Annotated in this window: 106 protein-coding genes (2 of these 106 cut by a window edge); 50 read left to right on the top strand and 56 right to left on the bottom strand. The window is 56.9% G+C overall.

The genetic code is table 11. From position 1 onward, the window contains the following. Positions 1-809, bottom strand: partial view of a sensor histidine kinase gene (locus AC2FGC_RS03340; RefSeq protein ID WP_496722235.1) — the 5' portion only. 625 nt of this gene lie to the left of the window's left edge; the window shows 809 of its 1434 coding nt (coding positions 1-809); its start codon is at positions 807-809; the stop codon falls past the left edge of the window. Positions 810-1077: 268 nt separating this feature from the next. Between AC2FGC_RS03340 and AC2FGC_RS03335 the strand changes: the two genes are divergently transcribed. Continuing rightward, the gene (locus AC2FGC_RS03335) at positions 1078-2442 is read left to right on the top strand and encodes a cytochrome P450 (RefSeq protein ID WP_496781414.1); all 1365 of its coding nucleotides are present in this window, start codon (positions 1078-1080) and stop codon (positions 2440-2442) included. A gap of 66 nt (positions 2443-2508) precedes the next feature. Here AC2FGC_RS03335 and AC2FGC_RS03330 read toward each other — a convergent pair whose 3' ends face one another. Both AC2FGC_RS03330 and AC2FGC_RS03325 read right to left on the bottom strand, forming a co-directional pair. Continuing rightward, positions 2509-3642 carry a response regulator gene (locus AC2FGC_RS03330; protein WP_496722239.1) on the bottom strand — a complete coding sequence of 378 codons (1134 nt, stop codon included), beginning with the start codon at positions 3640-3642 and terminating at the stop codon, positions 2509-2511. A gap of 401 nt (positions 3643-4043) precedes the next feature. After that, the gene (locus AC2FGC_RS03325) at positions 4044-4784 is read right to left on the bottom strand and encodes an acyl-homoserine-lactone synthase (protein ID WP_496722241.1); all 741 of its coding nucleotides are present in this window, start codon (positions 4782-4784) and stop codon (positions 4044-4046) included. Positions 4785-5342: 558 nt separating this feature from the next. Here AC2FGC_RS03325 and AC2FGC_RS03320 point away from each other — a divergent pair. The 7 genes from AC2FGC_RS03320 to AC2FGC_RS03290 all read left to right on the top strand — a co-directional run bounded on the left by AC2FGC_RS03320 (position 5343) and on the right by AC2FGC_RS03290 (position 13672). Further along, the gene (locus tag AC2FGC_RS03320; protein WP_496722243.1) at positions 5343-6284 is read left to right on the top strand and encodes a response regulator; all 942 of its coding nucleotides are present in this window, start codon (positions 5343-5345) and stop codon (positions 6282-6284) included. A gap of 504 nt (positions 6285-6788) precedes the next feature. Continuing rightward, on the top strand, positions 6789-7211 hold the full coding sequence (locus tag AC2FGC_RS03315) for a hypothetical protein (protein WP_496781413.1): 423 nt from the start codon (positions 6789-6791) through the stop codon (positions 7209-7211). A 392-nt stretch (positions 7212-7603) separates the two neighbouring features. Next, positions 7604-8587, top strand: a complete 984-nt coding sequence (locus AC2FGC_RS03310) for a glycosyltransferase family 2 protein (RefSeq protein WP_496781412.1) — start codon at positions 7604-7606, stop codon at positions 8585-8587. A 5-nt stretch (positions 8588-8592) separates the two neighbouring features. Beyond that, entirely contained in the window at positions 8593-9537 is a 945-nt protein-coding gene (locus tag AC2FGC_RS03305) for a hypothetical protein (RefSeq protein ID WP_496722249.1), read from the top strand. After that, entirely contained in the window at positions 9534-11549 is a 2016-nt protein-coding gene (locus AC2FGC_RS03300) for a hypothetical protein (RefSeq protein ID WP_496722251.1), read from the top strand. The genes AC2FGC_RS03305 and AC2FGC_RS03300 overlap by 4 nt, the downstream gene beginning before the upstream one ends. A gap of 109 nt (positions 11550-11658) precedes the next feature. Next, positions 11659-12657: a glycosyltransferase family 2 protein gene (locus AC2FGC_RS03295; protein ID WP_496722253.1), complete on the top strand. Its 999-nt coding sequence runs from the start codon at positions 11659-11661 to the stop codon at positions 12655-12657. A gap of 31 nt (positions 12658-12688) precedes the next feature. After that, entirely contained in the window at positions 12689-13672 is a 984-nt protein-coding gene (locus tag AC2FGC_RS03290) for a hypothetical protein (protein ID WP_496781411.1), read from the top strand. A 3-nt stretch (positions 13673-13675) separates the two neighbouring features. On the opposite strand, the gene AC2FGC_RS03285 is transcribed toward AC2FGC_RS03290, so the two are convergent. Further along, positions 13676-13981: a DUF6476 family protein gene (locus AC2FGC_RS03285; RefSeq protein WP_496722258.1), complete on the bottom strand. Its 306-nt coding sequence runs from the start codon at positions 13979-13981 to the stop codon at positions 13676-13678. Between AC2FGC_RS03285 and AC2FGC_RS03280 the strand changes: the two genes are divergently transcribed. Next, positions 13980-15014 carry an RluA family pseudouridine synthase gene (locus AC2FGC_RS03280; protein ID WP_496722260.1) on the top strand — a complete coding sequence of 345 codons (1035 nt, stop codon included), beginning with the start codon at positions 13980-13982 and terminating at the stop codon, positions 15012-15014. The two genes, AC2FGC_RS03285 and AC2FGC_RS03280, sit on opposite strands and share 2 nt — an antisense overlap. Positions 15015-15160: 146 nt before the next feature. Next, positions 15161-16057 (top strand): RNA polymerase sigma factor RpoH, encoded by an 897-nt coding sequence (gene rpoH, locus AC2FGC_RS03275; protein WP_496722263.1) that lies wholly within the window; start codon positions 15161-15163, stop codon positions 16055-16057. 41 nt (positions 16058-16098) lie between these two features. Here the strand turns inward: rpoH and AC2FGC_RS03270 are convergent, their stop codons facing one another. Continuing rightward, the gene (locus tag AC2FGC_RS03270) at positions 16099-17169 is read right to left on the bottom strand and encodes a fasciclin domain-containing protein (RefSeq protein ID WP_496781410.1); all 1071 of its coding nucleotides are present in this window, start codon (positions 17167-17169) and stop codon (positions 16099-16101) included. A 224-nt stretch (positions 17170-17393) separates the two neighbouring features. Between AC2FGC_RS03270 and AC2FGC_RS03265 the strand changes: the two genes are divergently transcribed. Genes AC2FGC_RS03265 through AC2FGC_RS03255 form a run of 3 tightly spaced genes read left to right on the top strand, consistent with a single transcriptional unit; the run spans position 17394 to position 19597 of the window. Then, entirely contained in the window at positions 17394-18368 is a 975-nt protein-coding gene (locus tag AC2FGC_RS03265; protein ID WP_496781409.1) for a Gfo/Idh/MocA family protein, read from the top strand. A gap of 58 nt (positions 18369-18426) precedes the next feature. Continuing rightward, positions 18427-18696: a DksA/TraR family C4-type zinc finger protein gene (locus tag AC2FGC_RS03260; RefSeq protein ID WP_496781408.1), complete on the top strand. Its 270-nt coding sequence runs from the start codon at positions 18427-18429 to the stop codon at positions 18694-18696. Between the two features lie 13 nt (positions 18697-18709). Next, positions 18710-19597, top strand: a complete 888-nt coding sequence (locus tag AC2FGC_RS03255; protein ID WP_496776429.1) for a DMT family transporter — start codon at positions 18710-18712, stop codon at positions 19595-19597. Here AC2FGC_RS03255 and AC2FGC_RS03250 read toward each other — a convergent pair whose 3' ends face one another. The 3 genes from AC2FGC_RS03250 to AC2FGC_RS03240 form a co-directional block, all read right to left on the bottom strand. Continuing rightward, positions 19598-21418 carry a M3 family oligoendopeptidase gene (locus tag AC2FGC_RS03250; protein ID WP_496776431.1) on the bottom strand — a complete coding sequence of 607 codons (1821 nt, stop codon included), beginning with the start codon at positions 21416-21418 and terminating at the stop codon, positions 19598-19600. Positions 21419-21486: 68 nt separating this feature from the next. Beyond that, the gene (locus tag AC2FGC_RS03245) at positions 21487-22470 is read right to left on the bottom strand and encodes an alpha/beta fold hydrolase (RefSeq protein ID WP_496781407.1); all 984 of its coding nucleotides are present in this window, start codon (positions 22468-22470) and stop codon (positions 21487-21489) included. Further along, complete coding sequence (locus AC2FGC_RS03240) at positions 22470-22760, bottom strand: SCP2 sterol-binding domain-containing protein (RefSeq protein ID WP_058273875.1); 291 nt, start codon at positions 22758-22760, stop codon at positions 22470-22472. Before AC2FGC_RS03240 ends, AC2FGC_RS03245 begins: the two co-directional genes overlap by 1 nt. 69 nt (positions 22761-22829) lie before the next feature. On the opposite strand from AC2FGC_RS03240, the gene AC2FGC_RS03235 reads away from it, so the two are divergent. From AC2FGC_RS03235 to AC2FGC_RS03210, 6 genes are all read left to right on the top strand, one after another. Next, on the top strand, positions 22830-23399 hold the full coding sequence (locus AC2FGC_RS03235; RefSeq protein WP_233494683.1) for a tetratricopeptide repeat protein: 570 nt from the start codon (positions 22830-22832) through the stop codon (positions 23397-23399). A 22-nt stretch (positions 23400-23421) separates the two neighbouring features. Further along, positions 23422-26253, top strand: a complete 2832-nt coding sequence (locus AC2FGC_RS03230; protein ID WP_496722275.1) for a helicase-related protein — start codon at positions 23422-23424, stop codon at positions 26251-26253. 6 nt (positions 26254-26259) lie between these two features. Further along, positions 26260-26625, top strand: a complete 366-nt coding sequence (locus tag AC2FGC_RS03225; RefSeq protein WP_496722277.1) for an RNA-binding S4 domain-containing protein — start codon at positions 26260-26262, stop codon at positions 26623-26625. A 66-nt stretch (positions 26626-26691) separates the two neighbouring features. After that, positions 26692-27030, top strand: a complete 339-nt coding sequence (gene fdxA / locus AC2FGC_RS03220; RefSeq protein ID WP_058273871.1) for a ferredoxin FdxA — start codon at positions 26692-26694, stop codon at positions 27028-27030. Between the two features lie 285 nt (positions 27031-27315). Continuing rightward, the gene (locus AC2FGC_RS03215) at positions 27316-27834 is read left to right on the top strand and encodes a CarD family transcriptional regulator (RefSeq protein WP_496722279.1); all 519 of its coding nucleotides are present in this window, start codon (positions 27316-27318) and stop codon (positions 27832-27834) included. A gap of 116 nt (positions 27835-27950) precedes the next feature. Next, entirely contained in the window at positions 27951-28718 is a 768-nt protein-coding gene (locus tag AC2FGC_RS03210) for a potassium channel family protein (protein ID WP_496722282.1), read from the top strand. On the opposite strand, the gene cobS is transcribed toward AC2FGC_RS03210, so the two are convergent. Then, the gene (gene cobS / locus AC2FGC_RS03205) at positions 28715-29479 is read right to left on the bottom strand and encodes an adenosylcobinamide-GDP ribazoletransferase (RefSeq protein WP_496781406.1); all 765 of its coding nucleotides are present in this window, start codon (positions 29477-29479) and stop codon (positions 28715-28717) included. The genes AC2FGC_RS03210 and cobS overlap by 4 nt on opposite strands. A 79-nt stretch (positions 29480-29558) precedes the next feature. Between cobS and cobT the strand changes: the two genes are divergently transcribed. Then, a complete protein-coding gene (gene cobT / locus AC2FGC_RS03200) occupies positions 29559-30572 on the top strand; it encodes a nicotinate-nucleotide--dimethylbenzimidazole phosphoribosyltransferase (protein WP_496722286.1) in 1014 nt (337 codons plus the stop codon). Positions 30573-30600: 28 nt separating this feature from the next. On the opposite strand, the gene AC2FGC_RS03195 is transcribed toward cobT, so the two are convergent. Together AC2FGC_RS03195 and AC2FGC_RS03190 are read right to left on the bottom strand one after the other, a co-directional pair. Beyond that, a complete protein-coding gene (locus AC2FGC_RS03195; protein ID WP_496722288.1) occupies positions 30601-32481 on the bottom strand; it encodes a monovalent cation:proton antiporter-2 (CPA2) family protein in 1881 nt (626 codons plus the stop codon). Between the two features lie 19 nt (positions 32482-32500). Next, a complete protein-coding gene (locus AC2FGC_RS03190) occupies positions 32501-32956 on the bottom strand; it encodes an Lrp/AsnC family transcriptional regulator (protein ID WP_496722290.1) in 456 nt (151 codons plus the stop codon). A 146-nt stretch (positions 32957-33102) separates the two neighbouring features. Here AC2FGC_RS03190 and hppD point away from each other — a divergent pair, with 146 nt between their 5' ends. Next, positions 33103-34200: a 4-hydroxyphenylpyruvate dioxygenase gene (gene hppD, locus AC2FGC_RS03185; protein ID WP_496722292.1), complete on the top strand. Its 1098-nt coding sequence runs from the start codon at positions 33103-33105 to the stop codon at positions 34198-34200. 59 nt (positions 34201-34259) lie between these two features. On the opposite strand, the gene AC2FGC_RS03180 is transcribed toward hppD, so the two are convergent. Further along, a complete protein-coding gene (locus AC2FGC_RS03180) occupies positions 34260-36416 on the bottom strand; it encodes a hypothetical protein (RefSeq protein ID WP_496781405.1) in 2157 nt (718 codons plus the stop codon). A 164-nt stretch (positions 36417-36580) separates the two neighbouring features. Here AC2FGC_RS03180 and AC2FGC_RS03175 point away from each other — a divergent pair, with 164 nt between their 5' ends. Then, positions 36581-37276 (top strand): SIMPL domain-containing protein, encoded by a 696-nt coding sequence (locus tag AC2FGC_RS03175; protein WP_496719988.1) that lies wholly within the window; start codon positions 36581-36583, stop codon positions 37274-37276. A gap of 2 nt (positions 37277-37278) precedes the next feature. On the opposite strand, the gene AC2FGC_RS03170 is transcribed toward AC2FGC_RS03175, so the two are convergent. The 3 genes from AC2FGC_RS03170 to AC2FGC_RS03160 form a co-directional block, all read right to left on the bottom strand. Continuing rightward, positions 37279-37989 (bottom strand): GNAT family N-acetyltransferase, encoded by a 711-nt coding sequence (locus AC2FGC_RS03170; protein ID WP_496781404.1) that lies wholly within the window; start codon positions 37987-37989, stop codon positions 37279-37281. Between the two features lie 3 nt (positions 37990-37992). Continuing rightward, positions 37993-39285, bottom strand: coding sequence for an O-acetylhomoserine aminocarboxypropyltransferase/cysteine synthase family protein (locus AC2FGC_RS03165; RefSeq protein ID WP_282150981.1), 1293 nt, complete (start codon positions 39283-39285; stop codon positions 37993-37995). A gap of 72 nt (positions 39286-39357) precedes the next feature. Continuing rightward, on the bottom strand, positions 39358-40353 hold the full coding sequence (locus tag AC2FGC_RS03160) for a GT-B fold glycosyltransferase domain-containing protein (protein WP_496722297.1): 996 nt from the start codon (positions 40351-40353) through the stop codon (positions 39358-39360). A gap of 167 nt (positions 40354-40520) precedes the next feature. Here AC2FGC_RS03160 and AC2FGC_RS03155 point away from each other — a divergent pair, with 167 nt between their 5' ends. The 4 genes from AC2FGC_RS03155 to preA all read left to right on the top strand — a co-directional run bounded on the left by AC2FGC_RS03155 (position 40521) and on the right by preA (position 44853). Then, a complete protein-coding gene (locus AC2FGC_RS03155) occupies positions 40521-41153 on the top strand; it encodes a cupin domain-containing protein (RefSeq protein WP_496781403.1) in 633 nt (210 codons plus the stop codon). Positions 41154-41312: 159 nt separating this feature from the next. After that, complete coding sequence (locus AC2FGC_RS03150; protein WP_496722301.1) at positions 41313-42647, top strand: NAD(P)-dependent oxidoreductase; 1335 nt, start codon at positions 41313-41315, stop codon at positions 42645-42647. A 46-nt stretch (positions 42648-42693) separates the two neighbouring features. After that, positions 42694-43530, top strand: a complete 837-nt coding sequence (locus AC2FGC_RS03145; RefSeq protein ID WP_496781402.1) for a methyltransferase domain-containing protein — start codon at positions 42694-42696, stop codon at positions 43528-43530. Positions 43531-43548: 18 nt separating this feature from the next. Beyond that, entirely contained in the window at positions 43549-44853 is a 1305-nt protein-coding gene (preA, locus tag AC2FGC_RS03140; protein WP_496722305.1) for an NAD-dependent dihydropyrimidine dehydrogenase subunit PreA, read from the top strand. 131 nt (positions 44854-44984) lie between these two features. On the opposite strand, the gene AC2FGC_RS03135 is transcribed toward preA, so the two are convergent. The 5 genes from AC2FGC_RS03135 to AC2FGC_RS03115 form a co-directional block, all read right to left on the bottom strand. Continuing rightward, positions 44985-46244 (bottom strand): TRAP transporter large permease, encoded by a 1260-nt coding sequence (locus AC2FGC_RS03135; RefSeq protein WP_170557840.1) that lies wholly within the window; start codon positions 46242-46244, stop codon positions 44985-44987. Beyond that, entirely contained in the window at positions 46241-46774 is a 534-nt protein-coding gene (locus AC2FGC_RS03130) for a TRAP transporter small permease (protein WP_496722307.1), read from the bottom strand. The genes AC2FGC_RS03135 and AC2FGC_RS03130 overlap by 4 nt, the downstream gene beginning before the upstream one ends. Positions 46775-46837: 63 nt before the next feature. Continuing rightward, positions 46838-47812: a TRAP transporter substrate-binding protein gene (locus AC2FGC_RS03125; RefSeq protein ID WP_496722309.1), complete on the bottom strand. Its 975-nt coding sequence runs from the start codon at positions 47810-47812 to the stop codon at positions 46838-46840. 24 nt (positions 47813-47836) lie between these two features. After that, complete coding sequence (locus tag AC2FGC_RS03120) at positions 47837-48379, bottom strand: 3-hydroxyanthranilate 3,4-dioxygenase (protein WP_496722311.1); 543 nt, start codon at positions 48377-48379, stop codon at positions 47837-47839. Positions 48380-48474: 95 nt separating this feature from the next. Continuing rightward, the gene (locus AC2FGC_RS03115) at positions 48475-49428 is read right to left on the bottom strand and encodes a dihydrodipicolinate synthase family protein (RefSeq protein ID WP_496722313.1); all 954 of its coding nucleotides are present in this window, start codon (positions 49426-49428) and stop codon (positions 48475-48477) included. 145 nt (positions 49429-49573) lie between these two features. On the opposite strand from AC2FGC_RS03115, the gene AC2FGC_RS03110 reads away from it, so the two are divergent. The 3 genes from AC2FGC_RS03110 (at position 49574) to AC2FGC_RS03100 (ending at position 52828) form a co-directional block, all read left to right on the top strand. Then, on the top strand, positions 49574-50347 hold the full coding sequence (locus tag AC2FGC_RS03110; protein WP_496722315.1) for an aspartate dehydrogenase: 774 nt from the start codon (positions 49574-49576) through the stop codon (positions 50345-50347). 2 nt (positions 50348-50349) lie between these two features. Further along, positions 50350-51294, top strand: a complete 945-nt coding sequence (locus tag AC2FGC_RS03105; RefSeq protein ID WP_496722317.1) for a LysR substrate-binding domain-containing protein — start codon at positions 50350-50352, stop codon at positions 51292-51294. A 103-nt stretch (positions 51295-51397) separates the two neighbouring features. Further along, positions 51398-52828 (top strand): NAD-dependent succinate-semialdehyde dehydrogenase, encoded by a 1431-nt coding sequence (locus AC2FGC_RS03100; RefSeq protein ID WP_496781401.1) that lies wholly within the window; start codon positions 51398-51400, stop codon positions 52826-52828. 30 nt (positions 52829-52858) lie between these two features. Here the strand turns inward: AC2FGC_RS03100 and AC2FGC_RS03095 are convergent, their stop codons facing one another. Continuing rightward, complete coding sequence (locus AC2FGC_RS03095; RefSeq protein WP_496722321.1) at positions 52859-53467, bottom strand: TetR family transcriptional regulator C-terminal domain-containing protein; 609 nt, start codon at positions 53465-53467, stop codon at positions 52859-52861. Positions 53468-53638: 171 nt separating this feature from the next. On the opposite strand from AC2FGC_RS03095, the gene AC2FGC_RS03090 reads away from it, so the two are divergent. The 9 genes from AC2FGC_RS03090 to AC2FGC_RS03050 all read left to right on the top strand — a co-directional run bounded on the left by AC2FGC_RS03090 (position 53639) and on the right by AC2FGC_RS03050 (position 62510). Beyond that, complete coding sequence (locus AC2FGC_RS03090) at positions 53639-54889, top strand: Zn-dependent hydrolase (protein WP_496722323.1); 1251 nt, start codon at positions 53639-53641, stop codon at positions 54887-54889. Between the two features lie 73 nt (positions 54890-54962). After that, a complete protein-coding gene (hydA, locus tag AC2FGC_RS03085; RefSeq protein ID WP_496722325.1) occupies positions 54963-56417 on the top strand; it encodes a dihydropyrimidinase in 1455 nt (484 codons plus the stop codon). 55 nt (positions 56418-56472) lie between these two features. Then, a complete protein-coding gene (locus AC2FGC_RS03080) occupies positions 56473-57270 on the top strand; it encodes an ABC transporter ATP-binding protein (protein WP_496722327.1) in 798 nt (265 codons plus the stop codon). Next, entirely contained in the window at positions 57263-58192 is a 930-nt protein-coding gene (locus AC2FGC_RS03075) for an ABC transporter permease (protein WP_058277687.1), read from the top strand. Before AC2FGC_RS03080 ends, AC2FGC_RS03075 begins: the two co-directional genes overlap by 8 nt. After that, the gene (locus AC2FGC_RS03070; protein ID WP_496781400.1) at positions 58189-59079 is read left to right on the top strand and encodes an ABC transporter permease; all 891 of its coding nucleotides are present in this window, start codon (positions 58189-58191) and stop codon (positions 59077-59079) included. The genes AC2FGC_RS03075 and AC2FGC_RS03070 overlap by 4 nt, the downstream gene beginning before the upstream one ends. Before the next feature lie 11 nt (positions 59080-59090). Beyond that, a complete protein-coding gene (locus tag AC2FGC_RS03065) occupies positions 59091-60080 on the top strand; it encodes an ABC transporter substrate-binding protein (RefSeq protein WP_496722330.1) in 990 nt (329 codons plus the stop codon). A 153-nt stretch (positions 60081-60233) separates the two neighbouring features. Beyond that, positions 60234-60947, top strand: a complete 714-nt coding sequence (locus AC2FGC_RS03060) for an ABC transporter permease (protein ID WP_496722332.1) — start codon at positions 60234-60236, stop codon at positions 60945-60947. Then, a complete protein-coding gene (locus tag AC2FGC_RS03055; RefSeq protein WP_496722334.1) occupies positions 60940-61674 on the top strand; it encodes an ATP-binding cassette domain-containing protein in 735 nt (244 codons plus the stop codon). The genes AC2FGC_RS03060 and AC2FGC_RS03055 overlap by 8 nt, the downstream gene beginning before the upstream one ends. 20 nt (positions 61675-61694) lie before the next feature. After that, a complete protein-coding gene (locus AC2FGC_RS03050; protein ID WP_496781399.1) occupies positions 61695-62510 on the top strand; it encodes an ABC transporter substrate-binding protein in 816 nt (271 codons plus the stop codon). A gap of 4 nt (positions 62511-62514) precedes the next feature. Here the strand turns inward: AC2FGC_RS03050 and AC2FGC_RS03045 are convergent, their stop codons facing one another. The 11 genes from AC2FGC_RS03045 to AC2FGC_RS02995 all read right to left on the bottom strand — a co-directional run bounded on the left by AC2FGC_RS03045 (position 62515) and on the right by AC2FGC_RS02995 (position 72109). After that, positions 62515-63387 (bottom strand): substrate-binding domain-containing protein, encoded by an 873-nt coding sequence (locus AC2FGC_RS03045; RefSeq protein WP_496722338.1) that lies wholly within the window; start codon positions 63385-63387, stop codon positions 62515-62517. Continuing rightward, positions 63388-63513: a hypothetical protein gene (locus tag AC2FGC_RS03040; protein WP_496722340.1), complete on the bottom strand. Its 126-nt coding sequence runs from the start codon at positions 63511-63513 to the stop codon at positions 63388-63390. A gap of 14 nt (positions 63514-63527) precedes the next feature. Continuing rightward, positions 63528-64790: a c-type cytochrome gene (locus AC2FGC_RS03035; RefSeq protein ID WP_496722342.1), complete on the bottom strand. Its 1263-nt coding sequence runs from the start codon at positions 64788-64790 to the stop codon at positions 63528-63530. Beyond that, positions 64791-65990: a formate dehydrogenase subunit gamma gene (locus AC2FGC_RS03030; protein WP_496781398.1), complete on the bottom strand. Its 1200-nt coding sequence runs from the start codon at positions 65988-65990 to the stop codon at positions 64791-64793. Between the two features lie 27 nt (positions 65991-66017). Continuing rightward, positions 66018-66368: a putative quinol monooxygenase gene (locus AC2FGC_RS03025; protein WP_496738704.1), complete on the bottom strand. Its 351-nt coding sequence runs from the start codon at positions 66366-66368 to the stop codon at positions 66018-66020. Positions 66369-66479: 111 nt separating this feature from the next. Further along, complete coding sequence (gene fdh3B / locus AC2FGC_RS03020) at positions 66480-67073, bottom strand: formate dehydrogenase FDH3 subunit beta (protein WP_058273836.1); 594 nt, start codon at positions 67071-67073, stop codon at positions 66480-66482. Positions 67074-67084: 11 nt separating this feature from the next. After that, positions 67085-69979 carry a formate dehydrogenase subunit alpha gene (locus tag AC2FGC_RS03015; protein WP_496781397.1) on the bottom strand — a complete coding sequence of 965 codons (2895 nt, stop codon included), beginning with the start codon at positions 69977-69979 and terminating at the stop codon, positions 67085-67087. Positions 69980-70107: 128 nt separating this feature from the next. Further along, positions 70108-70296 carry a ubiquinol-cytochrome c reductase iron-sulfur subunit N-terminal domain-containing protein gene (locus AC2FGC_RS03010; RefSeq protein WP_058273834.1) on the bottom strand — a complete coding sequence of 63 codons (189 nt, stop codon included), beginning with the start codon at positions 70294-70296 and terminating at the stop codon, positions 70108-70110. A gap of 61 nt (positions 70297-70357) precedes the next feature. Continuing rightward, positions 70358-70969, bottom strand: a complete 612-nt coding sequence (locus tag AC2FGC_RS03005; RefSeq protein WP_496722350.1) for a TorD/DmsD family molecular chaperone — start codon at positions 70967-70969, stop codon at positions 70358-70360. Between the two features lie 4 nt (positions 70970-70973). Beyond that, positions 70974-71558, bottom strand: a complete 585-nt coding sequence (locus tag AC2FGC_RS03000) for a DUF3306 domain-containing protein (RefSeq protein ID WP_496722352.1) — start codon at positions 71556-71558, stop codon at positions 70974-70976. Further along, positions 71555-72109 carry a DUF3305 domain-containing protein gene (locus AC2FGC_RS02995; RefSeq protein ID WP_496722354.1) on the bottom strand — a complete coding sequence of 185 codons (555 nt, stop codon included), beginning with the start codon at positions 72107-72109 and terminating at the stop codon, positions 71555-71557. Before AC2FGC_RS02995 ends, AC2FGC_RS03000 begins: the two co-directional genes overlap by 4 nt. A gap of 263 nt (positions 72110-72372) precedes the next feature. On the opposite strand from AC2FGC_RS02995, the gene AC2FGC_RS02990 reads away from it, so the two are divergent. Continuing rightward, positions 72373-74325: a 4Fe-4S binding protein gene (locus AC2FGC_RS02990; protein WP_496722356.1), complete on the top strand. Its 1953-nt coding sequence runs from the start codon at positions 72373-72375 to the stop codon at positions 74323-74325. Here the strand turns inward: AC2FGC_RS02990 and AC2FGC_RS02985 are convergent. Continuing rightward, positions 74319-75047 (bottom strand): c-type cytochrome, encoded by a 729-nt coding sequence (locus AC2FGC_RS02985; RefSeq protein ID WP_496738698.1) that lies wholly within the window; start codon positions 75045-75047, stop codon positions 74319-74321. The two genes, AC2FGC_RS02990 and AC2FGC_RS02985, sit on opposite strands and share 7 nt — an antisense overlap. A gap of 132 nt (positions 75048-75179) precedes the next feature. On the opposite strand from AC2FGC_RS02985, the gene AC2FGC_RS02980 reads away from it, so the two are divergent. Genes AC2FGC_RS02980 through AC2FGC_RS02970 form a run of 3 tightly spaced genes read left to right on the top strand, consistent with a single transcriptional unit; the run spans position 75180 to position 77412 of the window. Continuing rightward, entirely contained in the window at positions 75180-76241 is a 1062-nt protein-coding gene (locus tag AC2FGC_RS02980) for an Mrp/NBP35 family ATP-binding protein (RefSeq protein WP_496722359.1), read from the top strand. Further along, the gene (locus AC2FGC_RS02975; protein WP_496722361.1) at positions 76238-76933 is read left to right on the top strand and encodes a biotin/lipoate--protein ligase family protein; all 696 of its coding nucleotides are present in this window, start codon (positions 76238-76240) and stop codon (positions 76931-76933) included. Before AC2FGC_RS02980 ends, AC2FGC_RS02975 begins: the two co-directional genes overlap by 4 nt. Continuing rightward, positions 76933-77412 (top strand): DUF6505 family protein, encoded by a 480-nt coding sequence (locus tag AC2FGC_RS02970; protein ID WP_496722363.1) that lies wholly within the window; start codon positions 76933-76935, stop codon positions 77410-77412. Before AC2FGC_RS02975 ends, AC2FGC_RS02970 begins: the two co-directional genes overlap by 1 nt. A gap of 3 nt (positions 77413-77415) precedes the next feature. Here AC2FGC_RS02970 and AC2FGC_RS02965 read toward each other — a convergent pair whose 3' ends face one another. The 8 genes from AC2FGC_RS02965 to acs form a co-directional block, all read right to left on the bottom strand. Further along, positions 77416-77916 carry a flavin reductase family protein gene (locus tag AC2FGC_RS02965; RefSeq protein WP_496781396.1) on the bottom strand — a complete coding sequence of 167 codons (501 nt, stop codon included), beginning with the start codon at positions 77914-77916 and terminating at the stop codon, positions 77416-77418. 89 nt (positions 77917-78005) lie between these two features. Then, positions 78006-79418 (bottom strand): 3'-5' exonuclease, encoded by a 1413-nt coding sequence (locus AC2FGC_RS02960; protein ID WP_496781395.1) that lies wholly within the window; start codon positions 79416-79418, stop codon positions 78006-78008. 1 nt (position 79419) lies between these two features. Continuing rightward, complete coding sequence (locus AC2FGC_RS02955) at positions 79420-79938, bottom strand: hypothetical protein (protein WP_496766664.1); 519 nt, start codon at positions 79936-79938, stop codon at positions 79420-79422. Positions 79939-79962: 24 nt separating this feature from the next. Then, on the bottom strand, positions 79963-81786 hold the full coding sequence (locus tag AC2FGC_RS02950) for a DUF294 nucleotidyltransferase-like domain-containing protein (RefSeq protein ID WP_496766662.1): 1824 nt from the start codon (positions 81784-81786) through the stop codon (positions 79963-79965). A 109-nt stretch (positions 81787-81895) separates the two neighbouring features. Then, positions 81896-83680 (bottom strand): sodium:solute symporter family protein, encoded by a 1785-nt coding sequence (locus AC2FGC_RS02945; RefSeq protein WP_058273825.1) that lies wholly within the window; start codon positions 83678-83680, stop codon positions 81896-81898. Positions 83681-83685: 5 nt separating this feature from the next. After that, positions 83686-83970, bottom strand: coding sequence for a DUF4212 domain-containing protein (locus AC2FGC_RS02940; protein ID WP_496722375.1), 285 nt, complete (start codon positions 83968-83970; stop codon positions 83686-83688). 185 nt (positions 83971-84155) lie between these two features. Continuing rightward, positions 84156-84839, bottom strand: a complete 684-nt coding sequence (locus tag AC2FGC_RS02935; RefSeq protein ID WP_496781394.1) for an adenylate kinase — start codon at positions 84837-84839, stop codon at positions 84156-84158. A 7-nt stretch (positions 84840-84846) separates the two neighbouring features. Further along, positions 84847-86811 carry an acetate--CoA ligase gene (gene acs / locus AC2FGC_RS02930; protein WP_496781393.1) on the bottom strand — a complete coding sequence of 655 codons (1965 nt, stop codon included), beginning with the start codon at positions 86809-86811 and terminating at the stop codon, positions 84847-84849. 427 nt (positions 86812-87238) lie between these two features. Here acs and dctP point away from each other — a divergent pair, with 427 nt between their 5' ends. The 3 genes from dctP to AC2FGC_RS02915 all read left to right on the top strand — a co-directional run bounded on the left by dctP (position 87239) and on the right by AC2FGC_RS02915 (position 90355). After that, positions 87239-88255 carry a TRAP transporter substrate-binding protein DctP gene (gene dctP / locus AC2FGC_RS02925; RefSeq protein ID WP_058273822.1) on the top strand — a complete coding sequence of 339 codons (1017 nt, stop codon included), beginning with the start codon at positions 87239-87241 and terminating at the stop codon, positions 88253-88255. Positions 88256-88318: 63 nt separating this feature from the next. After that, positions 88319-88948 (top strand): TRAP transporter small permease, encoded by a 630-nt coding sequence (locus tag AC2FGC_RS02920; protein ID WP_058273821.1) that lies wholly within the window; start codon positions 88319-88321, stop codon positions 88946-88948. Positions 88949-88951: 3 nt separating this feature from the next. After that, positions 88952-90355, top strand: coding sequence for a TRAP transporter large permease (locus tag AC2FGC_RS02915; RefSeq protein WP_058273820.1), 1404 nt, complete (start codon positions 88952-88954; stop codon positions 90353-90355). A gap of 52 nt (positions 90356-90407) precedes the next feature. Here the strand turns inward: AC2FGC_RS02915 and ocd are convergent, their stop codons facing one another. Genes ocd through rocF form a run of 3 tightly spaced genes read right to left on the bottom strand, consistent with a single transcriptional unit; the run spans position 90408 to position 93298 of the window. Continuing rightward, the gene (gene ocd / locus AC2FGC_RS02910; RefSeq protein WP_496722381.1) at positions 90408-91451 is read right to left on the bottom strand and encodes an ornithine cyclodeaminase; all 1044 of its coding nucleotides are present in this window, start codon (positions 91449-91451) and stop codon (positions 90408-90410) included. Between the two features lie 6 nt (positions 91452-91457). Then, entirely contained in the window at positions 91458-92378 is a 921-nt protein-coding gene (gene ctlX / locus AC2FGC_RS02905) for a citrulline utilization hydrolase CtlX (protein ID WP_496722384.1), read from the bottom strand. Then, positions 92378-93298, bottom strand: coding sequence for an arginase (gene rocF, locus AC2FGC_RS02900; RefSeq protein WP_496781392.1), 921 nt, complete (start codon positions 93296-93298; stop codon positions 92378-92380). Before rocF ends, ctlX begins: the two co-directional genes overlap by 1 nt. Before the next feature lie 86 nt (positions 93299-93384). On the opposite strand from rocF, the gene AC2FGC_RS02895 reads away from it, so the two are divergent. Together AC2FGC_RS02895 and mprF are read left to right on the top strand one after the other, a co-directional pair. Then, positions 93385-93813, top strand: a complete 429-nt coding sequence (locus AC2FGC_RS02895; protein WP_496722388.1) for an Lrp/AsnC family transcriptional regulator — start codon at positions 93385-93387, stop codon at positions 93811-93813. Between the two features lie 98 nt (positions 93814-93911). Then, complete coding sequence (mprF, locus tag AC2FGC_RS02890) at positions 93912-96521, top strand: bifunctional lysylphosphatidylglycerol flippase/synthetase MprF (RefSeq protein WP_496722390.1); 2610 nt, start codon at positions 93912-93914, stop codon at positions 96519-96521. 3 nt (positions 96522-96524) lie between these two features. On the opposite strand, the gene AC2FGC_RS02885 is transcribed toward mprF, so the two are convergent. The 6 genes from AC2FGC_RS02885 to AC2FGC_RS02860 form a co-directional block, all read right to left on the bottom strand. Then, positions 96525-98087 carry an efflux transporter outer membrane subunit gene (locus AC2FGC_RS02885; RefSeq protein ID WP_496722392.1) on the bottom strand — a complete coding sequence of 521 codons (1563 nt, stop codon included), beginning with the start codon at positions 98085-98087 and terminating at the stop codon, positions 96525-96527. A gap of 11 nt (positions 98088-98098) precedes the next feature. Next, entirely contained in the window at positions 98099-99244 is a 1146-nt protein-coding gene (locus tag AC2FGC_RS02880; RefSeq protein WP_058273814.1) for an HlyD family secretion protein, read from the bottom strand. Positions 99245-99265: 21 nt separating this feature from the next. After that, complete coding sequence (locus AC2FGC_RS02875; RefSeq protein WP_113788976.1) at positions 99266-99628, bottom strand: DUF3302 domain-containing protein; 363 nt, start codon at positions 99626-99628, stop codon at positions 99266-99268. A gap of 34 nt (positions 99629-99662) precedes the next feature. Beyond that, complete coding sequence (locus AC2FGC_RS02870) at positions 99663-100232, bottom strand: disulfide bond formation protein B (RefSeq protein ID WP_496722395.1); 570 nt, start codon at positions 100230-100232, stop codon at positions 99663-99665. Between the two features lie 9 nt (positions 100233-100241). Continuing rightward, a complete protein-coding gene (locus AC2FGC_RS02865) occupies positions 100242-100397 on the bottom strand; it encodes a DUF5993 family protein (RefSeq protein ID WP_199528470.1) in 156 nt (51 codons plus the stop codon). Between the two features lie 115 nt (positions 100398-100512). Continuing rightward, positions 100513-101274 (bottom strand): DeoR/GlpR family DNA-binding transcription regulator, encoded by a 762-nt coding sequence (locus AC2FGC_RS02860; protein WP_496722397.1) that lies wholly within the window; start codon positions 101272-101274, stop codon positions 100513-100515. 193 nt (positions 101275-101467) lie between these two features. Here AC2FGC_RS02860 and glpD point away from each other — a divergent pair, with 193 nt between their 5' ends. Further along, positions 101468-103060 (top strand): glycerol-3-phosphate dehydrogenase, encoded by a 1593-nt coding sequence (glpD, locus tag AC2FGC_RS02855; RefSeq protein ID WP_496722398.1) that lies wholly within the window; start codon positions 101468-101470, stop codon positions 103058-103060. A 47-nt stretch (positions 103061-103107) separates the two neighbouring features. Here the strand turns inward: glpD and AC2FGC_RS02850 are convergent, their stop codons facing one another. The 3 genes from AC2FGC_RS02850 to metG all read right to left on the bottom strand — a co-directional run bounded on the left by AC2FGC_RS02850 (position 103108) and on the right by metG (position 109437). Beyond that, positions 103108-106245 carry an efflux RND transporter permease subunit gene (locus AC2FGC_RS02850; RefSeq protein WP_496722400.1) on the bottom strand — a complete coding sequence of 1046 codons (3138 nt, stop codon included), beginning with the start codon at positions 106243-106245 and terminating at the stop codon, positions 103108-103110. Between the two features lie 3 nt (positions 106246-106248). Next, positions 106249-107415 carry an efflux RND transporter periplasmic adaptor subunit gene (locus AC2FGC_RS02845; RefSeq protein ID WP_496722403.1) on the bottom strand — a complete coding sequence of 389 codons (1167 nt, stop codon included), beginning with the start codon at positions 107413-107415 and terminating at the stop codon, positions 106249-106251. Positions 107416-107691: 276 nt separating this feature from the next. After that, positions 107692-109437, bottom strand: coding sequence for a methionine--tRNA ligase (metG, locus tag AC2FGC_RS02840; RefSeq protein WP_496776532.1), 1746 nt, complete (start codon positions 109435-109437; stop codon positions 107692-107694). Positions 109438-109653: 216 nt separating this feature from the next. Here metG and AC2FGC_RS02835 point away from each other — a divergent pair, with 216 nt between their 5' ends. Next, the gene (locus AC2FGC_RS02835) at positions 109654-110409 is read left to right on the top strand and encodes an OB-fold-containig protein (protein WP_496766629.1); all 756 of its coding nucleotides are present in this window, start codon (positions 109654-109656) and stop codon (positions 110407-110409) included. Positions 110410-110443: 34 nt separating this feature from the next. After that, positions 110444-112114: a flotillin family protein gene (locus AC2FGC_RS02830; RefSeq protein WP_496781391.1), complete on the top strand. Its 1671-nt coding sequence runs from the start codon at positions 110444-110446 to the stop codon at positions 112112-112114. A 32-nt stretch (positions 112115-112146) separates the two neighbouring features. Here AC2FGC_RS02830 and AC2FGC_RS02825 read toward each other — a convergent pair whose 3' ends face one another. The 3 genes from AC2FGC_RS02825 to AC2FGC_RS02815 form a co-directional block, all read right to left on the bottom strand. Next, positions 112147-113370, bottom strand: a complete 1224-nt coding sequence (locus AC2FGC_RS02825; protein ID WP_496722411.1) for an MFS transporter — start codon at positions 113368-113370, stop codon at positions 112147-112149. 80 nt (positions 113371-113450) lie between these two features. After that, positions 113451-114047 (bottom strand): YceI family protein, encoded by a 597-nt coding sequence (locus tag AC2FGC_RS02820; protein ID WP_496781390.1) that lies wholly within the window; start codon positions 114045-114047, stop codon positions 113451-113453. Continuing rightward, a protein-coding gene (locus tag AC2FGC_RS02815; RefSeq protein WP_496781389.1) for an MFS transporter crosses the window boundary here: on the bottom strand, positions 114044-115086 show its 3' portion. 172 nt of this gene lie beyond the right edge of the window; 1043 of the gene's 1215 nt are visible here — the last part of the coding sequence; its start codon lies beyond the right edge, outside the window — the gene reads right to left on this strand; the stop codon is at positions 114044-114046. The genes AC2FGC_RS02820 and AC2FGC_RS02815 overlap by 4 nt, the downstream gene beginning before the upstream one ends.

Here is a 115086-nt window from a genome sequence, read left to right as displayed (position 1 = left end):
TGTATGAGGCTTTGCATTGAATCTGGAACTTCACCCAATGCGCCTGTGTTGATTAGGTCAAGTGACCCCTTGATCGATGTAAGAGGCGTACGCAGCTCATGGCTGACTGTCGATATGAACTGAGTCTTTGCAATGTAGGCCGCTTTTGTTCTTTCGTGCTCTGCTTTGAGCTTTTCGAGTTGCTCCAAATTCCTGCGGTAGAGCTTCAGAAACACCATCGAACAGTCGATCAGAAAATACATTACAAAGATAACGGTGAAGAAGTGCAGCCAGAGTTCAGATGAAAGCTCGGGGCGTTCGATCCAGATATCCTTGACGACAATCAACATGAACGAAACGCCGTACATGGCCAAACGGACAATCATCGCCCACAGAAACTGATGGTTGTTCATTGCTGCAAACAACGCCGCAGCAAACAAGAAGAACATTGGCGTAAAGTGACCACCGGCGGGCTGTGCGAAAGCAACTGAAACTGCGTACAGGCAGATTGCGGCTGAGCTCAGGACCGTGTTCAACAGAATCCAAACAACCATCATACCTATTGCTTTGTGCTGGTCTGGCTTTAAGCGCGGTACGCGTTTGGCCAGCAATAAATCTTGCACTTCACAAATGAGGATCGTCCCATAGAACAACATGGCGTTAAAGGGATCGAAGAAGAACGCAGTCAAAATGGTCGTGGCCAGATAAATAGCCTGCCGCTGCCACAGAAGCGCAAAGCTCATGGCAGTATAATCTATGATGTTTTGCAGAAGCCGGTTTTCCGTTTCACCGGAATCCCGGTCCGGCAGATTGGCGTCGATGGCTGTCATCCAAATGTCTTCGTTTTTCGCGCTTGGAAAGTACCAATACCGGCATAATGAGGACTTAGTTGGTCCAAATTGGGTTCACAGTTTGGCACCAATCCTTTGACGCCTATCGCGATTGTTGGGCGATTCACGCAAGTTTTTGGTATAGGAGACCGCAAATTTTTGCACAATTGCAGAGCAGGGTACCCAAAATCGAGGATCTCGTTGCTAAGTGGGAATTTTTTCACCTTAATGTGTCCGAAAGAAGGAATAATTCTAAAAGGGTTGGGGTTTGACTGCAGTTGAAATTGCGAAGTTGAGGCAGGGTACTGTCGCTCCTGTTACCGCTAGGCTTGCGACCAAGCCGGTGACACTGCTTCAGTTTGCAAGGTCAGCTGGCCGCAACATGTTTGAAGTCATCCCGGCAGAAACTCTGCGTGAAACTTATGTTCGTGGACCTTTGAACATACACTATATCTGCGATCCTGAAATGGTAACCGAATTACTCGTCGGACAGGGCCGTTCGTTTCCCAAAGCCAAGTTCACCAAAGACATTATTGGATCGGCTGTAGGCAACGGTTTAATACTCTCAGAAGGGGAAAAATGGCGTCAGCAGAGGCGAAGGTATTCTCCATTGTTCGCCGCCAGAAACCTCCCGGTTCTGGCTCGGCATTTTGCAGAGACTGGTGTCGAGATTGCAGACTCATTGGCGGAACACGAAGGCCCTGTAGATATTGCACAAATTGCGCCTGCATCAACATTGACGAATATTTCTAGAGTGATTTTTTCAGGTAATAAGGAAGTCAGTTCAGAGCAGGTACGAGTGGGGCTGATCAAGTATTTCGAGTACATTTCTGATCTGTCCCTTTTCGATTTAATGGGTTTGCCAAAGTGGTTGCCGCGGAAAAATTGGCTACGCAGCTTGGCCCCGGTTACTAATATGCGAGACCTCGCCAGACGGGTCATAGATCAGCGTCGGGCCGAAGGCCGTAGCGAGCCATTGGACTTCCTCGATTTCATGATTGAGGCCTTGAAAACCGATTTCGAAGATGAAGCGACAACTGTTGACAACCTTTTGACCTTTGTCGTCGCTGGTCATGAAACTTCCGCTAACGCATTGGCCTGGGGATACTATCTGCTGGCCTTGCACCAAGATATGCAAGCAAGGGTTAGACAAGAAATTCGATCTGTTCGCCCAGAAGGCCTATTGGAATTCTCGGACCTGGAGGCAATGCCACTCTTGCGCGCGCATGTTAAAGAGACGCTGCGGCTTTATCCCTCCGCCGCGTTTTTTGCCAGAGACGCAGCTGCGGATCTTGAAATTAAAGGGGTAAAGATTGAAAATGGCGATGCGTTGTTTTTCCCAGTTTACTCTTTGCACAGAAATGAAAAATTATGGGATGCTCCCAACGACTATCGGCCGGAACGGTTCCTGGGATCTACACTGCCTCGAGGTCAGTACATTCCGTTCGGAGATGGTCCCAGAATCTGCATTGGCGCTCAGTACGCTGAAACTGAGATCATGGTGCTTATGGCTTCGGTGCTCCGTAGAATAAATTTTTCGACTACTGAGTCAGAAATACCGGAACCAGTTTTGACGTTCACCATGCGTACCAGTGGCCCACTCATCCTCAATGCCGAACGGGTTCGCGACTAAAGTTAATATCTAAACCCTAGTGCTCGACTTCTGTTCGAGGTCGGCCTTTGCCAAAGACAAAGCTTGCTACCGGCGAGTGAGGTAAGTGTCATCGCCGTACATTTCACGCAGGACGGTATCAAACAATCTATTGTTGGCCATTTCTTTGCGATGCGGCGTGTGCTTTGAAATCGAGGGGCAGGTCGCAACAAGGCCCTTTCTGAGATTGGTCTCACGAAGATTCACCATTTTAACAGCGGTGTCCAAAGATGCGAATGCTCCAACCTTTGTAATTGAACGAAGCGACACCGGTGTACTCTTCACCACCTTAAGATGGACAGAGGCGCATCGGTTACTGAGAACGGTCCTTAGTTCCTGGTTTAGAAAAGCTTCGGTTGGAATATTCAGGGTGCGTTCCCGTCCATGTGTAATAACGAGAAAAACGCCACTCCCTCGATAGGAATAGATTCCTCCGGCGGCCTGTGTTGTCTTTTGAATGCAAAATCCAATGTCGGAAACAGCGCGCCGAAAATCTCCAAATTCCCTCAGATCAAAGTGGTACCCCGCATCGCGAAATTTGATTGCTGTAACCCAGGAGTCAAATCGGCGCCCCCGTGAAAGCTGCTCCACATAGTTGTCGAACTCGACATACCCCAAGCATTGTTCCTGCTCGTCGATAGACAGGGGGTCTTCAAAACTGAATTTCTGATTAAAATCCAGTTCACTACGAAGACTTTCTATCGACGCTGAAGAGGATTGTGTTTTCTTTCTCTCCATCATTAGAAGATGGGCGGCGTTCATACGGCTGCGCAATTCGAAGAAGTCGAAGGGCTTAGTTATGTAATCAAATGCGCCTTCTAAAAATGCCCTCTCGATGCTCTGCCTGTCATCTAGAGCAGTTAACATTATAACAGGTGTTTCCAGATTGTCCGGCAAGTTTCGGATTTGCGAAAGCAACTCTATCCCAGAGGTTCCGGGCATCTGAATGTCAACAAGCAGACAGTCGAATGGGGATTCCGCTGCTTCTATCTGCCGAAGCGCTTCATCAGCTGAACTGGCGGCAACCACTTTGCAGTTTTCGAGTTCAGGAAGTGCTGATTGGAGCAATTTCAGAATGTCAGGATCATCATCAACCGCCAGAACAGCAAGCGCGGTCTTTCTTTGTGCTCGAAGCTCCAACTTTTTTTGGAACCGATCACTTACGAATGTGGAATGTCTCATAACTGGTGAACCACCGATATCCTCATAACGGGTTAAACTTATGAGGCGAGTGGGTCGAAACAGCGGCAAAAATGGAGAAAATCGTCGTAGAAAGGGGTTTTTTCTTGACCTTTATTTGGCGCCAGCGGCTTCAACGACGAGTTGCCAGTTATTGTTGTGAACTACCGTCGCATTCTCTTAACATTTTTTTTGGCAATGTGTTCGTGCCTAAGAGCAGTCTAAGACCGCAAAACGACGGAATTGAACAACGGTTGGAAGTCCAAACATCAATTCTGGAAACCCCACTAACATGCAAAACAGCCGCGGTTTCCCAATAGTCTGAAAATCAATCATAGTTGCTAAGAAATCTGCGCCGAGCGTCCAAGAGTACAAAAGACGCTCTAGTGGCTGAGTGGTTCCATTTACTTATGGATGTTGAACAAAACTGACTGACTGACGGTGCCATCGATGGAAAACTTTGCGCCGACAGGCGAGGCATTGATGCCCAGTCGCCGTGACCACCGTGCCCAGACTGAGGGGACGATGCCCAGTATGCTGGTCGCACCACCTTCCATCGCGACAGTAGTCATCTGGTGAAACAACTCCTGTTGAACCAGCAGCCTGCGTGACGATGCAACATCCTTTGCCACGAAGAAACGGGATGCTTCCCAAACAGAGTGCTTTACCGGGGCGTCCATAAATAAAACGTCAGATGGTATTCCTTTAAGGATACCTCTTTGCGCGTCGCGCAGCATATAACTATATACGCCGCATTCTGCGGTCGTGGGTAGAAGTCGCACACCGCCTAAAACTTCACCGAATTCATGCAACACAATCCATCGACAGGCTGGCGTGTCGTATTGGTCGAATTCCATCCCGTCAGCTTCACCAACTTGCCACTTTAACTGGTCAATGAAAATTGACTTTCTGGTTTCAAGGTATTTTGCCAGCAGGGTGCCATACTCGTAAATATTGCGAAAACTAAGTGTAGTCGCGCGAATATTTCCAATGTCACCACGTGACGTTGGCGGACTGCTTTTGACAGCAAAAATTTCTAGTCGCGCCAAAGCACTTGGTGCGCCTGAAGTCCCGTTAGCAGGTGTTAGTTTCGGAAACCCCTCCGAGAGCGGGTATGTCTGCTTATACCTGAGTGGTCTGTCCATATTTTACTCATATTTTTGACACACTTATGGCAAGATTCAGTTCAGCAAGTCCACAACCCTATGCGGTAGTTGTCCGAATAGATGGATAGGTGTGTCTAAATCTCCTCCCTCCCTTTGGTTGAGTTTACTGACTGACCAAAAACTTTAGATAGTTCTTGGCTGTTATTTTCTCCCGCAGGCTTCATTTATTTCCTCGCGCCTGGCAACATTTTGAAAAAAGACAGCTTCTTTTGCGTATTCCTTTCGAATCCACGATGGATCAGGCGCCGTCTCGCTCTCCGATAATGTTTCGAGGCAGCCGTGACGGCTGATAGGAGTAAAATCAAAATGGCATCAAGAATTTGAGGGATTTACTTTTTCAATATGCGCACTTGCGCGGAAAATATTGTGCAAATTAAAAAAAATGCACAGACATAAGGAAGCCCGCCTTATGTCACCGTTTTGCCGCCTTCGTAAGAGAGGATGAAGAAACCCTGAGTGTTTTATGCGCCGGCCAAACGTTGCCTTAAGTCTGCAATGCCTAACGTTTGGTGAGGTGCAAAAGGTTGGTGAAAAGTTATGCGTATACTTGCTGTAGATGACGATCCGAGTATCCTGGAGTTGCTAGATAGAGTTCTGGACGCGTTCGGTTATAAAGATGTCGTCACCGCCAGAAGTGGGCGGGAGGCCATTGAAATACTGTCGAGACCTAACGAAGCGTTTGACTGCTTGCTACTGGATGTGCAGATGCCGCAAATGAACGGCATTACTCTTTGCGAAGAAGTGCGAAAACTACCAGAACACACGTACACGCCCATTATCATGGTGACCGCCATGGTACAAAAAGAGTACATCGACGAGGCATTCGGAGTTGGGGCCACAGACTACGTTACAAAGCCTTTTGAGTTCTCTGATCTGAAGCAGAGGTTGTCCGACGCGTATAGGATGGCAGCGGAACGCAGAGCCGCAATCGAGGTGCTCGAAGCTGAAGCGGATTTTGAGTTGTGTTTTGACAATAGTCCGGACGTTCGCTTAAGTGATCCGCAATGTTTCGGAGAATTGCCCGGATTCATTGGGTTAGCTGAATTTGAGAACTACGTAATTCAGCTTTCAACGATGCACTCCATGGCTGCAAAACTTGTGGCGGTTAAATGCACAGGCGCTGAACAAATCTATAAGACGAGCACGGTCAGTGAATTCCGTAGTGCCATGACTTTAGCTGGCACAGCAGTTCTGTCAGCTAATCAGGAAGGGCGTAAAGTGGCGACCTATTGGGGGAATGGCGTGTTCTTGGTGATCTACGACAATCAAATTGACTTGAGAGTGGACCAGTTGGGTGCTCCGCTTCCGGAAGCATTGAAAGATATTTCCGGTGATGCCACTTCAGGCCGGCCAATTGGCTTCCAGGTGAGCGAAGAAGTTATGCTAAAAGCCAAAACCAAGATGGAGGCGTTGTTCTTGATAGACAAGGCCGTCGAAATGGCTGAAATGTCGGAAGGTCGAGCGGCGAATATCGGTTGAAAAACTGCACACATGGATGGTGATTATGACCAGATACTGGTGGAAAGAGCACGTTAAAACGCCCTAAGTTTTTTGGGGGGGGGAAGTAAAGCTACGCGCTCATTCATAGGGCGGTCAAACTGTGTGCATTTGCCCTACTTTGTTCGATCCTAGCGCCCATCCGGCGGCAACAATTCGGAGAAAGAACCCGTCAGCCTTTTCTCGGGGTCCGACTTGATGCGAGATCTGGTATCCCCGCCTTTCTTTCATTCCCTGAATAGTAAACTCTTATCTTTCTATGGCTTCACACCCAAGATGCGCTCATTTGTTTCTGCGCCTTGCTCTGTAAACCCAAGCGAAGTGGGTTAGGCCGCTGACGGCAATTCCTCCAATTTGGTCCTTCGGTTTGCCGCGTGACCATTACCAATATTTGGGGCCCCCTCAGGTTCTCAAATAATCCCAAGAGTTCTGCGGAATTTTCGAACTCTCCAACTTCTTGGCACAGTTTTGTATGAGGGTTCAGTTTTGAGTGCAGCAGTTAAGGTATTGAAAAATATGGAATTAGTAAGCGGCATTGGTATAGTAATTGCCCTGTTAATCGGGTCAGTATTTTTGGCTGTCGTATCGCCTGAGTTAGGTTTCGTCACGGGCTTATTGCTGTTGCTTGTGCCGGGGTTTGCGCTGATCAAGCCGCTGCCTAAGCTCAAGCTGGGCCATAGAGGTTTTAGCTTCGCTGTATTGTCCTTCGAGGGGATGCCAGCCACGTTCAGGTCACTTAGCATGGTAAACAAACAAGAGGAAGTTGAACCAGCGTTACTTAAACAAGACAACCCAGAGGCATACCTTCCCTCGCTAAAAGACAAGGACCAAGAACTCTGGATTTCCGAAATGGCGGATATCGGCCCGGAACGGTATACTGCCGAATTAGTTCGAATTGATAAAGAGTAGGAACTTCGCCATGCGGAGGCAGCGGCACGGTGTGAAGCAGAAAACCCTCTGCATGCGCAAAGCGTGTGCCATAACTATCTGGACGAAAAAACCGGAGCCGATTGACAGCCTCCACAACACACAATACCTCCTTACACAGCACACATTTGGGGAAACCTGATGGCTAAAGAAGGGCGTTTTGCTCATAAAAATATTGGGTCTGAGAAGCTAGTTCGAAATCGCCAGATGCTTCTCGACCGCACCATTATCCAGCTGAAATTAGCGATTTATCAGTGCATCTGCCGTTTAGAGATGCACCAGTTCGCGTCGGAATGCCCGCACCGCAATTTCCTATCTCGCCCACGTGGATCGGGATGTGTATGAGTGGGGCAAGACTATTTGGGAAGGGTAATATGTCTCAGTCCATCACCGTGTTCACAACGATGAAGAACGAAGGCCCGTATATGCTGGAATGGGTCGCGTTCCACAAAACACTCGGCATTGATCATTTTGTGATTTTCACCAACGACTGTGATGACGGAACGGACAAGATTGCTGCAAGATTGCAAGAGCTTGGCTTGGCCACTCATGTCAGCAATGAAGTGAAAGAAGGGGGCAATCCCCAGCACCAGATGCTGCGCCGCGCGCGCCGTCAGCCCAAGATCAAGGAGGCCGATTGGCTGTTATGTCTGGATGTAGATGAATTCTGGAATATCCGCTGCGGCGACAACGGATTTCATGACCTGATTTCCGAGGTCGAACAAAAGGCAGGTCAACCGGTCGATGCGATATCTCTTGCGTGGAAGTTGTTCGGAAGTTCTGGAAACATCAGCTTCGAAGACAGACCGGTGACAGAGGTATTCTCGATGGGGGATCAAGAGTTCCCCTATCATTCAAGCCGCGCTTTTGGGCTGAAGACGCTGTTCCGAAATAATGGCAAGTTCACCCGATTTGGTCCGCATCGCCCAAAGGGCTTTGACGAGGAGGTAGCGCCCGACATCGCATGGTCAGATGCTGGCGGAAAGCTGTTTCCAGCCGATAAGGTCGGTTGGCGGGCCTGGCGTGGGTTCGACCATTCCCTGGGACGTATCCACCACTATTCAGTGCGGTCCATGGATGGGTTTCTTGTCAAGCGCGACCGGGGTCGAACAAACCACATCAAAGTAGATCAGGGGCAAGCTTATTGGCAGGACATGAATGCCAACAAAGAGTCCGACCAATCCATCTTGCCCGCCGCACGCCGCGCCGCACCTCTGCTGGCCGAACTGAAGGCGGATGAAGAGTTGAATGAATTGCACGCGCAGGCTTGCGACTGGCACCGCGCTAAAGTGTCCGAAATCAAGATGCGCCCGGAATGGGTTGAGTTTCGCGTCTGGCTCGCCGATAACCTGATCTGATCATTATGGCCGAAGACCTATCGAAAGAGCAGCTGAAACCGGAACACCCTGATCGCAAGACAGGGTATGAGCGTATCCTGACAGATCCCGCTCCGCCTTGGTTTGTCGAGCTGTACCCCGGCGGCGACGGCACTGGCTTCTTTCAAAAGCTGGAACGCCACTCGATCCTGTTCCATCAGCGCTACCCAAAGCGTCTGGTAGTCAGCTTCGACAATATCGCCAACGCCAATGACCTGTCCTTCGCGCGCGAGCCGTGGGGCTGGAAATTCTTTCGGGACGAAGGGTGGTCCCACATGGGCGTCTTCGCGCGCACCAAGGCATGGTATCGCGACCCCGAGATCATTTCCTATTTTGAAAACAAGGTCGCCGAGGGGTTCTTTGACCGGTTCGATCAGGTGGTTTTCGCAGGCGCGTCTATGGGCGGCTTTGGGGCTTTGACCTTTTCAGCGCATGTGCCCGGTGCGCATGTGATCGCGTTCAACCCTCAGACAACGCTGGATGAACGGCTGGTGCCTTGGGAAACCCGCTATCGGTTCGGCCGCGTGCAGGACTGGGACCTGCCGATGAGCGATGCGGCCCAAACTGTTCAGTCGGCTGGTAAGGCTTACGTCTTTTACGACCCTTTCTTTGATCTGGACCGGCAGCAAGTTCAGCGTCTGCGGGGCGACAACGTGATGTTGCTCAAGACCTGGTTTTCAAACCATTTTGCGGCGCCCATGTTGCGCAAGCTTGATATCCTCAAGCCCGTGATGCTGGGGGCGATGGACGGCTCACTGGACACGGTCGGGTATTACAAGATGATGCGCGCCCGACGTCGCCTGCCTATGTATATTCGGGGGATTGAGGCCATCGGCGCCGAGCGGCACCCTGACTTGGCGGCAAAAGCCCGGCAGCGGTTCCGCCGACTGCGCCGGCAGGCCATGGCCGAGAAGGAAAGGGACGCCTCGTGAGCGCCGCCAAAGGTGTGTTTGTCGGTCAGCGCAAGGACCGCATGGGCGCGCGGTTGCTGATGATGCTGACTTGCATCCGGCTGGCCGAAGATTTCGGCACGACCTACCGGGTGAATTGGTTCCCGCAGGGCGCGGACGCGCCCGAGCTTGACCACCCACAAGAGTTGTTCGCGCAGGACTGGATGGATGAACATTTCCTTACTCCTAAGGAGTTCGGAGCTCTTTCGCAGAATGCCTTGCCGATCTGGTCCTTCCAAAGCGACACCTCGCCCGACCGCCTGATTGCGCATCTCAACGCCGGACGGTCGGTGCTGGTAGAGGAAGGTTTCGAGGTGCTGGCCTTTCCTTGGGAAGACGTCGAGGCCATCCGCCCGCGATATCGTGACTTCATTCACCGGGTCGGGTTCACCGAAGAAATACGCGAAGTCATGGATTGTGCGGATGCCAAGCTGTCAGGTCAGGGTGTATCGGCCTATCACATCCGCCGCGGCGATATCCTGAACGGGTTGCCGTGGAAGCACACGACATGGCCTGCAAAGATTGAACCCGAAGAATTGTATGAAGCGCATCTGGAGAAGAACGCCGACAAAACGGCCATCATGTTCTCAGATCAGCCGGAACTAATTGCCCGGTTTCAGTCAAAGTTCCCAAAGTTGATGCAAATGTCTGACGTTGCAGATATGTCAGGAATGACACGCGCAAAACGGGATTTTCTGGAACTCTACACGATGTCGCGCGCGGAGCAGGTAATCGCACCGTTTATTTCAGCGTTCTCGATGGCCGCCGCACGGATATCAGGACAACAACGCAAAGTTTTCCGTGAGGTTTTGACCGAGGAGGAGCTGGCGGCCTCAAATGAGAAAATGATTGAACGGCTTCGCGACGGGCCGGAAGAGTTTCTGAATCTGTCTGAAGCCGCCCACATTTTTGGGAAGGCGTCCTTTGTCCTTCATGGATTGGGTTCAGGGGATCGTGCCGAAGAAGCAAAAGAGCTGGCGGCACCTTTGATTAAAGCTGGTGCTGACAACGCCTTTTTACCTTTGCTTCAGGCCATCAACTACTTCTATCTCAAGCAGTGGCCGGCAGCGCTCGAACTTGCAGACCAAGCCTTGTCCAGCCCCCATTTGTGGCCGGAAGATCATGCTGTCGCAACTGCATTGCGGGCATCCATTTTGGGTGGGCTACGAAAACGCTGGATGGCGGCGCAAACCTTCGGTCGGGCGTTTTGGGCGAAACCGATGCGGCCGGATGTCATCGTGTTTGGTTCCAGATTGGTCTACCGTGACCAGATATCTCACCGGGCGATGCCACCGCTGGATTGGGTAACGCTGAAAAGCGTTCGGCGCCCCTGGTTTAATTACAATTCGCATATCGCGCAGCGGAAAGTGTTGGTTCGGCTGCCCTGCAATTTTGATTTGCTCCTGCTGGATTGGAGTGTGTTGTCGCTGGACCAAAAGGCCAAACGCTTTGCGACAAATGCCACCCGTATTTCGATGTTGATGGATGGTCTACACAATGCGACGCTTTTGCCCGAAGATGTCAGGCTGTCGACAAACTCACCGGGTTTTCAAAGCACGCAGTCTATGCTCCAGTGGCTTCTGAGTGAAAAACCCACGCATGACGTGGTGGATATTGCCCGACGAGTCGTTAAACTCGTGCCTGAACAACCTTTGTTTCACAAGCGTCTTGCTGACCTCTACGAGGCGGACGGAGATTATGTGCAGGGTCGTTTGGCTATGGCGGATGCTCTTGCATGCGACCCGGATAATCCGTTTCTGATTTTTGCCATGGGTCAATTCCTTGAAAGGACAGACGCGGTTGAACAGGGACAAAACCAGATTGTTCAGGCTGCCGAATTAGATGACAATACTGCCGCAATTCAGGGCGCAGCCGGTCAGTTGCTGCTAAAACGTGGAGAAAAAGCCAAGGCGCGGAAATACCTGTCCCGGGCACATGAACTTTGCCCCAAGCTCAAGCGGTTTTCAAACCAACTAAAACGGGCGGGCGGGTAAATTGCGCGGATTTCCCCTTGGTAGTTCTGCCAATCCAACGTAATTTGCGGACAAATTTCGAATGATCCCGATGAGTTCCGGGCAAAAACAACGAATAAGGCAGTCTCACATGGCCGATCAGGACCCTCGATATATCAGTATCACTCCGATGAAGAACGAAGGACCGTTTGTGTTGGAGTGGGTGGCCCATAATCGTGCAATCGGGATCGACCAGATGGTCGTGATGACCAATGACTGCACCGACGGTACCGATGCCCTGCTGCAACGGTTGCATGACATGGGTGTTCTGATCCATGCGGACAACAACTCGCGCCGCAAGACCAGCCCACAAAAGCGCGCCTATAATACGTTTCTTAAGATGGAGATCGCGCGACCACAGGATTGGGTCGTGGTGATCGACGCAGATGAACATATCAACGTCAAAACCGGGGATAATACGCTGCGGGCTTTGACCGATGCCATCCCGGATGCCAAAACGATCTCAATGACCTGGCGATTGTTTGGGAATGCAGGTGTCGTACGGTACGAAGACCGCTTTTTGTCAGACCAGTTCCGGCAGGCCGCTCCGGAAAAGATATATCGGCCACCGCAGGCATGGGGTTTCAAAACAATTTTCAAGCGTGAGATCTGGGATGGCTTGGGCGTTCATCGTCCTAAAAAGCCGACAGTCGAAACCATTGAAGAGTGCCATTGGTACAACGGGTCGGGTCAGTTGATGCCTGAACGATACTATGACAGAAGCTGGCGATCCGCCCGTGACTCGGTCGGCTATGAGTTCGTGCAGGTTAATCACTATGCGCTGAAATCCTGCGAAAGCTATCTGGTCAAAAAGATGCGCGGTCGTGCCCACCATCTGGGGGAAAGCCTTGGCCTGGAATACTGGAACATGATGAACCAGAACGCCGAGACGAATACCTCGATCGATGTGGTTTTGGATCGCAAGCGTGGTTTTTATTACGAAATGCTCTCTGACCCAGAGGTTGCGCGCTTGCACCATGCGTCCTGCGATCTGCACCGCCAGCAGATCGGACAATTGCGCGACCTGCCAGAGATGCAGGACCTCATGCAGCAGATGACCGCAGGTTTCACGGCCAGCCAGCAGGCATGACGCAGCACAGTTCGGGGACAGGAGCTAGGTAATGCTTTGGCTGCACATGGGAATGCCCAAAACTGGCACGACCGCCTTGCAGGGATTTCTGCGCCGGAAACATTTGGTCATGAACGAGATCGGCCTGCATTATATGGAAACCGGCCGGCGCCGGCTGGATGGCGGCACACGTCTGGCGATAAGTCACAACATCGTCGCCTTTCACATCAACCAGAGCGCTGATCCGATGGATCCGTTTCGGTCTGCTATGACCGCTGAGTACGATGTGCATGCGGATCAGACCTGTGTTGTTTCGTCCGAGATGTTCTATTCCTGCAATCTGAACCGGCTGGCCGAGGTTTTTGCTGATATCCCCTCGCGTGCATTGACGATCACCTACTATTGCCGCCGGTATTCCGATTTCTTCGAGGCGGATTACAAACAGCGGGCCAAGGCAGGGCGGTTGTCCAACGGCGGCACTGAATACATCCGCCAGCAACTTGATCTTATCCGCAACCACCCGGAACGGTTGAGCTTTTCTGCCAAAATCGCCGAAATCCGGACCGCCTTTCCCGGCGTCACCGTTGCTCCGCTTTTGTATGAACGCTCGGGCATGGTGCGGGGCAACGTCGTTGATGATTTCCTGTCGCGGATCGGTACGCCATTGGCCGAGGAGGTTTCAGCAGGAGCCGTGTCTAACCCGTCGCAATCCCGCGCGGCGAGCGAAGCTTTTGGTGTCATCTCCCGTGCAATGGGGCGTAAGAAAAGTCGCCAGTTACGCCGAATTTTTGTCGATGATCCTGTCATGGTGCGCCGGAATGATGTTCTGGAACCCGATGAGCGCGCTTGGCTGGACGAATTCCTGGCCAAGCAGGATACCGCCTTTCAGCAAGAGTTCTTTCCCGACCGGCCCGAACTGTTCACCCCGACAAAGCTAAGCGATGAGGACAAGACGTTCCGTCGGGATACGCCCGAAGAGTATGAAGCTTTGCGTAAAGCTTCTGAGATCGTGTTCCGGATGGCCTTGGACAGCTGATCGCTATTCCTGCACGACGATTTCCTGGCGCTGTTTTCCGGTCGTCTTGTCAAAAATCAGGATGCGGTTGTCATCGGTCACGACCGCGTACCAGTTGCTGCCGATCGTTACGGCCTGTGCTTTGGCACCATCCGGCAGTTCAATTTGATCGGGCAGGGTAGGGGTTCTGTCCGATAGTCGGATGACAATCAGTGCGAATGTCACTAGAACCCCGCCAATCATCACCGCGGTCAGCAGCATGACCATGCGCCGCAGCAAGCGAAGCTGTGGTGTTTCCTGCGGTTCTTGGGGTTCGGAAGGGACAGTCATGGGCACCCGCCAGATTGAGTTTCAGATCGCGGCCGATCCGCCGCCACGTCTTGATAAGGCGCTTTCACGGGATGTACCAGCGGATGAAAACCTGTCGCGTACCCGTTTGACCCGTCTGATCGAGAACGGTGAGGTGACAATCGACGGTGTCGAAATCCGGGACCCAAAGGCCAAGGTGACCGAAGGCGCCTCGGTGTCGATCTCCATCGCCGAAGCCGAAGAAAGCCACATAGGTCCCGAAGATATCCCACTGAACGTCGTCTATGAGGACACGGACCTGGTCGTCATCAACAAACCGGCAGGCATGGTCGTTCACCCTGCGCCGGGCTCGCCCAACGGAACACTGGTCAATGCCTTGCTGCATCATTGCGGTAAGGATCTGTCGGGCGTTGGGGGCGTCAAACGCCCCGGCATCGTGCATCGCATCGATAAAGAGACCAGCGGCTTGCTGGTGGTCGCCAAGTCAGACGCGGCCCATCACGGGCTGGCGGCGCAGTTCGAGGCGCATAGCGTCGAACGCTATTACCGCGCGATTTGCTACGGCGTGCCGGATGCGAATGACCCACGTTTGCGCGGCATCAAGGGTGTCAGCTTTGAACCGGGTAATATCATGCGGCTGACCACGCAATTGGCGCGGCACAAAAACGACAGGCAGAAACAAGCGGTTCTTTTCCACGGTGGTCGGCATGCGGTCACTCGGGCGCGGTTGGTCGAGACATTTGGCAACCCGGCAGGCATCGCGCTGATTGAATGTTGGTTGGAAACCGGCCGGACGCACCAGATCCGTGTCCATATGGCCCATGCCGGGCATGGGCTGGTTGGCGATCCAGTGTATGGGGGTAAACGCAAGCTTGCGGCGAAAGCCTTCAATCCGGCCGCTGCCGAGGCTGTGCGCAGTTTTGCGCGACAGGCGCTACATGCCGCAGTTTTAGGCTTTGAGCACCCTGTGACAGGCGAAAACCTTCGGTTTGAGGCCGATTTGCCAAAAGATATGGAAATTCTGATTGAACAATTGCGCGCGCCGCTGACATAATACGCAAACATACGTGAGTAACGCGTTCTTAGCTTTCCTTTATCAATCGTTAATTTCAAACTGTTAACGGTACCTCTTGAATGGATTGGGGCTTATTCCCATATCCCATGTTAACGAAGTAAACATTTGTCGGAGGGACATGAATCATGGCAAATTACGCAAATCTCCCCGCGCCGACGCCCGAGGGCGGCCTGAACCGCTATATGCAGGAAATTCGCAAATTTCCGCTGCTTGAGCCGGAAGAAGAGTACATGCTCGCCAAGCGTTGGGTCGAAGAGCAAGACACTGAAGCTGCACATAAAATGGTCACGTCACACCTGCGATTGGCGGCCAAGATCGCTATGGGTTATCGCGGCTATGGCCTGCCACAGGCCGAAGTGATTTCCGAGGCCAATGTGGGCCTGATGCAGGCGGTCAAAAAGTTTGATCCGGAAAAAGGTTTCCGTCTGGCGACCTATGCGATGTGGTGGATTCGTGCCTCGATCCAGGAATACGTTCTTCGGTCGTGGTCGATGGTCAAGCTGGGCACCACGTCGGCACAGAAAAAGCTGTTCTTTAACCTGCGCAAGGCCAAAGCCCGTATTGGTGCGCTGGAAGAAGGCGACCTGCGTCCTGAGAACGTCAAAAAGATCGCCGAAGATCTGGGCGTGACCGAAGCTGAAGTCATCAGCATGAACCGCCGGATGTCTGGTGGTGATGCCTCGCTGAACGCGACCGTTGGGTCCGAGGGCGAAGGCACCATGCAATGGCAGGACTGGCTTGAGGACGAAGATGCCGACCAGGCGGGCGACTATGAAGCCCGCGACGAGCTTGATGCCCGCCGCGAGCTTCTGGCGGCTGCGCTGGATGTCCTGAATGACCGGGAAAAGGACATCCTGACTCAGCGCCGTCTGATGGATCAGCCCGTCACGCTGGAAGAGCTCAGCACGCAGTACAATGTCAGCCGCGAGCGCATTCGTCAGATCGAGGTTCGTGCCTTCGAGAAGCTGCAGAAAAAGATGCGCGAACTGGCCCGTGAAAAGGGCATGCTGGGTACTGTCTGACCCAATTGGTTCAGCCCGCCATAACGGCGGGCTGATTTTCTTTAGACGAAGATAAAGCTGTCTTCGGTCAGATGTCCGGCCCCAACGCCCGCCAGGACAATACTGTCCCCGTCACCTAGATCGATCGTGGTCTGGAAGAAACCACCCGAGATATCATCCTCGATATCCTCGAACCCGGCGATGCCTTCGTAGCCGGACAAGTCAATTTTGTCCTTTCCGACCCGGAAGTCGACGATCCAGTCATCGCCGTCTCCGTTTTCAATGACAAACATGTCTTTGCCACGCCCACCGAACAGGATGTCATCGTCGGCTCCACCATCGATCACATCGGCCCCTCTGCCGCCGAATATCGTATCTTCGCCTTCGTCACCACGCAGAATGTCTTTGCCGCGACCGCCAATGATCACATCGTTTCCAGCGCCGCCCAACGCGACGTCGTTTCCTCTGCCGGTATTGATGACATCGTTCCCGCCACCACCATGAACAAAGTCCTGACCACGCCCGGTAAAGTAGAAGTCGTCCGAGTCGTCGCCGAGGATGAAATCGGTGTTTTTCTGACCCAGAATGTCCGTCACCGATACGGGCAGAAGGACACCGTTTAGGGCGTGAATTATCCCGTTTGTGGCATCAATATCGGTTTGGATGATACCCGGATCGGCGATGCCGTCATCCGCATCGCCCAGACTTGGTGGGGCGCTTTGAAGGTTCAATTCAACCGACGAACCCTGCAACGTTTCGATCTGTGCGCCGTCGCCCAAGTCGGCGACCGCAGCCAGGTCGAATTCCCCGTTGACCACGTGGTATTTCAGCACCTCTGTCACCAGGGGGATGGGATCCCCTCCGCCCAACAGGGTCAGCGCCTTGACGATGTGCCCCAACGCGCCTGCTTCGTCCGAACCCGCATAGCCCAGAGCCTGGGCAAGTCCGATAAAGGCGGCGTCGGTCGGGGCGAATACCGTAAGGCTGGCCTCGGGGTCATCCAGTGCACCAGCAAGGCCAGCGGCAACAACGGCCTCGCGCAGGATGTCAAAATCTCCGTTGTTGTCATCGAACGAGCCGACGGCTCCGCTCATCAACACGGTTCCGGTAATTGTCTCTGTCGGTGTTGGCATGTCTGGCAATCTCCCACCCAGTTGGTCACAACATCAATCCCGGGTGCTGTGAGCGGACAATGCCGACTACCCGGTGACATAGCTGCTACGGCGCGGACAATGAAGCGGATCAAGAAATTCTCAGGTTTGCGTGCGTTAATGGGCGGAAAACACCACGAAACCCCTGACTTTAAAGCGATTCCCTGATAGAGACGGCACAAGCTAACAAAGGATGAGGCGGCGGTATGCAGCAACCTGTTCAATGGGGCGTTCTTGGCGCCGCGAAATTCGCACGACAGTTCATGGCGCCGGCAATTCACGCGGCGGACGGGGCCCGGTTGGCAGGTCTTGCCACGTCGGACGCAGCCAAGGCTGAGCCGTTCCAGCAGTACTGCCCTGATCTGACGGTTTATGGCAGCTATGATGCCCTTTTGGCCGATCCCAAAATCGACGCGGTCTATATCCCGCTGCCCAACCACCTGCATGTCGAATGGAGCCTCAAGGCGTTGGACGCCGGTAAGCATGTTCTGTGTGAAAAGCCCATGGCCATGTCCGCGCCCGAGTTTGATGCGCTGATCGAAAAGAGGGATCAGACCGGTTTGCTGGCGGCCGAAGCGTACATGATCGTGCACCACCCGCAGTGGCAATTCGTACGACAACTGATCGCGGATGGGGCGATCGGAAAGCTTGTGCATGTGACCGGGGCGTTCAGCTTTGATAATCGGGCGGACACCGGCAACATCCGAAACCGGGCCGAAACCGGCGGCGGTGGGCTGCGCGATATCGGTGTCTACGTGATTGGCAGCGCCCGGTTCGCCACTGGGCAAGAGCCGGTCTCGGTGCAATCTGCAATCCGCTGGGAAGATGGCATTGATGCCTTCACCGAGATACGCGCGCAATTCCCCGATTTTACCTATTCCAGCTACGTCTCGATCCGGATGCACCCGCATCAGGAAATGGTGTTCCATGGCGAGGGTGGCATGATCCGCCTGACCGCGCCTTTCAATGCGCGTGTTTTTGGTGAGGCGCGGGTGGAACTGCATCTGCCGGGTCTCGAGGTTCAGGTCACGCGGTTCCCTGGCGACGATCACTACAAGCTACAGGTCGAGGCATTTTGCCAGTCAGTCCGCGACGAGGCTGATTACCCATGCCCGTTGGAATTCTCGCGCGGAACGCAAGCAATGATTGACAGGGTGTTTGAGGGCGCGGTCGCCCTCTGACTTGCCACGCAGCGCTCGGCTGGACTAATCTGGCTGTCACCTGATCAGGAGGGAGACCATGGCAGGCGGCTGGGCGCGTGACGGCGCGGTGAGTGAACAGATTGAGGCGTCCATTTCGGACGAACTGGCCCTGATGAAGGCGCAAAAACGGCCCGTCGGGGAAAGCCTGACCCATTGCGCCGAATGTGAAGAGCCGATTCCAGAAAAGCGACGGATCGCCATTCCCGGTGTTAAACTCTGCCTGGATTGCCAGCAGGATCGGGACGGGGCCTTCAAGGCCCGTTCCGGCATCAATCGGCGCGGTTCTAAAGACAGTCAGTTGAAGTAAGCGGGGCACAAGGATGCCCGACACCAAAGAGAAGCAGCCACTCTTGCAAAACGGGCTGGTTCTTGGGTTTCTTGCGGCTTTCCTGTGGGGCACGCACAGCGTCATAGTCCGCTACCTGACCAGCGATCTGGGAGGGCTGCAAATTGCGGTAACGCGCCTGTTCATCGCAGCTATCGCTATTTATTGCATGCTGCGCGTGATGCGGGTCGCTGTTTCGATCCGGTTGAATGACTGGAATTTTCGGCTGGCCGTTCTGTCCACCGTGGTCAACTACATCCTGTTCCATATCGGGCTTGAACATACCGGTGCAGCCAATGCCATGGTTCTTGAGAACACGGCGCCATTCTTTGTGCTGATCTTCTTGTATTTCTTTGCGGACACGCCCGTTACGCGCACAGACATACTTGCCACGGGGTTGGCGATTTTTGGCGTCTTCCTAACGGTATTTCAGGATTTCCAAGGCCGTGGAGAACCCCTGTTCGGGGACCTGCTTGAAATCGGCGCAGGGCTAAGCTGGGCGGTTTTCCTAATCTCAAGCAGCCGGGCGATGCGAAACTCTGAAACGACCGGAGAACGTCTGAACTTCCTATTTGGGATATTCTTGTGCTCGGGTGTGCTATTGGTCCCGCTGGCCGCATTTTCACTGCAAATACCAACAGCCAACGATGCCGTCTTCCTGATTTTGTTGGGGGTGCTGCCGACCGCTTTGGCCTACTACCTCTGGTACGAGGCCGCCGCGCGGGTCTCGACGTTGACTGCGACCTTGATGTTCGCCGCATCCGTGGTGTTTACGTTCATCAACTCAGCCCTGTTTCTGGGGGCCGCAATCACGCCGGTCGCGGCCCTAGGGGCTGTGTTGATTGTGGTCGCCATTTTCCTGACGACCAAAAGCCAGAAGTGACTAGTTTTCCATCGCTTCCAGCTCGTCGATAAAGCCGGAAATCATCGACAGACCCTTGTCCCAGAATTTGGGATCGCTTGCATCCAATCCGAACGGGGCCAGCAGTTCCTTGTGGTGTTTGGACCCACCAGCGCGCAACATTTCGAAATACTTGTCTTCGAACCCGTCCGCACCGCTTTCGTAGACCGAGTATAGCGCGTTCACCAAACCGTCACCGAACGCATAGGCGTAGACGTAGAATGGTGAATGGACGAAGTGCGGGATATAGGCCCAGAAGGTCTCGTACCCATCCATGAATTCAAATGCGGGCCCAAGGCTTTCGGCCTGAACGCTCATCCACAAAGCGTTGATGTCATCCGGGGTCAGCTCGCCCTCGCGGCGGGCCGCATGCAGTTTGCATTCGAAGTCGTAGAAGGCGATTTGTCGGACAACTGTGTTGATCATGTCCTCGACCTTGCCGGCCAGCAGCACTTTGCGTTGTTCGGGGGTCTTGGCCTTATCCAACATCTTGCGGAAGGTCAGCATTTCGCCGAATACAGATGCAGTCTCGGCAAGCGTAAGTGGCGTTGACGACAGCATCTCGCCCTGATCGGCAGCCAGCACCTGGTGCACGCCGTGGCCAAGCTCATGCGCCAGTGTCATCACGTCGCGCGGTTTGCCCAGATAGTTGAGCATCACGTATGGATGAACCTCGGTGACGGTTGGGTGTGCAAAAGCGCCCGGAGCTTTACCGGGCTTCACGGCCGCATCGATCCAGCCTTGTGAGAAGAACGGCGCCGCAATCTCACCCATGCGAGGATCAAAGGCATTGTAGGCGTCCATCACCGTCTTTTCCGCTTCATCCCAATCAACGATGCGGGTGTCTTCCATCGGTAGCGGAGCGTTACGATCCCAGACCTGCATGACATCCAGACCCAGCCATTTGCGTTTCAGCTCATAATAGCGATGGCTGAGCTTGGGGTAGGCGGCCACGACCGCCTCACGCAGAGCCTCAACAACCTCGGGTTCCACGTCATTGGACAGGTGGCGACCGGTTTGCGCGGTCGGCATGTTGCGCCAGCGATCTACGATTTCCTTTTCCTTGGCCTGTGTGTTGTGGACACGGGCGAAGGTTTTGACGTTGTCCTGAAACACAGCGGCCAACTCGCGCGCGGCTGCTTCGCGTTTGGCGCGGTCCTGCTCGGTCAGAAAGTTCAGGGTGCCTTCAATGTTCAGTTCTTCGCCATCAACAGTGAAGGTCAACCCGGCAATGGTTTCGTCAAAAAGACGCTCCCACGCGTCGCCAACAACGCCGAGGTCGTGCAGGAATTTCTCAAGCTCGTCAGATAGTTGGTAGGGTTTCATCGCGCGGATGCGGCGGAAGACTGGCTCGTACCGCGCCAGATCGGCATTCACATCGAAATGCGCCTTCAGGACATCATCGTCGATGCGGTTGATCTCAAGCGTGAAGAACACCAGCGGGGTGGTGAAGATGGTGATCTTTTCCTGCATGTCGGACAGAAACTTGGCACGCTCGGCATCTGTGGTCAGCTGATAGTAGCGCAGGCCGGCAAACGACATGATGCGCCCGGCGATTGAATTGATTTTCTCATTGCGCTCGACGCAGGTCAGCAGACCCGCAGCATCCAGATCAGACAGCTTGCCCTCGTAGTCTTCGGCAAACGAGGCACATTCCTTTTCCAACCAGTCCAGATCGCGGGACAGTTCGGGCGCGTCCTCTGAGGTGTAGAGATCGGTCAGATCCCATTCCGGCAGGTTGCCCAGATTGCCGGCACCTCCGGCAGCATTTGCGTCTCGGACGGGAAAGGGAAGGTCGCGCATGGATCACCTCGATAATAGCTTTCGCCAACATCTAGGCGCGCGAGACGGGGATCACAAGCGGTGCGTGATCAGACTTCGGAAGACAGAACCGGTTCCGGCACCGCGTCAGTTTGCGTGGCTTTGAAATGAGCGGCCAATTGGTCAAAGACCGGCCCGCGCACGTCGGGTGCCTCCATCAGAACTTCGTGTTCGCCATCTGGGATTTCGACCAGAGTGCCACTGGGCCAGTTCGCCATGCGGGCGCGGATAGCCTTGCGGTCGACAATCTGTTCATGGCTGCCCAGAAAGGTAAGACACGGCGTATCCGGTGCGGTCTGGTCCATCAACCAGGCGCATTCATCCAAGGCTTCGCGCAGCCAGATGGTCGAAGGCGCACCAAGCGCCAGTTCGGGCTGTGCAGCCAGTTGGTCCTTCATCATCTGGAACATGTCCGGATCGCGGGTCAGTACATTCCCCTCGAACGGTTGGGAGGCCACATAGCTTTCCAAGGACGTCGTCGGTGGGGTTCTTTCCCCCAATCCTATCCTAGGCCCCCAATAGGCTGTCAGACGGCTGAGCGGTTTCATGATTGGGGTAAAGAAAATGCCCCACATCGGCCCGGTAAAGGCACAGGCGGCAAAGCAGTTCTTTTCCAAAGCCGCGCGCATACCAATAGCCCCGCCCATGGAATGTCCGATCACGAACCAAGGCTTTGGCAGGTTCAGTTCGGTTGCCAGGTCCAGCGTGGCCTGAACGTCCTGTTGATAGTCCGTGAACTGCTCGACATGCCCGACGCGCGGGTCATCCAGTAACCGGTCGGCCAGGCCCTGACCGCGCCAGTCGACAGCCAGAAACGCAAAGCCGCGATCCGTAAACTCGGCCGCGCAATTGCCGTACTTTTCGATATATTCGGTGCGGCCGGGAAACATCATCACCGTGCCGCAGGTATCGCTTTCGGGCAGCCAGTGGCCCACCCGAATGCGTGTGTTGTCCGCTGTGTTCAGCCAATGAGCCTGACCACCGGCGGGGACGCCGGCCATGTCTGCAAAGAAAGGGGCCGGCGACAGGTCCATCAGGCCAGTGCCGATGCCAGTTGCATGGCAACGCCCATGTCACCATCCACGGTCAGCTTGCCTGACATGAACGCGCCGGTGGGGTTCAACTCACCGCTGAGTATTTGTTCGAACGTGTCCGCATCGGCGTTCATGGTGACGTCTGTTTCTTCGTCACTGACGCGCGCGCCGCTTGCGTCCAGAACGATTGAGCCCAGATCTGCTATGGCAAATTTTGCCGACGCGGTAAAATCGCCGCCCGACAGTTTTTCGTTCAATGCGGCTGCCGCTTTTTCCAGAGTGTCGCTCATGATTCTCCTCACTATGTTTGTGCGCCGGGAATGGACATCCGCGGGCGCAGCGCTACACTGAACGTTGTTATGAGCATTGCAAGCACCAATCTCAAAGGTATCGTCGCGGCAACAGCGCTTCTAGTCACGTTTTCCATCCCTTCTTTCGCCCAAACGGCGGATTCCAAGGATGAGGAACAACTATTGCTGCAACTGTCCGAGGCAACCCCCGAGCAGGCGATGAACATAGATCGTCAGCTCAAGGCGCTGTGGGCACAGTCTGGCTCGGCCTCGGCGGATCTGTTGCTTGAGCGCGGGCGCGAGGCGCTGGAGGACGGCGACTCGCTGGCCGCGATCCAGCATCTGACTGCGCTGACTGATCACGCGCCGCAATTTGCCGAAGCCTGGCACGTGCGGGCATCGGCCTTTTTCGGGATCGAACGTTTCGGTATGGCTGCGGCTGATCTGGAATACGCCCTGACGCTGAACCCGAACAACTACGAGGCTATCTACGGATTGGGACTGATTTTTGAGATCGTCGATCGACCCGACAAAGCGCTGGACGCTTATGAGCGTGCTTTAGCTATACATCCCCACCATGAAGAAGTAACCAATGCCGTGAATCGACTGAAGCCCCGGGTCGAGGGCTCGGCCCTCTAACAAGCTGGGGCAGGGGGCAAAGGTGAGCGGGTCATCCCGAATCGTGGCCGTACTGGGCCCGACCAACACAGGCAAAACCCATTACGCTATTGAGCGGATGCTGGGGCATCGGACAGGTGTGATCGGCCTGCCGCTGCGTCTGCTGGCGCGCGAGGTCTATGACAAGATCGTCGCGATCCGCGGACCGTCGGTCGTTGCCCTTGTAACGGGTGAAGAGCGGATCGTTCCGCCGCGTGCTAAGTATTGGGTCTGTACTGTTGAGGCGATGCCTGAAGGCATGGGCGCAGATTTCGTAGCCATCGACGAAATCCAGCTGTGTGCAGATCCCGAGCGTGGTCATGTTTTCACCGACCGTCTGCTGCGGTCGCGCGGAACGAAAGAGACGCTATTTTTGGGCTCTGACACACTGCGCGGACCGATTGCGGCGCTGGTGCCCGAAGTGCAGTTCATTCGCCGTGAACGAATGTCTCAGTTGGTTTATTCCGGCTCGAAAAAGATAAGCCGCATGCCCGCACGTAGTGCCATTGTCGGGTTTTCGATCGATAACGTCTACGCCATTGCCGAGCTGCTGCGCCGCCAAAAGGGCGGTGCCGCCGTCGTTATGGGCGCGCTCAGCCCGCGCACACGGAATGCGCAGGTCGAGCTGTATCAGAACGGTGAGGTGGACTACCTCGTTGCAACTGACGCCATTGGGATGGGTTTGAATCTTGATGTGAACCACGTGGCGTTTTCGTCGCTGACCAAATTCGACGGTCGCAGGATGCGCCATCTGGCCCCCAATGAACTTGCCCAGATCGCAGGGCGGGCAGGGCGCGGGATGTCTGATGGTACATTTGGCGTGACGGGTGAGGCCCCTCCGCTGGACGACGGCGTTGCGCAGGCGATCATGGACAGCCGGTTCACGCCGATGAAAAAGCTGAATTGGCGAAATGCCGCTTTGCGGTTTGGCTCGGTTGAGGCCCTTATCGACTCGTTGGAAGTCAGCCCGGACAGCGAACATCTGATCAAAGCCCGACCCGCAGACGACCTGAACGCTCTGAAATCGCTTTCTCAGGAGGCCGAGGTCATCGCCCGCGCCAGCGATGGGCCGTCCGTCCGATTGCTGTGGGATGTGTGTCGAATCCCCGATTTTCGCGGTATCAGCCACGCAGAGCACGCCAGCCTGCTCGAAGTGATCTACGGGCACCTGCATGAACGCGGCACTATCCCTGACGAGTTCATGGCGCGGCAAATCCGCCGCATCGACAAAACAGAAGGGGATATTGATGCACTGTCCAAAAGGTTGGCATATATTCGCACCTGGACATATGTTGCGCAACGAAACGGATGGGTGCGTGACGAATCACATTGGCGCGCGGAAACGCGCATTGTAGAAGACAGGCTGTCGGACGCTCTGCATGATCGTTTGACTCAGAGATTTGTGGACCGGCGCACGTCAGTGTTGTTGCGCCGGCTCAAACAGAAGGAGGCCCTTTTGGCCGAAGTAAATGACAAGGGTGAAGTGACCGTCGAAGGAGAATTCGTCGGTCGTCTGGAAGGGTTCCGGTTTACCCCGGACAAAGGCGCACAGGGAACCGAGGCGAAAGCTCTCAAATCGGCCTCTCTGCAAGCACTCGCACCGCAATTCCATCTGCGTGCAGACCGCTTCTACAACGCGCCCGATACCGAAATTGATTTTACCGATCAGGGTGGCCTGATGTGGGGCGAGTATGCTGTTGGCAAGTTGGTTGCCGGGGCAGAGCCTCTCAAGCCGATGGTCGAGGTTTTTGTGGATGAGGCCGCAGGCCCGGATGTCGAACAGAAAGTGCAGCGCCGTCTGCAACATTTCATCGACCGAAAGGTTGCCGCCCTGTTCGAGCCGCTTCTGAACCTGTCGCGCGACGAAGAACTGTCAGGTCTGGCCAAAGGGTTCGCCTTCCGCATGGTTGAAGGGCTGGGCGTTCTGCCCCGCGCAGGTGTCGCGCAAGAGGTCAAAGATCTGGATCAGGACGCCCGTGGTGCCCTGCGCAAGCACGGCATCCGGTTTGGTCAGTTTACAATATTCATGCCGCTTCTGCTGAAACCCGCGCCTACGCGTCTGCGTCTGGTTCTTTGGGCGCTGGCTGGTGGATTGCAGGAATTCCCTGACGCGCCGCCTCCGGGTCTGGTCACTGTTCCGGTCGCCATTGGTGCGCCCGAGGGCTACGATACCATGTGCGGTTACCGCGATGCCGGCGAGCGTTCGATCCGTATCGACATGCTGGAACGTCTGGCAGACATGCTGCGTGCCGAAGACAGCCGGGGTGGTTTCGAGGCCAAGCCCGATATGCTGTCGATCACCGGCATGACGCTTGAGCAGTTCGCGGATCTGATGCAAGGGCTGGGCTATAAGGCCGAGCGCGGTGAGCGTGAAAAGGTGAAAGCTGCACCGGTCGAGGCCGAAAAGCCTGCGACCAATGTGACGGAACAACCCGCCGCCGAAGAAACCCCAGCGCCCGAGGCAGAAGCCGAAGAGGTCGTTGCGACCGCCGAGGCGCCAGCCGAGGCCACCGAAAGCACCGAGGCGGTAGCCGAGGCTCCAGCAGCCGAACCCGCCTCAGATGAGACCGAAGTTGAAGTGTTCTACACTTTCACCTGGGGTCGCCAGCGTCCGGCCAACCGTGCTCCGCGTCGTGAACAGCGGCAAGGGCAGGGGCCGGGCAAAGGCAAACCGCGCGGCAAACCGCAGGATGGTCGCGGCAAACCGCAGGGCAAGAAGGGTGGCAAACCGCAAGGTGGCAAGACCTTCTCGTCCCGTCCACCCCGGAAGGAAAAGGCGATCGATCCCGATAACCCGTTTGCAGCAGCGCTTATGGGTTTGAAGGACGGCAACTGATCCGCGATGGCCGAGGCCAAGCTGCGGATCGACAAATGGTTGTGGCAGGCGCGGTTCTTCAAGACCCGCAGCCTGGCCGCCAAACAGGTCAGCGGCGGTCATGTCCGATTGAACGGAAACCGGGTTCTGAAGCCGGCACAGGCCATTGGGCCCGGTGACGTTCTGACCTTCCCCCAAGGCCGTATCGTGCGCGTATTACGCGTCGAAGCACTGGGGGAACGGCGTGGCCCGGCGTCCGAGGCACAAACGTTATACTTCGATATGACGGAAAAGAAGGACGTGCCTCCTAAGAATCCGGGATTTGAGGGAAAGGGTCGTCCAACAAAGAAAGATAGGCGCGCGCTTGATCTTTCTCGCCCCCGGGATGGTTGATCCTACCTTGAAGAGAAGGCCAGACTGAATTAGCTAGACGCCCAAACCGAGAATGGGAATCCCACAATGACCTATGTCGTCACCGAAAACTGCATTGGCTGCAAATACACCGACTGCGTCGAAGTGTGTCCGGTGGATTGTTTTTACGAAGGTGAGAACACATTGGTCATTCACCCGGACGAATGCATCGACTGTGGTGTGTGTGAACCCGAATGCCCTGCGGACGCCATTCGTCCCGACACTGAGCCTGGAATGGAGCAGTGGGTCGAGTTCAACCGAAAATTCTCGGAACAGTGGCCGGTTATCGTGACCAAGAAAGACCCCTTGCCTGAAGCGGAAGAGCGTGACGGCGAAGAGGGCAAAATGGAGAAGTATTTCTCCGAAGCACCCGGCGAAGGCGGTTAAGCGATTCGGTAACTGAACCGGGTGGTTTGAATGGCGGTTTTCTGCTGTATCGCTCTGAAAAGTCTGGGGTTTCTTCACCATTGTGAGGGGCGGACTTTCGGGTGTCGCAATTTTGTGATATACTCAGAAACTGAATGATGAATGAGATGGGGATGACTCCGTAAGTATGTACGCTTTGGAGTTCTGATTTTTTGACAAACTTACCGCCTGACTGGGCCAGATAGTGGCGCGGTTTGGGGTCTTTTGTTGTCTCTGCCTCTCTCTTGTAACCAAGGATGAACCTGTATGTCTAAGTCGAAAAAGCTTGAGTTCCGCCCGAACGATTATGTTGTCTACCCCGCCCATGGTGTGGGCCAGATCATCTCGATCGAAGAGCAGGAAGTCGCGGGATACTCGCTCGAGCTGTTCGTCATTTCTTTTGAAAAAGACAAGATGACCCTGCGGGTGCCGACCAACAAGGTTACCGAATCCGGCCTGCGGTCCCTCAGCTCGCCTGACGTTATCAGCCAGGCAATGAGAACCCTGAAGGGTAAGGCCAAGGTGAAACGTGCGATGTGGTCGCGCCGGGCGCAGGAATATGAACAAAAGATCAATTCCGGTGATCTGATCTCGATCGCTGAGGTTGTGCGCGACCTGCACCGCACTGATGACCAGCGCGAACAGAGCTATTCTGAACGTCAGCTCTACGAAGCCGCGCTGGAACGTCTGACCCGCGAAGTCGCGGCTGTGTCCAGCGCAGGTGAAGTGTCGGCGGCCAAGCAGATTGATGAGGTTCTGACCTCGCGCGCGGCTGCGGCTGCCTGATCGCTTCTCCAGTCAAATTTCTGGCCGCTCCCGAAAGGGGGCGGCTTTTTCGCGTTGATGGCTTGGTGAAAGCTCAGTTTACGGCTAATTTTCCAGCAAGAAGAGGCGCGTAGACAGTGAACCTAAAACAGACAGTCAAATATCTATATATCGGCCACGACCCCATTTCCGTCTGGTTTCGCTATGGCTTGATTCTGTTTGACGCGATCACCATCGTTTTCTTTGTCGCCACGGCAAATGGCGAACACGGCACGGGATTCACCGTTGCCAGCCTGATCATCGGGTTCTTCATCGTGTTGGATTTTTCGGCGCGGATGTGGATTTCAAAGGATCGCTGGAAGCTGCTGCGCCAAGTCTACACGATGGCCGATATTGTTGTGATTGCCTCGCTGTTTCTTGATCTGTTTCTACCTTGGAATCTGGCGTTCCTGCGTATCTTACGAGCGCTGCGCCTGATCCATTCCTATCACCTGCTAAGGGATCTGCGACGGGACAGCGATTTTTTCCGGACGCACGAGGACGCAGTGATCGCGGCGATCAACCTGTTGGTGTTCGTGTTCGCCACGTCCACCGCTGTTCTGGTGTTCTTCATCCCAGAAAACAGCCCGCACGCTTATATCGATGCGCTTTACTTCACCATGGCAACCCTGACGACCACCGGGTTCGGAGACATCACGCTGGCGACCCCGGGGGGCAAACTGTTTTCGGTCTTCATCATGATCGTTGGCGTGGCGTTGTTTGTCCGGTTGGCACAGGCAATTTTCATGCCGCAGAAAGTGCGTCACAAATGCTCCAACTGTGGCCTCTACCGTCATGACCCTGACGCAGTTCACTGCAAACACTGCGGCGAAACCCTGAGGATCGAAACAGGCGGGACGACTTAGAGCGTTGCAACCAATGCCATAAGGAACGCGAGTTCTGCCAGTTGTTGCGAGGCACCCAGAACATCGCCCGTTTGCCCTTTGATTTTGGTCTTGGTGACGAGTGCCAAGATTACAACGATCAGCGCGGAAAATACCGTTGCCATCAGTGTGCTTGGTCCAATCAGCAGCAGCGATAAGATGACTGCAAGGCCAAAGCCTGTCGTCGCAGTCTCGGCCTTTGGGCCGCCGACCGAATGGCTCAACCCGCTGTTTCTGGCGTTGGGTAAAGCTGCCATGAGGATGGGCATGACTGTGCGTGAGACGATGCACGCCGCCAGAATACCCGCAAATGCGTTGGCCGACAGAAGCGCCGCGATCAGCGCGACGCGCAGCAGTTGGGTAAAGATCAGCGTCAGAACTCCGTAAGCACCGATATGGCTGTCCTTCATGATTTCCAGGCGGCGTTCGGTGGTGAACCCGCCCCAAAATCCGTCAACCGTGTCCGCAAGCCCGTCTTCATGCATCGCGCCAGTTGCGATCACCAGCACCGCCACAAGTATCACGGCGCTGGCGAACGCGGGCAGGCCGAATGCACCGGCCGCCCAACCGACGGTACAGGCCAACGCCCCAACGACCAGCCCCACCAGGGGAAAGGCCCAGGCCGCATTGGCCTGCCGCGCAAACAGATATTCCGGTAGGCGTGGCATCGGCAGACGCGTCAACAGGACCAGCGACAGCGGAAAATCCCACGCGGAAAACAGTTTGGTGTCGTTTTTGTTCACTCCCGCGCCTTTCGGGGTCTTGTTGGATCGGACGCTTCGGTTAAACACACAGGACCACTCTGATGCAACGAGGCTTTGGATGCTGCCGGAATTAAAAGACCTGAATACCCTTCGCGAGGCCCTGAGTAACGCTCCGGGACCGGATGGAAATGCGCTGCAAGGTGCTGCCGAGCGCAACGGACAATTGACCAAACCGCCCGGTGCTTTGGGTCGGCTCGAGGATTTGGCGATTTGGTATGCGGGCTGGCGCGGGGACGCCCGACCGCAGATCTCTGCCCCCCAAGTCATCGTGTTTGCGGGCAATCATGGCGTTACTGCGCAAGGTGTTTCCGCCTTTCCGCCAGAAGTAACCGTTCAAATGGTCATGAATTTTGAACATGGCGGCGCGGCGATTAACCAATTGGCCAAAGCCGCTGGTGCGACCATGAATGTGCACGCGCTGGATTTGGACCGACCCACGGCTGATTTTACCTCGGGCCCAGCTATGTCCGAGGGCGAACTGCTCGCGGCGTTGCGCATGGGTTGGACTGCCGTTGATCCAAGCGCCGACTTGCTGGTTGTCGGAGAGATGGGGATCGGCAACACCACACCTGCGGCTGCCATCGCCTGCGCCCTGTTCGGGGGGGAGGCGGCCGATTGGACCGGACGCGGCACAGGTGTTGATGATGCCGGTCTGGCCAACAAAACCCGTGTTGTGGCTGAAGGCGTCGCCTTGCATGCCGGTTCACGCGACGGGCTGGAAATCCTGCGCTGTCTGGGCGGGCGCGAAATCGCGGCTATGGCCGGGGCCATCGCCGCTGCGCGGGCGTTGCGCATTCCGGTCATTCTTGACGGCTTTATTTGTTCGGCGGCTGCAGCCTGTCTGGCAGGCGTGGCCGAAGGTGCCTTAGATCACACGGTCGCAGGCCACCAAAGCGCCGAAGGTGCCCACACAGCCGTATTGGCCAAATTGGGTAAAGAGCCGCTGTTGAGCCTTGGGTTGCGCCTGGGCGAAGCTTCTGGCGGAGCGCTGGCCATCAACATTCTCAAAAGTGCCGTCGCGTGCCATTCCGGAATGGCGACATTTGCCGAAGCAGGTGTTTCGGACGGTTGATCGAGCAGCCTGATCCGGCAAGACCGCGTCAGGCTGATTTCTTTGCGTGTTTCTCGGCCAGTTCCAACAGCTCGGTTTCCAGGTCTTTCTCAAGCTGCCGCGCCCGCTCGATGTACTTCTTGTTGTCAGCGGTTGGCATTCCGGGAATCCACAGCTCTGCCAGATCACGCACAGAGGCGCGGTCGTGGTGATAGAATGTCTGCTCGGCCTGCGCCGCCTCATATTCGCTCAGACCTACGTTTTCTAAAACATAGCGGCCGGCTCGCAGTGACCCGTCGAACATCTCGCGGACAATGTCATTCGCTCCGGCCTGATACAACTGGTAGACATGGGTACGATCACGTGCGCGGGCCACAATATGCAGATCCGGGCGTTGACGCCGGGCGAAGCCAACCAACCGCGTGACCTGCTTGGGGTCATCCATCGCAGCGACCAGAACAGAAGCTTTTTCAAGCCCGGCGGCACGCAACAGTTCTGGCCGCGTGGGGTCACCCAAAAACCCTTTGACGCCGAACCGGCGCATCAACTGGATTGTCTCGATATCGTGGTCCAGAACGACGGTTTTGAAGCCGCTGGCGCGAACAAGCCGGTTAACGATCTGACCAAAACGACCAATCCCGGCGATGATGACAGGGCCTTTCTCGTCGATTTCATCGGGTTCGACTTCCGCGGCGCCATCGCCCATACGGCGCGACATCAGATCATAGATGATGAACAACAGCGGGGTGATCAGCATTGTCAAGGCGATGATCATCAGCAGTTTTTGCGACAAATCCGGTGGGATGACGTTTTGCTGCGTTGAGAAAGCCAACAGCACAAAGCCGAATTCGCCTGCCTGCGCCAGACCCAATGTGAACAACCAGTGATCCCGACCACGCAACCGGAACGCGCGGCCAACCAGAAACAGGATGATGCCCTTTGCCAGTATGACCAGCAGTGCCAGACCAATCAGATCAAGCGGGTCGTTGAAAAAGTAGCCGACATCAATCCCGGCACCAACCGTGATGAAGAACAGGCCCAGGAACAGGCCTTTGAACGGCTCAAGGTCGCTTTCCATTTCGTGCCGGAATTCCGAGCTGGCCAGTACAACACCCGCCAGAAACGCGCCCAGAGCAGGGGAGAGCCCGACTAGTGTCATCAGGAAGGAAATGCCCACGACGATCATCAACGCTAGCGCCGTATACATTTCGCGCAACCGGGTTGCGTGGATGAAGCGGAACAGTGGGCGCGTCAGGTAGATACCGGCCAAAATGACAAAGGCAACCGCGCCGATGGTGACCAGCGTAACAGCCCAGCCAGGCAAACCTTCGACCAGTGACAAGCTGTGATGGCCCGCGTCATGGAGTGCGTCCGCGCCGCGATCGATAGATCCGTCGCTTTCGATATGAGGCATGGCAGGCAGCGCCAAAAGCGGCAGCATTGCCAGAATGGGAATGACGGCTATGTCCTGTGTCAACAGGACCGAAAACGTCGCTCGCCCGCCATTGGTCTGCATCAGCCCCTTTTCCGAGAGGGTCTGCAGCACAATAGCGGTTGAGGACAGTGATAAGGTCAACCCGACGGCCAGGGCGACCGACCAGGGGTGATTTGCATACATGGCCACTGCAGCGATGACTGCGGTGGAAAGCAACACCTGCAGGCCGCCTAAACCCAGAAGCCGGTCTCGCATGTCCCACAAAGCGCGCGGCTCAAGCTCTAGCCCGATCAGGAACAGCATCATGACCACACCGAATTCCGCTACATGCTGCAGGCTTTCGGTCTCGGCCCCCACAAGACCGAAGACAGGGCCGATGACGATGCCAGCGGCCAGATAACCCAGAACAGAACCCAACCCCAGACGTGCCGACAAGGGCACTGCAATCACGGCGGCAGCCAGATAGATCGAAGCCTGGTAAAGGAAATCGTCCATGTTTGTCCTCTCGGCCCGGTCAGGTGGGCAATGGCGCGTCGCGTTTAAGTTGGTCCATCACGATCTGGCTGTGCACCCGTGCCACTGCAGGATGCGGCAGTATCACCTGGTGAAGCAAGCGGTTGAGCGCGGAAAGATCGTCGCAATAGACGTGCAGCAGGTAATCTGCCTCTCCCGTCATCGTCCAGGCGCTGGTGATTTCTGGGCGGGTGTTGACCATGCGAGCAAAGCTCTCGGATTGTTCCGGGCCATGAGTGCCCAAGTGAACCTGTATGAAGCCTTGAACCTGCAAACCCAGCCTGAGTGGATCCAGCCGCGCGGCATACCCGGTGATATAGCCTTCGGCCTCAAGCCGCTGACGGCGACGTCCGGCCTGACTTGGTGACAGGTTCAGCATTTCACCCAATTGATGCGCGGTCAGATGTGCGTCCTTTTGCAAGGCAGACAGCAGGCGCGTATCGGTGGAATCCAGCATATGCGGATTTTCTCCATATTCTTTAAAGAATATGCGCAAATTGCGCATGCGACCATAGTTTACACGAAAACTATGCGCAGAAACAGCGCTTGGTAAGGCGTATTTTGGAATCAGCAAAGAAATTCCTGTTTTTACGGAGACGCGCCATGGGACCTTTCCCGCATAACGCCCCGAAATCTGTCATCAGCCCTGAAAATCCAGCCGGAACCGATGGGTTTGAATTTGTCGAATTCGCCCACCCTGAGCCGCAAGAACTGCGCGATCTTTTCGCCAAAATGGGGTTCGAGTTGGTCGGACACCACACGGACAAGCCTCTGGTTGAGCTGTGGCAGCAGGGGGACGTGACCTACATCCTGAATGCCGACCCGGAGAGCTTTGCCGCTAAGTTCGTGGCAGAACACGGCCCCTGTGCCCCTGCGATGGGTTGGCGTGTCGTGGACGCGCAGAAAGCCTATGAACACGCGGTGTCAAAAGGCGCTGAACCTTATGACGCGGCGGACAAGACCATGGAGGCCCCAGCGATCAAGGGTATTGGCGGTTCGCTGATCTATTTCATCGATCAGTATTATGAAACATCGCCTTACAATCAGGAATTCACCTGGAACAAACAGTCCAAACCGCGCGGCGATGGGTTCTATTACCTCGATCACCTGACGCACAACGTCTACAAGGGCAACATGGATAAGTGGTTCAAATTCTACGAGAGCCTGTTTAACTTCCGCGAAATCCGCTTTTTTGACATTCAGGGTAAATTCACTGGCCTGTTTAGCCGCGCGCTGACATCGCCTTGTGGTCGTATCCGTATTCCGATCAACGAAGACCGGGGCGAAACCGGACAGATCGTATCATACCTCAAGAAGTACAAGGGTGAAGGTATTCAGCATATCGCGGTGGGTAGTGAAGATATTTACGCCTCGACCGATGCGATTGCGGAAAAGGGCCTGAAGTTCATGCCGGGTCCGAACCAGGCCTATTACGACATGTCCAAGGAACGTGTCGTGGATCATGATGAACCACTGGACCGGATGATCAAGCACGGCATCCTGATTGACGGCGAGGGTGTGCTGGACGGTGGCGAGACCCGGATCTTGCTGCAAATCTTCTCGAAAACCGTGATCGGCCCGATCTTTTTCGAGTTCATTCAACGCAAAGGCGATGACGGATTTGGCGAAGGGAACTTTCAGGCCCTGTTCGAATCCATCGAACGCGAACAGATCGAAAGCGGTGAAATTTCAGCTGCTTAATGATATAAGTTAAGCTGAAAAAGGCGGTCAGGGCTATCCCTTGGCCGCCATTTTCATACTTAGCTCCGTGGCATTTTCAGCGTTACGTTTCTGCCGCGCTTTTGGTACCGCAACTCGCTATCGCCAATGGCGATGACACTGCCGCCGTCCAGCCTGTCTCCGACTTTCAGTTTTTTGTACCGACCACTGGGCAACCGGACCAATGCGCGCCGATTGGCCGGGGTACCGTAAACCCCAATCAGGTTCAGTTTGCGCAAGTTGAGCGCATTGTCGATTGTCGCCTGCCGCGCCACCGAGGCGGTCGACGGGATTTTCGGTGCCACGGCCTTTGGTTGGAATGAACCAGCTTCGTCCGAGCTTTGATTGACCGCAGCAGTCGACCCGAGGTTGGCGGTGCTTGTGTTTGTGCTGGCCGGGCGGGCAAGTCCGGCTGGTCGCGTTTTTGGGCGCGGAACGCGAACGACTGCCAATGCCGTTGGCGTTTCGTCAATTCGGGGGCTGCTTTGCAGGGACTTGGGCCGCAGTTTCGGACGCAGAACCGCCAGTTCTTCGCGTGTGCGTCCACCAAGTTGTTGCCGCTCGAAGCTTTCCAACAAATTGGCAGGTCGGGGATTTGGACGTTTCTGCGCCAAGCGGGCTGTCGGATCTTCCTCTATCGGCTCTTGTTCGAACCGAACCGGAACTGCCGGGGGAACCTTGGCGGGTCGGCCAAGGAAAACGACCACTCCGTCGGGGTTCAGGGTTCCTTCGGCTGAAGGCGTGACGAGGCCGCGTTCGTCCAGATCAAACTGGACTCCGGCCTGCGCGGGCAGGGCGTTTTGCTCAAACGGCAGGTCAGTTTCGAAGCTGCTGACGGGGGGCAGCGCCACCGCGTCCCGCGACAACTCAGTGTTGTCCAGGGATGCCAGATACAGGTCCTCTGCCGATTCCAGGACCGGATCGGGCAAAGGATCAGGGGCAAAGATCTCGATGCCCACCAGCGACGGGATTTCTATGGGCTCAGCCTCTTGTCCCACCGGTTCAACCAGGGTCGGTGCCACATTCAGCGCTTCGAGGATTGCAGCATCGGTCGCGCTGAGATCAGCGGCGGTTTCTTCAACAGGTTCGGTTTGCTGATCTTCCTCTGGCGCGGTTGCGGCCGCCTCAGGCTCGAATTCAAGCTCCGGATCGTCGTCAACCTCCTGTGTTTCGGCGATCTGCTCGTCTGGTGTGGGGTTTGGCACAGTTTCTTCAATCGAAACCGCCTCGGCTACTGAGGGTTCGGTGTCGTCAGATCCGGTCAACGACCACACGGTCAGGGCAATACCGGCAACGAGAGCGGCTGCCGCAGCTGGAACGGCGTAGCGGTTGATTGGGTGTGTGGCTTTCGTTTCGGCAGCAATGTTCGCGTTGGGCGCTGAACGAAACTCTGGTGGGATCTCGGTATCAGCGATCGCGTGAATGGCAGGGCCATCATGTTCTTTGGCGGGTTCTTCGCCCTCACCGGGCTCCACCGCTGCGGTCGCATTGGGCGCGGAAGGAAGCTCCGTTTGGGGCTCGGTAAAAGCGATTGCCCGATCGGCGGCAGCTTCATTTACCTTTGCGGTCTCCTCTACCTCAAACGTTTCCACTGCACCGACCGTGTCGGGGGCTGAAGGGAACTCTGTCGAGGCCTCGGAATCTGTAGTCGTGTTTGCGATAGGATCTTCATCAGTTTTGGCAGAGTCCTCAACCTCGAACGGTTCCGCTTCAACGATCGTGCCGTGGGTATCGATCTCGAATCGAGGTTCGGACGGAAATTCCTGACCTTCGATCGGGGTTGAATACTGCACCGGAACAAACCCGTGCTCGGCGGCAAATGTCCGGGCCTCATCCAGGGTTTGCCTGGCGACAGCGGCAATTTGGGTTGTCGGACCGACGGTTGCGGTATCAAAGGCGAGCTCATCCAGCGCATAAGGAGTTGCCTCGTTCAGTTCCGCCCGCACTTTTTCGGCGCTTTCCTCTGCGCTTAGGCCCTCTGTTGATACGGACAAAAACCGCACCTGATCCGCTGGTATCACCAGCTTACAATTCAGGTCGTTTTCAAGGGCAAAGCCCTGATCCCGCAGTGCGATGATTTGTGTATTCAGGTCGGGCGCATCCAGAGCAACTTCGCCAATGCAATACCAGTCACCATCCGAATGGTGGTGCAAGGATATTCCGGTCGAAGAAAAAGACAGCGCAAAGGCGGGTTTCATAATCCGGAAAAACCATAGTTGTCAGCATCTGTGCAAACGATCATTCGCCCGCAGAGTGACATTAAAGCAGGATCCCGCCGAGGGAAAGAAAAAGCCAGTCTTTCCCCTTGTTCGGCAGACCCTCGCCACCCCATGTTGGGGGGAAGAAAATTGGAGGGAAGACCTTGAATAAAATCGCTTTTCTGGCCGCAGTTCTGACGATGTCGGTTGCGGGCATGACCCATGCGGAAGAACGTCGCATCACCGTTGACGCGGCGGGAACCGTACAGGCTACGCCTGATATGGCGACCATAACTCTGGGCGTGACTAATGAGGACGCGCAGGCTTCGAACGCGATGAAGGCCACTTCGGAATCGGTATCTCAGGTCCTGAGTCGGTTGCAGGAACTTGGCATCGAAACGCGTGATGTGCAGACCCGCGATGTGTCTTTGTCACCGGTTTGGAACAATCGGAACAGCGCCAGCGGAGATCGACCCGAGATTTCCGGTTTTGTCGCCTCGAACCGAGTCGTTGTGCGTGTGCGTGATCTGTCGCAGCTTGGCACGATCATGGACGCGGTTATCCAGGACGGAGCCAATGATTTTGGCGGTCTGAGCTTTGGCGTGCAGGATCCAAAACCGCTGCAAGCGCAGGCGCGGGCCAATGCTGTGGCCGAAGCGACCGCCAAGGCCGAGCAGTTGGCACAGGCGGCTAACGTGACACTCGGACCAGTTCAAGAGATCAGCGAACAGGTCGGTGGCGCGCGCCCCGTCGCCATGATGCGGGAATTCAGCGCTGCGGATGCAGGTGGTGTACCGGTCGCAGGTGGCGAGGTGTCCGTTTCGGTCACCGTCACCATGGAATTCGAAATCTCTGAGTAACCTCAGACGCTTGCGCGGGCCTTCAAAGGTTGCCTTTGTTGGCCCGTCTGGTCGAAATTGTCCGGCGATAGCCAATCCTCAAAGGCGCTGCGGATGCGGGGCCATTCGCTGTCGAGGATGGAATACCACGCCGTATCCCGGTTGCGACCTTTGTAATGGGTGGCCTGTCGGAAAATACCTTCAAAGGTAAAGCCCAAACGCTCGGCCGCGCGACAGGACGGCGCGTTCAGCGCGTCGCACTTCCATTCGTAACGGCGATAGCCCAACTCATCGAACACGCGCTGCATCATCAGGAACATAGTCTCGGTCGATTGCGGGCTACGCTGCAACAAGGGTGAGAAGTGGATGTGTCCCACCTCGATCGCACCCGCCGCCGGGTCAATCCGCAGGAATGAAGCCATACCCACCGGCGTATCGTTGCTGTCCTGTACCGTGTGGAACATCGGATCGGAATCCATGCAGGTCTCACGGGTCCAATCCTCAAACTCGCGCTCGCCGTCGAACGGCCCATAGGGAAGGTACGTCCAGTTGTGGCCATCCGTGTCGTTGGCAAACGCCCGGAATAACCCGGGCGCATGCCTATTCACATCAAGCGGGACAACGGAACAATATCGGCCTTCCATCGGCGTGTAAGGTGGTGTTGGGCGAGGGAAATCGCCCGTTACCGGCAATCCGATGGGTTGGCCCAGATCATTGGTGTTGTGCCCGCTCATGGATCAGGCCGACGCTTTGGCCAGCGCCTGATCAAGATCGGCGATCAGGTCATCTGCGTCTTCGATACCAATGGACACCCGCACAACGCCGGGGCCAGCGCCTGCGGCCTCTTGCTGTTCCGGGGTCAGCTGGCGGTGCGTGGTCGAAGCCGAGTGAATGATTAGCGACCGTGCATCACCCAGGTTGGCCACGTGGCTGAAAATCTCAAGCGCGTTGACCAGCTTGATACAGGCGTCATAGCCGCCTTTGACCGCGAAGGTGAACAGGGCACCCGCGCCCTTCTTGTAGTGCGCTTTGACCCTATCACTGTAGGGTGAAGACGGCAGCCCGGCATAAGTGACGTATTCCACGCGGTCATCTGCCTCGAGCCATGCGGCGATCTTTTGGGCGTTTTCGACGTGACGCTCCATCCGCAGGGACAGGGTCTCGATCCCCATCAGCGTGTAATGCGCCGCCTGCGGGTTCATGGTCATGCCCAGATCACGCAGGCCAATGGCGATGCCGTGGAAGGTGAAGGCCAGCGGGCCAAACGTCTCGTGGAACTTCAGGCCGTGATACGCTTGTTCCGGCTCACTGAGTGACGGGAACTTGTCATTTGCGGACCAGTCGAACTTACCCGAATCCACGATGCAGCCGCCGGTGACGGTGCCGTTGCCGGTCAGGTATTTGGTAGTCGAGTGCACCACCAGCGTCGCGCCATGCTCGATCGGGCGGCACAGGTAAGGCGTGGCCGAGGTGTTGTCGACGATCAGCGGAATGCCCGCCGCATCGGACACATCCGCCAGCGCGCGGATGTCAGTGACATAGCCGCCGGGGTTGGCAATGGATTCGCAGAACACCGCACGGGTGTTTTCGTCGATAGCGTCTTTGACGGCGTCCAGATCGTCGGTGTCGACAAACTTGGCGGACCAGCCAAAGCGTTTGATGGTCTGGCTGAACTGCGTGACCGTGCCGCCATAGAGGCGCGTCGAGGCGACCACATTGCAGCCCGGACCCATCAGCGGGAACAGCGCCATTATCTGTGCTGCGTGACCTGACGAGCAGCAAACCGCGCCGACGCCGCCTTCCAGCGTGGCGACACGTTCCTGCAGAACGGCCACGGTGGGGTTGGTCAGGCGGGAATAGATGAAACCAACTTCTTGCAGGTTGAACAGGGCGGCCGCGTGATCCGCGTCGCGGAACACATAGGCTGTCGTCTGATAAATCGGTGTCTGACGCGCGCCAGTTGCAGGATCGGGTCGGGCGCCCGCGTGAATTTGAAGCGTATCAAAACCGTAGGTGGGGCCGTCAGACATCTTGGAAATCTCCTGTTGGAAAGTGCGTTGCTGAATCTCTAGGCGATTGGGCGCGCGCAGACAACATTCCTGTCAGCGCATCCAAAGACCATTCTTGCGTATCGTGTTGCGAATAACCTGCTCGCGTTTGGGAAGGTTCTCGCGGTCGAACATGTCCCTGATCTTGTGACCTTTGCGCTGCAGAACCAGCTTCTTGATCGGGTCATATCCCTTGAGGACCTTCTTGACCCGGTTTGGCGCAACCACGGTTTCCAGCACCTCGACAGCGTGATCGCTTTCACGGGCGTAGAGCAGGGGGAACAGGCGGTAATGACAGCTGACCGATCCGTCCAGAAGACCTGCGGGCAGGGCATCGCGACCGCCGCCGAACGAGTGGATAACCAGCGGCAGTGCAGCCTGATCCAGCCAGGGGTCAAAATTCTGTCCTGCCATCTCGGGGATTTCGCCGTCGCGGATCGTGCAGGCATAGTCCAGAAAGCGCTTTCCGAAGGTGTGAGGGCAGGAATGAAAGAAATACCCGGCATTGAAGTACAGATAGCGCCGCCAGTAATCCACCGGTTGGCTGGTATCCAGCGAGCTGTCGAAATCCAGTCCGAACCTTTGGTAAAGCGCCTTCCAGATCCCATCCAGTCCAGGACCATACAAGGTTGGTTTGGGCCAGGTTCCTTCGACCCTTAGCGATGCGCCGGGGCGGTCAAAGTCGAAGGGGACGCTGGTCAGGTCGCCGGTGATCAGTGTGTCACTGTCGAAAAACACAAAGGGCTCACCCTCGGGCATGGCCAGCAAAGCTTCGATCTTGTTGCCATAAGGGTAACTGGCGCCAAATACACTGTTTTCGAACGGCAGGATCTCGGCATCCAACTGGCGGAGTGCTTTCAGCAGATCCTCGTCCTGAATTCTGGGGTCTTGCTGCCAGCGTGGACCGGGTTGCGGAACAGCCACGAACAGTCGACCGGAAAAATCAGGGCTGCTGTGGCGTAGCGAGGCGGCAAACAAAAGGGCTTCGTATTGCAGACGGTTGTTTTGCCCGATGATAACGATGTTGAATTTCGGGGCGCTGGCCTGCATCCGGGGACTTTCAGTTCTTGTGGCTGCCGTGGTCCGGCGCTGCTCGGGTTTCTTGTCGGACGTACAGTATGCAGACGCGCCCGTCAAAACCAGATGCGATGCGCGCAATTTGAAAAATGTCGGCGCAATCCCATGTTAGGGACACGTCCCCGTTCAGGAGTGCCCCCATGAGGATCAACGCAGATTTCACCAAACGTGTTGCAGTTCATTTCGACCAGAATGAATGGATCGCGTCGCCAGTTGCCGGTGTAGAACGCAAGATGCTGGATCGCATCGGCGAGGAGGTTGCCCGCGCAACGACAATCGTCCGTTTTGCTCCGGGCAGCGCGTTTTCTGCCCACACCCATGACGGGGGAGAAGAGTATCTGGTTCTGGACGGCGTATTTCAGGACGAAACCGGTGATTTCCCGGTCGGCAGCTATGTGCGAAACCCTCCGACCTCGTCGCACACGCCTTCAGCTAAAGAGGGTGCGACAATCCTGGTGAAGTTGCATCAGTTTGACCCAGACGACCGGACTGAGGTGCGCCGTTCGATCAATGGTCAGGGGAACACTCAACTGTTCAAGGACGCGCATGAAGATGTCCGCGTGTTCAATCTTGCGGCGGGCGAGGCGTTGGATCTGGACGCGTCGCACGGAATGGAGCTGTTTGTGATCGAAGGTTCGCTGAGGGAATCTGACGAGGATTTCACGACCTGGGATTGGCTGAGATTGCCGCCGGGCGCGCGATCAACCGCCGTGGCTGGGCCTTCTGGGGCGCGCGTTTGGACCAAAACAGGGCATTTGGCCCAGATGGTCTGATACGTTCGCTGCAAGAAAAACAGGCAGAAACAAAGGAAAACCGGGTCGATTGGCCCGGTTTTTTCATTTTTTGACCATTTGGCAAATTTTACCATTTGATAAAAAATTACTTTGTGGCAAGCTGAGGTCACAACAAACATATCTACAGGGAGTAGAGTGATGGCACAGGGCCAGATTGCCCCCGGCATTGTCTCCGGGCGGCTGTCCAGCGATGAGCTGACCTCGAATTTCACGGATTTGCATCCGCCACTGGCCCCCCATGAGGCCGCCGTGGCAGCGGATCGGTGCTATTTTTGTTACGACGCGCCATGCGTCACAGCCTGTCCGACAGACATCGACATTCCGCTGTTCATGCGCCAGATTCAGGCTGGTCAGCCCGAAGCGGCGGGTGAGACCATTTTGGCGCAGAACATTCTGGGTGGCATGTGCGCCCGCGTTTGCCCGACTGAAACGCTGTGCGAAGAAGTCTGCGTGCGCGAAACCGCCGAAGGTTCACCGGTCGAAATCGGAAGGCTGCAGCGTTACGCGACGGACAGCGTGATGGTCGGCGGGGAACACCCGTTCCAACGGGCCGCACCCACCGGCAAAACGGTTGCCGTGATCGGGGCAGGACCTGCGGGTCTGGCCTGTGCGCACCGGCTGGCGATGTTTGGGCATGACGTGGTGATCCACGAAAGCCGCCCCAAGCCGGGTGGACTGAATGAATACGGGATCGCCGCGTACAAATCGACGAACGATTTTGCGCAGGCCGAAGTAGACTGGCTGCTTAAAATCGGCGGTATTTCTATCGAAACCGGTTCTGTTTTGGGAGAGGGCGTCTCGCTGGACGGGCTGGTTGAGAATTACGATGCAGTATTCTTGTCTATCGGCCTTGCCGGGGTGAATGCCCTGCGTGCGCAGGGTGCTGATCTGGACGGTGTCAGCCACGCGGTCGATTTCATCTCGGACGTTCGTCAGGCCTCGGACCTGTCGCATCTGCCGGTGGGTCGCAACGTCGTGGTGATCGGCGGTGGCATGACCGCTGTGGACGCTGCGGTGAAATCGAAACTGTTGGGCGCCGAACATGTCACCATCGCATACCGCCGTGGGCGAGATGCAATGGGCGCCAGCCGGTATGAGCAGGACCTCGCGTCCTCGCACGGCGTCAAGATCATGACCAACGTACAGCCTGTGGCCGTACACGGAAACGGGGCAGCGGCAGAGATCGAACTGGAGTATACGTCCAGTCACGACGGTCAGCTTTCGGGCACCGGAGAGATGATCCGCATACCCGCTGATCAAGTCCTCAAAGCGATCGGTCAAAACCTAGACGGCGCGCCGGAAGGGCTGAAGCTGGATGGCAACAAGATCGCTGTGTCTGGCGCGGGGCGCACCTCGATGGGTGGCGTCTGGGCCGGAGGCGATTGCGCCGCGGGTGGCGAAGACCTGACCGTGACCGCCGTCGCCGAAGGCCGGGATGCGGCGATGGACATCCACGCAACGCTCGTTTCGTGATAGGATGGGGCATTCACCCCATCCCATTCGCTGCTGAGGTATTCTCATGTCCCAGATCGAACAAGCTGTTGCGCAACACTATACGACCGGAGCCTTGACCGACCGCGTGCGCGCGGCGCTTGAGGCCAGTGGGATTGACCCGGACGCGGCCACGGTGGCCGATCTGAAGGCGGGGGATGAGTTCCACACCGGCGGCGTTCTGGCGACAGACAACCTGTTCGCGCAATTGTCACCGACCCATGCAACGCGCGTTCTGGACGTGGGATGCGGCATAGGTGGCACGTCGCGATACATCGTGGATCGCTATGACTCGACGGTTACCGGAGTCGATCTGACACCGGAATTCGTTGAAACAGCTACCGCCCTCAGCGATCTGGTCGGGCATTCCGACAAGGCCAGTTTTCACGTCGGCAGTGCTTTGAACATGCCGGTGCCGGATGCCGGATTTGACCTTGCCGTCATGTTGCATGTGGGCATGAACATCGAAGATAAGGCCGGGCTGTTCGCAGAAGTTTCGCGCGCGCTGGCCAAGGGCGGAACATTTGTCCTGTTTGATGTGATGGGCGGGGATGTGGACGAACCGCTGTCCTTCCCGCTGCCCTGGTCAACGGTGTCCGAAACCTCGTTTGTACATGCACCGCAGGTCTACAAGGACGCCGCGGGTGCCGCCGGTCTGGAACTGGCCGCCGAGACCGACCGCACAGAGTTCGCACTGAAGTTTTTCGAGGACGTCTTCGCGCGCATCGCTGAAAGCGGACCAGCCCCCTTGGGCATCCACCTGATGATGGGCGAGACGGCGCCTGAAAAGTTTCAAAACTACGTCACGAACCTCAAGGCCGGGCGCATTCGTCCGACCGAAATGATATTCAAGAAAACCGGCTGAGCCGGGAAGGGAGAAGCCATGGCCGATCTGACAACAAACTTTCTGGGCATTTCCAGCCCCAATCCTTACTGGCTCGCCTCGGCGCCGCCGACAGACAAGGAGTACAATGTGCGCCGCGCATTCGAGGCCGGGTGGGGCGGTGTCGTCTGGAAAACGCTCGGGTCCGAGGGGCCGCCGGTCGTAAACGTGAACGGGCCGCGCTACGGCGCGATCTATGGCGCGGATCGCCGCCTGTTGGGTCTCAACAACATCGAACTGATCACCGACCGCCCGCTTGAGGTGAACCTTGAAGAAATGGCCCGAGTCAAGGCCGACTACCCGGATCGCGCGCTGATCGCCTCGATCATGGTGCCCTGCGAAGAAGAGGCCTGGAAAGCCATCCTGCCGCGCGTCGAAGAGACCGGTGCAGACGGGATCGAACTGAACTTTGGCTGCCCGCACGGGATGAGCGAACGCGGAATGGGCGCAGCCGTAGGACAGGTGCCGGAATATATCGAGATGGTCACCCGCTGGTGCAAGAAATACTATGACCGGCCCGTGATCGTGAAGCTGACGCCAAACATCACTGATGTTCGCAAGCCTGCCGAAGCGGCGAAAAACGGCGGCGCGGATGCAGTGTCACTGATCAACACGATCAATTCGATCACCAGCGTCGATCTGGACACGTTCAGCCCGGAACCGTCGATTGATGGCAAGGGCAGCCACGGCGGGTATTGTGGCCCGGCGGTGAAGCCAATTGCCCTGTCGATGGTGTCCGAAATCGCGCGCGCCGAAGCCACCCATGGCCTGCCGATTTCCGGCATTGGGGGCGTGACCACATGGCGCGATGCGGCAGAGTTCATTTCGCTGGGCTGTGGTAACGTTCAGGTGTGCACGGCTGCTATGACCTACGGCTTTAAGATCATTGACGAACTGACCGCAGGTCTGTCCAAGTGGATGGATGAAAAAGGGTACACAAACGTGTCCGAGATTGTCGGTCGTGCCGTTCCGAACGTGACTGACTGGCAGTATCTGAACCTAAACTACGTGGCCAAGGCCAAGATCGATCAGGACCAGTGCATCAAATGCGGTCGCTGCTATGCCGCGTGCGAAGACACCAGCCACCAGGCGATTTCCATGTCCGATGATCGGGTATTCGAGGTCATGGATGACGAATGCGTCGCCTGTAACTTGTGCGTAGACGTGTGCCCAGTGGATGGATGTATCTCAATGGTGCCAATGGCCGCGGGCGAGGTTGATCCGCGTACAGGGCAGGAAGTTCAGCCGGAATATGCGAATTGGACGACCCATCCAAACAACCCGATGGCCAAAGCTGCCGAGTAATTTGGTTGCTAAAAACAAGAAGGGGCCCCAAAGCGTGGGCCCCTTACTAATTGTGCTGTTGACCACGTGAATGGCGGTTATTGCCCCAACTGAACAGTGTCTCCAAAGACCCGCAGCTTCATCTCGTTTCGCTAGATCAGGTAGGTCGACAAGATCGGAGCATAGCTGAGCAGTATTAACACAGCAGCCACTGCAATCAGGAACGGCCAAAGCGATTTCAGAATTGCTCCGGGGGTCGTGCCGCTCATGGATGAGGCGATATAGAGGCCGATCCCGACGGGCGGAGTCAGCAGGCCAAGAACAAGGTTCAGGCATACAACAACTCCGAATTGATAAGGGCTGATGTCGTAGGATCCAGTGGCAATCGGTAACAAAATAGGGGTGATCAGGATGATGGCGGCGATCCCGTCGATCACCATCCCTACCAACAGCAGGGCGGCATTTACGATCAGCAGAAACATGAACGGGTTGGATGTGATGGATGTGATCAACCCGGCGAGCTGCTGCGGTATTTCCTCGTAGATGATGACCCAGCCAAATACGCTGGCCGCGGCGATCATGAACAGGATCATCGACGCATTTGCGGCTGTTCGCTTGAACATCTCGCCCAGATTCTGCGGCTTCAGATCTCCGTAAATCAGCCATCCGACCAGAAATGCGATTAGCGAAGCGATGGCGGCGGATTCCGTTGGCGTTGCAATTCCGAACAGAATGCCGCCAATGATCGAAACCGGGATCAGCATGGCGGGCAGGGCGGCGATCAGGGCTTGTACGGCATCTTTGCGGGACATCCAGACTCCCTTTGGGAATTGCTGAACCCAACCAATTAACGTGATTACCAGTGCAAAAGCTCCGGCCAAAAGCAATCCGGGAATGATCCCGGCTATAAACATGTCGCCGATAGGGATCTGCGCCAGAACACCGAAGATAACAAACATCATCGACGGCGGGATGACCGGCGCCAACAGGCCCCCGGCGGCTGTTGTTGCGGCGGCGAAGCCCTTGCTGTAGCCCTCTTCCTCCATCGCGGGAACCATGGCGCGGGACATCACAGCGATCTGTGCGGTCGCCGAACCGATGATGGCGGCCATGAACATATTGGCCAGCAGATTGATATAGGCGAGCCCACCCCGAAACCCGCCCACGAAAACGCGCGCCAAGGCGACCAATCGACGGGTCATGCCACCTTCGTTCATCAATTCTCCGGTCAGCATGAAGAGCGGGATAGCCAGCAGGCCGTAGTTTTCCAACCCGCCAAACATCTTCTGAGCGAAACTGTCATAAAGAACCGTGTTCCCGCTTTCCCAGATGTACCAGATCGCGGTGATCGCCAGCACGATGGCGACAGGGACCGACAAAAGCAGCGTCGCCAGAAAGACAATAGGACTCATGCCTGCAACCCTCGTTCAGGTCGCGCTACAAGATGCATTGTTGAATGCAGCGTGGCCCCCAAGGCAAATAGCCACATCACGAACCAAAACAGGAATTTTGGCAGCCCGAGTGTCGAGGTCGGCTCAGCATAGATGAAGTTGAACGTGTTGCCCTGAAAAGCCATTGCGTCGAACCCAGTGCGGGCGATGTCCAAAGGCAGAAACCAGCGCCAGCAGACCCACAGCATCGCGATTGCAAAAATGAAGACAACGATATCGACTGCTTTTTGGATGATTGCCCGGACCTGAGGCGGAACCAGATCCACAAGGATTGTGATCGAGACCGAATTGCGGTGATGTAACGCCGCGGATGCGCCAAGGAATGTCATCCACACCATGGCATAGATTGCCAGTTCATCCACCCAGAACAAGGCGTTACCCGCAGTGCGTGTCACGACATTCAACAAGATCAATAGGGTGACGCAAACGGCCAGTGCTGCAGCACACCATAACTCAACCCACGCCCACGCTGCAGACAGCCGGTATAACATCGCCGATCCCCTATGGAAAAGGGCGCAGGATTGACCTGCGCCCTTTCCTTGAAACGTTCAACTTTATTTGGTTTCTGCCGCAGTCTCCCGCAGCGCGTCAAGGGACGAGGTTTTTTCGGACCAGATGCCGTTCCACTCCTCAATAGCGTCGCCAAAGAATGAGGCATCGACTTTCTTGTAGGCCTTGCCGGTTCCCTCGATCTGTTCCAGCCACTCCGCTTCGTTTGCAACATAGGCGTCGATGGTGCTGTCGACATGCTTGGCCATCAGTTCACCGATCATCGCGCGGTCTTCTTCGGACAGTCCCGCCCAGACTTTGGCCGAGACCAGCCCGACCATCGGAAACATCATGTGGTCGGATTGAACGATCGTGTCGGCGTGATCATAGTATTTCAGCACCCAGATCAGTTCTGCATCCATATCAATGGCATCGACCTGCCCATTGGCCAGCGCGTCATAGACTGCTGGCAGTGGCATCGGTGTTGGTGCAGCTCCGACCGCGTTGTAGAAATCCAAAATCGGCGTGAACGGCGTGATCCGCAGTTTCAGACCAGACAGGTCCTCTGCCGAAGACACATCGCCCCGGCTGACGATCTGGCGCAGCCCGGCCATACCGTAACCTAAGCCTACAACGCCAACCTGACCAGGCAGGGGTTCCAGCATCGATTTTGCGGTATCCGAACGCAGGATGCGCCCCGCGTGGCCGATATCATCCGCGAGATACGGCGCATAAAACGCACCCAGCTCAGGTGCGCGGTTTGATACTTCGGCCACGGTCATGAAGGCCATGTCCAGCGCACCAGTCTGCAATTGCTGCAGCATTTCCGCCTCATTTCCCAGCTGACGGGCGGGGAAAACGGACACGGTATGCGCACCACCGCTGGCTTCGTTCAGCTCGGCCCCAAAGGACTCGGCAGCTTTGGTCCAGATATGCGGAGGTGGCGTGATCAGGCCCAGACGGAATTCATCTGCATGGGCGGCCAGCGATGTCACAGCAAGCGCTGCAGCCGAAGCGGCGATCTTAGCAAAATGTTTCATGTTCTTCCCTGTTGTTTGTTCATCTCAGAGTGTGACCCAGCCCTCTGGCGGCTCTTTTCCCGGGTGCACGGTCTGGCAGTTCGGGCATGTTCGGTCTTCTTCTGATGAATAGAATTTTTCGTAGACCGGCGGCAAGTCCTTGACGATGGACTGCAATTGCATCTCGGCCCGGTGAACGCGGGTGCCACATTCAAAGCAATACCATTCAATCGCGTCCAGCTCGCCTGTTTGCCGTTTGGGTTCGATGACCAATCCGATTGAGCCTTCTTGCGGTCGCTGTGGTGAATGGCGCACATGCGGCGGCAGCAAGAAGATCTCACCTTCGCGGATCGGAACGTCATAGAATTCCTCTCCGTCATACAGCTTCAGCACCATGTCGCCTTCCAGCTGATAGAAGAACTCTTCGACAGGGTCGTCGTGGTAATCTGTCCGTTTGTTCGGCCCGCCGACGACCGTGACCATAAGATCCGCATCCTCCCAGACCTGTTGATTGCCGACAGGTGGTTTCAGCAGGTGACGGTGCTCATCAATCCATTTCTGAAAGTTGAAAGCTTTTAACTTCGACATGTCCCACTCCCTGTTTGCAGAAGTTTGGCCGGTTTTTTCATAACCGCAAAGAAATTATCCGCATCTAGATATCTGATTTGCTTATATCGATGCGGTTAGGGCTTTAAGCCGCATTCCTCGAACCCTTTGCGGATGATCTCTTTTTCCGCATCCGTCAGTTCAAGCATCGGGGGCCGCACGCGCCCTCCGGTCTGCCCCAGCAGCTCTTGCCAGTACTTGCCGAAAGCTGTGGGTTTGTCCGCAGGTTTGGTTCGTTTCATCGCATCACGAACCGGGTTCAGGCTGTCAAAAACCCTACGCGCCTCGTCTGCTTTTCCCGCAAAGGCCAGCCGCGTGTATTCATTCATGCGCTGATCGTTCTTGGACTGGATTTGATAGGGCGGGGACGAGCAAAGGTACAACTTCCAATCAAGCTCCAGAATATTGTCCAACCATTCATGTTCGGCCGAGGTTGAGACATGGATTTTGTCACCAACCATATGAGTCAATTTCACATACATCTCACGCGGGACTGAGTATTTGATCGCCACGATATTGGGCAGCTCTGCAATTCGCGCGCACTCCTCGGGCTGCATCAGGTAGCCGCTGTCAGGGTGGCTCCACATGGCGATCCCGATGTCCAGTTCATCGCAGAACCGTTTGTAGTACTGGTAAAGAACTTCACCACGATCCTGAACAAAACTCAGGACAGGCGCGTGCAGAACTATGTAATCAGCTCCGCAATCCTGCGCATGGCGGGCCAGTTCCAGCGCCGTGTCCATGTTCTGATCCGAGACCGAGACGATCACTCCGGCCGTGCCCGCGCATTCATCGACCGCAATTTCAAAGTTGCGCTTGCGCTCATCAAGGCTCATCGAAAAAAACTCGCCCTGTTTCCCCGCCACGAACAGGCCCTGAATATCCAGATCGTCGATCCAGTGACGAATGTTTGACCTCAGGCCTGCCTCATTCAGTGACAAATCATCGTTGAACGGGTTCAGGGCCGCCGCCCAGATACCGGTCATGTGCGCGCGCGCATAGGCTTTTGCATCGTATTTAGAGTAATTCATATCAGGCGGACCTTCTGGTTATGCTGCTATGAAAGCCCGATCATCTCGTCTGATCCAATGCGAAAGCTGGGAATTGGGTATCAGAAATTAGAATGTCCAAAGAATATCAATTTAGGAATCTTTGGCGCTGGGTTAAGTTTGCCGCATGAAAATTGGATTGATTGGAAAAGGCGCGATCGCGCAGCATGTCTTGGATGCGATTCAGGCGCGAGGGCATCAGGTTCATGCGGTTCTGGTTCGCGCAAGCAGCGTTTCGCAGGATCCGGATTTATTTGTGAGCTCTGTAAAAGATCTCACTTCCAGAGCAGATCTGGTGATCGACTGCGCGGGCCATCACGCGTTGGCGGAGTACGGTCCTCAGGTTTTGTCCCGTGGAATTGATATGGTCACCGTATCCATCGGCGCATTGGCAGACCGGCAGGTCGCGGATGCACTGGAGTCCTCTGCTCGCGGCGGGGGGGCCAAGCTGCACCTGGCCAGTGGCGCCATCGGTGCGCTGGATTGTCTTGGTGCGGCTGCGACCGGCAAGTTGGACGAGGTTATCTATGTCGGGCGCAAGCCACCGCGGGGCTGGAAAGGTTCAATGGCTGAGGACAAGTTAGACCTCGCAAATCTCACCAAGGCCGAAACGCATTTCAATGGCACCGCTCGCGAGGCCGCGCTGAACTATCCCAAAAACGCAAACGTGGCGGCGGCAGTCGCTTTGGCTGGGCTAGGGTTCGACGACACGCAGGTTCAACTGATTGCGGACCCTTCAGCCAACGGCAACACTCACGAGATCGAGGCCCAAGGCGAATTCGGGCGGTTTCATTTCCAGATCAGCGGCAAGTCCCTGCCGGACAATCCACGCAGCTCGGCCTTGGCCGCGATGAGTGTGGTGGCAAAGCTCGAGCAGCTTCTGGACCCAATTGTGATCTGACCATGGTGGGACGTCACTCACGCATCGTCGATCGCGCCCTGACCCGGCTGAAACTGCGCCAACTGCGCCTGCTGGTTGCTGTGGGTGCGCATGGCAACATCCAGAACGCAGCACGCGAGCTGGGTATTTCTCAACCCGCAGCAACCAAGATGATTCAGGATCTTGAACTGGATTTTGAGGTCAAGCTGTTCAGCCGAACAAATCGGGGCGTGATCCCGACTGTGTTTGGAGAAACCCTGATCCGTCATGGCAAACTGATCTTTGCACAGGTCTCGAACGCCGCGCAGGAACTGGATGACTTGAACGAAGGAAATGCGGGCCGCGTTGTGGTAGGCACTTTGCTGGCAGCGTCGACCAGCCTTCTGCCAACGGCTATTGAAATCCTGCTTGCTGACCGTCCGAACGTGGCCATCAAGATTAACGAAGGCACGAACGAAGTCTTGATGCCACGGTTGCTTTCGGGCGAGATCGATATGGTGGTCGGGCGCCTTCCATCCCATCGACATCGCGACAAGATCAGGCAGGAAAAGCTGTTTGAAGACCGTATTCTGGCGATTGTCGGCAATCAGCATCCCTTGTCCGAACGTCAAAACATCTCGTTCGCGCAGACCAAACCTTTTGGCTGGATTGTGCCACCACTTGAAACCACGCTGCGGCGTCAGCTTGATCATTTCTTCGTTGGTCAGCAGCAGTACGTCCCGCCTGTGATGATCGAATCCGTGTCCTACCTGACCAACCGGGCCCTGTTACAGTCGCGGGATCTGATCGGGCTAATGCCGGCCGAGGTCGTTTCGCAGGACATCGCCCACGGCTACCTGTCGCCATTGGATTGGGATGTCCCATTTGGGCAGGGGCCGATTGGTGTCTCATTCCGGGCGGATGATGATCTTTCCCCCGCTGGTCGTGCCTTTAAATCGGCGCTGCATCAGGCGGTGAAACAGAAATGAGGTCAGGTATTCGTCAAATTGATATCAGTATTCACCCAATTCACTTGAAGTAATGCCAGCCATTGCGTGATCTGAAATAGTCAAAGTCGGAGGCACCGGTTTCATGTATCCTGAGCTTAAGCTGTTCATCGCGGGCAAGTGGCGCACAGCCAACCGGGACATACCGGTCGTAAATCCAGCGACCGAGGGCGAAATCGGGCGTCTTCCCTGCGCGTCGAAGCAGGATCTGGATGACGCTCTGGAGGCCGCAGCCCGTGGCTTTCGCGTATGGAGTCGCACCTCACCGCGCGAACGTTCCGACACAATTTTGCGCGCTGCTGCGCTGATGCGGGAACGTCAGGAAGAGATTGCCCATGCCATCACCATGGAACACGGCAAGCCGCTGAAGCAGGCCAGGCTTGAGGTTATCCGAGGGGCAGAGTTCTTTGAATGGGACGCGGGCGAGGCGATGCGGACCTATGGGCGGGTCATCCCTGCGGCTCCGGGTCACAAGTTTTCCGTTCATCACCAGCCTATCGGTGTCGTCGCAGCCTTTTCACCCTGGAATTTCCCGATGAGCCAACCAGCACGCAAAATCGCTGGCGCGCTGGCTTCGGGCTGCTCAATCATCCTGAAGGCGGCCGAGGAAACGCCTGCGGGGGCCATACACATCGCAAAGGCCTTCGAAGATGCGGGTCTGCCTCCGGGTGTGCTGAATCTGGTGTTCGGAGAACCGGCGGAAATTTCCGGCCATCTCATTCCGCAGGATCCAGTCAGGCTCGTGGCTTTCACCGGCTCAACGGCTGTGGGGCGGCATTTGACCACTTTGGCATCGCAACATATGACATCGGTTCTCATGGAACTGGGCGGCCACGCGCCCGTTATTGTATGCGAAGATACTGACGTTCAAACCGCTGGGATTTTCAGCGCCGTTCGAAAAATGCGCAATGCCGGGCAGGTGTGCACATCGCCCACAAGGTTCTTTGCGCATGAGAGCATCTTTGAAGATTATGCCACAACTTTCGTTGAACGCGCTGCAGCAACTGTTGTCGGAAACGGCATGGACCAAAATGTGGAAATGGGGCCTTTGGCAAATGACCGGCGGGTGCCTGCACTGACCGAATTGGTGGAAGACGCCCGTGAAAAGGGCGCGACGGTTGCCACGGGTGGCGCCAAACATGGCGACAAAGGGTACTTCTTTCAGCCCACCGTCCTGCTGAACGTGCCCGACAACGCCCGGATCATGCAGGAGGAACCTTTTGGTCCGGTGGCTGTGATCAATCCGGTATCCTCACTGGATGACGCAATCGGCAAAGCAAACTCGGTGCCCTATGGGCTGGCCGGTTATGCATTTACAAATCGTGCGGACTATATCGACCGGCTGATTGATGAGGTTGAGGTTGGTAACCTGTCGATCAACACGCTGGAGGCTTCCATGCCCGAAACCCCCTTTGGTGGGGTGAAATCCAGCGGTTATGGTCGCGAAGGCGGCACCGAGGGGCTGGACAACTACATGGTTGTCAAGAATGTGTGGCATTCCGCCAATATTACCTGAGAATAGGGACCGCCGAAAAAAGCGGTTCTTCTATGGCGTTAGAAGTTTCCGGTAGAGCGTGTCGATAAACGGCTCGGCCCCTTCAAATGGGTCTTCGTCGCCCAGAATTGCGCGGACCTGAACGTCGAAGTCGGCGTAGTGCTGTGTCAGCGCCCAGATTGAAAATATCAGGTGATAGGGGTGCAGGCGCGCGATTTTGCCCTGATCCATCCACTGCGTCAGTATTGCCGTTTTCTCATCCACCAGAGATTTTAGGTCGTGCGACAGAGATTCGTGGATGCGCGGAGCGCCTTGAACCAGCTCGTTTGCAAATAAGCGGCTTTCGCGCGGCAGATCTCGGCTCATTTCCAGCTTGCGGCGGATATAGGCGAGGATTTCTTCCATCGGATCGCCATCCGCGTCCAGATCATGCAGTGGGGCAAGCCAGACCTCCAGCAGGCCTGACAGCAGGGCTGTGTGGATCGCCTCTTTCGACGGGAAATAATACAACAGGTTCGGCTTGCTCAGCCCGGCCTCGGTGGCGATTTGATCGACGGTCGCCCCACGAAAACCATGCGCCGAGAACACGTTCAGTGCGGCTTCGAGAATCGCGGCGCGGTTCTTTTTCTGAATTCGGGTCGGGGCGCGGTCTTTGGGCATGTTTCCTGACTGTCTCTTTTTCCGCCAAGCGGGCACCAAATATGCCGAATTTTCCGGCGGCACCATGCAATTTCTTGACTGATGTCGAACCCGTGATAGCGTGAGTTTGACCAGATGGTCAAATCAAGACACCAAAAGCGAGCCAAATCGCAAGCAACAGGGAAGAACAAGATGGCAGCTCCGGCGCAAAACCTCAGGATCAATGCCGACAGACTTTGGGACAGCCTGATGGAGATGGCCAAGATCGGCCCCGGTGTTGCGGGCGGCAACAACCGCCAAACCCTGACGGATGAAGACGCAGAAGGGCGTGCTTTGTTTCAAAAGTGGTGCGAAGACGCCGGTTGCACCATGGGTTTGGATCAGATGGGCAATATGTTTGCCCGTCGCGAAGGGACTGATCCGGAAGCGTTGCCGGTCTATGTCGGCTCGCATCTGGACACCCAACCAACCGGCGGCAAGTATGACGGCGTGTTGGGCGTATTGGGTGGGCTGGAGATTATCCGCACGCTCAACGATTTGGGCATCAAGACCAAACACCCGATCGTTGCGACCAACTGGACCAACGAAGAGGGCACACGTTATGCACCAGCGATGCTTTCCTCAGGGGTGTTCGCCGGGATGCACACGCAAGACTGGGCCTATGACCGCGAGGATGCCGAGGGCAAGACGTTCGGCGATGAGCTAAAGCGCATTGGCTGGCGGGGAGACGAAGAGGTCGGTGCCCGCAAAATGCATGCCTTCTTTGAACTGCACATCGAACAGGGGCCGATCCTTGAGGCCGAGGGCAAGGATATCGGCGTTGTGACGCACGGGCAGGGGCTGAGCTGGACGCAGATCACCGTGACAGGCAAAGACGCACATACTGGATCTACTCCGATGCCGATGCGCAAAAACGCGGGTCTGGCGATGGGGCGTATCCTTGAGAAAGTGGATGAGATCGCGTGGTCTCATGCGCCCCATGCCGTTGGTGCTGTAGGGCATATTGACGTGTTCCCGAATTCTCGGAACGTGATTCCTGGCAAGGCGGTGTTCACGGTCGATTTCCGCTCGCCGGATTTGGCGGTCATCACAGATATGGAAAACCGTTTGCGCGTTGCGGCCGAAGATATCGTGGAAGAGATGGGCCTGCAGATTGAGTTCGAGAAAGTTGGTGGGTTTGATCCGGTGAAGTTCGACGACAGCTGTGTCGCGGCTGTACGGGACGCGGCAGATCGGCTGGGATACTCGCACACCGATATCATCTCGGGCGCAGGGCATGATGCCTGCTGGATCAACCGCGTGGCACCGACTGCGATGGTCATGTGCCCGTGCGTTGACGGATTGAGCCACAACGAAGCCGAAGAGATCAGCAAGGAATGGGCCGCGGCAGGTGCGGATGTCCTGCTTCACGCCGTCGTCGAAACCGCAGAAATCGTTGAATAAAAGGGAATAGGCCTGACCGCCGGGTTCTCACGTCAAACAACATGAGGCGCAAAGCGCCCGCAGGGAGAAAAACATGTCTACTGTGATCAAGAACGGAACCGTCGTTACCGCCGATCTGTCCTACAAAGCAGATGTCAAAGTCGAGGACGGTGTTATCACTGAAATCGGTCTGGGTTTGAAGGGCGACAAGGAACTGGACGCCACCGGCTGCTACGTCATGCCCGGCGGGATCGACCCGCATACACATCTTGAGATGCCCTTCATGGGCACTTATTCCAGTGACGATTTCGAAAGTGGAACGCGGGCCGCTTTGGCGGGCGGCACCACGATGGTCGTCGATTTCGCGCTGCCCAACCCGGGCGAAAGCCTGTTGGACGCGCTGAAGCGATGGGACAACAAATCCACCCGTGCAAACTGTGACTATTCCTTCCACATGGCCGTGACATGGTGGGGGGAACAGGTGTTCGATGACATCAAGACGGTGATCGAGACGAGGGGGATCAACACGTTTAAACACTTCATGGCCTACAAGGGCGCGTTGATGGTGAATGATGACGAACTGTTCGCCTCGTTCAAGCGTCTGTCCGAACTGGGCGGCATCGCGATGGTTCACGCCGAGAACGGCGATGTGGTGGCGGAACTTAGTGCCAAACTGCTGGCCGAGGGGAACAACGGCCCCGAGGCGCACGCCTATTCCCGCCCGCCGCAGGTTGAAGGCGAGGCGACCAACCGCGCCATTATGATTGCTGATATGGCGGGCGTGCCGCTTTATGTGGTGCATACGTCCTGCGAGGATGCGCATGAGGCGATCCGGCGGGCCAAATTGCAGGGCAAGCGGGTCTGGGGCGAACCCCTTATCCAACACCTGACGTTGGATGAGAGCGAGTATTTCAACCAAGATTGGGATCATGCGGCACGTCGGGTCATGAGCCCTCCGTTCCGGAACAAGCAGCATCAGGACAGTTTGTGGAATGGCCTGCAATCGGGATCGTTGAGCGTTGTGGCCACGGACCATTGTGCCTTTACCACCGAACAAAAGCGCTATGGTGTGGGCGACTTTACCAAGATCCCCAATGGCACCGGCGGGCTTGAAGATCGGATGCCGATGCTGTGGACTCATGGGGTAAACACCGGGCGTTTGACGCCGAACGAGTTCGTCGCGGTGACTTCAACGAATATCGCCAAGATATTGAATTGTTATCCGAAAAAAGGCGCTGTTTTGGTTGGCGCTGATGCGGATCTGGTGGTTTGGGATCCTGAAAAGTCCAAGACGATCAGTGCGGACTCGCAGCAATCTTCGATCGACTACAACGTGTTCGAGGGCAAAGAGGTCAAAGGCCTTCCGCGCTTTACCCTTACTCGCGGGCACGTGGCTGTGCATGATGGGGAAATCCGCACGCAGGAAGGCCATGGCGATTTCGTTGCACGTGAGGCCAATACCACTGTGAACAAAGCGCTAAGCACCTGGAAAGAGCTGACCGCGCCTCGGCCGGTTGAACGGACGGGCATCCCGGCGACGGGCGTATGATGCGTGCGGGCCGTAATTCATGCGGCCCAAAATCAAATCTTTTCAAGGCTATGGAATGAATACTGAAAGCACTACCCAGCCCGTTATCGAGGCAAGGCAGCTGGATCTGACCTTCCAAACCAATGACGGACCAATCCACGCGTTGAAAGACGTGAACCTGACGGTCGACAAGGGTGAATTTGTCAGTTTCATTGGTCCCTCAGGCTGCGGGAAAACCACCTTTTTGCGCTGTATCGCTGCGCTCGAAACACCGACCGGAGGAACCCTGACGGTCAATGGCATGACCCCGGATGAGGCGCGGCGGAACCGGGCCTATGGCTATGTGTTTCAGGCGGCGGGGCTGTATCCTTGGCGCACCATCGCCAAGAACATCAAGCTGCCGCTTGAGATCATGGGATATTCGTCTGCAGAACAGGACGAGCGGGTGAGTGACGTTCTGGAACTTGTTGATCTTGAAGGGTTTGGCGGCAAATTTCCGTGGCAACTGTCCGGCGGTATGCAGCAACGCGCCAGCATTGCGCGTGCGCTGGCATTTGACGCTGATATCCTGCTAATGGACGAACCTTTTGGGGCGCTGGACGAGATCGTGCGCGATCACCTGAACGAACAGCTTTTGGCGCTATGGGCGCGCACAGAAAAAACCATCGGATTCGTCACGCACTCGATCCCCGAGGCAGTGTATCTGAGCACCAAAATCGTGGTGATGAGCCCGCGACCGGGGCGGATAACGGATGTGATCGACAGCCCGCTGCCGAAGGAACGTCCATTGGATATCCGCGACACGCCTGAGTTCATCGAAGTGGCTCATCGTGTGCGCGAGGGTCTACGGGCGGGGCATGCGGACGATGAATGATGGGTTCAAAGCTTTCTGGGCAGTTCTGACCGTTCTCGCGGTGATCGTCGTCTTTTGGTATGCGGCCTGCATTCCAATGAACATCAAAGGTGTTTTGACGGAACAGGAGCGTGCAGGGGCCGAAGTTCAGCCACCTTCGGCTAAAGATCGTCGGGATATGTCCGAATTCGGACTGGTGTTGAATAACAGCTTTGCCATTCCCGCCACGTGGGAGCAGGACCGGCCTCGCCTGCCGGCGCCGCATCAGGTCGCCGTCGAGATGTGGGAGACCACTGTACAGAAAAAAATCACCTCGAAGCGGTCACTTATCTATCATGGCTGGGTCACGCTGAGCGCAACGATGCTGGGCTTTGTGATCGGTACTGGATTGGGCATTCTGCTGGCTGTCGGGATCGTGCACAGCCGCGTCATGGACCTGTCGGTGATGCCATGGGCCATCGTCAGCCAGACGATTCCCATCATCGCTTTGGCGCCAATGATTATCGTGGTGCTGTACTCGGTGGGCATTCAGGGGATCATCCCCAAGGCGGTAATCTCGGCCTATTTGAGTTTCTTCCCTGTGGTTGTCGGTATGGTCAAAGGGCTTCGCAGCCCGGATGCAATGCAACTGGACCTGCTGCGCACTTACAGCGCCAGCCGGTCGCAGGGGTTCTGGAAGCTGCGCTTGCCTGCATCGATGCCATATCTGTTTACGTCCCTGAAGATCGGCATTGCGGCTTCGCTGGTCGGCGCCATCGTTGGTGAATTGCCAACAGGGGCGGTGGCCGGTTTGGGTGCGCGTCTGCTGGCAGGCAGCTACTATGGGCAAACCGTGCAAATCTGGTCGGCCTTGTTTGCAGCGGCCATTCTGGCGGCCTGCCTGGTCGGGTTGCTGGGGCTTGTAGAACGGAAGGTCCTGAAAAGAATGGGGATGGCGCAATGATACTAGTGCTGTTTGCAATCGTCGTTTGGGTCCTGGGTTGGTGGCTGAATAGCCGTCTGGCCAGCGGGCCTTATGCGGACACGCGCATGGTGCGATTTCTGGCTCCGTTCATTTTTGGCATAACGATCATTGTCATATGGGAGCTGCTGGTCAGAGGCCTAGACGTGTCTTTGGTCATACTGCCGGCGCCATCTGTAATTGCGGTGCGCTTTGCCAATAGCCTGCCGATCCTGTGGGAGGACTTCGTTCAGACCATCATCAAAGGCGCGTTCAGCGGGTACATAATTGGGTGCTTCGCCGCATTCCTGATGGCAATTGCGGTGGATCGCTGGGATTTCCTCCGACTTGGGTTGCTGCCCGTTGGGAACTTTGTCGCAGCGCTGCCAATCGTCGGGACCGCACCCATCCTGGTGATGTGGTTTGGGTTCGACTGGCACTCCAAAGCTGCCGTTGTCGTGGTGATGGTGTTCTTCCCAATGCTGGTCAACACCGTGGCTGGTCTGCGTGAGGCCACGGCCATGCAGCGCGACCTGATGGAGACCTATGCGGCCACCTATTGGCAGAGCTTCCTGAAGCTGCGATTGCCCGCTGCGATGCCCTTTATCTTCAACGGCTTAAAGATTTCTACCACCCTAGCGTTGATCGGCGCTATCGTGGCAGAGTTCTTTGGCTCGCCCACGCTAGGCATGGGCTTTCGGATATCCACCAGCGTGGGGCAATTGTCGCTGGACATGGTCTGGGCCGAGATTGTGGTGGCCGCTTTGGCCGGAACCGCATTTTATGGTCTTGTCGCAATGATCGAAAAGGCGGTGACCTTCTGGCACCCGTCGCAACGTGGATATAACAATAATTCAACAGACCCCAAAAGGGGCACCAACAGCAACTAGGAGATATGAAGATGAATAAGCTACTCAGCGGGGCGATAGCCGCCTTTAGTCTGGCCGCCAGTTCGGCTTTCGCTGCGGATGAGGTGACATTGCAACTGAAGTGGGTCACGCAGGCTCAGTTCGCGGGCTACTATGTTGCCAAGGACAAGGGGTTCTACGAGGAAGAGGGGCTGGACGTCACTATTCTGCCCGGCGGACCAGACATTGCACCGACGCAGGTGATCGCAGGTGGCGGCGCTGACGTGACCGTCGAATGGATGCCCGCCGCGCTGGCTGCACGCGAAAAGGGTCTGCCTCTGGTTAATATCGCGCAGCCGTTCAAAAGCTCGGGTATGATGCTGACCTGTTGGAAGGATGCCGGGATTGCCGCGCCAGAAGACCTTAAGAATCGCACGCTGGGCGTCTGGTTCTTTGGCAACGAATTCCCGTTCATGAGCTGGATGAGCCAACTGGGCATCGACACGGGTGGCAAAAGCGAAAGCGGTGTGGAGGTTCTGAAGCAAGGCTTCAACGTGGACCCGCTGCTGCAGCGTCAGGCCGATTGCATCAGCACCATGACCTATAACGAATACTGGCAAGTCATCGATTCCGGCGTCAACCCGGATGAACTGGTGACCTTCAAATACGAAGATCAGGGCGTCGCGACGTTGGAGGACGGCCTGTATGTTCTGGAAGAGAACCTTGGGGATGCTGCGTTTGTCGACAAGATGGAGCGCTTCGTTCGCGCCTCAATGAAGGGTTGGAAATACGCCGAAGAAAATCCGGATGAGGCGGCCGATATCGTGCTGGAAAACGATGAGACCGGCGCCCAGACCGAAGAGCACCAGAAACGCATGATGGGCGAGATCGCGAAGCTGACCTCAGGTTCGAACGGTTCGCTGGACCCTGCCGATTTTGAGCGCACCGTTGCCACCCTGCTGGCGGGTGGTTCCGATCCTGTGATCACCAAGCAGCCAGACGGCGCTTGGACGCACCAGATCACGGATGCGGCTCTGAACTGATCCGCTTCGCACTGACTGAAAAGGCGCGGTCCCAATCGGGGCCGCGTTTCCTGTTTCTTATGTCGGAAATGTGTCTGTACTTGAGATCGAAATGGCGTAGAATTCTATGAATATCAACGCATTTCGTACGAAACTGGCGATATTCCGAATAAAATGCAGGGATTTGCAGCAGAATTCAATACGGCGTTCACTCTGATCCTGAATGGGGATTCAGAGCTTTGGGCGATTGTGCTGCTTTCCCTGAAAGTTTCCGTTTTTGCCGTACTGATTTCTGCACTGATTGGCATGCCTGTTGGCGCTGCGCTGGCTGTTGCACGCTTTCCGGGGCGGCGGGTTTTGATCATTCTTATGAATGCGCTGATGGGGTTTCCGCCGGTGGTCGTAGGCCTGCTGGTCTATCTGATGTTGTCGCGATCCGGGCCTTTAGGCGTGCTTGAACTGCTCTACACACCAACCGCGATGATCATCGCGCAAGTGGTATTGGTGACACCCATCATCGCTGCATTGACCCGGCAGGTGGTCGAGATGCTGGCTGAAGAATATTCGGAACAGCTCCGATCCTTGGGCGTGTCGCGGCTGGCGTCTGTGCCAGTACTTCTGTGGGATGCGCGGTTGGCGCTGGTCACGGCGTTGCTGGCCGGATTTGGTCGCGCTATTGCCGAAGTTGGGGCGGTCATAATCGTTGGCGGCAACATCAACCACGTGACACGGGTGATGACGACGACCATCGCGTTGGAAACGTCCAAGGGAAATCTTGCGCTGGCCCTGGCGCTCGGCGCGATCCTGATCGGTATTGCCATAGCGGTGAACGCCATGGTCAGCACGCTCAGCCTGCGGGCTGAGAGAGAGGGGTTGCGTCATGCGTGATCTGGTCTCGGAAATGGCGCGGCGCATCACTGTGAAAGGATTGAAGATTGCGCGTAATGGCACCGCATTGCTGGACGTTCCGCACCTGACATTGAGCGGGCCGGGGCCGACCTTGATCCTTGGACCGAACGGCGCGGGCAAAAGCCTGTTGCTGCGGTGTCTGCACGGGCTGATTGCCCCGGACAGGGGGCACGTGGAACAAGACGGAGTTCCTTTGAATGCTGATCACAAGGCCCGTCAGGCGATGGTATTTCAGCAGCCCGTCCTGCTGCGCCGGTCCGTTGCAGCCAATCTGGATTTTGTCCTGAAACGGCAGGGCCTGCAGCGCGTTGCTCGCAAGACGCGTATTGCTGAATTGCTGGCCCAAGGCGGGCTGGAAGGCAAAGCCCGGCAATCGGCCAGATCGCTGTCGGGTGGTGAGGCGCAGCGGCTTGCTATCCTGCGCGCGCTGGCGTTGGACCCGGATACCTTGTTTCTGGACGAACCGACCAGCGCGCTGGACCCCGGCGCCACTCAGGTGATTGAGCGGATGATCCTGCGCGCATCAGAAGGGGGGGTGCGCATTGTCATGGTGACCCATGACATCGGTCAGGCGCGCCGGCTGGCATCGGATGTCGTCATGATGCAGGGCGGTCATGTGGTTGAACATGGCGATGCGCGTCAGGTATTGGACGATCCCAAAAGTGATGCCTCGCGCAGGTATCTTGCCGGCGGATTGGTGACATAACAAAAAATCTGGAGTTTAGAATGATCCGGAATTTCATTCGGGCAGCATTGGTTTCACTTGGCTTGTTTACAGGTCCGGCCTTAGCCGAAGAACCATTTATCGTGGTGCAATCAACGACCTCGACCCAAAATTCGGGACTGTTGGATTACATCCTTCCTTGGTTCGAGGCGGAAACCGGGATCGACGTGCGCGTTGTTGCTGTGGGCACCGGGCAGGCGATCCGTAACGCAATCAATGGGGATGGTGACGTTCTGTTGGTCCATGCAAAGGCGGACGAAGAGCAGTTTGTCGAAGACGGCTGGGGCGTTGAACGATTTGACGTGATGTATAATGACTTCGTTCTTGTCGGTCCGAAATCAGACCCGGCCAAGGTGAAGGGCGGATCGGATATCGTGGCCGCTTTGACCGCGGTATCTGAGGCCGAAGTTCCCTTTGCATCACGCGGGGACGACAGCGGAACGCATAAGGCCGAAATGCGCCACTGGAACGACGCCGGAGTAGATCCGGCTGCGGAATCGGGTACGTGGTACAGGGAAACCGGTTCAGGCATGGGCGCGACGTTGAACGTGGCCAGTGGCATGGATGCTTATACCCTGACGGATCGTGCGACGTGGGAGTCCTTCGGCAACCGTGGAAACCTTGAAGTGTTGGTCGAAGGTGACCCGCGCTTGTTCAACCAGTACGGCGTTATTCTGGTGAACCCCGAAAAACACGCGGGTGTAAGGGCGGCGGCAGGGCAGCGGTTTGTTGATTGGCTAATCGGCCCGGACGGGCAGGCAGCCATCGAGGCCTTTGAGTTGAATGGTCAGCAGCTGTTCTTTCCGAACGCGAAATAGGGGATCACCCGCTGGCGCCATTGTGGTGGATCGTTCCCAGACCGGACAGGTCATACCCACCAAACTCATCGGCGCGGGTCAGGAACCGGTCGGACTGCACAAAGCAGAGCAATTTCAGCATCGGGTCATCGAAATAGGCCCGACGCCAAATCGCCAGGTCCAGCCGTTCGGTATGCGTGGGAACAAATCCCAGATCGTACAGCCCAGCCAATGCGCCTAGTCCGAACCCGACCTCGGCCTTGTTGTCATGCAGGGCAATGGCCAACTCTTCTTCTGTGCGGGCGCAAGTGGGCAGGGTTTCCAGATCGTTGCGGGTTATTTCGTGGGCCTCAAGCTGTGCGTCGAACAACCGTTGGCTGGCCGCGCTGTCCTGACGCAGGATGACACGTCGGCCTTTTAGCTGCGCAAAACCCTGAATATCCGACGTGCCCGGTGCCAGCAGCAACCCACGCTGCCGCTGCGCGATTTCGAACAGAACGACCGGGGCCTCACCCAAAGCGTCTTTCAGGGTTTGGGTGTTGAACCCGCCATCCTCATGAATGTGCAGCGCTGCCGCCTGCGCGTTGCGGTCTTTTAGACGGGTCAGCCCGTCGAACGAGCCATCATAATAGGTCGCCAGCCCCGAACCACTTTCGCGCAGCGCCCAGTCCAGCAGCGGATCGTGACTGCCAGCGACAATCGGGGGCAGGGGCGGTTCGGCCACTTCCGGGCCGGATCGCGAGGCGTTCAGCCATGCAATCACCTCGGCCCGCGGGAACAGCAGTTTGCCCATGGCACGCACGCAAGGCACCTCACCCGATGAGGCCAGGTCATAGGCCTTCCGCTCGCCAATGCGCAGCAGATCGGCCAGTTCCTTGGTGGTCAGATATTCGGACATTCAGTCGAGACGCACAGCCGAGCTGGTGCCGGCATCCGCAGCACTGAAACCGATCTGTTGCAGCGTATAAGGCGCGGCGACAGTAATCACCGCCATTACGGCGACAGCAGCTAGAAAGGCTTTCATAGTTCTCCTCCGGCTCAGTTTTCTGTTGCCGTGGCGCGGCGTAGAAAGGCGATAAGGTCGTCCCTGTCCCTGGGTTCGGTGATCCGTTGCATCGGCATCTTCGACCCCGGAATGTAATGGTCCGGCCCTTCGTCAAACAGAGCGTTTATCGTTTCTTCATTCCAAATGATATCAGAGTCTTGCAGCGTGTCCGAGTAAAAATATCCCCGTAGGGTACCCGCTTTGCGCCCGAACACACCGTGGAGCGTCGGACCTGCGCGGCGTTGGCCATCCGGGGTCAGGCTATGGCAGATCGAACATTTGCGGGCGAACTGACGTTCACCGTTTTCCATTTCCTCGGGATCTTTCAGAAAGCTGGGCTCAGCCGCAGCCATCTGTTCCTGATCTCCCAGCGCAGCGACTGGCCAGCTATACATGGCCTCGTCAATGCCGCCCGCGTGCAGGTTTTGACCATCGGGCGAGAAGGCCAACGCCCAGACCGGGCCGCGTAGGGTGGCCCTGAAGTCCTGCGCAATACGCCATTCGGCTGTGTCGATCACCATGATGTATCCCTCGCCGTCTCCTACAGCCAGCATGCTACGATCAGGGCTGAGGGCCAGCGCCAGAATCGGGCGGCGTTCCAGCGTGAAATCACGCTCGTCACCGGTTGTCAGGTCGAGGACGCGAGTGACGCCATCAACCGCACCGTAGGCAATCCAGTTATCCCGCTCGTTCAGCACCAGCTCGTTGATACCAAAGCCGTGTTCAACAAACCGGTTGGTTTCCTGCCCGGTGGCGACGTCCCATATACGCAATGACCCGTCGATGCCCGCGGAATAGAGCTGTGAACCATCGTTCGAGAATTCGACAGCGTTTATACCACTGCCAGTAGGGCCGAGGATCGACGGCGCCGAACCGTCAACTGGCCATAGGCCGATTGTGCCGTCCCAACTGGCCGTTGCCACATGGGTTTTGGATGCGGCCACGCCCACGATCTTGCCTTTGTGCTGACCCACAACCTGACCTTCGGGCCACCGGCGCAATGTAAAGTCATCTCCTGCCGAATAGATCGCGGTGCCGTTGAAAACAACTGAATTGACAGCCGCTTCGTGGCCATCCAACCATTTTGGGGATTGATCCGTCCAAACACCGACCGAGTTGTCAAAACTTGCTGTTGCGATCCGACCGTCTGGCGCTGTGGCGATCCCCATGATGGGTCCGCCATGGCCCTTGAGCGTAAAGAACTCGGCCATTGCGGGCAGGGGCATCAGTGCCAGAGCCAGAACCAGCTTGCGCATTTATTCGGCGGGCGAGGCCGCCCCTTCGCTGACCTCTTTTGCCTGCACCTCTTCCAGCCACAGCGAGTGATGCTCGCGCGCCCATTGCTCTTCAACCTCTCCGGTTCCCATGGCGTCAAAGGCACCTTCCATGCCGACCGAGCCCAGATAGATGTGGGCCAGGATGATCGCGATGAACGCATAGGCGACCATGACGTGCCAGATCTGGGCGTATTGCATCTCTTCCTGCGGGGACATCTGCACGGGCAGGTTCAGCCCAAGCATCTGCGGAATACCGGTCGAATTCGCGATCGAGAAAGTCTTGGCAAACAGTGGCATTTCGAATGGGAACAGCAATGACAGACCGGACAGGCTGATCGAGACGCCCAGCAGAATGCAAAGCCAGAATATGATCTTTTGTCCGGCGTTGAATTTCTTGGCGGGGGGATGGCTGCCTTTGGTGAACAATCCACCCCCAGCAGCCAGCCATTTCAGGTCGGTGCGGTTCGGGATGTTGTGAGAAATCCAGTTCACGGTCACGATGATCAGCCCAAGCATAAAGGCCCAAGCCAGGTTGTTGTGCAGCCATTTGCAGCCCTGAGCGATGGTCGCGAACCCCTCTTTGCCGAAAACGGGGATCAGGAAATCACGGCCATACAAGGTCAGCAGGCCGGTGATGCCCAGTATCAGGAAGGACCCGGCAAACAACCAGTGCCCGAACCGCTCGATCCCGTTGAAACGCAGAATCTTCCGCCCGGTCTTTTCACCATCAATCCTGATCTTTCCGCGGATCAGGAAAAACAGCAGCAACAGAACAAGCATACCGCCGATGATGTAAGATCCGTATTCACGCAAAGGACCGGTGCGAAAATTTAGCCACCACATGCCGCCGTCCTGGATCAGTACAGTTGCGGCCGGTCCATGAGATGACACGGTCACATCCGCCGAACCGTAGCGAAGTGCGCGATAGACATCGCTGTCCGAGGTCACACCGCGCGTTCCAAGCTGACCAAGCAAGCCTTCGGCATTGCCTTGGCCGGTGTTTTCGGACCGATAGCTGTTGTCGACCTTTTCACCACGCTGACGGGCCATGATATCTTGCAGAGTGGTTGCACCGCCTGTGGCGCTGCGGTCGGATTCTGCAGGAACTTCCGTGTTTTCCTGTGCCCAGGCAAAACTGGCAAGGAAAAGTGGTATCAGCAGCATTTGGATCAGGCGCATCTATCGAATCTCCTGTGTCGTACGGGGTTATCGGTCAAAGCCGCCGACTTGTTCGTGAAAGACTGCTCCTACGGGTGTCAGGGTATCGCGCAGGTCATCTTTTGCTGGTCCGTAAACCTCTAACGTGGTGGGGGTGAGAATTGCCAGAAAACGGTCGGCGAAATTCGCTCCGAAGTTCTGCATATGGATCATTGCGTCATCTGAACTGGCGTAGCGTTCATAGATGTGAACGGTCGACCCTGTACGATGCCACTCATAAGATTTCGCACCACTTTCTGTCAGTGTCGCATCCACCATTTCGGTCATCAGCGCATCAAATGCAGCATCCTGATCGGCCTGCAACTCAAGTTTCAGCAGCCAGTAAATATCTTCGGTCATGAAATGCTCCGCGCAGATTGGACATGCAACCTAAGCTCGACCAAATCCCTTTGGTCGCGCTGTGACGGTCCCGTGGAAGAATACGGGACCGTCTTTTCTTGTCAGACGAATTTATCCGTCTTTCTGGTCGTAGGCTGTGCCCCAACCCCATGCGCCCGAGCCAAACCCGCGCGCCACGACGCGTTCACGGTAGATGGCCGAGACCACATCGCCGTCACCGGCGAGCAGGGCCTTGGTGGAACACATCTCGGCGCAGATGGGCAGTTTGCCCTCGGCGATCCGGTTGCGACCATACTTTGCGAACTCTGCGGTCGAGTTGTTTTCTTCGGGACCACCGGCGCAGAAGGTACATTTGTCCATCTTGCCACGTGATCCGAAGTTGCCCGCCTGCGGGTATTGCGGCGCGCCGAACGGGCACGCATAGAAGCAATAACCGCAGCCAATGCACAGGTCCTTAGAGTGCAGGACGACGCCTTCTTCGTTCTGATAGAAGCAGTCGACCGGGCACACCGCCATGCAAGGCGCATCCGAGCAATGCATACAGGCCACCGAGATCGAGCGTTCGCCCGGGTTGCCATCATTGATCGTCACCACCCTGCGGCGGTTGATGCCCCACGGCACCTCGTGTTCATTCTTACACGCGGTTACGCAGGCGTTGCACTCGATGCAGCGTTCAGCGTCGCAGAGAAACTTTGCTCTAGCCATTATCGTTCTCCTTACGCTGCCGAGATCTTGCAGAGAGTACACTTGGTCTCTTGCATCTGGGTCACTGAATCATAGCCATAAGTCTGGGCGGTGTTGGAACTTTCACCCAAGACATAGGGGTCGGCACCAGCGGGGTATTTATTCCGCTGGTCTTCGCCCTGAAAATGGCCACCAAAGTGGAACGGCATGAAGGCCACGCCGGCACCGACCCTGTTGGTCAGCATCGCCATCACCTTGACCTTGCCGCCCTCGGGACCTTCCACCCAGACCTGTGCCCCGTCACGAATGCCCAGATTGTTGGCATCGCGCGGATTGATCTCGACGAACATGTCCTGTTGCAGCTCGGCCAGCCACGGGTTTGACCGTGACTCATCACCGCCGCCCTCATACTCGACCAGACGACCGGACGTCAGGATTATCGGATAATCCTTTGAAAAGTCGTTCTTTTGGATCGAAGCATAAAGCGTCGGCAGGCGATAGGCCTGACGGTCCTCGTAGGTCGGATAGTCCTCTACCAGATCGCGACGCGGCGTATATAGCGGCTCGCGATGGATCGGGATCGGATCCGGGAAGGTCCAGACAACCGCGCGGGCCTTGGCGTTCCCGAAGGGCGCACAGCCATGCTCGATCGCGACCCGCTGGATGCCGCCGGAAAGGTCGGTCTTCCAGTTGGTCTCTGGTCCTGCAACGGCGTCGATGGCCGCGCGTTCCTCGGCCGTCAGATCGCCATCCCAGCCAAGGTCCATCAGCATCTGCATCGTGAATTCAGGATAGCCATCCTGAATTTCCGACCCGACACTATAGACCCCTTCGGCCAGCAGGTTGTCACCGTCGCGTTCCACGCCGAAACGGGCGCGGAAGGTCAGGCCGCCTTCGGCCACCGGTTTGGACATGTCATAGAGGTTTGGTGTCCCCGTATGACCCATCTCAGCCGTTCCCCAGCAGGGCCAGGGTAGACCATAGTACTCGCCGTCGTTCGGGCCACCGATTGCCTGCAGCGTGGTTCTGTCGAACGTGTGCTGGTTGGCCATGTGGCTTTTCAGACGTTCCGGTGATTGACCGGTATACCCGATGGTCCAGAGACCCGAGTTGAACTCACGCGTGATGCTTTCAACATTCGGCGTTTCCGGGTCGTCCATCTCGATATTGCGGAAGAATCGATCCGCCCATCCGAACTTGTTGGCGAACTTGGCCATGATGACCTCGTCCGGCAGGCTTTCGAACAGCGGTTCAACCACCTTGTCACGCCACTGCAACGACCGGTTCGATGCCGTGACCGATCCACGGGTTTCGAACTGCGTACAGGCGGGCAACAAGTAGACGCCATCGGTGCGGTCGTGCAGAACGGCCGAGACGGTGGGATACGGGTCGATCACGACCAGCATGTCCAGCTTTTCCATCGCCGTCTTCATTTCCGTCATCCGGGTCTGCGAGTTGGGCGCGTGGCCCCACAGCACCATGGCGCGGACATTGTTGTCCTGATCCATGTTTGCCGGGTCTTCCAGAACACCGTCGATCCAGCGGGAAACAGGGATGCCGCGTTCGTTCTGAAGCGGTTTGTCCTTGCCTTCCTTGTCCTTGATCGTGGCGAACTGGCCCGCCAGCCATTCGGGCTCTTCACCCCAGACACGTGCCCAGTGACCCCATGCACCTTTTGACAGGCCATAATAGCCGGGCAGGGTGTGGGACAGAACACCAAGGTCCGTTGCGCCCTGAACATTGTCATGGCCGCGGAAGATGTTGGTGCCACCACCCGAGGTGCCCATGTTGCCAAGCGCAAGCTGCAGCACGCAGTAGGCGCGGGTGTTGTTGTTGCCGTTGGTGTGCTGCGTACCACCCATACACCAGATCACCGTACCAGGGCGGTTGTTGGCCATGGTGCGTGCAACGCGTTTCAGCTGCGAACCGGGGGTGCCGGTGACGCGTTCGACCTCATCTGGGTTCCACTTGGCAACCTCTTCACGGATCTGGTCCATGCCCCAGACACGGGTGCGGATGAACTCTTTGTCCTCCCATCCGTTGTCGAAGATGTGCCACAGAATACCCCAGACCAAAGCAACGTCTGTACCGGGGCGGAAGCGGACATATTCATCCGCATGCGCCGCGGTGCGGGTAAAGCGCGGGTCGCAGACGATCAGCGGCGCGTTGTTCTGCTCTTTCGCGCGCAGAACATGCAACAGCGAGACAGGGTGCGCCTCGGCCGGGTTGCCGCCGATGATGAAGATGGCCCGAGAGTTATGGATGTCGTTGTACGAATTGGTCATGGCGCCGTAGCCCCATGTATTCGCAACACCCGCAACCGTGGTTGAGTGGCAGATACGGGCCTGATGGTCCACGTTGTTCGTGCCCCAATAGGCGGCGAACTTGCGGAACAGGTAGGCCTGTTCGTTGTTATGTTTCGCAGACCCCAGCCAATAGACGCTGTCCGGCCCAGATTCCTCGCGGATACTCATCATGCCGTCGCCGATCTCGTTGATCGCCTCTTCCCAGCTGATGCGCTTCCACTCGCCGCCTTCCTTTTTCATCGGATATTTGAGGCGACGTTCGCCATGGGCGTGCTCGCGAACTGCGGCCCCCTTGGCGCAATGTCCACCCAGATTGAACGGGCTATCCCAACCGGGCTCTTGCCCGATCCAGACGCCATTCTGCACTTCGGCAACGACGGTACAGCCGACCGAGCAGTGGGTGCATATGGACTTGATGTTTTCCACGGCCTGATTGGCCGCTGTCTGGGCACTGGCTGGCGTCACGGTTCCACCCGTGGCGCTGATCGCGGCAAGGCCGCCGATCGTCAGGCCCGAGCCACGCAGGAATGCGCGGCGATCGACGGTTTTCTCGCCGACCTGGGACAGGATACTTGTCCGCTGGGGGCGTCTCGCAACCCCGTTGGTCTTTTTCCTAAGCATTTCTTTCCTCCCTTGCGCGCCGTGTGAGCCACGGCTGGCTTGGTACTGCTGGTGCCGACGTCAGGGCCAATCGCAACCGTCAGTCGGGTGTGACCTCGTCCGGGTTAGAACCGGGCGCTGTCGTCGCGCTAGAAGCGTGCGCTTTTCAAGTATGCGCGCGTGTGCGCGGTGTCCTGAATGCGGTTCTCGTCCGTAGGCAGCTCGGCTGCCTCGGCTTTTCCGCTCAGGCTGGCGGCAGCAACGGCAGCGGGTGCTGCGGTTCCAGCCAATTTGAGGAAGTCGCGGCGCGTTGCGCCTTCTTCCTTGGTCTTGCTCATGGGTTTCTCCTCTCCCATTTGCGAGTTAGCACCCCTTGGGGCGCCGGCGAGTGACAGCGGTTCACGCTGCCGTCATTCGGAAGGCTTCGCGCTCGATCTCCATGAAGACCCGACCGGCTGTGCCGATCGAGGCATAGAGAACCGAGTTTTCGGCGCCTTCCAAATCCGAATAAAAATGCATGGCCCAAGGGCCGATATGTTTGTTCCAGAATGCCCTCTGGTCCTCCAAAGATGCAGCTGCGCCGAAGCGACCAACGATCATGCCCGCCATCATCTCCATCAATGAAGCGATGTTGTCTTCCGGTTCAAAAACATTCCGGGCTCGGGTAATGCCGCGCATCGCCATGTCGTTGCGCAGTTGCGCCAGAGGTTTCTCATTCAGGAATCCAGTGAGGTAGAAACTGGCGTAAGGTAGCAGCTCGCCGCGTCCCAACCCGATGAACAGCGCGTTGAATTCGCGTTCCGCAGCGGCGGGCTTGGTCACTTTGGCGACGCGGGCCATGGCCTGAATGGCCTGTCCAAGATCGGTTTCATCGCCAGTCAGACCGGAAACTTGATCCAGCAGCATCTGATCAGGCGGCGCAGACAGAAGCAGCCCCAGAAAGTTGTAGAAATCCGCGCGCATACGATCCTCTGTCGAGACATTCATCTGTTGCGCTTCACTTGCGGTCATCAGGTTATCCTTCGAATTCAAATTTCATGCGGCGTGGGGCAGGGGTGATTTCTGCATCCTCCGACGCGTCCGGTGTATTTTCAGCCTTAACTATCACAACGGGCTCTGGCGCGGGTTCTGAGGGCGCCACGGGTTCTTCCTGCGGTTCATCCAATTCAAATGCCTCGTCCGCTTCGCTGTCTTCGGCCTCAGCCGCCAGCGCCTCGACATGTGCAAGCATACCTTTTCCAACCTGATATGCGGTCTGAATGTTTTCGATCACGCAGGCGGCGTCGGTATAATCCTCGCCGTAGTCCACAAGGCCATCGACATTGGCCAGAACCGGGTTTAGTCGCCACAGCCGTCGCAAGGCACGACGGCGCAGACGGTCAGGCACCGCCTTGGCCATAAAGCCCGAGACGTCATCGCCCGCCTGCAATTCGTCAGGGTCGGGCAAGTTGAGTTCATTTAGAATCTCCGCATCGGATTTTTCTTCCAGTTCGGCGTGTTGGGCGGCAATGGCCTGTTCTTCAATCGCGATGACCTCGGCCTCGGCTTCCGCCTGTACTGCCGCTTTGCGGCGGGACCAGAAATCGCGGGCTTGGGTCACTGCACGATCCTCCGCGGGGCGCGGTACACGTCTGACTCTTGCCGGATGCGTGCGTCGCCCTTGCCGTCCTCGACCAAATCGATCCGTTTTTTGTCCCGACGGCGTTTCACAAAGACTTCGTCGTTATGACGTTCCAGAGCGAAGTCGCGCACCCAGGCGATCAACCCATCGGTCATCGGAATTTTCTCAACGATCTCTTCACCGGTATCGGCATAGTCCTGACCTTCGAAGGGTGACGCCGTTACCAGCACTGCATCCATCGGCCTTTCGCCATCCAGCGCATCACGAAGGACAAGGTAGATCGACGGCTGGCCGTCCGACAGGTTCACCATATAGGCCTCGGTTTCGTCCGCCCAAAGCGTCAGGGGCAGGGTCGCTGCGTGGTACTCAATGGCCTCGCCTTCACGTCGCATTTCGTGCCAGTCCGCAGGTCCGGCACCGGGCAACACGGCAATGGCGCGCCAATTCCATTTCGCCCAGCGGGTTACACCGGGTGTTTTGCGCACGACGACGCCGATTGGCATTTCAATCTGGCTTGCGGCCTTGGCCACTGGCTCCTCCCCGGAAGGCTCTCCCATGCCTTCCCTGAGGTCCACTATGGTACACAAAGCGCTCAGGTGCCAAGCCCGCTTCGTACGACCTTAGTCGTAATGGCTGGTAGCAAAATAGTGATCCTCGCAAGCGGACACCTTTGTTTATTGTAAAGAATGGGGTTTCCGTGGCCAAATGGCCCGCTGGCCCAAAGGGTTTACATTCCAGCAACGGGGATACAGCCTGAGATGCGAAGAGGTGGAGAAGTATCCGGGGGAGGATCATGGGCACCAAACTACTGTTATGCGATTGCGCCGGGTCTCAACCTCTGAATTCCGACAAGATCGGTTCGGCCTGCGAGATGGAATGTTCCAAGGTTTTCACAGCGCTTTGCACGCGAGAGTTGGAAGCGGCGGCCGCGGAGATACAACAGGGGGACACCATCATTGCCTGCGGACAAGAGCAGGAAGTGTTTCAGGCCCTGGCCGAAGAACTGAATGTGGACGCCCCGGGCTTTGTTGATCTTCGTGACAGGGCCGGGTGGTCTGATGAGGGCGCGGATGCGGCCCCCAAGATGGCTGCCCTGGCCGCCGAAGCCTTGTTGCCGCAGCCGGTGACGCCCAGCGTAGACGTCTATAGCGAAGGCACATGCCTGATCATCGGTCCCGGCGACGTTGCATTTGCACTTGCTGAAAAACTGGCCGTTACGCTTGCAGTTACGGTGCTTGTTACAGATGAGGCCGCGCCCTTTTCGCGCGCGTTCGACGTGGTGCGTGGGCGCATCAAATCGCTCGATGGGGCGTTGGGCGGATTTACTATGCGGCTCGACGCATTTCAGCAGCTTGAACCCGGCGGACGCGGAGCCTTTGCCTGGACAGAGGCACGTGACAGGGCACAATCGGGCTGTGACATCGTTCTGGACCTGACCGGCGACACACCCTTGGTTCAGGCGCCGGGCAAGCGCGAAGGCTATCTGCGGGCTGATCCCAAAGATCCATTGTCCGTCGAACGGCTGGCGTTTGAGGCGGCCCAATTGGTCGGCACCTTCGAAAAGCCACTTTATGTGCGGATGGAAGAAACGCTTTGTGCACATTCTCGGGCTGAACAGGTTGCTTGCACGAACTGTCTGGATATCTGTCCGACAGGGGCGATCACACCTGCGGGCGAGCATGTTGAAATCGATCCAATGATCTGCGCCGGATGCGGTGAATGCGCGGCGGTTTGTCCGTCAACTGCGATCACCTACGAAGATCCGCCGGTTTCGGCGTTGCTGTCGCGGATGCACATCCTGGCGCGCACCTATCGGCGGGCCGGTGGAACCGCGCCGCGCTTGTTGGTGCATAATGCCCACGGGGCCGAGATGATCCGACTGGCCGCCCGTTTTGGACGTGGGTTGCCTGCCGATGTGATTCCGCTGGAGCTGAGTGTGATTTCAGGCTTTGGCCATGCCGAGATGCTGGCTGCTTTGGTGCATGGTTTCGCGCGAGTGGACGTTTTGCTATCCCCAACTACCGAGCGCGATGCGTTGGACCGTGAACTGGCCTTGGCGCTGGCAATTGCGGGGCCGAATGCCTTGGGGTTGGTGGATGAGGCCGACCCGGATGCGCTGTCTGATGTCCTTTATGCGCAAGATGTCCCTCAGCCTTTGGCCGACCCGGTGCTGCCATTGGGCAACCGCCGCCAGATCGCCCGTTTGGCCGCGCAGGCGCTGAACCCCAAAGCTGAAAAGCCGCTGGCCTTGCCGGAAAACGCGCCCTATGGGGCGATCGCTGTCAACACGGATGCCTGTACTTTGTGCCTCAGCTGTGTGTCGCTGTGCCCGTCGGGTGCTTTGATCGATAACCCGGACAAGCCGCAATTGAACTTCCAGCAGGATGCTTGTCTGCAGTGCGGGTTGTGCAAAGGCATCTGCCCGGAAGACGCGATTGCTCTTGTCCCGCAGCTTGACCTGAGCGATGCAGCCCTGTCTCAGCAGGTGCTGAATGAAGAGGAGCCGTTTGCTTGTGTAGAATGTGGGGCACTGTTCGGAGTTAAGTCCACCGTGGAACGGATCATGGAAAAGCTTGCGGGTACACATCCGATGTTTGCCTCCTCGGACAAGGCGCGGATGATCCAGATGTGTGACAATTGCCGCGTGAACGCACAGTTCCAGCAAGAGGACAACCCGTTCCAGTCTAACCCGAAGCCTCGTGTCGTTACGACCGAGGATTATTTCTCAAAACGAAAGGATCACTGAAGCTGTAAGGGCGCACCCAAGTCCGCTGCAGTTATGACCGAGACAAAGGCAAGGATGGCTTCCAGATCATCCAGCGTCATCTCGACGGGATAGATGGGCGATGGACGCTGTGGATCAAACGGAGGTGTCAGCCCGTCGATTTGTGTGAACGAGGGGTGCGGGTTGAGGGCGAAGAACGCCTCGAACCGTTCCGACCAGTCCGGCATGGCGCGCAGCACCGCGAAAGAGGGCGTCGATCCCAGACCATTCATCCGGTTTTTTGGTCCGATCACATGGCACCGACCGCAATGGGTCATCGACAGTTCCTCGCCGCGCAGCGTATCGCCGTCGATCACTGTTTCGGTTTCCACGGCTGCGATGTCGAAGCTGGCCGAGAAGGGCGCGCCTTGCTCTGGCGCATAGCTTTCAACCGTCCGTTTTCCGATATCGGACAGCAGCCAGTCGCGGAACCGCTCATGTTTGGCGTCCTCTTCGATCCGAAGGTGATAGATCACGCCGTCGCGCGCAAACACAGGATCACCCGGAGGCGCGGTTTCAAGCACCAAAACGCCGGCATCATCTGCAATAACCCGGATCCCGGTCTTGAGAGAAAAGCGAGGAAGGATATGTTGCAGCAGACCTGAGTCAGCAACCTCGTCCGGCGCGGCAAGACCAATCGCCTCTTGCGACCAAGAGGGGGTGGCAGAGAGCGTCAGGCTCAGGCACAAGAGGACAAAGCGCATGCCTCAGCCTAACGGCACGGCACCAAATGCGTCAAATGAACTGAATGAGACGGAGACACGTGCAATGAACGGCAACCACAGCTTGTCGATACGCAGAGCCCTGACCACCGGGTTCCAAAAGGAGAATGACGCATGAGTGTTCGTGACGCAGTTCTTGCAAACCTGAGAAAGATCATCGATCCGGTTTCTGGACAGGACATCGTCAGCGCCGGTGTCGTCCGCGCGCTGAACGTTGAAGGGGATACAGTGCGCTTTGTGCTGGAGATCGACCCCAAGCAGGCTGAGCGTATGGAGCCCGTCCGCGCCGCTGCCGAACAGGCCGCGAAACTGGTCGATGGTGTTTCGACAGTTTCCGCGATGCTGACCGCACATTCTGAAAAAGCACCGCCGGATCTGAAGCCCAAGCCGAAACCTTCGCAGACCGGACCGCAGGCCGTGCCGGGTGTGGACAGAATTATTGCTGTGGCTTCGGGTAAGGGTGGCGTTGGCAAGTCCACCGTTTCCGCCAACCTCGCTTGTGCATTGGCAGCCGAAGGGCGACGCGTGGGTCTGCTGGATGCGGATGTTTATGGCCCGTCGCAGCCCCGGATGCTGGGTGTTTCTGGCCGCCCGGCCAGCCCTGACGGCAAAACGATCCTGCCATTGCGCAACCACGGCGTCACCATGATGTCGATGGGTCTGATGACCAATGAAGGTCAGGCCGTTGTCTGGCGTGGCCCGATGCTGATGGGCGCGCTGCAACAGATGATGGGTCAGGTGCAATGGGGCGCGCTGGATGTTCTAATCGTCGACCTGCCGCCCGGCACAGGTGACGTGCAGCTGACGCTTAGCCAGAAGTTCAACGTGGACGGCGCCATTGTTGTCTCGACTCCTCAGGACGTGGCTCTGATCGATGCCCGCAAGGGGATCGACATGTTCAACCAGCTCAAGACGCCAATCCTTGGGATGATCGAGAATATGTCGACGCATATCTGTTCGAACTGCGGCCATGAAGAGCATGTGTTCGGCCATGGCGGTGTGAAGTCCGAGGCCGAGGCGCTGGGCGTTCCTTTGCTGGGTGAAATCCCGCTGCATCTGGATATCCGCGTTGCCGCTGATGGCGGTGCACCGATCGTGGTCAGCAAGCCCGACAGTCCGCAAGCCGAAGCGTTCCGCCAAATTGCGCGCGGCATGATTGCCAAGGGCAACGCATGAACGAGCCGGTCTTTCCCCCTTTGCTGACGGGCCACCCGGTGCAGGGTGGGGAAGACCCGTTCGAGCGCGCGCAGGCAATGGCCGCGCTGGGCTGTGATGGCGGTACCGTGGTTTATAACATTCAGGCCGATCGTCTGCGTGTGGCCATCGTTTTTGCCCCCGAGGTTGTCTTGCGCGATGCGATGGCAATGGTGCCGCTTTGCGCTGTTGGGTTTCAGAACGCGCTGGGCGCGCTGGCCCCGCCTGAGGTCGCGGTTCATCTGGGCTGGGACGGGCTGATCTGTGTGAATGGGGCCAAATGCGGAATGTTCCGTGTGGCAGCTTCGGATGCAGATCCAGAAGCAGAACCGGATTGGCTGATCGTCGGTTGGGATTTGGCGCTGCTGCAAACCAGTCAGGCTCCGGGCGAAAACCCGGATGTCACCGCACTTTACGACGAAGGATGCGCGGATGTCTCGGCAACGCAGCTTGTCGAAAGCTGGTCGCGGCACATGATGACATGGCTGAACCGCTGGCAAGAGGACGGCAACGCGCCTGTGCACGGAGAATGGATAGGCCTGCTGCGCGGAGTGGGAGAGCCCTTCGGTGAAGCGGGCGTGTTTCTGGGAACGGATGAACGGTTCGGCATGCTGATCCGGCATGGTTCAGATACACAGCTTCGCCCGCTGACGGAATTGTTGGAGAACGGATGATGAAACTAGCGCGCGCAATCCATTTCGACGAAAGCGACATGAATGTGTTCCACTCCCCGGCGCGAACCGGGGAATGGTGCATTTCGGGCGGATTCGAGTTCTCAAATTGGGGCGAAGGCGATCTTGAAGGCAAAGCGCGTCAGGCTTTTGCGAATGGCTGGTTGGGTGTGGAAACCTTTGGGCGGGTGACATTCGTCGCGGTCACGCAAGTGGAACAGGCCGAACTGGATCAGATCGCGCAGAGCCTTGCTGAACACTTTGTGCAGCTTTACGGGGCACCGTCGGTCGAGGCCGCCATGGACGTCGCACAGGCCGAGATCGCCCACATGTCCGAGCTGTGTGATGAGCATAACCCAAACACGCTGCTGACCGTCTCGCGTGAGCTGTCAGACGCCGGAGTGCGTGAGGCTTTCCGTGTGATCACGCCGCAAGAAACTCAGCTAGAGGCTCTGGCCGTACATGGGTCATTGGACGAATAACCGTCAGATCAGATCCGCAAAGCCGCCAAATTGACCGCGCTTAAAGATCAATCCTTTGCCGGTGCGGTACATGACCTTTTGAACCTCACCAACAATGATCAGGTGATCCCCCGCATCATGCTGGGCGTGCACCTGACAATCGAACCGGGCCAGACAGCCGGATAATTGCGGTCGGCGCGCAGGGTCGTGGGCCCATTCCGCGTGCGAAAAATCCTTGCCGTCGCGGGCAAAGCGCAGGGCCTGTTCTTGCTGATCCTGCCCCATCACGTGGATCGAATAGTGTCGGCTGGCGTTGAAATCGTCGAACCGGTTGGAGTTTTTGGCCAAGCACCACAAGACGAGGGGCGGGTCTAGCGATACCGACGCGAATGAGTTGACCGTGATGGCCCGAGGGCCCTGATCGGTGTTCGTGGTGATCACCGTCACACCGGTTCCGAAACACCCCAATGCTTCACGGAAAGCGGTGCTTCGATCCGGGGTTGGAGTGAATTGTTTTTCCGTCATTGCGCGCTCATCCCGTGGCCGTGCCTCAGGTGCCACGACGCGCGGGGTTTGTCCATGAAAAGCTGCGTCCGGTATGCGTGTTTTCCGAACTAGTTCAGGTCTTCCAACAGACGACCATGTTGGCGCGTTGCCTCAACGACCAGGCCAAAGGTTGTCATGCCGCGCGCCTGCAGCATCGGTAGCATTTTGACCAGCGCTTGGGCGGTAGCAACCGCATCACCCAAAGCGGTATGGCGCAGTTGTTCGGGGATGGTGATGTCCAACCGTTCGCACAGGGCGTCCAGCGTGTGTTTATCACTTGCCCCGAACAGCACGGCGGACAACAGAACTGTATCCAGAATGGGGTGATCCCAATCGACATCCATGCGTTTGGCATGCCGCCGTAGAAACGCCATGTCGAATGGCGCGTTATGGGCCACGATCACTGCATCGCGGGCAAACTGATGCAGCACCCGCCCGGCCTCGGCAATGCCCGCCGCACCCTGAACCATATGATCACTGATCTTGTGCACCTTGGTCGAGGCCGGCGGGATCGGGATGCCGGGATCAACCAGCATGTCCAGTTGTTCTCCTTCCACGATCCGCCCGTTGACAACCCGCACGGCCCCGATCTGAACAATTTCGTCCTTGTGGGGCAGTAGTCCAGTGGTTTCGGTGTCAAACACGACAAAGCACAAGTCCCGCAGGGCAAGGTTGTCGATGGCATCGTCCGTGGACGTGTTCAGCAAGTCGAAGTCATAGACCAAGGGTCGCGCAGCCTCGGGCTCGATGTTTGCAGCACTGTCCTCAAAAACCAGCATATACCCGGGTGCGTTGCCCAAGGGTTTCATGCGCGCCCTGTAACTCTGGGCACCATCAACACTGGTCAGTGTACAGGCGACCTCTAGCCCGGTCTTCACCAACTTGGCATGAGCTTCTTCCAACGGATCAGACTTCAGATATTCCAGCAACGAAGCATTCAGCCGGGGATGCGCAATCTGTGCAAGCACCTCTGCAGCCTGACCATCATACAAAACGATCTTGTGGGTAGGGCCGGCCAACAGCATCGCAACTGGGATTTCGGTCAGAAGGGCCGTCAGACGTTGTTTCTCTGCCGCCAGGTGCGCGGTTTCCTCGGCCACGGCCTGCGCCACGTCCAGTGTTTTGCCGGACAGCTGGTCCGCTAGCCCGGCCGCGGCTGGTGCCAGATCACCCAGATACCGCGCAGCCTGCGCGTCCAATTCCGTGCTGACCCCGGCATGCGCGCGCGCCCTGAGTTGGGCGGATATCCGTTCGATTGGCTTTGCAACATTGTCGTCGAACAATAACCAAACCGCCGCAGTCAAAGCCAGAAAGCCAAAACCCATCAGGATTTCGGCAAAGATGAACGCGTCGACCAAGTCAGGATCAGCAACGCGCCGATAGCTGATCCACAGTGCCAGAGAGCTGACGGTCAGAGCGCCAATGGCCAGCAGGCAGAAGAACAGGAAAATGCGCAGACGCAGGCTTAACCGGTTCAGCATGTCACACTCCGCAGGTTGCCTCGACAATTGGGTCACTGGAGGTGACGTCGATCCAGTCGGCGTTCAGCAGCCGCCCGTCATCCGCGAATTCTGCCCCATCCGCAAGATTGGCGCGGCTGAACTCTTTGCAATTGACCGCTACAGGTAGTTTTGAGACCGGGGCCCAGCGACCAAAGAGATACAGTTCCACCAACCGTTGTTCGGGAACCTGTTCATTGGTGCGCACGGAACCGGCATCAATGGCGGCAAAGCGGTCCACGAAAGGCACGGCATAGGTCCAGGGGCGATAGAAGGCGCGGCTTTCGACCTCTTGAATGACGGTCATACCTTCGGGAAGGGTATCGCGGGTGCGGTCGTACCAGGAATACTCGCTGGTGATCGTCATACCGATCATACCGAGACCTGCGGCAACGGGTGTCATCCAGCGGGGCAGGCGGCCACCCGTCAATTTGTTTAGAACCATTACGATGCCGGCAAAAGCAAAGCCTGCAAAAATAGTGCCGATCAGTTCCAGAAACATGTATCTCTCCGTGTGTCTGCCGCTTTAGCCCAGCATTCCCTTGCCGTGACCAACTGCCGATTGCATGGTTTTTACCACAACGAACGCATCCCGAAGATGACTTCGCTCAAAATCCGACAGGTCCGAGGGCGGAAGGAAATTGTCGGGTTTCCGATCACTCTTCACAAGCCTGACCTGATGTTCAAGCCGGGTTTCTGCAATCAGATCATAGGCATCCAGCAAATCCCGCGCCCCGGAGGTACTGAGGATACCGCTTGATGCGGCGGCGTTCAGGCGTGCTCTGGTATTGGCTTCGGTAAGTTGCCCTTGAAGGCTGTAGATCCGTGCAAGGTCAACGACGGGGACCACGCCATTATGTTTGAGATCCAGCGTGTTGCGATGCTCACCCGACCGAATGGTTGCAATCCCGCGCAACAGACCCAGCGGAGGCGTGTGTTTTAGCGAGTTCGAGATCATATGCGCGACAAAGATCGAATTTGCGTTGGCGGCTGCCAAAGTCTCGGCCTGCAGATCGTCGAACAGGTGAAAGGCCCCGCCAATCGGACGCAGGTCGAACATGACCGAAGCCAGCATCTGTGCCTCGGGGTTCGGTTTGGCGATCCAGCCGTTGAAGTACTCGCGCCAGACACGGACGGGCTGACACCAGCGCGGGTTAGTGGCCATCATGTCGCCAGGGCAATAGAAATAACCACAAACATCCAGCCCATCCGAGACGAATTTTGCCAGCTTTGCGAAGTAGCCCATATCCGCGTCCGAAACGCTGTCATCCAGCATCAGGCAATTGTCCTGATCGGATACGCCGGTCTGCTCCTGCCGCCCCTGTGATCCGCAAGCCAGCCACAGGTAGGGAACGGGTGGGGGTCCCAGTTTGTCTTCGGCCAGTTTAAGCAGGCGACGGGTCGCCGTATCTGCGATATCGGTGATCAGGCGGGTTACGATTTCATGCCTGTTTCCGGCTGCAACCAATTGCACCAGCAGTTGCGGGATTTCAGCGGTCACCGCCGCCATTTTATCTGCCGTGTCCGCTTGTACAATCCTGCGGACCAACTCTGCCGAGTTAACCGCCTGATAGTGGGTCAGATCCGTCTGCGTCACGATACCGACCAGACGACCCCCCTCGCTGACCGGAATGTGGCCGATCCCGCGTTCCATCATCACATGCAGAACGTCCGAGCCAATATCCGAAGGTGATAGGGTGATCGGGTTTGCCGTCATAATCGCTGAGATCGCCGTGTCGGCAGGCATGCCATTGGCCACGAATTTACCTGAGATGTCGCGCAGTGTGGCGATGCCCAGAAGGTCATCCGCCTCGGTGACACAAAGCGAAGAAATGTGCTTGTCGCGCATCATCCGGGCGGCTTCCTGAACCGGTGTGCCTGGCGGACACGTCGTAGGGTTATGTGCCATCAGAACGTCGATGGCGCTGGTGGCCAGGCTTTGCGGACCGGACCGGTTCGATCGGGTCCGATTGAAGAATTTCGAAACGACGTCGTGGCCATCTATAAGTTGACGCACCAGGTCGGGGGGCAAAACCAGCAACACGGATGGCGTATGCGCCCGCGCTTTAGTCGCGGCCTTGCCGTCCTTTAGCAGGCCGCGCTCTCCGAACGAGTTTCGCAGACCAAGATGGGACACAACAGCGTCGTTCTCATCGGTAATCTCAACTTGCCCCTCGTAGATCACAAAGACGCCGGGCAGGGTGTGCCCCAATTCGTATACGGGAAAGTCCTCGTCGACCTCCCATACCTCGATCTGCTTTGCGACCTGATCCAACGTTTCCGGGGGCAGGGCATCATAGGGATGTACGGACTTTAGAAACCGGGTGATCTGGTCATGGGACAGGGGCATCAATCACTCCTTGGTTTCTGGTTTAAAAATCCCGCCCGGTGGAGTGCCGGACGGGAAAAGTTGATCGAAAGACGCGGCACAGGAAAGTTAACCTTATGCCGCATCATGCTCACTTGTTCTGAGCTGCGCCAGCGCCACGGGGAATGCGGACGCTTTCGACCAATTCAACGATCTCCGGCGGAGTCTCTTTGGTCATTCCGGCGACGACGTAAGCGACGCCGAAGTTGATCATTGCACCGATGGCGCCGAACGAGGTCGACTTGATCGGACCCAGGAGCGGATCAGCATCAGTGAACGAGTTGGTGCCCGGAATGAACAGCCAGCCCTTGTGCAGGAAGATGTAGACCAGGGTTACGGTCAGACCAGCCAGCATACCTGCGACAGCACCGGTGTTGTTGATACGGGTCGAGAAGATCCCCATCATCAGCGCCGGGAAGATCGAGGCAGCCGCCAGACCAAACGCCAGGGCCACGGTTTGCGCCGCAAAGCCCGGTGGGTTCAGACCCAGATAGGTTGCGACAACGATGGCCACGGCCATGGCGATACGAGCAGCCAGCAGTTCTCCTTTTTCAGAGATTTGCGGGTTGATCGCACCTTTGACAAGGTCGTGGGATACCGCCGACGAGATCGCCAGCAACAGACCCGCAGCGGTCGACAGAGCAGCCGCAAGACCACCGGCAGCGACCAGACCGATCACCCAACCCGGCAGGTTGGCAATCTCGGGGTTGGCCAGAACCAGAATGTCGCGGTTGAACTTGGTCAGCTCGTTTCCGACCCAGCCTTTTTCTTCGGCAAGTGCCTGCATGTCGGCGTTCTTGTCGTTGTAGTACTGGATCTTGCCGTCGCCGTTCTTGTCTTCCCAGTCCAACAGACCGGTTTTCTGCCACGTCTGCATCCAGTCATAGCGCGGATCATTGTCGATATCCTCGACCGAGACAGCGCCACCTTCGATGCCACCATTGGGCCACATCATGTCGGTGATGTTCAGACGCGCCATTGCGCCAACCGCAGGGGCGGTCAGATACAGCAGAGCGATGAAGACCAGCGTCCAGCCAGCGGACCAGCGGGCATCCGACACTTTCGGTACGGTGAAGAAGCGCATGATCACGTGCGGCAGACCGGCGGTGCCGATCATCAGCGACAGTGTGAACAGAACCATGTTCAGTGTGTTCGAGTGGTGGGCAGTGTATTCGTTAAAGCCCAGCTCGGTCACGATCGCGTCAAGCTTGGTCAGCAAAGGCTCACCACTGGCAGTATCGCTGAACAGACCCAGCGCCGGAACCGGCGTGCCGGTCAGCTGCAGCGAGATGAAGATCGCCGGGATTGTGTAGGCAGTGATCAGTACGCAGTACTGTGCGACCTGAGTGTAGGTCACGCCTTTCATCCCACCGAACACTGCGTAAGCAAACACGACACAAGCACCGATCAGCAGACCAGAGGTGTTCGATACTTCGAGGAAGCGGCCAAAGGCCACGCCCACACCGGTCATCTGACCAATCACGTAAGTCACCGATGCAACGATCAGACAGATCACTGCAACGATACGCGCGGTCTGGCTGTAGAAACGGTCGCCGATGAATTCCGAGACAGTGTATTTGCCAAACTTACGCAGATAGGGCGCAAGCAGCAGTGCCAGCAGCACGTAACCGCCGGTCCAACCCATCAGGAAGGTCGAATTGTCATAGCCGGTAAAGGCGATCAGGCCCGCCATCGAAATGAACGAGGCCGCAGACATCCAGTCTGCCGCTGTTGCCATGCCGTTGGTGACCGGGTGAATGCCGCGACCGGCGGCGTAGAATTCCGATGTGGAACCCGCACGGGCCCAAATCGCGATGCCAATGTACAGCGCAAAAGACGCGCCGACAAAGAGCAGGTTAATGGTAAACTGGTCCATTCCGCTTACTCCTCATCCACGCCGTATTCGGCGTCCAGCTTGTTCATGCGCCAGGCGTAGTTGAAAATCAGCACCAGAAAGACCAGGATCGATCCCTGCTGAGCGAACCAAAAGCCCAGATCGGTGCCGCCAACGGCGATGCCAGACAGCAGCGGACGCAGCAGAATGCCGAATCCAAAAGACACCAGCGCCCAGATCACGAGGCTGATGTAGATGAGACGCAGGTTCGCCTGCCAATAGCCCTTGTCGGCTTCGGCAGTCTGCGCGGAGTGTGTTGATTGATCCGCCATTGCGGGTTCCTCCTTCGCTTCTTCCATAGGCGACCCGTTGTCCTAAACCTCCAACGCGCGGGGCCGCTTTTCGAAATGCCGAATGCCAGGGTGGCATCAGGCACGACTTCTCCGATCCGCCAAGGCGGGTACTTTGAAGTTTTCCTTTAGGAATTGGGCCCTTATTCAGGGCGGGCCGTCTTCCCTTAGTTCATGGCGTCGCTGACAATCCTTTCCAGATTGCCCGCGATGTCATCGATATTGCCCATGGCGTTCAGGCCTTTCAGAACCCCATGGTCTTGGTAATAGGTAATCAGCGGCGCGGTTTGCGCGTGGTAGGCCGCCAGACGTGAGGCGACGGTTTCGGCATTATCATCAGCGCGGCGCTTGAACTCAGTACTGCCGCATTTGTCGCATTTGCCTTTAACGGCAGGGATCTTGAACGTGTCATGGAACCCTTCGCCACATCCGGCGCAGGTGTAGCGGCCTGAGATACGCACCACCATTTCACCGTCTTCTACCTCAAGACTGATGGCGGCGTTGATCTTCTGCCCGGTTTCCGAAAGTAGCCCATCCAACGCCTCGGCCTGAACCGTGGTGCGAGGAAAACCGTCGAGGATGACGCCCTTGGCGCAATCCGGTTCAGCTAGGCGATCACGAAGGATGGCAATGACGATGTCGTCGCTGACCAGATCACCAGCCTCCATCACGGCCTTTGCGGCTTTGCCAGCATCGGTTTCGGCTGTAACTGCGGCACGCAGCAGATCGCCGGTGCTGAGTTGAACCAGCCCGAACTTGTCTTCAAGCATACGGGCCTGTGTTCCCTTCCCGGCACCCGGAGGGCCGAGAAGGATCAAAACAGCGGGTGTGGTGATCGTGGCAGCGTCCATCACATCCTCACTTGTTCGCACGATTTTCGATCAGGTCTTCGACAACCGACGGATCGGCCAGCGTCGAAGTATCACCCAGCGAACCAAAGTCGTTCTCGGCAATCTTGCGCAGGATACGGCGCATGATCTTGCCGGAACGGGTCTTGGGCAGACCGGGTGCCCACTGGATCACGTCGGGCGACGCAATCGGGCCGATCTCGGTCCGGACCCAGGTGCGCAGCTCTTTCAGCAGCTCATCCGACGGCTCACGGTCATTCATCAAGGTGACGTAGCAATAGATGCCTTGTCCTTTGATCTCATGCGGATATCCGACCACGGCGGCCTCGGCCACAGCGGCATGCGCGACAAGCGCGCTTTCGACCTCGGCGGTCCCCATACGGTGGCCCGAGACGTTGATCACGTCATCCACTCGGCCGGTGATCCAATAGTCGCCATCTTCATCACGACGGCAGCCATCACCGGTGAAGTAATAGCCTTTGTAATCCGAGAAATAGGTCTTCTCGAACCGCTCATGGTCGCCCCAAACGGTACGCATCTGACCAGGCCAACTGTCCTTGATACACAGAACACCTTCGACGCCGTTGCCGTTGATCTCGACGCCTGACTGCGGGTCCAGAACGACGGGCTGAATGCCGAAGAATGGCTTCATGGCCGCACCCGGTTTCATCGCATGTGCGCCGGGTAGGGGGGTCATTAGGTGACCGCCGGTCTCGGTCTGCCACCACGTGTCAACGATGGGGCAATTTCCTTTACCGACGACCTCATTGTACCAGTTCCAGGCTTCAGGGTTGATCGGTTCGCCCACGGTTCCCAGTAGTTTCAGGTCGCTCAGATCATGCTTTTCGACCCACTCGTTGCCTTGCCCCATCAACGCGCGGATCGCGGTTGGTGCGGTGTAGAACTGGTTGACCTTGTGCTTGGCGCATACCTCCCAGAAACGGCCTGCGTCGGGGTAGGTAGGGACACCTTCGAACATCAGTGTAGTCGCACCGTTGGCCAGCGGGCCGTAGACGATATAGCTGTGGCCTGTGACCCAGCCCACGTCAGCCGTGCACCAATACACATCGCCCTCGTGGTAGTCGAAAGTGATCTCATGGGTCAGCGATGCGAATACCAGATAGCCGCCAGTGGTATGTACCACACCCTTGGGTTGTCCGGTCGAGCCGGAGGTGTAGAGGATGAACAGCGGGTCTTCTGCGCTCATCTCAGCGGGTGCGCAGTAGTCGTCCGCCTCAAGCGCCAATTCGTTGTAATCATAGTCGCGGCCGTCGATCCATGTGGTCTGACCACCAGTGCGTTTGACCACCAGGCATTTCACCGTGTCTTTGCAGTGCAACAGGGCGGCGTCCGCATTGGATTTCAGCGCAGTCTTGCGGCCGCCTCGCGGGGCCTCGTCGGCAGTGATGACAACCTTTGCGTCGCAGCCATTGACGCGCGCCGCCAGAGCGTCTGGTGAAAAACCCGCAAAGACGATCGAATGGATCGCGCCAATGCGCGCGCAGGCCAGCATGGCATAGGCGGCCTCGGGGATCATCGGCATATAGATCACGACGCGGTCGCCCTTACGCACGCCCAGCGATTCCAGAATGTTTGCCATCCGGCAGGTCCGGCGGTGCAACTCAGCATAGGTGATGTGCTGCGCTTCGTCTTTTGGATCATCCGGTTCCCAGATGATCGCAGTTTGATCGCCGCGGGTTTTCAGATGGCGGTCCAGGCAGTTGGCCGAAACGTTCAGCGTGCCGTCTGCGTACCAGTTGATTCCGACCGAGCCGAAATCATAGTTTACATCTTTGACTTGTGTGTAGGGCTTGATCCAGTCGATCCGCTTGCCTTGTTCGTCCCAGAACGCGACGGGATCGTTGATCGAAGCCGCATACATCTCAGTGTATTTTTCAGCGTTAACATGCGTGCGGGCCACGGTTTCGGCGGACGGCGGAAAGGTATTGGCTTCTGCCTGGGCAGCGGTTGTCATTCTGAGGCTCCTCCCTCTGGATCATATTGAATCAGACCGATTTTGCCTGCTGAACTGGCGATGTCGATCTGTTTCCTCCTTATGCGCAATAATACGGAGAGCTGAAAACAAGGAAATAAATTACCGATTTATCACGATTAGTTTGTAAATTATTTTTTTGACTCGGAATGATTTTGTAAAGAAAGAGGCTGTCATTGGGAATAGTGGTTTTTTTACATAGCCTTGGATGTAATGAAAATTTGTGGGGAAATAAGCCGCCCGATTACAACTAAATTGCATCTGAGACTCACCTTTCGGTTGTTAGCGCTCAACGGTGCCAATCCTTACTGGCCATGAATGCTGACCGGGGGTTGGCACATTCCGATGTTGGCGCTAGCTTTGACCGCAAGCGCCTCGGTAAGGGGGTGCAGCAATGGGAGAAATCAGTATGAAAAAGATTTTGAGCGGCTCTGCTGTGGCCGCCTTGTGTGTTGCGTTCGTGTCCGAGGCAGCCGCAACTGAATGGAATGCTTCGGTCTGGGGCAAACGTCGTGCGTTCACCGAGCATGTTGAGAAACTGTCTGAGTTGGTCAGCGAAAAGACAAACGGCGATTTCACCATCAATGTCAGCTATGGCGGCCTGTCCAAGCCGCGCGAAAATCTGGATGGAATCGAAATTGGCGCGTTTGAGATGGCTCAATTCTGTGCCGGATATCATCGCGACAAAAACCGCGCGATCACCGTTCTGGAACTGCCGTTCCTGGGCGTGAACAATCTGGATGAGGAAGTTGCCGTCAGCCACGCGGTTTACGATCACCCTGCCGTTAAGGATGAGATGGCGCAGTGGAATGCGCGTATCATCATGACCTCGCCCATGCCGCAGTACAACATCGTCGGAACCGGCGACCCGCGTGACGAACTTGCCGAGTTCGAAGGCATGCGTGTCCGCGCCACAGGTGGTCTGGGCAAGGCATTCGAAGCGGTCGGCGGTGTTCCGACCTCGGTTCCTGCAACCGAGGCCTTTAACGCAATGGAGTCCGGTGTCGTTGACACGGTTGCCTTTGCTCAGCACGCGCACCTGTCTTTTGGCACGATCAACGAAGCGGATTGGTGGACGGCCAACCTGAACCCCGGCACTGTGAATTGCCCGGTTGTGGTCAATATCGATGCCTATGAGGCACTGCCAGCTGAGCATCGCGAGGCACTGGACAGTTCGATCGACGAAGCGATTGATCACTATCTGGCCAATTATGGATCGCTGCTGGATCAGTGGGACAGTGTTTTGGACGAAAAGGGCGTCGCAAAGGTACAGATCGATGATGCGGTAATCGCAGAGTTCCGCACCAAAGCTGCCGATCCCATCCGGGCACAGTGGATTGAGGATATGTCCGCTCAGGGTATTCCTGCGCAGGACTTGTATGATCTGGTCCAGTCCACGCTGGAACAGCAACGCAGCGGTAACTAAGCACAAAATCCGGATGCCCATCGGGGCATCCGGACACCAATAAAAATACAGGGGAACACCGCAATGGCAGGACAGGCCACGGTGCTTGAAGACAACAGCCTCCTGAGTTCTTTGGACCGTAAGTTGTTGAGGTTAGAGCGGTTTCTGGCTCTGATCAGCGGCCTTGCCGTGTTCAGTCTTATGGTTCTGGCGGTGGTCTCGGTCAGCGGACGCAATGCGATTAACGCACCTTTGCCAGGATATGTCGACTGGATCGAACAGGCGATGCCGCTGATTGCATTTCTGGGCATTTCATATGTTCAGCGCGATGGCGGTCATATACGGATGGACATTGTCATCTCACGCCTGCACGGCCGGGCGCTGTGGCTGTTCGAGCTTATTTCGGTTCTTCTGATCCTGGTGCTGATGCTGGCCTTGGTCTGGGGCAGTTGGTCCCATTTTGACCGCTCGTTCGACTTTGGCGCGCCGATGTGGAGCCGGGACAGTTCAATCGACATCGGTATCCCGCTTTGGCCGGCCAAACTGCTGGCACCTGTGGCGTTCTCGGTGCTTTGCCTACGGCTGCTGCTTCAGGTTTGGGGATATGGTCGCGCGCTGATCGTAGGGGCCGAAAGCCCCGTAGCCGTTCCACTGATACAGGATGCGGCTGCTCAGGCCGCTGCCGAAGCCGAACAATTCGAAGGGCAGGACTAGCGCATGGACTCGATAGAGATTGGCCTGTGGGTCACGGGTGGCCTGCTGGTTCTGGTTGTGACCGGAATGCGCGTGGCCTTCGCGGCGGCTCTTGCGGGGCTGGTCGGGTTGGTTTGGATTTTCTGGGCCAAGTTTGGATACGATCCTGATCGCTTCGGCAAAGCACTAACCGTCGCGGTCAAGACGGCGGGGCAGGTGCCCCATTCCAAGGTTGCGGCCCATACACTCAGCCTGATCCCCACCTTTATCTTGATCGGTTATCTGGCCTATTACGCAGGGCTGACGCGCGCGTTGTTCGAGGCCGCTAAACGTTGGGTTGCGTGGGTGCCCGGAGGGCTCGCGGTTTCGACTGTGTTCGCCACAGCCGGGTTCGCGGCCGTTTCCGGTGCTTCGGTGGCAACGTCTGCCGTGTTCGCTCGGATTGCTATCCCCGAGATGTTGAAAGTCGGTTACAACAAGCAATTCGCAGCCGGAGTGGTCGCAGCGGGCGGTACACTTGCATCCCTTATCCCGCCATCCGCGATCCTTGTGATCTATGCCATCATCGTGGAACAGGATGTGGGCAAACTGCTGCTTGCCGGGTTTATCCCCGGTGCATTTTCGGCCGTTGTGTACGGTCTGCTTATCGTCGGCATCGCGGTTGTATTCAAAAACGTTGGTCCACCGGTAACAGGTTTCACCTGGAAGCAGCGTTTTGCGTCGCTGCCGGGCGCGTTTCCGATTGTCGCCGTAATCCTGATCATCATTTGCTTTGTCTATAACCCGTTTGGAGAAAAGGCTTGGGGCACTCCAACCGAAGGCGGAGCAATCGGTGCCTTCATCGTCTTCTGTTTCGCCCTTTTCCACGGAATGCGGTGGCCCGAACTGAAGTCGGCGCTGCTGGAAACCGCCAAACTAACCGCGATGATCTTCACGATCATCTGGGGGGTGCTGATCTACGTACGGTTTCTGGGGTTCGCGGATCTTCCAGGCGCGTTTTCGGACTGGATCACTTCGTTGGAAATGTCGCCGATGCTGATCCTGATCTGTATCCTGCTCGCCTATGCGGTCTTGGGCATGTTCATGGACGCCATTGGGATGCTGTTGCTGACGCTGCCAGTGGTTTACCCGGCGGTAATGGCCCTGAACGGGGGTGAGACTGTCAGCGCAGCAGAAAGCGCCTTTGGCATGTCAGGTCCGATGTGTGCGATCTGGTTTGGTATTCTGGTGGTGAAAATGGCCGAGTTTTGCCTGATCACGCCTCCTATTGGCCTAAATTGTTTCGTGGTTGCCGGGGTACGTCCGGATCTGAGCGTTCAGGATGTGTTCAAGGGCGTTACGCCGTTCTTCATCGCCGACGGCGTAACGATCGCGCTGCTCGTGGCGTTTCCCGGTATCGTACTCTACCTGCCGTCATTGGCCGGATAGAAAAAGCCCCCGGTGGTGAACCGGGGGCTAGTCGACGTGAAGTGCGGGTTCTTCAGCTCGCCCGCATCAGCATCCCATACAGATCCCGTGGATCATCCGGATCTGCCAACATATCCAAAGGTTCAAAGAAATCAGTGCCTTTGATGGCAAACTGGACGTAGCGCAAGGCTGAGAAATCTTCGATCGCAAAGCCAACACTATCAAACAGAGTGATCTGTCGGTCGTCGCGTCGGCCCTTGGCCTGGCCGGTCATGACCTGCCACAATTCGGTCACTGGGTGATCCTCGGCCAAGGCCTGGATCTCGCCCTCGATGCGTGTTTGTTCCGGGTATTCGACGAAGATGTCCGAGCGCAGCAGAATATCGCGGTGTAGTTCGGTCTTGCCGGGGCAATCACCGCCAATTGCATTGATGTGGACGCCCGGTCCGACCATGTTGTCCGTCAGGATCGTTGCGTTTTTCTTGTCCGCCGTACAGGTCGTGATGATCTGAGCGCCTTCGATGGCGTCCTCGGGTGTTTTGCAATGCACCACCGTCAGACCGGAATTTTTAAGGTTTGCCGCGCATTTTTCGGTTGCTGCATGATCGGTATCGTAAAGGCGCACAGTGTCGATCCCGCACATGGCCTTGAACGCCAGGCATTGGAACTCGGACTGAGCGCCATTCCCAATCATCGCCATAACACGCGATGACTTGGGTGCCAGATAGCTGCCGACAAGGGCCGAGGTTGCCGCCGTGCGGAGGGCGGTTAGCATCGTCATCTCGGTCAAAAGCGTAGGGTAGCCGGTATAGACGTCGGCCAGAAGGCCAAAGGCTGTCACGGTCTGAAGGCCCTCGGACGTGTTCTTGGGGTGCCCGTTGACGTATTTGAACCCATAGGCCTCACCATCCGAGGTCGGCATCAGTTCGATTACGCCATGGGGAGAATGCGCCGGGATGCGGGGGGTCTTGTCAAAGCTCTCCCATCGTTTGAAGTCGGATTCGATCTGAGCCGCGATCTGAGTGATCATCTTTTCAAGCCCGATATGGTGCACCAGCCGCATCATGTTGTCGACGGATACAAAGGGCACAAGCGCCTTGTCAGAAGGTTGCATCATGGTCTCCTATCGGCGGGAAAGGTGGATACCGGCGATCATGCAGCGTACTGATCCTCCGGCTGTTTCTATGGTTGGAACTGACAATGGCAGCAGAGTGGCGCTGTCTTCGATAATGTCGGTCTGTTGGGGTGTCAGCGCATCTTTGGCGCGACTGGAAAGAGCCAGCACGAGCCCATCACGACCACTAAGCTCGATGGTGTTTCCGGCAAAGTCTGCGATCTGGTCATGGGACAGATCGATTACGGTGCGACCGGATTCTTCCAATCGCGCCTGTACGGTCGCGCGGCGTTCGGCATCGATGATCATGTCGAGGCAGATCAGTGCATAATGTGTGCCGATCCCCATCAGGACATTGGTGTGATAAACGTCTCGGCCTGCGTCGTCCCTAGCTTCGAACGCGATGGGTTCGTAGTTGAAGTTCGTGCAGAACCGCTCCAACAAAACGGGATCAGCGCGGTTTGACTTGACCGTGTAAGCGATGCGGCCGACGTGATCGAGAACCATTGCTCCGGTACCTTCCAGTGCGAGATCGTCCTGTTCCAGCCCCGAATAATCGATCACGTCCTGAACGCGGTATTCCTGTTTCAGCAACTCGATAACATCTGTGCGGCGTTCGCGTCGACGCGACGGAACAAACATCGGATAGATCGCGACGTGCCCGCCGGGATGTGTCGAGAACCAGTTGTTGGGAAAGACACTGTCCGGCGTGTTCTGTTGACCGTGATCATCAAATATATGAACTGTGACGCCTGCATTGCGCAGTTGCTCGACTGCGCGATCATGTTCATCGCGCGCGGCTGCTGAAGTCGCTTCGGCGGATCGGTGTGCCAGTGTCTGAAACGCATTGTCATGGCGAGTCTCTGGGTTCGACACAAACTCGTGCGGTCGAACCATGACGACAGCGGAAGGAGATTGCAGGGAATTCATCAGAAACTCCGGGTCGGGCGGTCGAAGATGCGACGGCCAAGCAGGGACGCGGCCAAGTCGACCATCAGCTTTGCGGTACGCCCACGCTCATCAAGGAATGGGTTCAACTCGACCAGATCCAGCGAACAGACGAGCCCGCTTTCATGCAGCAGCTCCATCGCCAGATGAGCTTCGCGTTCGGTTGCGCCACCGGGAACGGTTGTACCGACAGCGGGGGCGATCGAGGGGTCGAGGAAATCAACATCCAGAGATACGTGAAGAATGCCATTTGCCGCGCGGACACGGTCGAGGAACGCGATCAGCGGCGCTTTGATGCCGTGCTCGTCAATGATGCGCATGTCTGCCAGCACGGCCTGATCCTGTTCCAGTCGTGCACGTTCAGCCGGGTCCACGGATCGCAGGCCGATCATGCCTACTCGATCCGTTGGGACCGGGGCAGCCAGCGTAGGGAAGGCGTCAAATCCGGGTTGCCCCGTGAAATAAGCAACCGGTGTGCCGTGCAGGTTGCCACTGCCCGTGCTGTCGGGTGTATGAAAATCGCTATGAGCGTCCAGCCAAAGTACGAACAGAGGTCGCCCGATCCCGTCGGCATGTGCTGCCATCCCGGCAACTGTGCCCATGGACAAGGCGTGATCGCCGCCCATAAAAATCGGCAGTCCGTTCGGCGCGGTTTCCTGTGCGGCGCGGCTCAGAGCGCTGGTCCAACCGACGCACTCGGGCAGGGCCACAAGGTGTGGATGCTCCGGTACATCTGACGGATCGGCACCGACATTGCCGACATCCGTCACTTGGTGTCCGAGGTCAGTTAGAGCTTGTTCCAGACCGGCCACCCGATAGGCGTCCGGGCCCATGCGGCAGCCCTGACGACGCTTTCCTGCGTCCATCGGTGCGCCAACCAATATTACATTTTGCGTATCCATATGACTATCTAGACCCTCATGATGGCTTGCGAAAAGACAGCAAAATGTTCAAAATGACATTCGGATAAGCGAAATGGGAAGTGGTTATGGACGATTTGGATAGTAGGCTGCTGAGTGCATTGCACCGCGACGCACGAGCATCGCTATCCGAACTCGCCGAAACGCTGGGGGTAACACGCACCACTGTCCGCAGCCGCCTGCAACGGCTCAAACAGTCAGGTGAGATAGTTGGGTTCACCGTCCTCACCCGACAGGACGTTGCGCAAAGCCCGGTGCGCGGGCTGATGATGTTGGAAATCGAAGGCCGTGGGACTGAACGTACGATGGCTCGTATTGCTGCTATGCGGCAGGTGCGCGCGGTTCACTCCACGAACGGCAGCTGGGATCTGATCGCCGAAATCTGGACCGAAACCCTGGCCGAACTGGACGAGGTTTTGTTCCAGATCCGGCGCATGGAAGGGATAACCAAATCCGAGACTAACCTGTTGCTGTCCACGCGCAAAGGTCGGGTCTGACGCCCGTAGCGCTTTGAGCTAGAACGAAATTGTGCGAAAGTCGGCCTGCGCGTTTCGATTGTTCAGAGTGTGATCGCGCCTGAGAGCAGGGACAAAGCATGGCAACTCACGAAAATGCCGAAGAACTCTGGGCTGTGCGCCTGGCCGAGCGGGTATCGGGATTTCTTGAAAAGCCCGTAGTCCGAATCGCGATACCGATTCTGGTTACCCTTATTGCCCTGACTGTCCTTCATGAACTGTCTTCGCACGTCAAATGGGCCGATGTAAAAACGGACGTCGCGAACACATCGTGGAAACTGATGTTTTTCGCCCTGTGCTGGACGGCAGTCAGCTTTTTGTCACTGTCACTTTACGATGTGTTTGCCGTGCAAAGCGTGGCAGATGGCGAGGTCCCATTGCCTGTCGCAGGCATGGCTGGGGCCTGTGGCTATGCCGTCTCGAATTGCCTTGGGTTTTCCTACATCACCGGCACGGCGATCCGGTATCGGATCTATGCGTCCCTGGGTCTTGATCTGGGTCGAGTCGCGGGGGTGATCGCTACATCCTGGATCGCGTTCTGGTCGGGTTTCATTCTGCTTTTGGGCGGGTTGCTAACCTTTCATCCGGACGGAGTGTCCAAGGTTCTGCCGATAAGTGACACGTTCGAAACCGTGATAGGCCTGTGCCTGCTTGTTGGTTTTGCAGCCTTGTTCATTTGGCTGTCCAAGGGCGGACGCAGACTGGCCACCGGTGGTTTTGGTTTCAATCTGCCGGGCGGCAAGTTGCCGGGATTGCTGACGCTGGCGGCTGTGGGCGACCTGTTTGGGGCGTCAATGACACTGTACGTGTTGATGCCGGATGATCTGGGCGTCGGGTTTCCGTTCTTCTTCACCGTTTACATTGGCGCTATTGCAGTCGGAATCCTCAGCCACGCTCCGGGCGGAATTGGCGCGTTTGAGGCAACTTTAATCGCCGGGCTAGGGGCCTCGGGTCGGTCTGACGTGATCGCGGCCCTGTTGCTTTACCGGTTGGTCTATACCTTCCTGCCGTTCGCCATTGCGACGCTGTCCATCGCGGTGGCTTCGGCCCTGACGCACCGACATCACATCAGCGGAGCCGCCACGTGGGTTTACCGCGTGATCCGTCCGATTGTGCCTATGGTCGCGGCCGGTGTCGCAGCTGTGGCGGGTGTCATTCTGCTGGTGTCCGGGGCGTTGCCTGCAGGCAGCGAGAACCTTAGCGCATTGCGGGACTTTCTACCTTTGTCCTTCGTTGAAGCTTCGCATCTTGCCGGAAGCGCTGTCGGAGTTCTACTGATCCTTGTTTCACGCGGCCTGTTCCGCAAGCTGTACCGCGCATGGATAGTGGCCATGCTGCTGATGGTTGCCGGGTTCGTCGCATCGCTGACCAAGGGTCTCGATACGCACGAAGCGATCAGCATGTTGGGCACAATCGCCTTGCTGGCCACTTTTCGCGGGGCGTTTTACCGGGTCAGCGGGGCCTCGATATTCCGTCTGAACATCCCGTGGCTGGTCAGCGTGGTCGCCTTGCTTCTGGTCGTCTTTTGGGTCGGGCTGTTTTCCTATTCGCATGTCGAGTACCAGAACGCCTTGTGGTGGGAGTTCGCGTGGAACGGTGACGCCTCGCGCTTTTTGCGATCCAGTCTTGTGGTGGCGCTTATTCTTGGTGTGGTGGCCGTAAATTCTTTGTTCGGGCGCGAGGTTCCGGAACCGGTCCGGACGGAGATCCCCGAGGTTGTTGAACGTCTGGTCATGGAAAGTGAAGATACCGAGTCTCAGATTTCACTGACCGGCGACAAGCAATTCCTGATTTCACCGGACAATGACGCATTTCTGGCTTATGCCGACACAGGCAATGCGCTGATCACCAAGGGGGAGCCGGTTGGGGATGAAGCCGCCGGAAATCAACTGATCTGGCAGCTGCGCGAAATGGCGGATCGCGAAGGCAAATTGTGCGCCTTCTACAGCGTATCGACTAAGTACTTGCCGACGTTTCTGGATCTGGGCCTGTCTATTCTGAAGATCGGAGAGGTCGCGCGCGTGCCGTTGAAAGATTTCTCGCTGGACGGCAAATCTCGCAAGCGGTTCCGTCAGGCCAAGAACCGGGCCGAACGCGAAGGGTATGTGTTCGAGATCATACCGAAGGAAAAAGTGGGCTCTGTGTTGCCCGAATTGCGCAAGATTTCAGACGATTGGCTGGAGCATAAGGCGGGCGAGGAGAAGGGGTTCGCCTTGGGCGGGTTTGACGATGAATACCTGTCCTATTTCGATTTCGCGGTGCTGAAGAAGGCAGATACGGGAAAGATCGTCGCCTTCGCGAACCTCTTCCAAGGCGGGAACAAGTCCGAATTGTCGTTGGACCTGATGCGGTATGAGCCGGACGGGTCGAACTTTATCATGGACGCCTTGTTTGCCGAGATGATGACCTGGGGGGCAGAGCAGGGGTTCCATTGGTTCTCGCTAGGAGCGGCACCGTTTTCGGGAATTGAGAACCGGCAACTGGCGTCTTTCTGGAACCGCGTGGGAGGGTTCGTATATGAGCACGGCGAGCAGTTCTATCACTTCGAAGGGCTGCGATCTTTCAAGCAGAAGTTCGATCCGGAGTGGAGCCCGAATTACCTCGCCAGCCCCGGTGGTCTGGCAGCACCACGTATTCTGTACGAGGTGAACATCCTGATTTCAGGCGGTTTGCGCGGGCTGACGAAGTAACACTCAGTTCAGACTGGCGCGGGTTGGGGTTTTCTCCAGAAGATCGCCCCAATCTGTGCGATATGCCATTTCGGCCAGAACGGTTTCTGGTAGGAATTCTTGGTTCTGCCGGATCTGCCAGCCGCCACCCAATCCCTTGTAAACCGCAACCAGATTGCTGGACACCTGCTGGCGGGCCTGAATCAGATTGGCTTGTGATCGCAACAGGGCTGTTTGGGTGTTCAGGATACGCGAATAGCTTGCGATACCGTCCCGATACTGGTCGATGGCGATATCAGCCGCTTTGCGCGAAGCCGCGACGCTTTTTTCATAGAAGCCAACTTGCTTGCGAGATTGGGCATAGGCCACCATGGCGCTTTCAACCTCGGAATAGGCGGTCAGGACAGTGTTCTGGTAATTGGCGATCAACGCCTGATAGGCCGCATCCTGCGCGCGGACGTTGTTTTTGATCCGGCCATAGTTCAGCACGTTCCAGACCACACCGGCATTCGCGAGCCCGGTGTTGCTGCCTGCTGAAAACAGATCTTGCCCGCCGGAGGCCTGCAGACCAATTGCACCGGACAGGACGAACTGAGGGTATAGGTCGGCCAAGGCGATCCCAACCTGCGCCGATTGCGTAGCCGCTGCCAACTCGGCCGCGCGTACGTCCGGACGGCGACGTAGAAGCTCCGCAGGGACACCTACGGAGACGTTCGAACGCGCAGACGGTATGCGCCCGGAATTGCCCAGCAGGCTGGTCATGCGGGATGGCGTGGTTCCCAGCAGCACAGCCAAAGCGTTCTTGGCTTGTTGAAGATCACTTTCAATCTCTGGGACCAAAGCCTTGGTGTTGTTCAACAAGGTCAGCGATTCCTGAACGTCCAGTTCGGTCGTGACGCCGTTGTTAAACCGCAATTGGGTCAGGTCCGCGGATTCCTGTTGCAGTTTGATGTTGTCGCGCGCCACGGCCAGCGACTCCTGCAAGGCACGGATGTTGACATACAGGGCAGCAACATCGCCGGTCAGAGTAACAAGCGCGTCGTCATAGTTGGCCACTTGCAAAGCCAGATTGGACCGGGCGGCCTGAACACCGCGGCGTTGCTGGCCCCAGACGTCCAATTCCCATTGGGCATCAAACCCGACCTGCGAGGTCGAAAACTCGGTATCCAGCGGGATGATCCGACGGATATCGGAAATCGGCCCGAGGTTATCGCTGACCTGACGGCGTTCAATAGAGGCACCAATGGCCTGTGATTGCGGATACAGCTCGCCGAACGCGATGCCCAACTGCGCGCGTGCCTGCAGAACGCGCGCACCGGCAACCTGCAGATCAAGGTTCTGGGCATAGGCTTCGGCTATCAGTTTGTTCAGAGTGGGGTCGTTGAACGTCTCCCACCATTTCACCACAGGCGCACTGCGCGAGGTCAGGCCGCTTTGGCCTGCGCTTGGGGTGTTGACCTCGATCCATTGTTTGACGATCGGTGAGTTCGGGCGCACGAAATCCGGGCCAACTGGTGCGCAGCCGACCAGCAGCGCGGCGCATAGGGCCGTGCCCATCAGTCGGCGGTATAATCTGGCCCGGGTCATCATATGCGTCCTTAGATATCCAGTGGTCGAATGAAGTTGGCGAAGGAATAGAGACGAATGTTGATCCGTCGCAGGAACTCAAAGCTTTTGCCCTGACCGGTATAAATCGCCACGGCCGCGTGACCACCGGCAGGGAAGGTGTGCCCGTCCGGGATATCGACCGAGATTTGCACGGCAATGCGTCCGGGCAGTTTTGGCAGCTCAAACCCCGGCAGGCGGCCAGACGGCAAGTACTGACCTTGTCGGGTTGCCCACCAGATTGCCTCGACCTTGCCGGTCAGGATTTCACCCGGATACAGATCAAGAGCAACTTCAACGGGTTGGCCGACCTCGACAAATTTCAGGTTCTGCTGTCGGTACGTGGCCAGAATGTACGGATTGTCCTTGGTGACAAAGCTGGCGATGGCGCCCAGACGGATATCGCCGACGACCAGACCGGGACGCGCCTGTTGAGACACGATCATCCCGTCTTCGGGGGCGTAGATTGTTGTGTTGTCCAGGAAGTACTGGGCTTTGTCCAATTGCGCCTGCGCCTGAAGGATGCCGGTGTTCACGCCGTCAATCTGGGAATCCAGCGCCAGTTGCGCCTTTTCCAGATTGGCCGTGGCCTCTTTGACCTGTGCCTGATCCTCGGTCACCTGTTCGTTCCAGCGATCCAGCTCGTCCTGACGCGCACCGCCAGCGGGTACGAGGTTTTCGTATCGGGCTTGCTGCGTCTGTGCGTAGGCAAGTTGAGCGTTGGCACGCTCAATGGCTTCCCCTGCGGCAATGACGTCCTGTTCAAGGATCTTGGCGTTCTGCTCGGCCGCGACCAGTTGCGCTGTGGCTTCCTCAACCTCAAGCGCGAACACAGTGTCGTCGAACCGATACAGGGGATCGCCCTTTGTGACTTCGGTATTTGGCTCGACCAGTACCTCAGTCAATATCGTCGGTTCGGTCAGCCGTGGGACGATCTGGATCGTTGAGCGGACCACGTGGCTGTCGATAGAGAACGGCTGAAAGAACCGAAGAGCGACAAGAAAGATCAACAGCAGGTGTGCACCGACCCAGAAGGATACGATGCCCCACATTATATTGAATTTCAGCCACTGGAACTTGAAGAAGATAAGCCAGACGAAAATGATGTAGAACAGCGTAATGCCTAGGGCGACAAACATATTTTGTAGTTTCCTTTGGCCTTAGCTCTTTTGCGTCTCTTCCGGATCCAGCGGGTCACGGTATTCTTCCGTCAACTCACCACCCAAGCGCTTGATTTCTTTGCGAACCGCCTCACGCTCATCATCGGGCATACGGCGGATATCGACCACCGTTCCATCGTGGAACGCCCAGATGAAGGCATGGACCCAGGGTACGATGGCGAGAAACCCCATCCATCCCATGATCTTTATCGCCTCGGCATGAGGGTGGTTGCGTTTAATTGCGATGCGGCCCGGTAGTCCCATCACGAATAGAAACAGCGCCATGACGGCGGCCAGCAGCAAGATCAACGCAACAAATGTCAGGTAGTCATAGTAGCCAAGCGGCTGCCCAAGTAGCCCCATCTTCGTGCCTCCGTTCGGGAAGGTTTCCCCATCCTCAGTTGTTGGTGCCCAGTTCGTCAATCACTTTGTAGCTGGTTGGTGGGTCGGCGCAAATGCCAGGACCACATTCAAGCAGTGTCGAACCGGCATTCAGAACCGCCAGACCGAACATGACAAAAAAGGCTGTTTTGGCCAGTGTGCTTCCGCCAAACCGCGGCTGATCCGAAGTGTCGTCAGCGTATTGGCGATCAAACAGCAGCATAACCGCGGTGCCCAACAGGATCAGGAAAAAGCAAATGGCCGCCCACGTATAGTAGTGCAGCCCTAACACGGGCGAGCCGTAATGACCCGTGCCGGGAACGATATGCAGAAGGATCTGGCGCACCGATACGCTGCCGCCATAAAGCGCTGCGATTAACATCAACGCATAGTGCTGCGGCCGCGCGCCGTATAGCAGGTTCAACCCCAGCCCAACGCCCACGGCGACAAAGCCAACGCGCTGCAGCAGGCAAAGCGGGCAGGGCAGTTCGTAAAGCGTCAGTTGGTAAACAAAGGCCAAAAGCAGCACCAGACTGACGGCCAGCATGCCTATGGCGTTCAGGGTTCGGGACAGTTCTGGTGTCATCACCGCCCCCTACAACTGGATGGTCAATTGGCTGGTGGCGTGGAATTTCAGCCAGTACACACTCAACGCCAGCGTGAAGAAAAACAGCGCGTTGGCTGCCGTTGTTTGTCGAAAATAATTCAGCCCCATGGTGGCTGTAAGTAACGCAAATAAAAGCGCTATCATGGCCCGGTTCTCCCCTTCCGTGCAACGACCGCAATATCGCGATACTGTCAGGCACTGGGAGGCCTGGCAAGAAAACTCTTACCCAGTTCACCTTTTAGGAGAACTACTTAGGGGGTTATCGGCACACGCGCAGATCGGTATTCCACCCCTGACACCTCTTGCTTAGGCGGTCCGTCAGAGGCCGGTCCGTGTAGAACGTGTCGATCTCAGCCAATGAAGTGATACGCGCGGGGGCTGCACGCTGAAACTTTGAATGATCGGCCACAAGAAAGGTGCGCCGTGTCTGGGCCAGAATCGTTTGGCTGACCTGGACCTCTTGAAAATCAAAATCCAATAGGTCGCCATCGGCATCAAGTGCCGAGCAGCCGATGACCGCATAGTCAAATTTGAAGTGCCGGATGGTCGCGACTGTCAGATTACCCACCAACCCGCCATCTGATCTGCGCAGGACACCGCCTGCAACAACGATTTCGCAATCGGCGTTCTCGGCCAGAATATTGGCGACATTCATGTTGTTTGTGACGACCATCAGGTTCTTGTGGTTCACCAATTGGCGCGCAACCGCCTCGGTCGAGGTCCCGATATTCATGAAAACCGACGCGCCGTCTGGGATGTCTAGGGCGCAGGCCGACGCAATGTGCGCCTTGGCCTCATCGTTCAGGGCCCGGCGATCCTCATAGCCAATATTGGAAACGCCAGAGCGAATGACGGCCCCGCCATGAACCCGGTCCAGTTTTCCCAGATCCGCCAGCTCAGACAGGTCGCGGCGAATGGTCTGAACCGTGACCCCGAACTGAGCGGCCAGGTCATCCACCATCACACGGCCATCCTGTCTGGCGATGTTCAGAATGTCTGACTGACGAAAGGAAAGGGACATGGTCGGCTCCGAAACGGTGTGTGTTCGTTTTTGTTCTAATTTCGAAGAGTTTCCAAGAGATCTGATTGACCACACTTTTGAAACACTTCGATTTGTGGTGATAAAACGAAAATAAACGAAAGTAAACGTTGACGAAACGCGCGTTCATCGGGTTAATGAGCCCGGTTTTTCAAACAAAGAGAATCATCCGGACATGGAACGGCACACGGACAAGGTCACGGACCTTTTCATCATTGGTGGTGGGATTAACGGGTGCGGAATAGCGCGCGATGCGGCCGGGCGCGGATTGTCCGTGACATTGGCCGAGATGAACGATCTTGCTTCGGCGACGTCATCGGCCTCGACCAAGCTGTTTCATGGCGGCTTGCGGTATCTGGAGTATTTCGAATTCCGTCTGGTGCGCGAGGCGTTGATCGAGCGTGAAACCCTGCTGCGGGCAATGCCGCATATCAGCTGGCCGATGCGGTTCGTGTTGCCGTATCACAAGGATATGCGGTTCGATTCTGAAACGCCGACCTCGCGACTTCTCAGCACAGTAATGCCATGGATGAAGGGCCGGCGCCCGGCGTGGCTGATCCGTCTGGGCCTGTTTATGTATGACTATCTTGGGGGGCGCAAAATCCTGCCGGGGACAAGCTCACTGGATTTGCAAAGCGCGCCGGAAGGCAGGCCGCTGCAGGACAAGTTTCACACAGCCTACGAGTATTCCGATTGTTGGATTGAGGATTCACGGCTGGTTGTGCTGAATGCCCGCGATGCCGAGGCACGTGGGGCGAATATTCTGGTGCGGACCGAAGTTCTGGCGGCCAAACGCGTCGATGATCTGTGGGAAATTGCCATCCGCGATATGCAGAGCGGCGACACGCAGACGGTGCAGGCTAAAATGCTAATCAACGCAGGTGGACCTTGGGTTGGGGACATCATCCAGACCAAGATCCACATCAACTCTCGTGAAGGTGTGCGATTGGTGCGCGGCAGCCATATCGTGACGCCTAAGCTTTATGATCACGACAAGTGCTATTTCTTCCAAGGTGAAGACGGGCGCATCATTTTCTCCATTCCGTATGAGCGCGATTTTACGCTGATCGGCACAACGGATCAGGATCACCCAGACCCAGCAGAGCCCCCGACCTGTACGGAGACAGAGCAGGACTATCTGTGCGCGTTTGCCTCGAAGTATTTCCAAAAACCGGTTACGCGCGATGACATCGTGTGGACCTATTCCGGTGTGCGTCCGCTGTATGACGACGGGGCCAGCAGCGCCACCGCGGCAACGCGGGATTATACACTAAAAGTTGACGCGCAGGGTGGGGCGCCAGTGCTGAATGTCTTTGGCGGCAAGATCACCACCTATCGGCGTCTTGCCGAAAGCGCGCTGGACAAAGTGTCAGAGCATTTCCCGGATCTTCCCGGCCCCTGGACTGCGGGCGTTTCGCTTCCGGGCGGCGATTTTCCAGTTGGTGGCGTACCGGATTTGGTCGAGGCACTGTTGGCCGACTACCCGTTTCTGGACCGTGTCTGGGCGCAACGTCTGGTTCGCGCCTATGGCACTGAGGCCAAGACAATTTTGGGCGATGCCAAGTCCGCATCGGATCTGGGCGAGGACTTCGGCGCGACGCTAACCGCACGGGAATTGGCGTGGCTGATGGACAAAGAATATGCGCGCACGGCCGAAGATGTTGTTTGGCGCCGAAACAAGATGGGTCTGCGGTTAAGTGCCGAGCAGATCGCCGGCATTCAAGGCTGGATGGATCGCAAAACCGAACCCGTCGCAGTGAACGCCTGACCAAAAAAGTAAAAGCCCCGCCAGTTTGGCGGGGCTTTTGTTTTGGATCACGCGGCCTCTTCTGATGAGCCCGGATCATCCTTGGTTCCCTTGATCCATTCCCGCATCCCTTGCAGCAAGGCGTATAGGACCGGCACTAGGATCACGCCGACCAAAGTGGCTGCCAGCATCCCGCCGAACACGGCGACACCGATGGCCTTCTGACTGGCGGCACCCGCGCCGCTGGCCGCCAGAAGCGGCACAACACCCAACAGGAAGGACAGGGCCGTCATCATTACCGCACGGAAACGCTGATAAGCGGCCTCGGCTGCGGCGTCTTTGACCGACAACCCCTTGGCGCGTTGTTCCATCGCGAATTCAACGATCAGAATGCCGTTCTTTGAGGCCAGCCCCACAAGCATGATCATCCCGATCTGCGTATAGAGGTTGATGTCGCTGCCCACGATGGCCACGGCCGCCACCGCCCCGAACAAGGCGACGATCACCGATAGCAGGATCGACACGGGCAAGGTCCAACTCTCGTATTGCCCCACAAGGAAGAGGTAGCCGAACAGGATCGCCAGCCCGAGGATGACGACCACCAGACCACCGGTCGCCAATTGCTGTTGTGCAGTACCGGTCCATTCAAAGGCATAGCCCGGAGGCAGGGCAGTCGTGGATTCCTCGGTCATGACATTGATCGCGTCACCGGTGGATAACCCAGGGGCCGGAACCGCCGTTACGGTCGCCGAACGGAACAGGTTGTGACGTTTCAGCAAGACCGGACCCAGTACGTTTTCGACATCGATGAGCGTACCCAACGGCACCATCTCACCCTTGGTCGATCGCACATACAGGTTCGCGATATCGTCGACATTATCACGATATGAACCGTCGGCCTGGATCATCACGCGATACACACGCCCGAACAGGTTGAAGTCGTTCACATAGTATGACCCCAACTGCGCCTGCATCGTCTGGAACACCTCGGCCACGGACACTTGTAGCGTCTTGGCCTTTTCGCGGTCCAGATCCACGAACAACTGAGGAACGTTGGCCCGGAAAGTGGTATAGGCCTGACCGATTTCAGGACGTTGGTTAGCCGCATAGACGAACGACCCAACCGCCGAGGCCAGATCCTGAGGCGTACCGCCTCCGGTCTGCTGCACCTCCATCTCGACGCCAGCCGAGTTGCCCAAGCCTTGAATGGGTGGTGGGTTGAACGCGATGATCGATGCAGCGGATTCACCATAGGCTATCGCCAGTACTTTCTGCAGGATCGCGTCAGCGCTCAGGTCATCCTCTTTCCGTTCATCCCAGTTGTCGAGGTTCACAAAGATCGCGGCGCCGTTTGTCGTTGTGCCGTTCAGGATCGAGAAGCCGTTGATCAGAACTGTGCTTGCGACGCCGGGGATCTGTTGGATCTGTGTGTCGACACGTGCAGTGACCGCTTCGGTCCGTTCCAACGTCGCAGCGTCTGGCAGTTGCACATCCACGAACAGATATCCGTTGTCTTCAAGTGGAAGGAAGCCGCTTGAGGTGTTGGACATGATTGTGCCCGTACCCATGGCCAGCGCCACGATGATGCCCAGACCAACGATAGGCAGGATCAGTAGTTTCCGGACTATGGCGACATAGCCACTGCGAACACCACCGATGAAGTTCTCGAACACTGCCAACAGCCCTTTGGGTGGGCCGGATCGCGCCTTCAACACCAACCCGCACAACGCAGGCGACAGCGTCAACGCGTTGATCGACGAGATCACAACAGCGGTCGAGATCGTCACAGCGAACTGCGAATAAAGCCGCCCCGAGATGCCGGGCATAAAGGTGACGGGTACGAACACCGCCAACAGAACCAGCGTTGTCGCAATCACCGGACCGGTGATCTGCCCCATGGCTTTGCGCGTCGCCTCGGCAGGGGGAAGGCCTTCGTCTGCGATAATCCGTTCGACGTTTTCAACCACAACAATCGCGTCATCAACCACGATGCCGATGGCCAGCACCAAAGCGAACAATGAGATCGTGTTCAGCGACATGCCAAACAGCAGCAGGAACGCAAAGGTCCCGATCAACGAGACGGGGATCGCAACCGCTGGAATGATCGTCGCGCGCCAGCTTCCAAGGAAAACAAACACCACCGAAATCACAAGGATGAAGGTCAAGATCAGGGTCGTGACCACGTCATTCAGCGACTGATTTACAAAGTCCGTCGTGTTGAATGGAACAGCGTATTCCACATCCGTCGGGAAGGTACGTGACAACCGCTCAAGCTCGGCCTCTACTCGGTCCGACACGGCCAGCGCGTTCGCGCCAGGGGCCTGGTAGATACCGATTACCGTCGCCGGGACACTGTCAAAATAGCCCGAGGCCGCATAGTACTCCGCGCCCAGCTCGACCCGCGCGATGTCCTTGACCCGTACGATTGAACCGGCATCCCCAGTCCGGATGACAATGTCGCCGAACTCTGCGGCCGAGGTTAGGCGGCCCTTGGTTTTGATCGTGTATTGAAAGGTCTGCCCTTCCGGGACCGGAGGAGCGCCGATAGAACCGGCCGAAACTTCGACGTTTTGTTCCCGAATTGCATTGATCACGTCACCGGGTGTGATGGACAAAGCAGCCATCTGATCCGGGTCCATCCAGATCCGCATGGCGTATTCAAGATTGGTCAGAACGTCGGCTTTACCCACACCCTGAACACGCGCCAGCGCGTCCTTCAGGTTGATCGAAGCATAGTTTGATAGAAAGACACTGTCATACGTCTCATTCGGTGAGGTCAGCGTCACCAGCAACAGCATGTTGGTGGATGCTTTTTGTGTGACCACACCTGACGAGGTTACCTCGGAGGGCAGGGATGACATGGCCTGAGCCACTCGGTTCTGCACGTTGACTGAGGCGATATCCGGGTCAGTGCCTACTTCGAATGTGACGTTCAGCGAATAGGATCCGTTGTCTGCCGAAGTCGACGTCATGTAGATCATGTCGTCTACACCGTTGACCTGCGCCTCGATCGGGGCGGCGACGGTGTTTTCCACGGTTTCGGCGTTGGCGCCAGTGTAGGTGGTCGTCACGCTGACCACCGGTGGCGTAATGTCCGGGAACTGAGCGACCGGCAGAACCAAATAGCCGATGCCGCCCATGATCGTCAGGACAAGCGAAATAACAAGCGCCAGCTTGGGCCGGCTAATGAACAGGGCTGAGAACATCCGTTATTCTCCCGGCTGTTCAGAGGCGACGACGGCATCCACCGCAACGCCCGGGCGAACCCGCTGCAGGCCCTCAACGATCACGCTTTCACCTTCGCGCAGACCATCTGTCACAATAATCGCGGTCCCAACCACGTCGCCAGTTGTGATATAGCGCTGTTCGACCATCTGCTTGTCATTCACCACCAGCACGAACTCACCGCGCTGATCGCGTTGCAATGCGGCCTGAGGGACCAGCACCTGAAGGGTGGGCTCCAGTGCTTCGATCTGAACGCTCAGAAATTGTCCGTCGATGATGAACCGGTCCGCGTTGGGGAACTCGGCACGCATAGTAATTGCGCCTGTCAGCGGGTCGATGCGGTTATCTACAAAAACGATCTCGCCTGTTTCGTCCAGCTTGGTTCCGTTGGGCAAGGTGAGGTGCACATTCGGGCTTTTGTTGCTTTCAGCCAGTGAAGCTGCGCTCTCTCCAACCTGTTCGAGGACCGAGGTGAATTGTTTTTCGTTCAGCGAGAAATTTACATAGATAGGGGCTTCGCTTACCAGGTTGACGAGCGGGGGGTTTGTTGGTCCGACAACGTCACCTACGCTGGTTTCTACGCGCCCAATCCGCCCGTCAAACGGCGCGTGGATTTCGGTATAGCTCAGGTCCAACTCTGCTTGTTGGATGGCAGCGTGAGCGGCCTTGACCTCGGCCTCGGCGACCAGTTCATTGGCGCGGGCGATGTCACGCTCGGACTCCGGGGTGGCATCGCGTTTGTACAGCTCTTCCTTTCGGGCCAGATCGACCTTGGCAAGCTCCAGATTGGCCTCGGCCCGGTCCAGATCGGCTTTCCGGGCCTCCAGGGTCGCCTCATAAAGATCGGGTTCGATGGTGAACAACAGGTCGTCTTTTTTGACAAGCGCACCGTCTTCCACATCCTGAGTTTCAAGAAAGCCGTTCACGCGGGCGACAATATCCACCTTGTTAATGGCCTCGGCGCGCCCGATGAACACGGCCTCATCGGTAATTTCTTCAGTATAGGCCGCTGCAATAGACACTTTCGGCGGCGGCGCGTCGCTTTGATCCTGGGCCAGCGCCGTGAACGAGGCGCCCAAACTGGTCAGTGCCGCGATGGCCAAGACCGGACCTCTGTGTCGAAAAAATGAATTCTTTAATGCAAGGGACATGGCGGGCGCCTCATTAGACCTAAGGATATTGCGCCGGGGCAGCTCTGTTGCCTCGACGAGTCGTGCTGATTTCTTGGCAGGATGGCCGTTTTGGAACTTTATCTCAAGCTTCTTGAATGCGTCAGCTGGGTGGTGTGCCCGGAAATTATTCCGGTTTCAGGCGGACTTACGCCAAGATCCTATGGAGTTTTGGCGCCTAATCCCGGTTTTTGCCCCATTTCAAATGAAAACGGAGGCCAAATGGCCTCCGTAACAATGGTGTTGTGATCCAAAACATCAGTCGCGCTGTCCAGCGAACCTGGATTGCCATTCTTCGCGCTGTTCGTCGGTGATCTTGGCGAACAGAACGTCTGGTACCGTGAATTCGTGACCGGCGGGCAGGGCGTCCAGCGCGGCTGCGACATCGTCAGGCCAACTGGTGTCCAATGTGTTCATTGCGCTCAGCATCTTGGCCGAGGCTTCAGGGATGAACGGTGCGCTGAGTACGGCGTAGAGGCGGATCAGGTTCAGGCCCAGACGTACCTGAGCGGCGGCCTGTTCAGGGTCTTCCTTGAAGGTCGACCACGGGGCAGCAGCTTGCAGGTATTCGTTGCCCGCAACCCAGATCGCACGCAGTTCCTGCGCGGATTTGCGAACCTCCATCGCCTCCATATGCGTTTCATAGGCGTGGACGCGTTTGGTCAGTTCATCAATCAACGCGTGTTCGCGATCGCCAAAAGCGCCACCTTCAGGAACTGCCTCACCAAACTTAGAGCGGCAGAACTTTGTAATGCGGCTGACAAAGTTACCCAGAACATCCGCCAGGTCCTTGTTCACCGACTGTTGGAAGTTCTCCCATGTGAATTCGCTGTCGCTGCTTTCTGGTGCATGGCTCAGCAGCCACCAGCGCCAATAATCGGCTGGCAGGATTTCCAGCGCCTGATCCATGAACACACCACGGCCTTGGCTGGTCGAGAACTGACCACCATCGTAGTTCAGGTAATTGAACGACTTGATGTAGTCGACAAGCTTCCAACGTTCAGATGACCCAGATTCTTCGTTGTACGTATTGGTGCCCAAAATTGTCGCCGGGAAGGAAAGGGTGTGGAAAGGCACATTGTCCTTGCCCATGAACTGGACATAACGGACATCATCCGCCCCTTTGTCGGTGCGCCACCAGCGCTCCCAGTCGGCCTCGGTCCTGCCGTTGGCATTCGCCCATTCCTTCGCGCAGGCGATGTATTCGATCGGCGCGTCGAACCAGACGTAGAAGACTTTGCCCTCCATGCCGGGCCAGTCCTGATCGCCCTTCTTGACCGGTACACCCCAGTCCAGATCGCGGGTGATGCCGCGATCCTGAAGACCGTCGCCGTCATGCAGCCATTTCTTGGCAATCGAGGTTGTCAGGATTGGCCAGTCGCTTTTGCTGTCGATCCATGCATCCAGCTGATCTTTCATCGCTGATTGACGCAGGTACAGGTGTTTGGTCTCGCGCACCTCCAGATCAGTTGAACCGGAAATGGCCGAGCGCGGCTCGATCAGATCGGTCGGGTCCAACTGTTTGGTACAGTTTTCACACTGGTCGCCCCGCGCGCGCTCATATCCGCAATTGGGGCAGGTGCCTTCGATATAGCGGTCAGGAAGAAAGCGGCCATCGGCGTTGGAATAGACCTGTTTTTCGCCGACTTCGCGGATCAGCCCAGCATCGTCCAGCTTCCCGGCAAAATGCTGGGTCAGCGTCTTGTTCTGCTCGCTGGACGAGCGGCCAAAATGATCGAAGCTCATGCCAAAACGCTTGGCGATATCGGCCTGAACTTCGTACATGTCCGCGCAGTATTCAGCCACTGGCTTGCCCGCTTTCGCTGCGGCCAGCTCGGCGGGTGTGCCGTGTTCGTCGGTGGCGCACAGGAACATGACCTCGTTCCCCCGGCCACGCAGGTAGCGCGCGTACAGATCAGCCGGCAATTGCGAGCCGATCAGGTTACCGAGGTGCTTGATCCCGTTGATGTAAGGGATCGCTGAGGTGATGAGAATTCGAGCCATGTTCCGTTTCCGCGTACTGTCTGCGCGCCCGTCTACATTATGTTACCGGCCAGCAAAACCCCGGCTTTGGTTCGGACGTCATTTTAGGCACGGGTCGCCGGAAAAATCGGACTGAGTTGCAGCCTTGGATTGCGTCGCCTTCATCGCATGCAATACCCCAGAGTTGTAAATTGGAATCACAAACTCTTGAATTTTCACAATGAGTTCCCATCTATCATGTATACCACAGTATACAATAACGAGGGCAAACAACTGATGTTCGACTTTCTGCTCGAGGGTGCATTTGCGCCCTTCACTTTGGCGCTTGCGCTTCTGTTCGGCCTGCTTGTGCTGGAACTGATCGCATTGGTCCTGGGTGGAAGCCTTATGGCGGGCGAGGGCGAGGTTGATCTGGACGTTGTTGACGCCCCGGATCTCGATGTTGGTGATTTCGATCTGGATATCGATGCCGATGTCGACCTAGGTGACTTTGAGCTGGCCGAGGTCGAAGCGGACGCGCCTGGCGCGGCCCCTTCGGGACCCTTGGCGTGGCTTGGGATCGGCAAAGTGCCGTTCATGATCTGGCTGGTTGTTCTGCTGGCGGGTTTTGGCCTGTCCGGTATGGGCCTGCAGTTGGCGCTGCGCGATCTGCTTGGCTTCGACCTGCCTGCCTGGATGGCCGCGATCCCTGCCGGTGCCTTTGGTCTTTGGTTTGCACGTGGCTTTGGCGGGGTCTTTGCCCGCTTGCTGCCCAAAACCGAGACCGAGGCAATGTCCGAACGGATGCTTGCTCGCCGCCGGGGCGTAATCACCCAAGGCACCGCTTCGCGCGGACGCCCGGCTGAGGTGCGTGTCATGGACCGCTTTGGCAACGCCCACTACCTGCGCGCTGAGCCGCTGCAGGACAAAGACGCGCTGAAGCAAGGCACCGATGTGCTGGTGCTGCGCGACCGACGGCGCGACCGGTTCGTTCTGGTCGGCATGTCTGAATAACCAAAATTTCTAACCCCATCACGGAGGATTTTGCATGGAACTTGAATTCCTAGCCGTCATAGTTGTGACCATTCTGGCAGTAGTTTTGTTTATCGGCCTTGTGCTTGGCCGTCTCTATAAACGCGCGACCCGAGAGATCAGCCTGGTGAAAACCGGTGCTGGCGGTAAGAAAGTCATCATGGATGGTGGCGTTATCGTCGTGCCGTTGCTGCACGAAGTCAGCCCAGTCAACATGAAAACCCTACGCCTTGAGGTTCAGCGCAGCGGCGAGGCCGCTCTGATCACCAAAGACCGGATGCGTGTCGACGTGGGCGTCGAGTTCTACGTCTCGGTCATGGCGACAGAAGAGGGCATCGCACGCGCAGCCCAAACACTGGGCGACCGTACATTCGACGTCGAACAGCTGCGGGAAATGATCGAAGGCAAATTGATCGACGGTCTGCGCGCTGTTGCGGCCCAGATGACGATGGACGGTCTGCACGAAAACCGCGCTGACTTTGTGCAAGAAGTGCAGAATGCGGTGTCCGAAGACCTGCTGAAGAACGGTTTGTCTTTGGAATCTGTCTCGTTGACCGCGTTGGACCAGACGCCGTTTGAGGCTCTGGACGAAAACAACGCCTTTAATGCTGTGGGTATGCGCAAGCTGGCCGAGGTCATTGCGACCTCGAAAAAAGAGCGCGCGCAGATTGATGCCGATGCCGAGGTCGAGGTACGTCGTGCAGCGATGGAAGCTCAGCGTCAGAAGCTGTTGATCGAAAAGGACGAAGAGCAGGCGCGCATCGAGCAGACGCAACAGGTCGAAACCCTGCGCGTTGCGCAAGAGGCCGAGATCGCTGCGCGAACCGAAGACTCGGTGCGTGAAACAGAACGCGCCCGGATTGCGCGGGAAGAAGCGATCCGTTCGGCGGACATTGAGCGTGAGCGTAAAATCCGCGAGGCCGAGATCTCGAAAGAGCGTGAACTGGAAGTGGCCGAGCAAGAGCGTCAGATCATCATCGCGCAGAAATCCGAAGAGGAAAGCCGCGCGCGTGCATCTGCTGATTTGGCCCGTGCCGAGGCGACCAAAGCGACCGAAGCCGTGGCGACCGCGCAGAAGGTTGCCGAGGCTGAGCGTATCAAGCAGATCGCCCTGATTGAAGCCACGCGTGAAGCTGAACGTCAGGCGACGGCGATCCGACTGGCTGCGCAAGCTGACAAAGAAGCCGCTGCTGACCGCGCCGAAGCGCGTCGTGAAGAGGCACAGGCCGAAGCGGACGCTCTAAACATTCGGGCTGAGGCCAAGAAGAACGACATGCTGGCCGAAGCCGAAGGTAAGCGTGCGATCGTCGAAGCAGACAACGTGCTGTCAGTGGATCAGATCCGCATGAAGGTTGATCTGGCACGCATTGAAACCATGCCGTCGATTATTGCGGAGATGGTCAAACCGGCTGAGAAGATCGACTCGATCAAGATCCATCAGGTCGGCGGTATCGGTGGCGCCAATGGCGGCGGCGCATCGAACGGTGACAAGCCGGTCGTCAATCAGGCGCTGGACTCGATCATGGGAATGGCGGTGCAGATGCCGGCGCTCAAGAAGCTGGGTGAAGAGCTTGGCTTGTCGATGGAAAACGGTGTCGGCGGTGTCGTCAACGGTGCGCTTGAATCAACGGTCGAACCTGCCGAAGAGGGCGGCGTGATCGAAGAAGGATCGCGGACTGAACACTAATCGAAAGGGGCCGGGGTTTTCCCGGCCCTTTCTTATTGCCTTTCACGCGACCGTTTCAGCAGACGACCAATCGTGAAAGATGTGCGTGGCGCGTAGACATAGTTTGTCCGCTCTTCGGGCGTCGGGCGTGAGCGCATTCGGGCCAGGCCAAAGATGATCAGGAAAACATGGCCGATGGCCACAAATGCAAATAGCGCTCCGGGTCCGAACTGCTGAATCAGTGTCGATGAAATATAGGGCGAGGCTATCGCACCCAAAGCGAACCAGAACATTAGTGCCGCGGAAAGCTCGACCCGTTCTTCTGCCGTTGCAAAGTCGTTCGCATGAGCGGAAGAGACTGAGAAGATCGGGAAGGTTGTCAGGCCAAAGAATACGGCAGCCAGCATGACGCCTACCGTTCCTGTTCCGCTGGCCGCCATTGTGACACCGCTGCTGACGACCGCAGCAACGGACAGCCAGATCAACACCCAGCGCCTGTCATATTTGTCGGCCAGCCAACCCACCGGGTATTGCGCCAGTGCACCACCCAAAACGAATGACGCCAGGAAGAATGCGATCTGGTCCACGTCCAGCCCAACTTCCTGACCGTAGACCGGACCGACCATCCGAAACGACGCAGAGCTGAGCGCCGCAACGATCACACCTGCAACAGCCAAGGGCGAGCTGCGCCAGGCCAGTTTGGGCTTTAGCCGAGGGGCGTCGGGTGTTTTGGGCTGGCTGGCCCGTGTCAACGTCAGCGGCAACAGGGACGCGCAGCACAGGATCGCCAGCAAGTTGTAGGACACGTAAGACGCAGGCGGCAGAACCGCGATGATCAACTGTGCGCACAAAGACGCGCCCATATCCGCGATGCGGTAAGTCCCCATGGCGCGGCCGCGCGTTTCGTTTGTGACTTTGGCGTTCAGCCATGCCTCGATCACCGTATAGGCCCCGGCGACACAGGTTCCGGACGCGACCCGAAGGGCTGCCCAGATGTACGGGTTTTCGGTCAGCGTATGCCCAATAAGACCCATCGCACCCAGGGCCGTACAGACCGCAAAAGCGCGCGAATGTCCGACACTGCCCATCAGGCGGGGGGACCACCAGCAGCCAATGAAGAAGCCAACAAAATGGGCCGAACCCAACATACCGATTTGTCCGGTCGTGAACCCAAGCGTGATGCCGGATATCGCATCCAAAGGACCAACGCCGCCCGTCGAGAGCTGCAGAAGAATGACAGAAAGAAACAGGGCGGCAAAAGAAATGATCGTGCGCATAGTGCGCCCAGCATTACCGCATCAGCGAGCGTTGCGCGTGATAATTCGACCTCTGCGCGTCGTTTTTTGCCCTTTGGGTGTCAGGCCTTGCGGGTCAACTCGGCCCGGATGTTCAAAGACACAGTATCGGCAACCAGATCGGGATAGCCAGAGGCGCCGAAGTTATGGCGGTTCAACGCGCCCGACAGTCGAATGGACAATGCGTTCAGGTCATCAGCCTCGGTTCCGGGTTCGCGGTACAGATTGGCTTGCAGGGTCACCGGGCGTGTGACCCCTCGCACCGTCAGGTCTCCGGTGATGGTTGCGCCTTCGGAAATGCGGCCTGTTGGGCCAAGCTGTATCCGGGTGGATTTGAACGTAATGCTCGGAAATTCCTGCGCGTTCAGAACGCTTTTGCTTAGCATCGGGCCGCGGGCAAAGGGCAAGCGGGTGCGCGCCGCGGCTACATTCAGCACGACGGTGACACGGCTGTTTTGTAACTGATCCGTGTCGACCCGAATATCTGCTGATTGGATCGGCATCGTGCCTGACTGCGCAACCCCCGAAAGCATGAAGGAAAATCCGACGGACGTTCCGGTTCGAGACAATTCATATTGGACCAACGCAGCATGAGTTGGCCGTGCCAACGGAAGGCTCGCCAGACCCGCAATCAGAAAGCGCCGCGTCAATGATCTCATGCCAAAACCTCTTGTCTGTGGGCGCGCGAGCGGCTGAGCAGAAACAGCAGAATTCCGATGTTCAGGCCGTTCCATAGAATGCCGTTTACGAAAGCCAGTTGGTAATTGCCGGTAACGTCATAAATCCAGCCGGACATCCATCCCCCCAGCGCCATGCCCATGATCGTCATCATCATGACAAACCCCACGCGCGCGCCGGCCTCTCGCGGGGGCATATATTCGCGCACAACAAGGGCATAGCCGGGAACGATGCCGCCTTGTGACAGGCCAAAAAGCAGGCTGATCAGGTAGAGTGAGACCATCCCGTCATAAGGCAAGAACAGGAACAGTGCGAGGCATTGCAGGACCGAGCCGATCAGAACCGTCAGAACGCCGCCAAGTTGATCAGCGACCATGCCTGATATTACTCGGCTGATCACACCTCCGAACAGCATTAAGGACAACATCTCGGCGCCGACTGTGGGTCCGTAACCCAGCCCGACGCAATAGGACACGATATGCACCTGAGGCATCGACATTGCGACACAGCACGAAATACCGGCCAGACCGAGGATGTATTGAAGTGCCCGGGGGGAAATGCCAACGCTGCGCGCCTTGATTTGTGCGGCCGACGCGGCGGTGCTGTGCGCCTCGGCCGGGACCTGTCGACGCAACAGTAGGGACAGGGGGATAACGACCAGCAACGTTATGACAGCCAGCGTCAGGTAGACCTGTTGCCAGCCATCGCGTGTGAGTATGCCGGACAGCAAGGTCGGCCAGATGGCCCCGGACAGATAGTTTCCGCTTGCCACCAGACCCACGGCGATCCCGCGGCGTTTCATGAACCAGTGCGAGATGTCAGCGATCAATGGTCCAAAGCCGATGGATGCCCCGAGGCCCAATAGAAGATGTGCGACGGACAACATCACAATATTGGGCGCCAGTGTCGCCAACAGATAGCTGGTGGCGCTGAGGATTGCGGCCCCGATCAGGGCCTTGGTCACGCCCAGCCGATCCACCAACTGCCCCATCCAAAAATTGCCAAGGGCGAATCCGATCA

This window comes from Ruegeria sp. CDSC054, from assembly GCF_059610645.1.
The sequence above is the reverse complement of the archived record's forward strand: the minus strand, read 5'-3'. Positions and strand labels throughout refer to the sequence as shown.

Excerpts from the sequence above, each read along its gene's own strand:
- acs (WP_496781393.1), bottom strand. The coding sequence starts at position 86,811 with ATGACAACCGCTGCCCAGGCAGAAGCCAATACCTTTCCGCCGTCCGCC.
- AC2FGC_RS02945 (WP_058273825.1), bottom strand. The coding sequence starts at position 83,680 with ATGGACCAGTTTACCATTAACCTGCTCTTTGTCGGCGCGTCTTTTGCG.
- hydA (WP_496722325.1), top strand. The coding sequence starts at position 54,963 with ATGTCTACTGTGATCAAGAACGGAACCGTCGTTACCGCCGATCTGTCC.
- AC2FGC_RS03080 (WP_496722327.1), top strand. The coding sequence starts at position 56,473 with ATGAATACTGAAAGCACTACCCAGCCCGTTATCGAGGCAAGGCAGCTG.
- AC2FGC_RS03100 (WP_496781401.1), top strand. The coding sequence starts at position 51,398 with ATGTATCCTGAGCTTAAGCTGTTCATCGCGGGCAAGTGGCGCACAGCC.
- AC2FGC_RS03255 (WP_496776429.1), top strand. The coding sequence starts at position 18,710 with ATGCCCGACACCAAAGAGAAGCAGCCACTCTTGCAAAACGGGCTGGTT.
- AC2FGC_RS02885 (WP_496722392.1), bottom strand. The coding sequence starts at position 98,087 with ATGACCCGGGCCAGATTATACCGCCGACTGATGGGCACGGCCCTATGC.
- AC2FGC_RS03320 (WP_496722243.1), top strand. The coding sequence starts at position 5,343 with ATGCGTATACTTGCTGTAGATGACGATCCGAGTATCCTGGAGTTGCTA.
- AC2FGC_RS02845 (WP_496722403.1), bottom strand. The coding sequence starts at position 107,415 with ATGTCCCTTGCATTAAAGAATTCATTTTTTCGACACAGAGGTCCGGTC.
- AC2FGC_RS03030 (WP_496781398.1), bottom strand. The coding sequence starts at position 65,990 with ATGCGCCTGATCCAAATGCTGCTGATACCACTTTTCCTTGCCAGTTTT.
- AC2FGC_RS02895 (WP_496722388.1), top strand. The coding sequence starts at position 93,385 with ATGGACGATTTGGATAGTAGGCTGCTGAGTGCATTGCACCGCGACGCA.
- cobT (WP_496722286.1), top strand. The coding sequence starts at position 29,559 with ATGCTGCCGGAATTAAAAGACCTGAATACCCTTCGCGAGGCCCTGAGT.
- AC2FGC_RS02865 (WP_199528470.1), bottom strand. The coding sequence starts at position 100,397 with ATGATAGCGCTTTTATTTGCGTTACTTACAGCCACCATGGGGCTGAAT.
- AC2FGC_RS02970 (WP_496722363.1), top strand. The coding sequence starts at position 76,933 with ATGAAACTAGCGCGCGCAATCCATTTCGACGAAAGCGACATGAATGTG.
- AC2FGC_RS03015 (WP_496781397.1), bottom strand. The coding sequence starts at position 69,979 with ATGCTTAGGAAAAAGACCAACGGGGTTGCGAGACGCCCCCAGCGGACA.
- ctlX (WP_496722384.1), bottom strand. The coding sequence starts at position 92,378 with ATGAATTCCCTGCAATCTCCTTCCGCTGTCGTCATGGTTCGACCGCAC.
- AC2FGC_RS03330 (WP_496722239.1), bottom strand. The coding sequence starts at position 3,642 with ATGAGACATTCCACATTCGTAAGTGATCGGTTCCAAAAAAAGTTGGAG.
- mprF (WP_496722390.1), top strand. The coding sequence starts at position 93,912 with ATGGCAACTCACGAAAATGCCGAAGAACTCTGGGCTGTGCGCCTGGCC.
- AC2FGC_RS02960 (WP_496781395.1), bottom strand. The coding sequence starts at position 79,418 with ATGCTGAACCGGTTAAGCCTGCGTCTGCGCATTTTCCTGTTCTTCTGC.
- AC2FGC_RS03010 (WP_058273834.1), bottom strand. The coding sequence starts at position 70,296 with ATGAGCAAGACCAAGGAAGAAGGCGCAACGCGCCGCGACTTCCTCAAA.
- metG (WP_496776532.1), bottom strand. The coding sequence starts at position 109,437 with ATGGCTCGAATTCTCATCACCTCAGCGATCCCTTACATCAACGGGATC.
- AC2FGC_RS03105 (WP_496722317.1), top strand. The coding sequence starts at position 50,350 with ATGGTGGGACGTCACTCACGCATCGTCGATCGCGCCCTGACCCGGCTG.
- AC2FGC_RS03165 (WP_282150981.1), bottom strand. The coding sequence starts at position 39,285 with ATGTCTGACGGCCCCACCTACGGTTTTGATACGCTTCAAATTCACGCG.
- AC2FGC_RS03050 (WP_496781399.1), top strand. The coding sequence starts at position 61,695 with ATGATCCGGAATTTCATTCGGGCAGCATTGGTTTCACTTGGCTTGTTT.
- AC2FGC_RS03195 (WP_496722288.1), bottom strand. The coding sequence starts at position 32,481 with ATGGACGATTTCCTTTACCAGGCTTCGATCTATCTGGCTGCCGCCGTG.
- rocF (WP_496781392.1), bottom strand. The coding sequence starts at position 93,298 with ATGGATACGCAAAATGTAATATTGGTTGGCGCACCGATGGACGCAGGA.
- AC2FGC_RS03265 (WP_496781409.1), top strand. The coding sequence starts at position 17,394 with ATGCAGCAACCTGTTCAATGGGGCGTTCTTGGCGCCGCGAAATTCGCA.
- AC2FGC_RS02870 (WP_496722395.1), bottom strand. The coding sequence starts at position 100,232 with ATGACACCAGAACTGTCCCGAACCCTGAACGCCATAGGCATGCTGGCC.
- AC2FGC_RS02875 (WP_113788976.1), bottom strand. The coding sequence starts at position 99,628 with ATGGGGCTACTTGGGCAGCCGCTTGGCTACTATGACTACCTGACATTT.
- AC2FGC_RS03130 (WP_496722307.1), bottom strand. The coding sequence starts at position 46,774 with ATGTTATACCGGCTGTCTGCAGCGTGGGCGTGGGTTGAGTTATGGTGT.
- AC2FGC_RS03035 (WP_496722342.1), bottom strand. The coding sequence starts at position 64,790 with ATGCGCAAGCTGGTTCTGGCTCTGGCACTGATGCCCCTGCCCGCAATG.
- AC2FGC_RS03005 (WP_496722350.1), bottom strand. The coding sequence starts at position 70,969 with ATGACCGCAAGTGAAGCGCAACAGATGAATGTCTCGACAGAGGATCGT.
- AC2FGC_RS03290 (WP_496781411.1), top strand. The coding sequence starts at position 12,689 with ATGCTTTGGCTGCACATGGGAATGCCCAAAACTGGCACGACCGCCTTG.
- AC2FGC_RS03260 (WP_496781408.1), top strand. The coding sequence starts at position 18,427 with ATGGCAGGCGGCTGGGCGCGTGACGGCGCGGTGAGTGAACAGATTGAG.
- hppD (WP_496722292.1), top strand. The coding sequence starts at position 33,103 with ATGGGACCTTTCCCGCATAACGCCCCGAAATCTGTCATCAGCCCTGAA.
- dctP (WP_058273822.1), top strand. The coding sequence starts at position 87,239 with ATGAAAAAGATTTTGAGCGGCTCTGCTGTGGCCGCCTTGTGTGTTGCG.
- AC2FGC_RS02915 (WP_058273820.1), top strand. The coding sequence starts at position 88,952 with ATGGACTCGATAGAGATTGGCCTGTGGGTCACGGGTGGCCTGCTGGTT.
- AC2FGC_RS03065 (WP_496722330.1), top strand. The coding sequence starts at position 59,091 with ATGAATAAGCTACTCAGCGGGGCGATAGCCGCCTTTAGTCTGGCCGCC.
- AC2FGC_RS02825 (WP_496722411.1), bottom strand. The coding sequence starts at position 113,370 with ATGCGCACGATCATTTCTTTTGCCGCCCTGTTTCTTTCTGTCATTCTT.
- AC2FGC_RS03310 (WP_496781412.1), top strand. The coding sequence starts at position 7,604 with ATGTCTCAGTCCATCACCGTGTTCACAACGATGAAGAACGAAGGCCCG.
- AC2FGC_RS03305 (WP_496722249.1), top strand. The coding sequence starts at position 8,593 with ATGGCCGAAGACCTATCGAAAGAGCAGCTGAAACCGGAACACCCTGAT.
- rpoH (WP_496722263.1), top strand. The coding sequence starts at position 15,161 with ATGGCAAATTACGCAAATCTCCCCGCGCCGACGCCCGAGGGCGGCCTG.
- AC2FGC_RS02955 (WP_496766664.1), bottom strand. The coding sequence starts at position 79,938 with ATGTTTCTGGAACTGATCGGCACTATTTTTGCAGGCTTTGCTTTTGCC.
- AC2FGC_RS02920 (WP_058273821.1), top strand. The coding sequence starts at position 88,319 with ATGGCAGGACAGGCCACGGTGCTTGAAGACAACAGCCTCCTGAGTTCT.
- AC2FGC_RS03295 (WP_496722253.1), top strand. The coding sequence starts at position 11,659 with ATGGCCGATCAGGACCCTCGATATATCAGTATCACTCCGATGAAGAAC.
- AC2FGC_RS03160 (WP_496722297.1), bottom strand. The coding sequence starts at position 40,353 with ATGCAGGCCAGCGCCCCGAAATTCAACATCGTTATCATCGGGCAAAAC.
- AC2FGC_RS03245 (WP_496781407.1), bottom strand. The coding sequence starts at position 22,470 with ATGGACCTGTCGCCGGCCCCTTTCTTTGCAGACATGGCCGGCGTCCCC.
- AC2FGC_RS03060 (WP_496722332.1), top strand. The coding sequence starts at position 60,234 with ATGCAGGGATTTGCAGCAGAATTCAATACGGCGTTCACTCTGATCCTG.
- AC2FGC_RS03190 (WP_496722290.1), bottom strand. The coding sequence starts at position 32,956 with ATGCTGGATTCCACCGATACGCGCCTGCTGTCTGCCTTGCAAAAGGAC.
- AC2FGC_RS03120 (WP_496722311.1), bottom strand. The coding sequence starts at position 48,379 with ATGTCGAAGTTAAAAGCTTTCAACTTTCAGAAATGGATTGATGAGCAC.
- AC2FGC_RS03055 (WP_496722334.1), top strand. The coding sequence starts at position 60,940 with ATGCGTGATCTGGTCTCGGAAATGGCGCGGCGCATCACTGTGAAAGGA.
- AC2FGC_RS02940 (WP_496722375.1), bottom strand. The coding sequence starts at position 83,970 with ATGGCGGATCAATCAACACACTCCGCGCAGACTGCCGAAGCCGACAAG.
- AC2FGC_RS03040 (WP_496722340.1), bottom strand. The coding sequence starts at position 63,513 with ATGAAAGCCTTTCTAGCTGCTGTCGCCGTAATGGCGGTGATTACTGTC.
- AC2FGC_RS03155 (WP_496781403.1), top strand. The coding sequence starts at position 40,521 with ATGAGGATCAACGCAGATTTCACCAAACGTGTTGCAGTTCATTTCGAC.
- AC2FGC_RS03180 (WP_496781405.1), bottom strand. The coding sequence starts at position 36,416 with ATGAAACCCGCCTTTGCGCTGTCTTTTTCTTCGACCGGAATATCCTTG.
- AC2FGC_RS02950 (WP_496766662.1), bottom strand. The coding sequence starts at position 81,786 with ATGCCCCTGTCCCATGACCAGATCACCCGGTTTCTAAAGTCCGTACAT.
- ocd (WP_496722381.1), bottom strand. The coding sequence starts at position 91,451 with ATGATGCAACCTTCTGACAAGGCGCTTGTGCCCTTTGTATCCGTCGAC.
- AC2FGC_RS03115 (WP_496722313.1), bottom strand. The coding sequence starts at position 49,428 with ATGAATTACTCTAAATACGATGCAAAAGCCTATGCGCGCGCGCACATG.
- AC2FGC_RS03225 (WP_496722277.1), top strand. The coding sequence starts at position 26,260 with ATGGCCGAGGCCAAGCTGCGGATCGACAAATGGTTGTGGCAGGCGCGG.
- AC2FGC_RS02980 (WP_496722359.1), top strand. The coding sequence starts at position 75,180 with ATGAGTGTTCGTGACGCAGTTCTTGCAAACCTGAGAAAGATCATCGAT.
- AC2FGC_RS03270 (WP_496781410.1), bottom strand. The coding sequence starts at position 17,169 with ATGCCAACACCGACAGAGACAATTACCGGAACCGTGTTGATGAGCGGA.
- AC2FGC_RS02860 (WP_496722397.1), bottom strand. The coding sequence starts at position 101,274 with ATGTCCCTTTCCTTTCGTCAGTCAGACATTCTGAACATCGCCAGACAG.
- AC2FGC_RS03090 (WP_496722323.1), top strand. The coding sequence starts at position 53,639 with ATGGCAGCTCCGGCGCAAAACCTCAGGATCAATGCCGACAGACTTTGG.
- fdh3B (WP_058273836.1), bottom strand. The coding sequence starts at position 67,073 with ATGGCTAGAGCAAAGTTTCTCTGCGACGCTGAACGCTGCATCGAGTGC.
- AC2FGC_RS03150 (WP_496722301.1), top strand. The coding sequence starts at position 41,313 with ATGGCACAGGGCCAGATTGCCCCCGGCATTGTCTCCGGGCGGCTGTCC.
- AC2FGC_RS02835 (WP_496766629.1), top strand. The coding sequence starts at position 109,654 with ATGTATACCACAGTATACAATAACGAGGGCAAACAACTGATGTTCGAC.
- glpD (WP_496722398.1), top strand. The coding sequence starts at position 101,468 with ATGGAACGGCACACGGACAAGGTCACGGACCTTTTCATCATTGGTGGT.
- AC2FGC_RS02820 (WP_496781390.1), bottom strand. The coding sequence starts at position 114,047 with ATGAGATCATTGACGCGGCGCTTTCTGATTGCGGGTCTGGCGAGCCTT.
- AC2FGC_RS03215 (WP_496722279.1), top strand. The coding sequence starts at position 27,316 with ATGTCTAAGTCGAAAAAGCTTGAGTTCCGCCCGAACGATTATGTTGTC.
- AC2FGC_RS02880 (WP_058273814.1), bottom strand. The coding sequence starts at position 99,244 with ATGTTTGTCGCCCTAGGCATTACGCTGTTCTACATCATTTTCGTCTGG.
- AC2FGC_RS03250 (WP_496776431.1), bottom strand. The coding sequence starts at position 21,418 with ATGCGCGACCTTCCCTTTCCCGTCCGAGACGCAAATGCTGCCGGAGGT.
- AC2FGC_RS02935 (WP_496781394.1), bottom strand. The coding sequence starts at position 84,839 with ATGGACGCTGCCACGATCACCACACCCGCTGTTTTGATCCTTCTCGGC.
- AC2FGC_RS02985 (WP_496738698.1), bottom strand. The coding sequence starts at position 75,047 with ATGCGCTTTGTCCTCTTGTGCCTGAGCCTGACGCTCTCTGCCACCCCC.
- AC2FGC_RS03110 (WP_496722315.1), top strand. The coding sequence starts at position 49,574 with ATGAAAATTGGATTGATTGGAAAAGGCGCGATCGCGCAGCATGTCTTG.
- AC2FGC_RS03125 (WP_496722309.1), bottom strand. The coding sequence starts at position 47,812 with ATGAAACATTTTGCTAAGATCGCCGCTTCGGCTGCAGCGCTTGCTGTG.
- fdxA (WP_058273871.1), top strand. The coding sequence starts at position 26,692 with ATGACCTATGTCGTCACCGAAAACTGCATTGGCTGCAAATACACCGAC.
- AC2FGC_RS03285 (WP_496722258.1), bottom strand. The coding sequence starts at position 13,981 with ATGACTGTCCCTTCCGAACCCCAAGAACCGCAGGAAACACCACAGCTT.
- AC2FGC_RS03070 (WP_496781400.1), top strand. The coding sequence starts at position 58,189 with ATGATACTAGTGCTGTTTGCAATCGTCGTTTGGGTCCTGGGTTGGTGG.
- AC2FGC_RS02990 (WP_496722356.1), top strand. The coding sequence starts at position 72,373 with ATGGGCACCAAACTACTGTTATGCGATTGCGCCGGGTCTCAACCTCTG.
- preA (WP_496722305.1), top strand. The coding sequence starts at position 43,549 with ATGGCCGATCTGACAACAAACTTTCTGGGCATTTCCAGCCCCAATCCT.
- AC2FGC_RS03240 (WP_058273875.1), bottom strand. The coding sequence starts at position 22,760 with ATGAGCGACACTCTGGAAAAAGCGGCAGCCGCATTGAACGAAAAACTG.
- AC2FGC_RS03135 (WP_170557840.1), bottom strand. The coding sequence starts at position 46,244 with ATGAGTCCTATTGTCTTTCTGGCGACGCTGCTTTTGTCGGTCCCTGTC.
- AC2FGC_RS03045 (WP_496722338.1), bottom strand. The coding sequence starts at position 63,387 with ATGTCCGAATATCTGACCACCAAGGAACTGGCCGATCTGCTGCGCATT.
- AC2FGC_RS02965 (WP_496781396.1), bottom strand. The coding sequence starts at position 77,916 with ATGACGGAAAAACAATTCACTCCAACCCCGGATCGAAGCACCGCTTTC.
- AC2FGC_RS02975 (WP_496722361.1), top strand. The coding sequence starts at position 76,238 with ATGAACGAGCCGGTCTTTCCCCCTTTGCTGACGGGCCACCCGGTGCAG.
- AC2FGC_RS02850 (WP_496722400.1), bottom strand. The coding sequence starts at position 106,245 with ATGTTCTCAGCCCTGTTCATTAGCCGGCCCAAGCTGGCGCTTGTTATT.
- AC2FGC_RS03325 (WP_496722241.1), bottom strand. The coding sequence starts at position 4,784 with ATGGACAGACCACTCAGGTATAAGCAGACATACCCGCTCTCGGAGGGG.
- AC2FGC_RS03280 (WP_496722260.1), top strand. The coding sequence starts at position 13,980 with ATGGGCACCCGCCAGATTGAGTTTCAGATCGCGGCCGATCCGCCGCCA.
- AC2FGC_RS03025 (WP_496738704.1), bottom strand. The coding sequence starts at position 66,368 with ATGACCGAAGATATTTACTGGCTGCTGAAACTTGAGTTGCAGGCCGAT.
- AC2FGC_RS03095 (WP_496722321.1), bottom strand. The coding sequence starts at position 53,467 with ATGCCCAAAGACCGCGCCCCGACCCGAATTCAGAAAAAGAACCGCGCC.
- AC2FGC_RS03145 (WP_496781402.1), top strand. The coding sequence starts at position 42,694 with ATGTCCCAGATCGAACAAGCTGTTGCGCAACACTATACGACCGGAGCC.
- AC2FGC_RS03235 (WP_233494683.1), top strand. The coding sequence starts at position 22,830 with ATGAGCATTGCAAGCACCAATCTCAAAGGTATCGTCGCGGCAACAGCG.
- AC2FGC_RS03075 (WP_058277687.1), top strand. The coding sequence starts at position 57,263 with ATGAATGATGGGTTCAAAGCTTTCTGGGCAGTTCTGACCGTTCTCGCG.
- AC2FGC_RS03170 (WP_496781404.1), bottom strand. The coding sequence starts at position 37,989 with ATGAGCGGGCACAACACCAATGATCTGGGCCAACCCATCGGATTGCCG.
- AC2FGC_RS02830 (WP_496781391.1), top strand. The coding sequence starts at position 110,444 with ATGGAACTTGAATTCCTAGCCGTCATAGTTGTGACCATTCTGGCAGTA.